The organism is Pseudarthrobacter phenanthrenivorans (assembly GCF_000813845.1).
Classification (GTDB): Bacteria; Actinomycetota; Actinomycetes; order Actinomycetales; family Micrococcaceae; genus Arthrobacter; species Arthrobacter phenanthrenivorans_B.
Genome location: NZ_JWTB01000016.1, coordinates 1 through 90,098 on the forward strand (window position 1 = coordinate 1; position 90,098 = coordinate 90,098).

Annotated in this window: 81 protein-coding genes and 3 pseudogenes; 35 read left to right on the top strand and 49 right to left on the bottom strand. The window is 67.1% G+C overall.

Annotation, left to right across the window (positions count from 1 at the left end):
• Positions 1-130 (top strand): annotated as a pseudogene (locus tag RM50_RS21070) (lipoyl synthase); the annotation flags it as partial.
• 79 nt (positions 131-209) lie between these two features.
• Here RM50_RS21070 and RM50_RS08575 read toward each other — a convergent pair.
• From RM50_RS08575 to RM50_RS08585, 3 genes are all read right to left on the bottom strand, one after another.
• On the bottom strand, positions 210-2,555 hold the full coding sequence (locus RM50_RS08575) for a glycoside hydrolase family 65 protein (protein ID WP_043451812.1): 2,346 nt from the start codon (positions 2,553-2,555) through the stop codon (positions 210-212).
• Positions 2,556-2,692: 137 nt separating this feature from the next.
• Positions 2,693-3,430: an HAD family hydrolase gene (locus RM50_RS08580; RefSeq protein WP_043451814.1), complete on the bottom strand. Its 738-nt coding sequence runs from the start codon at positions 3,428-3,430 to the stop codon at positions 2,693-2,695.
• A 199-nt stretch (positions 3,431-3,629) separates the two neighbouring features.
• A complete protein-coding gene (locus tag RM50_RS08585; protein WP_043451816.1) occupies positions 3,630-4,247 on the bottom strand; it encodes an alpha/beta hydrolase in 618 nt (205 codons plus the stop codon).
• Positions 4,248-4,417: 170 nt separating this feature from the next.
• Here RM50_RS08585 and RM50_RS08590 point away from each other — a divergent pair, with 170 nt between their 5' ends.
• The 5 genes from RM50_RS08590 to RM50_RS08610 all read left to right on the top strand — a co-directional run bounded on the left by RM50_RS08590 (position 4,418) and on the right by RM50_RS08610 (position 9,200).
• On the top strand, positions 4,418-4,675 hold the full coding sequence (locus tag RM50_RS08590; protein ID WP_043451817.1) for a DUF6458 family protein: 258 nt from the start codon (positions 4,418-4,420) through the stop codon (positions 4,673-4,675).
• Between the two features lie 256 nt (positions 4,676-4,931).
• A complete protein-coding gene (locus RM50_RS08595; RefSeq protein WP_043451819.1) occupies positions 4,932-5,738 on the top strand; it encodes a DeoR/GlpR family DNA-binding transcription regulator in 807 nt (268 codons plus the stop codon).
• Positions 5,735-6,742: a 1-phosphofructokinase family hexose kinase gene (locus tag RM50_RS08600; RefSeq protein WP_043451820.1), complete on the top strand. Its 1,008-nt coding sequence runs from the start codon at positions 5,735-5,737 to the stop codon at positions 6,740-6,742. The genes RM50_RS08595 and RM50_RS08600 overlap by 4 nt, the downstream gene beginning before the upstream one ends.
• A gap of 2 nt (positions 6,743-6,744) precedes the next feature.
• On the top strand, positions 6,745-8,856 hold the full coding sequence (locus RM50_RS08605) for a PTS fructose transporter subunit IIABC (RefSeq protein WP_043451822.1): 2,112 nt from the start codon (positions 6,745-6,747) through the stop codon (positions 8,854-8,856).
• A gap of 65 nt (positions 8,857-8,921) precedes the next feature.
• Positions 8,922-9,200, top strand: a complete 279-nt coding sequence (locus tag RM50_RS08610) for an HPr family phosphocarrier protein (RefSeq protein ID WP_043451825.1) — start codon at positions 8,922-8,924, stop codon at positions 9,198-9,200.
• A gap of 105 nt (positions 9,201-9,305) precedes the next feature.
• Here RM50_RS08610 and RM50_RS08615 read toward each other — a convergent pair whose 3' ends face one another.
• The 3 genes from RM50_RS08615 to RM50_RS08625 all read right to left on the bottom strand — a co-directional run bounded on the left by RM50_RS08615 (position 9,306) and on the right by RM50_RS08625 (position 11,922).
• Positions 9,306-9,737 carry an SRPBCC domain-containing protein gene (locus RM50_RS08615; RefSeq protein ID WP_043451828.1) on the bottom strand — a complete coding sequence of 144 codons (432 nt, stop codon included), beginning with the start codon at positions 9,735-9,737 and terminating at the stop codon, positions 9,306-9,308.
• 3 nt (positions 9,738-9,740) lie between these two features.
• On the bottom strand, positions 9,741-10,583 hold the full coding sequence (locus tag RM50_RS08620; RefSeq protein ID WP_043451831.1) for a class I SAM-dependent methyltransferase: 843 nt from the start codon (positions 10,581-10,583) through the stop codon (positions 9,741-9,743).
• A gap of 130 nt (positions 10,584-10,713) precedes the next feature.
• Positions 10,714-11,922, bottom strand: a complete 1,209-nt coding sequence (locus RM50_RS08625; RefSeq protein ID WP_043451834.1) for a Ku protein — start codon at positions 11,920-11,922, stop codon at positions 10,714-10,716.
• A gap of 40 nt (positions 11,923-11,962) precedes the next feature.
• Between RM50_RS08625 and RM50_RS08630 the strand changes: the two genes are divergently transcribed.
• Positions 11,963-14,479 carry an ATP-dependent DNA ligase gene (locus RM50_RS08630; RefSeq protein WP_043451837.1) on the top strand — a complete coding sequence of 839 codons (2,517 nt, stop codon included), beginning with the start codon at positions 11,963-11,965 and terminating at the stop codon, positions 14,477-14,479.
• 156 nt (positions 14,480-14,635) lie between these two features.
• On the opposite strand, the gene RM50_RS08635 is transcribed toward RM50_RS08630, so the two are convergent.
• Entirely contained in the window at positions 14,636-14,893 is a 258-nt protein-coding gene (locus tag RM50_RS08635; RefSeq protein WP_043451839.1) for a hypothetical protein, read from the bottom strand.
• A gap of 436 nt (positions 14,894-15,329) precedes the next feature.
• Here RM50_RS08635 and RM50_RS08640 point away from each other — a divergent pair, with 436 nt between their 5' ends.
• Together RM50_RS08640 and RM50_RS08645 are read left to right on the top strand one after the other, a co-directional pair.
• A complete protein-coding gene (locus tag RM50_RS08640; protein ID WP_043451843.1) occupies positions 15,330-16,916 on the top strand; it encodes an MFS transporter in 1,587 nt (528 codons plus the stop codon).
• A 204-nt stretch (positions 16,917-17,120) separates the two neighbouring features.
• Positions 17,121-18,257 carry an FUSC family protein gene (locus RM50_RS08645; RefSeq protein ID WP_043451846.1) on the top strand — a complete coding sequence of 379 codons (1,137 nt, stop codon included), beginning with the start codon at positions 17,121-17,123 and terminating at the stop codon, positions 18,255-18,257.
• Here the strand turns inward: RM50_RS08645 and RM50_RS08650 are convergent.
• Genes RM50_RS08650 through RM50_RS08670 form a run of 5 tightly spaced genes read right to left on the bottom strand, consistent with a single transcriptional unit; the run spans position 18,225 to position 24,449 of the window.
• Entirely contained in the window at positions 18,225-18,998 is a 774-nt protein-coding gene (locus RM50_RS08650; RefSeq protein WP_043451851.1) for an SDR family NAD(P)-dependent oxidoreductase, read from the bottom strand. The two genes, RM50_RS08645 and RM50_RS08650, sit on opposite strands and share 33 nt — an antisense overlap.
• Positions 18,999-19,007: 9 nt before the next feature.
• Entirely contained in the window at positions 19,008-20,891 is a 1,884-nt protein-coding gene (locus tag RM50_RS08655; RefSeq protein WP_043451855.1) for an IucA/IucC family protein, read from the bottom strand.
• The gene (locus RM50_RS08660; RefSeq protein ID WP_043451859.1) at positions 20,888-21,472 is read right to left on the bottom strand and encodes a GNAT family N-acetyltransferase; all 585 of its coding nucleotides are present in this window, start codon (positions 21,470-21,472) and stop codon (positions 20,888-20,890) included. The genes RM50_RS08655 and RM50_RS08660 overlap by 4 nt, the downstream gene beginning before the upstream one ends.
• Complete coding sequence (locus RM50_RS08665) at positions 21,469-22,830, bottom strand: lysine N(6)-hydroxylase/L-ornithine N(5)-oxygenase family protein (protein ID WP_043451862.1); 1,362 nt, start codon at positions 22,828-22,830, stop codon at positions 21,469-21,471. The genes RM50_RS08660 and RM50_RS08665 overlap by 4 nt, the downstream gene beginning before the upstream one ends.
• On the bottom strand, positions 22,827-24,449 hold the full coding sequence (locus RM50_RS08670; protein ID WP_430929402.1) for a pyridoxal phosphate-dependent decarboxylase family protein: 1,623 nt from the start codon (positions 24,447-24,449) through the stop codon (positions 22,827-22,829). The genes RM50_RS08665 and RM50_RS08670 overlap by 4 nt, the downstream gene beginning before the upstream one ends.
• Positions 24,450-24,605: 156 nt before the next feature.
• On the opposite strand from RM50_RS08670, the gene RM50_RS08675 reads away from it, so the two are divergent.
• Both RM50_RS08675 and RM50_RS08680 read left to right on the top strand, forming a co-directional pair.
• Positions 24,606-24,941, top strand: coding sequence for a hypothetical protein (locus RM50_RS08675; protein WP_043451866.1), 336 nt, complete (start codon positions 24,606-24,608; stop codon positions 24,939-24,941).
• A 171-nt stretch (positions 24,942-25,112) separates the two neighbouring features.
• Positions 25,113-25,436, top strand: a complete 324-nt coding sequence (locus tag RM50_RS08680; RefSeq protein WP_043451868.1) for a hypothetical protein — start codon at positions 25,113-25,115, stop codon at positions 25,434-25,436.
• A gap of 48 nt (positions 25,437-25,484) precedes the next feature.
• Here RM50_RS08680 and RM50_RS08685 read toward each other — a convergent pair whose 3' ends face one another.
• The 7 genes and pseudogenes from RM50_RS08685 to RM50_RS08715 form a co-directional block, all read right to left on the bottom strand.
• Complete coding sequence (locus RM50_RS08685) at positions 25,485-25,814, bottom strand: GNAT family N-acetyltransferase (RefSeq protein ID WP_043451870.1); 330 nt, start codon at positions 25,812-25,814, stop codon at positions 25,485-25,487.
• Between the two features lie 15 nt (positions 25,815-25,829).
• The gene (locus tag RM50_RS08690) at positions 25,830-27,137 is read right to left on the bottom strand and encodes an acyltransferase family protein (RefSeq protein ID WP_043451872.1); all 1,308 of its coding nucleotides are present in this window, start codon (positions 27,135-27,137) and stop codon (positions 25,830-25,832) included.
• A gap of 88 nt (positions 27,138-27,225) precedes the next feature.
• Complete coding sequence (locus RM50_RS08695) at positions 27,226-27,630, bottom strand: DUF1304 domain-containing protein (protein WP_043451874.1); 405 nt, start codon at positions 27,628-27,630, stop codon at positions 27,226-27,228.
• Positions 27,631-27,752: 122 nt separating this feature from the next.
• The gene (locus RM50_RS08700) at positions 27,753-28,616 is read right to left on the bottom strand and encodes a class II fructose-bisphosphate aldolase (RefSeq protein WP_043451876.1); all 864 of its coding nucleotides are present in this window, start codon (positions 28,614-28,616) and stop codon (positions 27,753-27,755) included.
• Positions 28,616-30,082 carry a GntP family transporter gene (locus RM50_RS08705; protein WP_043451878.1) on the bottom strand — a complete coding sequence of 489 codons (1,467 nt, stop codon included), beginning with the start codon at positions 30,080-30,082 and terminating at the stop codon, positions 28,616-28,618. The genes RM50_RS08700 and RM50_RS08705 overlap by 1 nt, the downstream gene beginning before the upstream one ends.
• Before the next feature lie 159 nt (positions 30,083-30,241).
• Positions 30,242-31,135, bottom strand: a pseudogene (locus RM50_RS08710) (NAD(P)-dependent oxidoreductase); the annotation flags it as partial.
• A 34-nt stretch (positions 31,136-31,169) separates the two neighbouring features.
• A complete protein-coding gene (locus RM50_RS08715) occupies positions 31,170-32,678 on the bottom strand; it encodes a four-carbon acid sugar kinase family protein (protein ID WP_043451882.1) in 1,509 nt (502 codons plus the stop codon).
• A 174-nt stretch (positions 32,679-32,852) separates the two neighbouring features.
• Between RM50_RS08715 and RM50_RS08720 the strand changes: the two genes are divergently transcribed.
• Complete coding sequence (locus RM50_RS08720) at positions 32,853-33,557, top strand: FadR/GntR family transcriptional regulator (protein ID WP_043451884.1); 705 nt, start codon at positions 32,853-32,855, stop codon at positions 33,555-33,557.
• A gap of 127 nt (positions 33,558-33,684) precedes the next feature.
• Complete coding sequence (locus RM50_RS08725; protein ID WP_043451886.1) at positions 33,685-33,897, top strand: dodecin; 213 nt, start codon at positions 33,685-33,687, stop codon at positions 33,895-33,897.
• A 74-nt stretch (positions 33,898-33,971) separates the two neighbouring features.
• Here the strand turns inward: RM50_RS08725 and RM50_RS08730 are convergent, their stop codons facing one another.
• Both RM50_RS08730 and RM50_RS08735 read right to left on the bottom strand, forming a co-directional pair.
• The gene (locus RM50_RS08730) at positions 33,972-34,178 is read right to left on the bottom strand and encodes a hypothetical protein (RefSeq protein WP_043451888.1); all 207 of its coding nucleotides are present in this window, start codon (positions 34,176-34,178) and stop codon (positions 33,972-33,974) included.
• 163 nt (positions 34,179-34,341) lie between these two features.
• A complete protein-coding gene (locus tag RM50_RS08735) occupies positions 34,342-35,241 on the bottom strand; it encodes a helix-turn-helix domain-containing protein (protein WP_043451890.1) in 900 nt (299 codons plus the stop codon).
• A gap of 221 nt (positions 35,242-35,462) precedes the next feature.
• Between RM50_RS08735 and RM50_RS08740 the strand changes: the two genes are divergently transcribed.
• From RM50_RS08740 to RM50_RS20200, 11 genes are all read left to right on the top strand, one after another.
• Positions 35,463-36,284, top strand: a complete 822-nt coding sequence (locus tag RM50_RS08740; protein ID WP_043451892.1) for an aldo/keto reductase — start codon at positions 35,463-35,465, stop codon at positions 36,282-36,284.
• Between the two features lie 78 nt (positions 36,285-36,362).
• The gene (locus tag RM50_RS08745) at positions 36,363-37,334 is read left to right on the top strand and encodes an aldo/keto reductase (protein ID WP_043451895.1); all 972 of its coding nucleotides are present in this window, start codon (positions 36,363-36,365) and stop codon (positions 37,332-37,334) included.
• Positions 37,328-38,353: an NAD-dependent epimerase/dehydratase family protein gene (locus RM50_RS08750; protein ID WP_043451898.1), complete on the top strand. Its 1,026-nt coding sequence runs from the start codon at positions 37,328-37,330 to the stop codon at positions 38,351-38,353. Before RM50_RS08745 ends, RM50_RS08750 begins: the two co-directional genes overlap by 7 nt.
• Positions 38,354-38,497: 144 nt before the next feature.
• A complete protein-coding gene (locus RM50_RS08755; protein WP_043451900.1) occupies positions 38,498-39,202 on the top strand; it encodes a TetR family transcriptional regulator in 705 nt (234 codons plus the stop codon).
• 120 nt (positions 39,203-39,322) lie between these two features.
• Entirely contained in the window at positions 39,323-40,579 is a 1,257-nt protein-coding gene (locus RM50_RS08760; protein WP_043451903.1) for an acyl-CoA dehydrogenase family protein, read from the top strand.
• A 49-nt stretch (positions 40,580-40,628) separates the two neighbouring features.
• A complete protein-coding gene (locus RM50_RS08765) occupies positions 40,629-41,825 on the top strand; it encodes an acetyl-CoA C-acetyltransferase (RefSeq protein WP_043451905.1) in 1,197 nt (398 codons plus the stop codon).
• Between the two features lie 24 nt (positions 41,826-41,849).
• A complete protein-coding gene (locus tag RM50_RS08770; protein WP_043451906.1) occupies positions 41,850-43,406 on the top strand; it encodes a long-chain-fatty-acid--CoA ligase in 1,557 nt (518 codons plus the stop codon).
• 55 nt (positions 43,407-43,461) lie between these two features.
• On the top strand, positions 43,462-44,295 hold the full coding sequence (locus RM50_RS08775) for an aldo/keto reductase (protein ID WP_043451974.1): 834 nt from the start codon (positions 43,462-43,464) through the stop codon (positions 44,293-44,295).
• Positions 44,296-44,426: 131 nt separating this feature from the next.
• The gene (locus RM50_RS08780) at positions 44,427-44,693 is read left to right on the top strand and encodes a GlsB/YeaQ/YmgE family stress response membrane protein (RefSeq protein WP_043451908.1); all 267 of its coding nucleotides are present in this window, start codon (positions 44,427-44,429) and stop codon (positions 44,691-44,693) included.
• 134 nt (positions 44,694-44,827) lie between these two features.
• Complete coding sequence (locus RM50_RS08785; protein WP_043451911.1) at positions 44,828-45,310, top strand: hypothetical protein; 483 nt, start codon at positions 44,828-44,830, stop codon at positions 45,308-45,310.
• A gap of 232 nt (positions 45,311-45,542) precedes the next feature.
• Positions 45,543-47,489, top strand: a complete 1,947-nt coding sequence (locus RM50_RS20200) for an HNH endonuclease signature motif containing protein (protein WP_052260077.1) — start codon at positions 45,543-45,545, stop codon at positions 47,487-47,489.
• Positions 47,490-47,527: 38 nt separating this feature from the next.
• Here RM50_RS20200 and RM50_RS08800 read toward each other — a convergent pair whose 3' ends face one another.
• A complete protein-coding gene (locus RM50_RS08800) occupies positions 47,528-48,385 on the bottom strand; it encodes a putative protein N(5)-glutamine methyltransferase (protein ID WP_052260080.1) in 858 nt (285 codons plus the stop codon).
• Positions 48,386-48,577: 192 nt separating this feature from the next.
• Between RM50_RS08800 and RM50_RS08805 the strand changes: the two genes are divergently transcribed.
• Both RM50_RS08805 and RM50_RS08810 read left to right on the top strand, forming a co-directional pair.
• Positions 48,578-49,624, top strand: a complete 1,047-nt coding sequence (locus tag RM50_RS08805; protein WP_043451917.1) for a lactonase family protein — start codon at positions 48,578-48,580, stop codon at positions 49,622-49,624.
• 187 nt (positions 49,625-49,811) lie between these two features.
• Positions 49,812-52,970, top strand: a complete 3,159-nt coding sequence (locus RM50_RS08810) for an alpha-amylase family glycosyl hydrolase (protein ID WP_043451919.1) — start codon at positions 49,812-49,814, stop codon at positions 52,968-52,970.
• On the opposite strand, the gene RM50_RS08815 is transcribed toward RM50_RS08810, so the two are convergent.
• From RM50_RS08815 to RM50_RS08825, 3 genes are all read right to left on the bottom strand, one after another.
• On the bottom strand, positions 52,967-53,929 hold the full coding sequence (locus RM50_RS08815; RefSeq protein WP_082007020.1) for an SDR family oxidoreductase: 963 nt from the start codon (positions 53,927-53,929) through the stop codon (positions 52,967-52,969). The genes RM50_RS08810 and RM50_RS08815 overlap by 4 nt on opposite strands.
• A 16-nt stretch (positions 53,930-53,945) precedes the next feature.
• The gene (malQ, locus tag RM50_RS08820; RefSeq protein WP_043451921.1) at positions 53,946-56,159 is read right to left on the bottom strand and encodes a 4-alpha-glucanotransferase; all 2,214 of its coding nucleotides are present in this window, start codon (positions 56,157-56,159) and stop codon (positions 53,946-53,948) included.
• 135 nt (positions 56,160-56,294) lie between these two features.
• Positions 56,295-57,029, bottom strand: coding sequence for a GAF and ANTAR domain-containing protein (locus RM50_RS08825; protein ID WP_043451924.1), 735 nt, complete (start codon positions 57,027-57,029; stop codon positions 56,295-56,297).
• A gap of 178 nt (positions 57,030-57,207) precedes the next feature.
• Between RM50_RS08825 and RM50_RS08830 the strand changes: the two genes are divergently transcribed.
• Together RM50_RS08830 and RM50_RS08835 are read left to right on the top strand one after the other, a co-directional pair.
• The gene (locus tag RM50_RS08830; RefSeq protein ID WP_043451927.1) at positions 57,208-58,254 is read left to right on the top strand and encodes an aldo/keto reductase; all 1,047 of its coding nucleotides are present in this window, start codon (positions 57,208-57,210) and stop codon (positions 58,252-58,254) included.
• Between the two features lie 115 nt (positions 58,255-58,369).
• Complete coding sequence (locus RM50_RS08835) at positions 58,370-58,666, top strand: DUF3040 domain-containing protein (RefSeq protein WP_052260081.1); 297 nt, start codon at positions 58,370-58,372, stop codon at positions 58,664-58,666.
• Between the two features lie 15 nt (positions 58,667-58,681).
• Here the strand turns inward: RM50_RS08835 and RM50_RS08840 are convergent, their stop codons facing one another.
• Both RM50_RS08840 and RM50_RS08845 read right to left on the bottom strand, forming a co-directional pair.
• Complete coding sequence (locus tag RM50_RS08840; protein WP_052260083.1) at positions 58,682-59,653, bottom strand: DMT family transporter; 972 nt, start codon at positions 59,651-59,653, stop codon at positions 58,682-58,684.
• The gene (locus tag RM50_RS08845) at positions 59,650-60,246 is read right to left on the bottom strand and encodes a TetR/AcrR family transcriptional regulator (RefSeq protein WP_043451931.1); all 597 of its coding nucleotides are present in this window, start codon (positions 60,244-60,246) and stop codon (positions 59,650-59,652) included. The genes RM50_RS08840 and RM50_RS08845 overlap by 4 nt, the downstream gene beginning before the upstream one ends.
• A gap of 137 nt (positions 60,247-60,383) precedes the next feature.
• Between RM50_RS08845 and RM50_RS08850 the strand changes: the two genes are divergently transcribed.
• The 3 genes from RM50_RS08850 (at position 60,384) to RM50_RS08860 (ending at position 62,164) form a co-directional block, all read left to right on the top strand.
• Complete coding sequence (locus tag RM50_RS08850) at positions 60,384-60,683, top strand: DUF4193 domain-containing protein (protein ID WP_018772148.1); 300 nt, start codon at positions 60,384-60,386, stop codon at positions 60,681-60,683.
• 128 nt (positions 60,684-60,811) lie between these two features.
• The gene (locus RM50_RS08855; RefSeq protein ID WP_043451933.1) at positions 60,812-61,882 is read left to right on the top strand and encodes a quercetin 2,3-dioxygenase; all 1,071 of its coding nucleotides are present in this window, start codon (positions 60,812-60,814) and stop codon (positions 61,880-61,882) included.
• A gap of 66 nt (positions 61,883-61,948) precedes the next feature.
• Positions 61,949-62,164 (top strand): transcriptional regulator, encoded by a 216-nt coding sequence (locus RM50_RS08860; RefSeq protein ID WP_043451934.1) that lies wholly within the window; start codon positions 61,949-61,951, stop codon positions 62,162-62,164.
• Between the two features lie 25 nt (positions 62,165-62,189).
• Here RM50_RS08860 and RM50_RS08865 read toward each other — a convergent pair whose 3' ends face one another.
• The 4 genes from RM50_RS08865 to RM50_RS08880 are packed head-to-tail and all read right to left on the bottom strand — an operon-like array spanning position 62,190 to position 67,077.
• A complete protein-coding gene (locus tag RM50_RS08865; protein ID WP_043451936.1) occupies positions 62,190-63,431 on the bottom strand; it encodes a DUF3500 domain-containing protein in 1,242 nt (413 codons plus the stop codon).
• A complete protein-coding gene (locus RM50_RS08870) occupies positions 63,409-65,148 on the bottom strand; it encodes an FAD-dependent monooxygenase (RefSeq protein WP_043451938.1) in 1,740 nt (579 codons plus the stop codon). The genes RM50_RS08865 and RM50_RS08870 overlap by 23 nt, the downstream gene beginning before the upstream one ends.
• Positions 65,148-66,026 carry a fumarylacetoacetate hydrolase family protein gene (locus RM50_RS08875; protein WP_043451940.1) on the bottom strand — a complete coding sequence of 293 codons (879 nt, stop codon included), beginning with the start codon at positions 66,024-66,026 and terminating at the stop codon, positions 65,148-65,150. The genes RM50_RS08870 and RM50_RS08875 overlap by 1 nt, the downstream gene beginning before the upstream one ends.
• A 55-nt stretch (positions 66,027-66,081) precedes the next feature.
• Complete coding sequence (locus RM50_RS08880) at positions 66,082-67,077, bottom strand: alpha/beta hydrolase (RefSeq protein ID WP_043451978.1); 996 nt, start codon at positions 67,075-67,077, stop codon at positions 66,082-66,084.
• Between the two features lie 229 nt (positions 67,078-67,306).
• Between RM50_RS08880 and RM50_RS08885 the strand changes: the two genes are divergently transcribed.
• On the top strand, positions 67,307-68,062 hold the full coding sequence (locus RM50_RS08885) for a MerR family transcriptional regulator (protein WP_043451943.1): 756 nt from the start codon (positions 67,307-67,309) through the stop codon (positions 68,060-68,062).
• Positions 68,063-68,077: 15 nt separating this feature from the next.
• Here RM50_RS08885 and RM50_RS08890 read toward each other — a convergent pair whose 3' ends face one another.
• The 9 genes from RM50_RS08890 to RM50_RS08930 all read right to left on the bottom strand — a co-directional run bounded on the left by RM50_RS08890 (position 68,078) and on the right by RM50_RS08930 (position 78,908).
• The gene (locus RM50_RS08890; RefSeq protein ID WP_043451945.1) at positions 68,078-68,560 is read right to left on the bottom strand and encodes a hypothetical protein; all 483 of its coding nucleotides are present in this window, start codon (positions 68,558-68,560) and stop codon (positions 68,078-68,080) included.
• A complete protein-coding gene (locus tag RM50_RS08895) occupies positions 68,557-71,022 on the bottom strand; it encodes a molybdopterin oxidoreductase family protein (protein ID WP_043451947.1) in 2,466 nt (821 codons plus the stop codon). The genes RM50_RS08890 and RM50_RS08895 overlap by 4 nt, the downstream gene beginning before the upstream one ends.
• A gap of 127 nt (positions 71,023-71,149) precedes the next feature.
• The gene (locus tag RM50_RS08900; protein ID WP_043451949.1) at positions 71,150-72,148 is read right to left on the bottom strand and encodes a bile acid:sodium symporter family protein; all 999 of its coding nucleotides are present in this window, start codon (positions 72,146-72,148) and stop codon (positions 71,150-71,152) included.
• A 110-nt stretch (positions 72,149-72,258) separates the two neighbouring features.
• Positions 72,259-73,833, bottom strand: coding sequence for an o-succinylbenzoate--CoA ligase (gene menE / locus RM50_RS08905; protein ID WP_043451950.1), 1,575 nt, complete (start codon positions 73,831-73,833; stop codon positions 72,259-72,261).
• Between the two features lie 7 nt (positions 73,834-73,840).
• Positions 73,841-75,166, bottom strand: coding sequence for an MFS transporter (locus RM50_RS08910; protein WP_043451952.1), 1,326 nt, complete (start codon positions 75,164-75,166; stop codon positions 73,841-73,843).
• A gap of 171 nt (positions 75,167-75,337) precedes the next feature.
• A complete protein-coding gene (locus tag RM50_RS08915) occupies positions 75,338-75,793 on the bottom strand; it encodes a MaoC family dehydratase (RefSeq protein WP_043451954.1) in 456 nt (151 codons plus the stop codon).
• 52 nt (positions 75,794-75,845) lie between these two features.
• Positions 75,846-77,072, bottom strand: a complete 1,227-nt coding sequence (locus RM50_RS08920; RefSeq protein ID WP_043451979.1) for an acyl-CoA dehydrogenase family protein — start codon at positions 77,070-77,072, stop codon at positions 75,846-75,848.
• Position 77,073: 1 nt separating this feature from the next.
• Complete coding sequence (locus tag RM50_RS08925) at positions 77,074-77,964, bottom strand: amidohydrolase family protein (RefSeq protein ID WP_043451957.1); 891 nt, start codon at positions 77,962-77,964, stop codon at positions 77,074-77,076.
• 2 nt (positions 77,965-77,966) lie between these two features.
• A complete protein-coding gene (locus RM50_RS08930) occupies positions 77,967-78,908 on the bottom strand; it encodes an SDR family NAD(P)-dependent oxidoreductase (protein WP_043451958.1) in 942 nt (313 codons plus the stop codon).
• Positions 78,909-79,043: 135 nt separating this feature from the next.
• Here RM50_RS08930 and RM50_RS08935 point away from each other — a divergent pair, with 135 nt between their 5' ends.
• On the top strand, positions 79,044-79,511 hold the full coding sequence (locus RM50_RS08935; RefSeq protein WP_043451961.1) for a MarR family winged helix-turn-helix transcriptional regulator: 468 nt from the start codon (positions 79,044-79,046) through the stop codon (positions 79,509-79,511).
• Positions 79,512-79,648: 137 nt separating this feature from the next.
• Here the strand turns inward: RM50_RS08935 and RM50_RS08940 are convergent, their stop codons facing one another.
• The 7 genes from RM50_RS08940 to RM50_RS08970 all read right to left on the bottom strand — a co-directional run bounded on the left by RM50_RS08940 (position 79,649) and on the right by RM50_RS08970 (position 87,086).
• Positions 79,649-80,581: a hypothetical protein gene (locus RM50_RS08940; protein WP_043451963.1), complete on the bottom strand. Its 933-nt coding sequence runs from the start codon at positions 80,579-80,581 to the stop codon at positions 79,649-79,651.
• 121 nt (positions 80,582-80,702) lie between these two features.
• Positions 80,703-81,716: a LysM peptidoglycan-binding domain-containing protein gene (locus tag RM50_RS08945; protein ID WP_043451965.1), complete on the bottom strand. Its 1,014-nt coding sequence runs from the start codon at positions 81,714-81,716 to the stop codon at positions 80,703-80,705.
• 237 nt (positions 81,717-81,953) lie between these two features.
• The gene (locus RM50_RS08950; protein WP_052260085.1) at positions 81,954-82,205 is read right to left on the bottom strand and encodes a hypothetical protein; all 252 of its coding nucleotides are present in this window, start codon (positions 82,203-82,205) and stop codon (positions 81,954-81,956) included.
• Between the two features lie 108 nt (positions 82,206-82,313).
• Positions 82,314-83,351 (bottom strand): 2-keto-3-deoxygluconate permease, encoded by a 1,038-nt coding sequence (locus RM50_RS08955; protein WP_043451966.1) that lies wholly within the window; start codon positions 83,349-83,351, stop codon positions 82,314-82,316.
• A 74-nt stretch (positions 83,352-83,425) separates the two neighbouring features.
• Positions 83,426-84,469: a zinc-dependent alcohol dehydrogenase gene (locus RM50_RS08960; protein ID WP_043451967.1), complete on the bottom strand. Its 1,044-nt coding sequence runs from the start codon at positions 84,467-84,469 to the stop codon at positions 83,426-83,428.
• Positions 84,470-84,520: 51 nt separating this feature from the next.
• The gene (locus RM50_RS08965) at positions 84,521-85,819 is read right to left on the bottom strand and encodes a four-carbon acid sugar kinase family protein (RefSeq protein WP_043451969.1); all 1,299 of its coding nucleotides are present in this window, start codon (positions 85,817-85,819) and stop codon (positions 84,521-84,523) included.
• Between the two features lies 1 nt (position 85,820).
• A complete protein-coding gene (locus RM50_RS08970; protein ID WP_043451970.1) occupies positions 85,821-87,086 on the bottom strand; it encodes a RuBisCO large subunit C-terminal-like domain-containing protein in 1,266 nt (421 codons plus the stop codon).
• A gap of 274 nt (positions 87,087-87,360) precedes the next feature.
• Here RM50_RS08970 and RM50_RS08975 point away from each other — a divergent pair, with 274 nt between their 5' ends.
• Entirely contained in the window at positions 87,361-88,227 is an 867-nt protein-coding gene (locus RM50_RS08975) for a GntR family transcriptional regulator (RefSeq protein WP_052260087.1), read from the top strand.
• 86 nt (positions 88,228-88,313) lie between these two features.
• Positions 88,314-89,009 carry a PASTA domain-containing protein gene (locus RM50_RS21265; RefSeq protein ID WP_082007022.1) on the top strand — a complete coding sequence of 232 codons (696 nt, stop codon included), beginning with the start codon at positions 88,314-88,316 and terminating at the stop codon, positions 89,007-89,009.
• A gap of 60 nt (positions 89,010-89,069) precedes the next feature.
• Here the strand turns inward: RM50_RS21265 and RM50_RS08980 are convergent, their stop codons facing one another.
• Entirely contained in the window at positions 89,070-89,894 is an 825-nt protein-coding gene (locus RM50_RS08980) for a class I SAM-dependent methyltransferase (RefSeq protein WP_043451971.1), read from the bottom strand.
• Positions 89,895-89,941: 47 nt separating this feature from the next.
• Positions 89,942-90,098 (bottom strand): annotated as a pseudogene (locus RM50_RS20645) (bifunctional D-altronate/D-mannonate dehydratase); the annotation flags it as partial.

Genomic DNA, 90,098 nt, shown 5'->3' on the forward strand with positions numbered 1-90,098 from the left:
AGGCCGCCTCTGGGCCACCGCGATGCGCAAAAAAGGCCGCGACATCCCCGCCGAACTCGCCCACATCGCCGACGGCATCCAGGACTCCGGCACCACCCGCCAGGAAGCCGCCACCCTCCTGGCAGGCTAGGCGGACGGCGGCCCCCCCGATGGACGAACGACGACGGCGGCCCGGCACGAAGCTGCCGGGCCGCCGCCGGGGCACCGCCTTAGCTGTTGCCGCGCACCACGGGGATGCTCGCCGTCGGAAGTCCGCTGGGGAAGACCGTGGGCTCCGGCTTAGCGACCGGCTCCAGCGGCACCCGGACGGGTTCGCCTGCTACGGCCACCCGTGTTCCGCGGACGTCAATCTCCAGCGGGCCGCCCTCCTGGACCGTGAGCGTGATGGCATCGGCGGTCAGCCGGACCAGCAGCAGCCGACCCCGGATCTTCAGGTGGAAGGAGAGGGCGTCCCACCCAGCCGGCAGGCGCGGATCGAAGAACGGGACCGGCCCCTGGTCGCGCATCCCGGCGAAGCCGCAGACCAGTGAACTCCAGACACCGCCCGTGGAGGCGATGTGCACGCCGTCGATGGTGTTGCCGTGGGTGTCATCCAGGTCGATGAACACGGCGTTGGTGAAGTGGTCCAGCGCTTCCTTTGAATAGCCCACCTCGGCGGCCATGATCCCCTGGACGCAGGCGGACAGGGTGGAGTCTCCGGTGGTGATGGGGTCGTAGAAGTCGAAGGCGCGCTGCTTCTCCTCCGCCGAGAAATCCTGCCACTGCAGGAACATGGCCAGCACTGTATCTGCCTGCTTCAGGACCTGGTGCCGGTAGATCACCAGCGGGTGGAAGTGCAGCAGCAGCGGGTACTTGGACCGGGGCGTGGTCCAGTCCCAGGCCTCCAGCGTCATGAAGTCGTTGTCCTGGGAGTACACCTGCATCCGCTCATCGAACGGCAGCTGCATGCGGTTGGCGGCAGCCCCCCACAGCTGGCGCTCCTCCTGGGTGATCCCTGCATGTTCCAGGGCGGCGGCGGCACGCAGGTTGAAGCGGGCCATGACGTTCGTGTAGAGATTGTCGTTCACAACGGCCGTGTATTCGTCCGGGCCCGTGACGCCGTGGATATGGAAGAGCCCGTCCTTGCCGAAGAAGCCCAGGGAGATCCACATGCGCGCCGTCTCAATCAGAAGTTCGGCGCCCATTCCCTCCCGGAACGCGGCATCGCCGGTAGCCCACAGGTACCTGTTGGTGGCGAAGGCGATCGCAGCCGCGATGTGGAACTGTGCCGTACCCGCTGCGTAGTAGGCGCTGGCTTCGAGTCCGTTGATGGTGCGCCACGGGAACAGGGCGCCGTCAACGCTGAGCTCCTTGGCCCGGATCTTCGCCTCGGGAAGCATGCCGTGCCGGAATTCCAGGACCTGGCGGGCGCCATCGGGGTTGGTGTAGGTCAGGTACGGCAACAGGTACACCTCCTGGTCCCAGAAGTAGTGCCCCTCGTAGCCCGAGCCCGTCACGCCCTTGGCCGGGATGCCGGCAACATCGGCGCGGGCCGTCGCCTGGGCAAGCTGGAACAGGTTCCAGCGGATCGCCTGCTGCAGCCCCGGACTGCCGCCCTCCACCAGGATGTCAGACGTCGCCCAGTAGCCGCGGAAGTGGGCGATACTTTCGGCGAAGATTTCGTCCACCGGCCGGAGTGCCTCTTCCGCCACCGCTGCCGCATCGACGTCCGGGTCCTGGATGGTGCGCCCGGCAGCGTAGCTGACGCTCTTTTCCAACCGGAATGGCTGATCGGCGTCCACGGCCAGGACGTACCGGACGCTGCTGTCGTCCTGGTCCACCAGTGTCTCGAACGGCTGGTGACCTGCGGAGGTCCAGTGGTCCACGGCGAGGCCCACCCGCTGCTTGGACTCGGCCGCTTCCCAGGACAGGCGCAGCGATCCGTCGCCGCCGTCGAGCCGCACCGGGACCAACACCCGCCCGGCGTGCCGGCCGGCACGGCGGGGATCATGCACTGAGTGGTCCTCCACCGGCTGGTCCTGCCGGTTGATCACGGAGGAGGTGACGTCCAGGGAAACCTGCCGGTCGGTTTCCACCTCCAGTGAAATGCCAAGGCAGCCGCGGGACTCGAACCCGACAGCCCGGCGCTCGGTGGTGGTCACCGTTGCGCCGGACCGGCATTGCCAGGTGATGCGGCACTGGTAGATGCCGGTGCTGAAGTCCACGCTGCGGCGGTAGTCCAGGACCTCGGATTCGGCGAGGGACAGGCTCTCGCCGTCCACCACTACGGTGAAGTTGTTGGCGTCCGGGATGTACAGGATCCGCTGCCCCGTCCGGGCAAACCCAAAGGCGTTTTCGGCGTGCTTGATATCCCAGATCTCGTGCAGTCCGTTAATGAAGCTGCCCGGCAGCTCGACGTCCGCCGCCGCCCAATGGGCGCCACGGATGCCAAGGTGCCCGTTGCCCAGGGCAAACAGGGTCTCAAGTGTCCCCGCCGCGCCGGCCTCGTGGCGCGTTTCGATGAGTTGCCAGGGGGTGTCGGGGAACCGGTCGCGGTCCGCGGTGATCAGTGCCATGGTCGGGGTCCTTTTGGCCTTGCTGTGCTGCCGGGCTGGCCGGCAGCAGGAATTCGGGGGGAATGGGTATTTCGGATGGGTGCTGCCGGGGGAAGCAGCAGGTTGCCCGGGGACGGCAACCGGGGAATCAACGGGGTTTAGGGAACGAGCTCGCCAAGGTCGTTGACCACCAGGGTGGCGCCGGCGTCCAGGAGCGTCTGCCGCCCGGCGCCGCGGTCCACACCGATGACCGAGTGGAACGATCCCGCGTGTCCGGCCTGAACGCCGGACACGGCGTCTTCCACCACTACGCACTCGGCGCTGGACAGATCGAGCAGTTTCGCAGCGTATTCGTAGGTGGCCGGGCTCGGCTTGCCGGGCAGGCCCTGTTCGGCGGCCACGACACCGTCCACCACCACGGCGAAGTGGTGGCTGAGCCCCGCTGCCGCCAGGACTGCGGGGGCGTTGCGGGAGGAGGATACGACGGCGACCCTCAGTCCGCGCTCGAGCACGGCTTCGAGGAAGCGCACCGAGCCTTCAAAGGGTTCGACGCCGGCGCTCACGATGTCGTTGAAGATGGCATTCTTGCGGTTGCCCAGGCCCTGGACGGTTTCGTTGCCGGGGTGGTCGTCCAGCGGCCCTTCCGGCAGGGTGATGCCGCGGGACGCCAGGAAGTCGCGCACTCCGTCAAAGCGCGGTTTGCCGTCGATGTGGTCAAAGTAGTCGCTTTCCCTGTAGCCGTCGACTCCTGCGCGGGAGGACAGGTAACCATCGAAGAGTTCCTGCCAGGCACGCTCATGCACGGTCGCTGTGGGGGTCAGCACCCCGTCCAGGTCAAACAGGATTGCTGCGGCGCCGGTCCAGGCGGCCGTATCAGCGGCAGTTTGATGTGTCATCGGCAGTGCGGTGTCCTCTCGGTTAGTGGACAACCGGCCCCGCCGGGAGGGCCGGGGAGAGGACGCGGTGCTTACGCACACGGCATCGTCTCCCAGTTCCGCCCACTGCAGGACCGATCATGGCCGTAGACGAGTGTAAGCGCTTACAAATTTGACTTGCAACTGTTTTTTATTTGTGGCTTTCCAAGCGCCCTGGAAGTCAGCGCAGCACGTAATGGCGCAGGAATGCGCTGACGTCCACCATCTCGGTCCTGGACATGGCATGCCCCATTCCGGGGTACGTCCGGGCCGTCAGCAGCGTGTTCTTTTCCAGCCACTCCGCCGTATACGCGGTGGCGTCCTCGTTGATCACCAGGTCCGCCTTGTCCCGGCCCCAGAAGAAGGGCGGCCTGGCGTCGAAGGAATCCATCACCGAAAGGAGTTCGTTGTTGAGGACAAAGCCGGACAGCCCCACCACCGCCTTGTACTCCTTCGGATGCAGCCGCAGCAGCGTGCTGGCCATCGCCATGCCCTGGGAGTACCCCATGAGGGTGACGCTGCTGTGCCGGTCCTTGACGGAGTTGATCCATGCCTGCACGGCGTTGGCAGCGGAGATGACGTCGGCGAAGTCGTTGGCGAGGAAGTAGTCGAGCAGGAACCAACCCCAGTGGTCGCCGATGGGCATGGGAGCCCGGAGGGCGGCAAAGGTGAACTCCTGCGGCAGGTACTCAAACAGCCGGACCATGCGCGATTCGTCGGTGCCGTAACCGTGCATCATGACCAACAAGGGAGTGCCGGCGCGCTGGTCTTCCGGCCTGGACCACACAACTGTTTCCACCGGTCCAGCCTAGCGAGGGAACGTCGCCGCCCCGGGCGGGTCATTGAATCGGGAATCACCGGGAGGTAGCGTGACGCTTGAACGACAGCAGGCTTAGCTTTGGCAGTACGCACCACCCTCCGGTAACGCCCAACCAGCGCCGCACAGGATGCGGCCGTAAGGAGCAAGTCATGAGAATCGGCTCGTCAATCTTCCTTATCGCCCTTGGCGCCATTCTTGCCTGGGCCGTGACTCCCGGACTGATTCCGTTCGTGGACCAGCAGCTGGTGGGCTACATCCTGATCGCGGTGGGCGTGATCGGGCTGATCGCATCGCTTATCCTGGCCTCGCCCGGCCGCAGCCGCCGTGTCAGCGAGTCCCGTTCCGTCGTTGACCCCGCTACGGGTGAACGAATCACCCGCCGTGAAAGCCGCGACGGCGGCATCTAGCGAAAAGCGACGGGACAGGATCCCGGGGAGGCACAACGAGACCCGCCCAGCCGGGCCGGACCAGCAGCGTCCGGCCCGGCTTTTGCGTTCCCGGCAGGCCCCCGTCACCACGGGATCTTGTTTCGTGTTGGTTTCTATTGACAAACCAACACAAGCAAAGATAAAGTCAAGTAACTCAACATCAATGTGATGCGAGTCACCTCCGAATAAGCGGGGGAAAGTTCACCACCAGCAGGACCTACGCAACGGAGGGTATGTGTTCGCCGAGGAGCGCCAGCAACAGATTGCCGAGCTTGTAGCCGGCAGCGGCCGGGTCAGCGTGACCTTGCTGGCTGAGCGCTTCAACATCACCACCGAAACAGTCCGCAGGGACCTGGCTGCCTTGGAGAATGCCGGTACGGTCCGGCGTGTCCACGGCGGCGCAGTAGCGGCAGACCGTTTCAGCACCACCGAGGAAAGCGTCAACGAACGGGCCATCCAGCGGCCGGACCAAAAAATCCGGATCGCCGAAGCCGCCCTGGCCCTGATTCCCCGGAACTCGTCCGCCAGCGTGCTGATGGACGGCGGAACCACCACGGAGGTGCTGGCAGACATGCTGGCGCGGCGCACCGCCGTCGAACCCTCTGATGGAACGGGACCGCACCACGAGCTGGTGGTCATCACCCACGCAGTGCCCATCGCCAGCAAACTGTCCAACGTTCCCGGCGTGGCCCTGCAGATCCTGGGCGGCCGGGTGCGCGGCATTACCCAGGTGGCCGTCGGCCAGGCAACGGTGGACGCCGCTGCCAGGCTGCGGCCGGACATCGCGTTCATTGGTACCAACGGCATCCACGCAGCCTTTGGCATCAGCACTCCCGATCCTGAAGAAGCAGCCGTCAAGGCAGCCTTCGTCCAGTCGGCGCGCCGCATCGTGGTGCTGGCCGACTCCTCCAAGCTGGACACGGAAACCCTGGTCCAGTTCGCCTCCCTGAAAGATCTGGATACCTTGATCACAGACAGTGAACCCGGACCTGAACTCGCAGCCGCACTGGAAGACGCGGGCGTCGATGTGGTGATCGCATGATCGTCACCTTCACCGCCAACCCCAGCCTGGACCGCACGGTCGCGCTGCCCGGCCCCCTGGAACGCGGCGAGGTCCAGCGTGCCGTCTCCGTCCGCCAGGAGTCCGGCGGCAAGGGCGTCAACGTCTCCCGCGCCCTGGTGGCCTCCGGCCTGGAATCCCTGGCCGTCCTGCCCGGGGCAGACAGCGATCCTGTCCTTGCAGGCCTGCGCGAGAGCGCCGTTCCCTTCGTTTCGCTTCCCATCGATGAGCCGCTGCGCACCAACGTGGCCCTCACCGAGCCGGGAGGCGTCACCACAAAGATCAACGAACCCGGCCCCGCACTGGAAGCCGACCAGCAGGAAGCCCTCATCAAGCTGCTGCTGGAAAGCTCCCGCGGTGCCAGCTGGGTGGTCCTGGCCGGCTCGCTGCCGCCCGGCTTCCCGGTGGACTTCTATGCCACGGTGGCCCAGCGGATCCGGGAGGCGGGCAACGGCACCACGCCGCTGATCGCCGTCGATTCCTCCGGGGCCCCCCTCGCCGCCGCCCTCACGGGCGACGGATCAGGGACCGGCGGAACCTCTACTGGTTCCGGCAAGCCGGACCTCCTTAAACCCAATGCCGAAGAACTGGCAGAACTGGCCGCAGCGGCCGGTTTCGCCCCGGCCACTGGTGACGAACTGGAAGCGGACCCGGCGGCTGCAGCCGCTGCCGCCGCCGCCGTCGTGCGTTCCGGTGTGGGTGCTGTGCTGGCAACTCTCGGTTCCAAGGGAGCTGTCCTTGTAACGGCCGACGGCGCGTGGCTGGCCACGCATCCGCCGGTCGCCGCGGTCAGCACGGTGGGTGCGGGCGACTCCGCGCTTGCCGGTTACCTGCTCGCCCACGGCCGGGGCGCCGCCCCTGCCGATTGCCTTCGTCAGGCGGTGGCCCACGGTGCCGCCGCTGCCTCGCTGCCGGGTTCCACTGTTCCGGCAGTACACCAAACCACCCCGGATGCCGTAACCATCACGGCCCTTCGAAAGGATTGACAGTGACCCAGCTCATCACCACGGAACTGGTCGAGCTCGACCAGAACCTGGGCAACGCGCCCGAGTCGGTGATCCGGCATCTGGCAAGCAAGGTAGCTGCCACCGGACGCGCCTCTGAAGTTGAAGGCCTCTTCGCGGACGCCTTCGCCCGCGAGCAGAAGACGGCCACGGGCATCCCCGGCGGCATTGCCATCCCGCACTGCCGCTCCGCCGCCGTCACCGTGCCCACCCTGGCCATGGCCCGCCTGAACCCGAAGGTGGACTTCGGCGCCAAGGACGGCCCCGCCGACCTGGTGTTCTTCATCGCCGCTCCGGACGGGGCGGACCAGGAGCACCTGAAGCTGCTCTCCAAGCTGGCCCGGTCCCTCATCAAGAAGGACTTCACCGCAGCCCTGCGCAACGCCTCCTCGGAAGCTGAAATCGTGGAACTCGTGGACGGTGCCCTGGCAGACAAGCCCGCCGCACACGCTGCCGCCGCCCCCGCCGACGCCGTTCCGGTGGCTGCGGGAGTTGGCGCCGCAGGTGCTGCCGGTGCCGCGGGCTCCTCCGCGGCAGCCGCTTCCTCCGGCGCTCCCGCAGGGTCCGGTACCCGTGGCCCCAAGCGCCTGGTGGCCGTTACGGCGTGCCCCACCGGCATCGCCCACACCTACATGGCCGCCGATTCACTGGTGGCAGCCGCCAAGGAAGTTGGCGTCGACCTGCAGGTGGAGACCCAGGGTTCCTCCGGCGCCAAGGCGCTGGATCCCGCCGTCATCGCCGCCGCAGACGCCGTCATCTTTGCGGTGGACGTGGACGTGCGCGGCAAGGAGCGCTTCGCCGGCAAGCCCGTGGTCAACGCCCCGGTCAAGCGCGGCATCGACGAGCCGGACAAGATGGTCCAGGAGGCCCTCGCCGCGGCCGACAACCCGCACGCCCGGCGCGTCCCGCACTTCGGTGCGGAGGAACAGGCCGAGCACGAGGCCGAGGAAAAGGGCGAGCACATCGGGCAGAAGCTCAAGAAGGCCCTCCTGACCGGCGTCAGCTACATGATTCCGTTCGTGGCCGGCGGCGGCCTGCTGATCGCCCTCGGCTTCCTCATGGGCGGCTACCTGATCACCAAGTACGCCGACACGATCGTTGTCCAGAACAGCCTGTTCAACCTGCCCACCCAGTTCCCCGACAACGCCTGGGGCCCGCTCGGCGCCTACCTCGGTGCGGTCCTGTTCAAGATCGGTGCCCTGTCGCTGGGCTTCCTGGTCCCGGCGCTGGCGGGCTACATCGCCTACGCCATCGCTGACCGCCCCGGCATCGCCCCCGGCTTCGTCGCCGGTGCAGTGGCCGGATTCATGGGAGCCGGCTTCCTCGGCGGCATTGTCGGCGGCCTGCTGGCCGGCTACATCGCCCACGTCGTGGGCCGCCTGCAGGTGGCCCGCTGGCTGCGCGGCCTGATGCCCGTGGTGATCATCCCGCTGCTGGCCTCGCTGGTGGCGTCCGGCCTGATGTTCCTTATCCTGGGCGGCCCGATCGTCGCCATCACCAACGGCCTGAACAGCTGGCTTTCCGGCCTCACCGGTGCCGGTGCCATCGCCCTCGGCGTCATCCTGGGCCTCATGATGTGCTTCGACCTCGGTGGCCCGGTCAACAAGGTTGCCTACTCCTTCGCCGTCGCCGGCCTTGGTGCAGCAACCATCGACAACCAGGCCCCGTGGCAGATCATGGCAGCCGTCATGGCCTCCGGCATGGTTCCCCCGCTTGCCATGGCCCTGGCCTCCACCGTCCTGAACAAGAAGCTCTTCAGCCTCGCCGAGCAGGAAAACGGCAAGGCAGCCTGGCTGCTGGGCGCGTCCTTCATCTCCGAAGGCGCCATCCCGTTCGCCGCGGCCGACCCGCTGCGCGTCATCCCCGCCAGCATGCTGGGCGGTGCGGTGACCGGGGCCATCTCGATGGCTGCCGGAGTTGGTTCCAAGGCCCCGCACGGCGGCATCTTCGTCTTCTTCGCGATCGACAACTTCGTGATGTTCCTCGTTTCGATCATCGTCGGCACGGTCATCACGGCACTGTCGGTGATCGCCCTGAAGCGCTGGGCAGTCAAGAAGACCGTTGATACGGTTGAACCGGTTCCCGTAACCGTCTGAGCCGGCAGGCCATACACCTCACCGGCCGCTGGACCCCCAGCACGCCGAAAGACAAAGGAGCAAAAATGCCAGAACGCACCGCAACCGTCGCCAGCCGCGTGGGCCTGCACGCCCGCCCGGCCGCCATCTTCGCAGAGGCTGCCGGAGAGTTCGACCTGGACATCACCATCGCCCGTGAAGGCGAGCCGGCCGACGAGGCCATGGATGCCGCCAGCATCCTGTCCCTCATGAGCCTGGGTGCCTCCCACGGAGACGTGGTGGTCCTGCGCGCCGAAGGTGACGGCGCGGATGCTGCCCTGGACCGCCTGGTGCAGATCCTGGAAACGGACCACGACGCCGAGTAGCGGCTTTCGGTCCGCGGCCGCCGCCGGATGCCTCCCCACCGGGGGGCATTCCGACGGCGGCCGCGGCGTTTAAGCGCCGGGTTCAGGCACCGCCACTGGTTGGGCTCAGCGGGCTTCGGCGATGCGCTTGACGTCAGCCACCAGCTTGTCCCACATCGCCTTCGAATGGGCTGCCGCCTCTTCGGTGGGGTTGTTGTCCTGGGCCAGGGTCAGGCGGGTCGAGCCGCCAAGGTCCTCCAGGGTCCATTCGAGGGTGTGGTAGTTCTCCGGCTTGTCCTCCTGGCCGGACAGTGGGCTGAAGTGGGTGTGGACCAGTTTCCGTCCCGGCTCCACGTGCTGGATCTCGCCTTTGTCCTGGAATGCCTTCCCCTCCCATTCCCCCTGCCAGGTAATGGGGCTCCCCTCGTTCCAGTCTGTTTCCAGCTCTGTCCCGAACATGAATTCCTTGACGGCAGCCGGATCGGTGATCACGCCCCAGACCCGGTCCGGTGATGCGTCGATGGTGGCGGTGGACGTGGCCACATGGTTCTCCGGCATGGCTCAGGCCTTCCTCGCAGTGAACAGCAGGTACTCCCATTCCATCTGGAACGGGGAATCGCCGTGGGCATCACCGAAGGAGTCGGCGAGGTCAGTGAGGGCCTGGTCCAGCGCCTTAACCTTGTCCTGGTCATCCGCGAGCGACTTGTAGACGGAGATGATGGGCCCGTAATGGGACTTGAAATACCGGACGAAGTCCGCGGGCTGGTGGAAGCTCCTGACGGCCAGGGTCCGCTTGCGGGTCCGGACGTCAGTGACCCTGCCGCCCAGCAGCCCCCGGACATGGTCTTCATTCCCCCACAGGGGGCCAGGCTGGGCGCCCGGCGGCGGCGGTGGAGCGAACGGCTTCATCGTGGCGAACATCTGCCCAATAAAGCCCTCCGGGGTCCAGTTCAGCAGGCCGATGGAGCCCCCCGGCTTGCAGACCCGCAGCAGTTCGTCGGCAGCAGCCTGGTGGTGGGGTGCGAACATCACCCCGATGCAGGACATGACGGCGTCAAATTCCTCATCGGCAAAGGGCAGGGCCTCGGCATCGCCCTCCTGCCAGTCCAGGCTGACTCCCCGGTTGGCCGCCTCTTTTCGCCCCGCCTCGAAAAGTTCAGGGGTGAGGTCGCTGGCCACCACCTTTGCGCCCATCATTGCCGCAGGAATGGCGGCGTTGCCCGTCCCGGCCGCAACGTCCAGGACCCGTTGCCGGGACGTGATGCCGCAGGCCTCCACCAGGACCGCCCCCAGCTCCAGCAGCATCTCGTCAGCCAGTGCCGGGTAGTCCCCTGACGCCCACATGGCCCGGTGCTTCTGCTTCAGCTCCCGGTCTGCCTCCGCCACGCCTGTCTGTTCGCTCATGTCCGCGCCCCTTTATATGTCCGTCCGAGGATGGATGACAGCACGCTGTTGCCACAGCGGAGGCTGCGATGCGACTCATTGTGGGCGCGTTGAAAGCCCCTGTAAAGAGTGGAAGGCCGCCCGCAGCCGGTCAGGCGGGCTTGCGCGCCCTGGTGGTCTTGGCCGCCGGCTTTTCCGCAGTCCTGGTTCCCGTGGACTTGGTGTCCGCGGTCTTCGACGCGGCGGACTTTGAGGAAGTCGACTTCGATGCGGTGGACTTCGATGCGGTGGTCCTGGAGGTGCCGGACTTGGCGGCCGACGTGGCGGCGGGCTTTGCATCGTCCGTTCCGGTCTTCGCAGCCGTCCTGGAAGCTGAAGTCTTCGCAGCCGTCGTCTTCGCAGCCGTCGTCTTCGCAGCCGTCGTCTTGGAGGCAGTCGTCCTGGAGTCGGACGTCTTTGAAGCCGCCGCCCTGCTCCCGGCAGCCTTGCGGGCAGGTTTTGCCTCCCCGTCCTCCGCGCCCCCGGCGTCCGCTTCGTCGTCGTCGGTTCCACCGGCGGCGGCTGCGTCCCCGCCGCCGCGCTTCCGGTCCAGGCTCCGCTTGAGGGCCTCCATCAGGTCGATGACCTCGCCCTTGCCGCCCTCGCCCGCTTCCACGCCGAAGGTCTCCTCCGTGTCCAGCGATTCGCCCTGTTCAAGCTTGGCGTCGATCAGCTGGCGGAGCTGCACCTGGTACTCGTCCGTGAAGGAAGCGGGGTCGAAGTCCGCCGCCATGGATTCCACCAGCGCCGCGGACATGTCGCGCTCCTGTGAGGAAATCCTGATGTCGGCGTCGAGGGACGGGAAGTTGGCCTCCCGCACCTCATCAGGCCACAGCAGGGACTGAAGCACCAGGACGTCGTCCTTGATCCGCAGGGCCCCCAGCCGGGTCTTCTCCCGGAGTGCGAACTGGACGATGGCCACCCGGTCCGTATCCTCCAGCGCGCGCCGGAGGAGCACGTACGCCTTGGGCGACTTGGAATCGGGCTCCAGGTAGTAGCTCTTCTCGAACATCATGGGTTCAAGCTGCTCGGACGGAACGAACTGCACCACTTCGATTTCATGGCTGTTCTCCGCGGGGATGGACTTGAGCTCATCCTTGGACAGGACCACCGTCCGGCCGTCCTCTTCGAAGGCCTTCTCGATATCGGAGTAGTCCACCACCTCGCCGCACACCTCGCACCGGCGCTGGTAGCGGATCCGGCCGCCGTCGGCATTGTGAACCTGGTGCAGACTGATGTCATGATCCTCAGTGGCGCTGTAGACCTTCACGGGCACGTTGACCAGCCCGAACGCGATGGCACCTTTCCAGATGGCTCTCATTCCTACAGTCAACATCAGTGCGGGCCGGAGGTGAAGACCCGTGGCAGCGAGTAGGGAACGTGTCCGGGTTGCGGGACGGGAACTGACGCTGACAAACCTGGACAAAATCATCTATCCGGAGACCGGCACCACCAAGGCGGACGTGCTGGCCTACTACGCCGCGGTGGCCCATGTGCTGATCCCGGCGGCGGCCAACCGTCCGGCCACGCGGAAGCGGTGGGTCAACGGTGTGGGGACTGCGGACAAGCCCGGCGAGGTGTTCTTCCAGAAGGATCTGGAGGACTCGGCCCCCGGCTGGCTGCCCCGGGCAGCCATCACGCACAAGGACCGCACCATCCACTACCCCCTGGTCAATGACGCCGCCACGCTGACCTGGTTCGGCCAGATCAACTCACTGGAAATCCATGTACCCCAGTGGCGCGTGGACGCCCACGGCAACCCGTTGAACCCCGACCGGCTGGTGCTGGACCTGGACCCGGGTGAGGGCGCCGGGCTGCCCGAGTGCCGCGAAGTGGCCCTGCTGGCACGCGACATCCTGCAGGACGTGGGCCTCGACCCGGTCCCGGTTACCAGCGGGAGCAAGGGAATCCACCTCTACGCAGCCCTGGACGGGACCCAGACCTCCGAACAGATCTCCGCTTTCGCCCGGGAACTGGCCCGCGCACTGGAAGCCGACCACCCGGACCTTGCCGTCAGCGACATGAAGAAGGCGCTCCGCAGGAACAAGGTGCTGGTGGACTGGAGCCAGAACAATGGGGCAAAAACCACGGTGGTGCCGTATTCGCTCCGCGGCCGGCCCACACCCACGGTTGCCGCGCCGCGGACCTGGCGGGAAATTGAATCACCCACAGTGAAGCACCTGGATTTCCAGGAGGTACTGCGGCGGGTGCGGGACGGCAAGGACCCGTTCGCCGTCGTCGTCAATGCTGCCTCCGGTGCCGCCGGCAACACCGCGGCCCGGGACGAAACAACCGACGGCGATCCCCGCCTGGGCAAGTACCGCTCCATGCGCGACCCCAAGGAGACACCCGAACCGTTTGCGGGCATACCCGCCGGCGGCAACAGCTTTGTCATCCAGGAGCACCACGCCAGCCGGCTGCACTGGGACCTCCGGCTGGAACACGAAGGGGTCCTGGTGTCCTGGGCCCTGCCCAAAGGGGTGCCGGAGTCGGGCGGGAAGAACCACCTGGCAGTCCAGACCGAGGACCACCCCATGGACTACCTCACGTTCCACGGCACCATACCCAAGGGCCAGTACGGGGCCGGCGAGATGACCATCTGGGATACCGGCACCTATGAGCTGCACAAATGGATCAATGGCAGGGAAGTCATCGTCACGCTGGCCGGGTCCGAGGGCGGCGGCCTGGGCGGCACCAGGAAGGTCGCGCTGATCCACACCGGGCGAGGCAGCGGCAAGGACGCCGAAAACCAGTGGCTGATCCACCTGATGGACCAGGAGCAGCACGGCGGACGACGGCGGCACGCGGCGCCGTCGTCCGCGTCGTCGAAGGCAGCGTCACAGGTCGACGGCGAAGGGGACACCGGGCCGGTCGCCAAACAAGCCGGGAGTGCCGGGCCCGCGCCCGGCACCTCCGCGGACCCGCTGGAGTACCGGCCCATGATGGCCACCTCCGGCACCCCGGCGGACCTGCAGGGCAGCAGATGGCAGTACGAGCTCAAATGGGACGGCGTCCGTGCCCTCGTGCTGGCGGACCGGGAGGGCGTGCGGATTTTCAGCCGCAACGGCAACGACGTGACCAGGACCTACCCTGAGTTCACCGACCGGGCCTGCTGGCCCCCGCAGCCCTTCGTGGCGGACGGTGAGATTATCGCCGTCGGACCCGGCGGGAAGCCCGACTTCGGCCTCCTGCAGGGCCGGATGAAACTGACCCGCGCCGCCGACGTCGCCAAAGCCCGCACCGCCATCCCGCTGCAGCTGATGCTCTTCGACCTCCTGTTCGACGACGGAGCGGACCTCCGGCGCCTGCCGCTCAGCCAGCGGCGCCACCGGCTCGAACAGTTCTTCAGCCCCTCCGACTGCCCCGTGGACCTGTCCATGGTGCTGGACGAGCCCGCGGACCTCCTCCTGGCAAGCGCACAGGAACTGGGCCTTGAGGGGGTGATGGCGAAAAGGACGGACAGCCGCTACGCCAGCGGCCAGCGGACGCGCACGTGGATCAAGCTCAAGACCGAGAAGACCCAGGAAGTGGTGGTGGGCGGCTGGCGTCCCGGCAAGGGCGGCCGCCAGGAGACCGTGGGTTCGCTGCTGGTGGGGATTCCCGACGGCGGCAAGCTGCAGTACGTGGGCCGGGTGGGTTCCGGCTTCAGCACCCGTGAGCTCGCGGAACTGCGGCAGACGGTGGAGCGGCTCGGCCGGAAGACCTCGCCCTTCCATGAGGTTCCGCGGCCGGACGCCGCCGACGCCCACTGGGTGGCGCCGGAGCTTGTCGGCGAGGTGACCTACAGCGAATGGACCGGGCCGGGACGGCTGCGGCATCCGAGGTGGCGGGGCTGGCGGGTGGATAAGGACCCGTCGGACGTGGTCCGCGAGGGCTGACCGCCCTTTTCGACACCCACACCAGCCGATGACGCGCGGAATACCTCGCGCGGCCCGAATGTTGCGGGCGCCAGGTCATCTGCGCGTCGGCAGCGAAGGTGGGCGTCGAGAGCGAAGGTGCGGGCCGCCGTCGAGCCGCCCGCACCTCCGTGGTGGCTACGAGGAGTGCGGCATCTGGGGCCGGCCGGTGCGGTGGACCGCCGTCACAGCAGCCTCATGCCCCATCCTGCCGTGGCCTGCCGCGCTGTCCCTGGGGTGCCGGCGCTTGCCGGTGCCGTCCGGCCACCCGCTTTGCTGCGCCAGTGGCATGGCTCCGGTGGCTGCCGGGCCCGGCGCTACCGGCGCGTCCATGGCGGCCGCAAGGTGGTCGGCCACCTCGGGCCTGAGGTGGAACTGGTTGGACTGTTCACCCATTGATTCTTCCCTTCTTCCCTTCGGTTCTTCCCTGAAACGAAATGCCAACGAAAGCGCCCGGGCGAGCGCGGACTACTGCCCGGAAAGAAGTGTGTCCATCGCTCTACCATAGGCAGGTCCGTGCCCGCTGGGAACCCCCCCTCCATCGCCCGTGGCCGCGGTCACTTTTACGGCCGGTTTCCCCGGGAAAGGGGGCTTGAAACGGGGCACTTTGGAAAATTTTTGGTAACGGCGCCGTTCATCAGCCTGCTTCCCAGTGATAGCGCGGGAAAAGGCGGGGCAAAAAATTTTCGGACCAGCCCCATATCGGCCCCAAAAGGCGGCATGCTACGCCTGAAACCGCCCGGGCGCCAGCGAAATCCCGTAAAATTGAAGGCCTGCCCAGAGCGGGGCAGCTACAAGTCGCAAGCAAATGACCTCCACAGGAGTTGCCCAAATGCCCACAGACCGAAGCATGACCGACTCTTCAGCAGGCGCCAGGAACGCCCGCGGAACCGACCCTGCAGCCCCGGCTGCCAAGAAGCCACGGCTGCTGCCACGCCGCCGGCTCAAGGAATCCGATGTCAACGTGGTTGACCAGCCCATGCTCAAGAAAGCACTGGGCGGAACCATCGTGGGCAACACCATGGAATGGTACGACGTAGGCGTCTTCGGCTACCTCATCACCACCATGGGCCCGGTGTTCCTCCCCGAATCAGATCCCACCACGCAGACGCTGTTCCTGCTGGGAACGTTCGCCGCCACCTTCATCGCCCGTCCCCTGGGCGGCGTGATCTTCGGCTGGCTGGGCGACAAGATGGGACGCCAGAAGATCCTGGCGGCCACGCTGATGATCATGGCCGCCAGCACCTTCGCCGTCGGCCTCCTGCCCGGCTACGCCCAAATCGGGCTCTGGGCTGCAGCGCTCCTGGTGCTCCTCAAGGTCATCCAGGGCTTCTCCACCGGCGGTGAGTACGCCGGTGCCACCACCTTCGTCAGCGAGTACGCCGCTGACAAGCGCCGCGGCTTCTTCGCCAGCTTCCTGGACCTGGGCAGCTACCTGGGCTTCGCCATCGGTGCCGCCCTGGTGTCCGTCCTGCAGCTGACCCTTGGCCAGGACACCATGGAGGACTGGGGATGGCGTATCCCGTTCCTCGTTGCCGGCCCGCTGGGCCTGATCGCCGTGTACTTCCGGAGCAAGATTGAGGAATCGCCGCAGTTCCAGGCCACCCTTGACGCGCAGGAAGAGAACGCCAAGAACGCCTCCGCGGGAGACGTTGCCACGGCCAAGGGACCCCTTGGAATCGTCAAGGCCTACTGGCGTCCGATCATCGTGGCCATGGTTGTAGTGGCTGCTGCCAACACGGCCGGTTACGCCCTGACGTCGTACATGCCCACCTACCTCACCGAGTCCAAGGGCTATGACGAGGTGCATGGCACGCTGCTGACCATTCCGGTCCTCGTGGTGATGTCGTTGTGCATTCCCCTTACCGGCAAGCTCTCCGACCGCATCGGCCGCCGTCCCGTCCTGTGGATCGGCGCCATCAGCACCATCGTGCTGGCCATCCCGGCCTTCATGCTGATCGGCATCGGACAGGTCTGGTCCACCCTTGCCGGGCTGGCGCTGGTTGCCTTCCCCGTCACCTTCTACGTTGCCAACCTGGCCTCGGCGCTGCCGGCCCAGTTCCCCACGTCCAGCCGCTACGGCGCCATGGGCATTGCCTACAACTTCGCCGTGGCCATCTTCGGCGGCACCACGCCGTTCATCGTGGCGGCGCTGATCAGTGCCACCGGCAACGACATGATGCCTGCCTATTACCTGATGGCAACGTCCCTGGTGGGCGCTGTGGCCATCTACTTCCTGAAGGAATCGGCCAACCGCCCGCTTCCCGGCTCCATGCCCAGCGTAGACAGCCCAGCTGAGGCAAAGGAACTGGTGGCCACCCAGGACGAGAACCCGCTGATCAACCTGGACGAACTGCCGTTCGAGACCCTTGACGGCACGGATCCCCAGGCCCACCGCGGAGTTCCGGCGGGGGCATAGCTCCGGCCGACCGGGCACTCTTGTAGCCCACGCTCGCAGGCCCGTTCCGTGTGCTTCCTTGGGGGAAGCACACGGAACGGGCTTTTTGCGGTGCCGGCGAATGACCCCGTATGACTGCGGCATGTGACTCTGCCGCGGAGCCGGTGATACTTTCCCAGAAGCCGTGGGCCGCGGCAGGAGAACCACAACAGGACAGGCTGGTACATGAAGCGCGTTAGGGAGCAGGTCCGCGCGCTCCACCGGCTGGAACCGGCCAACAACGACCACCTGGCCGCGCTGCGCGTGGCGCTGAGTGTCGCCGTCCCCTCCCTGCTCCTGCTGGCCGCCGGCCGCACCGACCTCATCATCTACGCCGTCTTCGGCGCCCTCACCGGCATGTACGGCCGCTCGGAACCACACCAGCTGCGGCTCCGCCACCAGGCCCAGGCCGCCCTGGTGCTGCTGACGGGGGTCGCCGTGGGGGTGGCGCTGTCCGTTAACCACATCCACTCCTGGTGGCTGGTGGCAGTGGAAGCCACCCTGGCGGGTGTGGGTTCCGTGTACTCGGACCGGGTACGGCTGAAACCCAACGGCCCCTTCTTCGGCATCCTCGCCCTCGGCGCGTGTGCCTCTGTTCCCGCCCAGGTCCCCTGGTACGCGGCCATGCTCATCGCCGCCGGTTCCGCCCTGTTTTCCATGGCCATAGGGTTCAGCGGCTGGATGCGCCGGAGGGCGTGGGAACCGGGAGCAACCCGGACCCTGCCGCCCCGTTCCGCGGCGGGGACCCGGGAACTCACGCTGCACGCCGCCCGGTACGTCCTGGCCGTCGCTGCTGCCGGAAGCGTGGGTGTGGCCAGCGGCAGCGGCCACCCGCACTGGGCCATGGCCGCCGCCGCCGTACCACTCGCCGGAGCAGACCTGCCCAGCAGCGTCCGGCGGGGTGTCCACCGCATCGTGGGGACGTTCCTGGGCCTGGCGGTGACCGCCGTCGTGCTCCTCCCCGGGCCCTGGACCCTGGCTGCGCTCTACCCCGCTTTCCAGGAGCCCCTGCACCACGCGCAGGTACTGGCCCTGCTGGTGGTCCTCTTCCAGTTCGCCACCGAGCTGTTCATGACCAGGCACTATGGTCTGGCGATGGTCTGGTTCACCCCCGTGATCCTGCTCATGACGCAGCTCGCCTCGCCGGCCGAACCGCGCGTCCTGATCCTCGAGCGGGCGGTGGAAACCCTCGTGGGTGCGCTGCTGGGCATCCTGGTGGTAGTGGCTGTCCGCCGTCCCGGTTCACGCCGCCGGACAGCCTTCCCGGGACTGCCGGCCGCGCGCCAGGCCCTATTTCGGTTTCCGCGCCGGCCCGGCCATTAGCCGCGCCGGCGCCACCTTGGCCAGCGCCACCAAGGCCTTGTACCGCTTGGACGGGATGGACACCGCCTTGCCGCGCTCGTTGTCCGCCAGGCCCTCACGGACCACCCGGTCCGCCCGCAGCCAGGTCCAGGACGGGGCCACCGACTTGTCCATCCCCATCCGGTCGTGGAACTCGGTATGCGTGAAGCCCGGGCAAACGGCCGTGACCTTGATGCCACGGTTACGGTAGGCCAGGTTCGCCCAGCGGCTGAAACTCACCAGCCACGCCTTGGCCGCCGAATAGGTGCCGCGGGGCAGGAAGGCGGCCACGCTGGCCACATTGATGATCCTGCCGTCACCGCGCTCCAGCATGCCCTTCAGCGCCGCGTGGGTGAGCACCATCGACGTTTCAGCGTGCAGCCGCAGGTGCTTCTTCTCGTCCGAAGCCTGGTTTTCCTCGAAGTTGTGCAGCAGGCCGATCCCAGCGTTGTTGACCAGGATCCCCACCGGCCGGGCGCTGTCTTCAAGGCGTTCGACGACGGCGGCAACGTCATCCTCGTCCGTCAGGTCGGCGGGAAGCACCTCAGCCGTGATTCCGTAGCGCCGGCGCAGGTCCTCCGCTGTTTCGGCCAGCCTGGCCGCGTTGCGCGCCACCAGGACCACGTCATGCCCCTGGGCGGCGAGCTGCCTGGCGAATTCGTGGCCCAGTCCGGCGCTGGCGCCGGTGACCAATGCGGTGGTTCGGGAGGTTGTTGGCGTCATGGTGCCAGCCTAGTCACGGGAGGGCACACCGTCCGCGAACCGGGCCAGCGGATTGGCCAGCCGCCCGGCCATTTGGAGTCCGCCCGAGGGGTCCGCCAGGTCCAGCATGTGCTGGTTGTTGCGGAGCTGCAGCCGGTTCAGGCAGGACAACGCGAAATCCGGGGCGAAAAGGTCGTACCTGGCGTACTCCGCGGCAAGCTGGGGATGCTGCGCCTGGTAGTCCCGGACGGCGGCGGCCGCCGTCCGCCAGAACTCCTCCTGGGGAAGGACGCCGTCCTCATCCAGCAGGGCGCTGAGGAAACGGAAGATGCAGTCGAAGACGTCCGTGAAGATGGCCAGCACCTGTTCGCCGTCCGGTATGTCGGCCTTGATGCGGGCCACCTCGTCCGGAAGGTCCAGCCGGTCACCCATCACCACGATCTCCTCGGCGATGTCCTTCATGATGGCGCTGGCGGGCACGCCGTCCTCCAGCACCAGGATCACGTTCTCACCGTGCGGCATGAACGCCAGCCCGTACCGGACGAGGCAGTGCACCAGCGGCACCAGGTAGGCCTCGAAGTAGCGGCGGAGCCATGCCCCGGGGGCCAGTCCGGAGCGCTCGATGAGGGCCGACGCCATGGGCTTTCCCGTGGCGTCCACGTGCAGCAGCGAGGCCATGGTGGCCAGCTGCCGGCCGTCCTGCAGCAGCGGCAGCGGGCTTTCCCGCCACAGTGCGGACAGCATCTTCCGGTAGGGCGACCCGCTGGCGGAGCCGGCCTCGTAGTACCCGTTGTGGTACCCGATCGCTGCCACCTCGCCGATCATGGTGAAGCCCCGCTGAGTGAGCGCCTCGTCGGCTTCGATGAGGCCCCGCAGCCAGTCGTTGATGACCGGCGTGGCCTTCATGTATTGCGGTGACAGGCCCCGCATGAAGCCCATGTTCAGCACGGACATGGCGGTCTTGACGTAGCTCCGGGACGGGTGGCTGGTGTTGAAGAACGTGCGGATCGACTGCTTTGCCTGGTAGGTGTCGGTTCCGGTGCCCAGGTGCACGATGCGCTGCCGGGCGATCTCGGCCGCGAAGGTCACGGTCAGTTTGTTCTCCCACTGCCACGGATGCACAGGCATGAAGAAGTACTGGTCCGGGTCCAGGCCCAGCAGCCGCAGTTCATTGGCGAAGTCTCCGGCAAGAGCGCCCAGCTCGGCGTCCAGGTGTGTCCGGTAGTCCAGCCCTGCAGTCGCCGTGAATACGGCATGGGAACGCTGCACAGCGATCCATTCCAGCAGCACCGGAGCGCCTGTTTCCGGCGCGAAGGCGTGGTAGTCGCTGATGCCGAAACCCAGGCGCCCGTTGTTCGCCACGAAACAGGGATGCCCCTCGGTCATGCTCCGCTCGATGGCCTGGAAGTCGGCGGCAGTGTCCCGGCCGCCGGTGACGCCGGCCGCGAGTTCGGCTGCGGACGGCTGGCCGGACCCCTGTTTGTAGGCGTGGCTGGCCAGTGTGCTGCTGATTTCCTCAAGGTAGACCGGGAGCATCTGCGGGGTGATGCCCAGTGTTCCGTGGAAAACGGTGATGAATTCCAGGGCGTCCAGGGGCGCTTCCGCGCCGTTATGGAGGTGCCGGATGGACGCGGCATCGATGGACCAGTGGTCGAGTTCGAGGATCCGGGCCGTGAACCGGTATTCGTGCGAGCCGTCACCGCTGGCGAGGCGGTAGGTGCCGGCACCAGCCGCGCCGGATTCTTGTTCCGGGGCGAGGATCCGCTCGTGGGAGAACTCGGCGAGCGCCTTGCGGAGCAGGTGCCGGTTGGCGGCGTCCCAGCGGGCGGGCGCCAGGTGGGCTACGGCGGCACGCGTGGCAGTGGCTGCGGCAGCTGTTCCAGGGTTGGGACGGGCTTCGAGGTGGACGGTCACAGTGCTCCTTCGGGGATGCTGATGGGGGTTGCTGGGCGTGGGTGCGCGGGCGGGAGGAGTGACCGGGCGGCCAGGTAGCCGGAGCGGGTGCAGAAACTCAGGAGGGCCTCCTTGTCCGGCAGGGCCACCGTCCCGGCAGGCTGGAAGCCAAGCCGTTCGTTCAGCGCATGGATCCTGGTGTTGCGGACATCCGGTTCCACCACCACGCGCTCCACCTCCGGCCGGGAGAACAGCCGGGCCAGGACGGCGTCCATGACGGCGGTGGTATAGCCGTGTTCCGGCCCGGACGACGGCGGAGCCACCAGCAGGTGCATCCCCACGTCACCGGGCTGGACGGCGTAGGTGGCCGCCAGGGGCGAAAGGGCCGGAAGGTACTCCTCCACCAGGAAGGCGGGCACACCGCCGTCGAGACCCAGGAGTGCGTGGTGGTGTCCGCTCGACTGGATTCCGGCGTACTCCTCCGCCACGTCGGCCACGCTGGCGGACAGCATCCCCCAGAACGAAGCGTACGGCCGGGTCACCCAGCCGTGCAGCAGCAGGGCGTCTGCCTGGGCGTCCAGGCAGCGGAACGTGAACCTCATGCGTGCACCTCCCGGGAAACAAGGTCAGCCGCCGGGAGAACACTGGCGGGGGCGCCGAACTCCTGGAAGGCGATGCTCCGCTCCACGGGGTACACCTCGCGGCCGGTGATGTCCCGCAGGATGCAGGAGTTGCGGTAGGCGCCCATCCCCAGGTCGGGGGTGGCGAACCCGTGGGTGTGCAGTTCGGCGTTCTGGACAAAGATCTCGCCGGGAACCACACCGGTGCTGTAGTTCCGGTCCACCGCGAACCTGCCGGCGCCGTCGCGGGCGATCCGGTCCTGCACGCCGGCCAGGAACGCCGGCTCCCGGTAGCCGTAGCCGGTGGCGAACACCACGGCGTCGCTGTCCAACGTGTAGGAGCTGCCCTGTTCGTCGTGGTGGAGCTGCAGCGTGTGGGTGCCCGCGGCCGGGTCCCAGCGCGCGGCGGTCAGGGTGGAGTGGGTGAGCAGCCTGCTGTTGACCACGCCGGAGAGGCTCCTGGCGTAAAGCAGGTCGTAAATCGCATCGATCAGGTCCGAATTGATCCCCTTGTAGAGGTTCTTCTGCGTCGTGTTGAGGCGGTCCCGCCGGTCCTGCGGCAGCGCATGGAAGTAGTCCACGTACTCGGGTGAGGTCATCTCCAGGGTCAGCTTGGTGTACTCCAGCGGGAAGAACCGGCCGGAACGGGTCACCCAGTCCAGCCGGTAGCCGTGGACGTCGGCTTCCTGCAGGAGTTCGTAATAGATCTCGGCGGCACTCTGGCCGCTGCCCACGATGGTGATGCTGCGTTGCTGTTGGAGCTCGGCTTTCCGGGCCAAGTAGTCGGCGTTGTGGAAGGCCACTCCCCCGTGTCCCGCCGCCGCGGCGGCGGTGATGTCCGCGCCCGCAGCCGGGATGTTGGGCGAGGTGCCGGTTCCCAGCACCAGCCGCCGGGCCCGGAGTACCTCCTGCCCGGCCGGACCGTCCACGCTGAGCCGGTACACGCCGTCGTCGTACCGCACATCCAGCACCGTGCTGCCGAACCGTACGGACGGCAGCTGGCCGGCCACCCACTGGCAGTACTGGTTGTACTCGGCGCGCAGGGGGTAGAAGTTCTCCCGGATGTAGAAGCGGTAGAGCCGTCCGGTCTGCTTGAGGAAGTTCAGGAACGAATAGGGCGAGGTGGGGTCCGCCATGGTCACGAGGTCGGCCATGAAGGGCACCTGGAGGTGCGCAGGCTCCAGCATCATCCCCGGGTGCCAGTCAAAGGATCCGCGCTGCTCCAGAAAGATGCCCTCCACACCCTCCACAGGCTCGGTAAGGGCGGCGAGCCCCAGGTTGAAGGGCCCGACGCCGACCGCGGCAAAGTCGTAGATCGTGCGGTTGTCCGGGGTGCTCATGCTGCGGCGCCCGTCAGGAGTCCGGCGCCGGTGGTGCGGACGAGGCCGACGATGCCGGCAATGTCCTCAAGCGTTGCCTCGGCGTTGAGCAGGGTGAACTTCAGGTAGTGCCGGCCGCCCACCGTGGTCCCGGCCACCAGCGCCTTGCCGGAGGCGAAGATGGCCGCCCGGATGGCGGGGTTCAAGGCGTCTGCGCTGTCCTCAGAAAGCCGTTTGCCGTCTTCCAGCCGAGGCCGGTACCGGAACACCAGGGTGCTGAGGTGCGGCTGTGCCGCGAGCTCGAAGTCGTCATCGGCCTCGAGCAGGGCGCCCACCCGCGCCGCGAGGTCGATGGCCTCGTCGAACAGGGCACCAATGGCGTCTGCACCCATGATCCGCAGGGTAAGCCAGAGCTTGAGGGCGTCGAACCGGCGGGTGGTCTGGATGCTCTTGTCCACCTGGTTGGTGATCTCGGCCAGGGCGGCGCTTTCCGGGTTGAGGTAGTCGGCGTAGTAGGTGACATGCCGCAGCATCGCGGATTCGCGGACCAGGAGGGCGCTGGAGCTGACCGGCTGGAAGAAGGTCTTGTGGAAGTCCACCGTGACCGAGTCGGCCAGGCCGGTGCCGTCCAGCAGGTGCCGGTACCGGCCGGAAACCATGAGCCCGCCGCCGTACGCGGCATCGATGTGCAACCAGGCGCCGTAGGCCTGGGCGAGGGCGGCGAGGTCTTCGAGCGGGTCCACGGCGCCGAAGTCCGTCGTTCCGGCGGTGGCCACGACGGCCATGGCGGTCAGGCCTGAGTCCTGGGCTTCCGCCATCGCTTCGGCGAGGGCTCCGGGGTCCATCCGGTGGTCAGCGGTGCAGGGGATGCTGATGACTGCGTCGAGGCCGAGGCCCAGCAGGGAGGCCGATTTCCGGATGCTGAAATGGCTGTCCGCGGAGGTGAAGATCCGCAGGCTGTCCAGCAGTGCCGGGAGGCGGAGTCCGGCGTGGGCGGGATCCTGGCGAAGTCCCGCCACGGCGTGGTTGCGGGCGATGAGAAGTGCCTGCAGGTTGGACTGGCTGCCGCCGGAGGTGAAGATACCGTCGGCATTGCCACCCAAATGGAGCCGCCCTGCCGCCCAGTCGATGAGGCGGCGCTCGATCATGGTGGCGCCCGCGCTCTGGTCCCAGGTGTCCAGCGAGGAGTTCACCGCGGACAGGATGGCCTCGCCCACCAGTGCGGGGATGACCACGGGGCAGTTAAGGTGGGCGGCGTACCTGGGGTGATGGAAATAGACGGCGTCGCGCAGGTACACCTCCTCAAGTTCCTGCAGCGCCGCCGCCGTATCCGGCAGCGGGCTGTCCAGGTCCACGGCGGCAACCCGGGCCTGCATCGCTGCGGGTTCGACGCCGGTGAACGGCCCGGTGGTCCGCTCGAGCCTGGTGGCCACGGCGGTGACCCCCTGCAGCACCTGCGCCACGTACCTGGCCGAGTTGCGGGTGTTGAGCAGGTGGTTTCCGGCGGCCAGCGCCAGTTCGATGCCGTCACTGAAGTCCTTGGCGGCGTGGCCTTCGGGCCGTTGCCTCCCGGGTTGGGCGCCACCCCCGGGTTGCTGCGGCAGGTGGCTGGTGTGGTCGTGGCGGGTCATCAGCGGCACAGTTTTTCCTTCACTTGGATCGTTCAGTAAGGACAGCCTTACTTAGGTGACCCTTTTAATCAAACTTTTGTGCCGTAATTATTCAACTCGGAATGCAAAGGCTAGGCTGGTGGCGTCGCGGGCGGGCCAGCCTGGCGGCGCACAAAAGGGGGAAGTATGGACCAGCAACCATCCGGCATCGTCGGGTTCCGCGAAGTGGACCGGGAGGGGAATCCCGTCCCGCCCGAACTGGAAGGCCAGGAGGAGGCGGCAAGGCCCTGGGTGGCACCAAACCCGTTCATCGTGGCGTTGTGGCTGTTGGCGGCGGGGATGATTGCCATTGCCATGTGGACGCTTCTTCGGGGTCCGGTCGCCATAGGGCCCATCAGCAACGGCCTGTCCTTCGACTTCGTGCTGTTTACCTTCGCGCCGCACCTGATGCTTATCGGCCTCAGCACCGTGGTGATCCTGCTGCTGTGGCACGCCTGGCGCTGGCAACGCCGCCGCAGCTGACCCGGGAGGATGCTCCATGGCAGCCTCCCTGCCCGCACCCCAGGCAGGCTCCGACTTGTGCGGCATATAGTAAGCATGCTTTGCTTATGGGGCAGATGAACCTCCGCAAGCAGTTCGCGGCGGGGTTGCCAGCGTTGGCGGCTCCGTGAAAGAAGCCCAAGGAAGAACATAATGACCACCGCAACGGAAGACCAGCTGACGGCGTTTGGGGAGCGCACCGGGGAAGCTGGGAAGCTCTTGACCGCCACCGTACCCGTGGACGCAGGGTTGCTCTTGACCCTGAACACACGCATGCATTGCCGCACACCGATGCAGCGCGTCGACCATGGCGAACTGCCGGTCCGGCAGCCTGTGTACGTTGACGGGAACTCCGTCGTTGCCCTCCGGCCCGGATCCGTTCCGGAGAGCGTGGTCACCTACCGCTGCGCCTGCGGCTTCACCATTGACGATCCCGGCACGGCCGTGCCCGTAACCGACCAGGCCCTGGCCAGCTGAGCCCCCGGGCCAGCTGACGCCTCGCCCAGTCCCGGCCGGGAGCGGCAGTCAGTTCTGCGGCCAGTCGACGAACTGGCCGTACCCTTCGTGCTTGCGCAGGTAGCTGGAGATGAACGGGCAGTGCGGGATGATCCGCTTGCCCGTGGCCACCACGTCATCCAGGGCAAAGTGCGCAAGGACTTTGCCCAGCCCCTGGCCCTCGAAATCCTGGCCGGTTTCCGTGTGCGTAAAGTCGATATGCCCGGGAAGGTCCTGGAAGAAGGCCTCCACGGCCAGCCTGCCGTCCACCAGTAATTCGTACCGGTGCTCCGCGTCATTGCGCCGCAGCGAAACGTTGGCGGTGAATCTGTCTTCCGCGGAGGTGGTGTTCTCGGTCATGGTTCGACACTGGCACTACTTGACCCCGCTGGCAATGCCCTTTCTCCCCCTCTTCCGGCGTGCCCGCTGCGGCCGGCCGGAAAGCAAAAGGACCGCCACGGAGAAACAGGCGGTGCCGGCCGCCAGCAGTCCCAGCGACAGTCCGTTCAGCGCTGCGTCCGCCACGGGGATGAAGACCACCACGACGGCGGCCCCCGCCACGGCGGGCCGGCAGCGGACGGCGCGCATCGCCGTCGTCCGTTCCTCCAGCCTGCCAAAGGCTGCCGCCACCGGCAGGAGCAGGAGGACCAGCGCGAGGACCACAAGGGGCCGCGACCACCACCATTCAGCGGTGCCGGAGCCCGGCTTGGGAACCGGTGCCAGGAGCAGCAGCCCGGACATGGCGCCCAGCAGGGGCAGGTGCCACAGGTACACTGTCAGGGACCGGGCACCGGCAAGTGCCAGGAGCCGGCCGATCCATGGGATCCCGGCGAGCGGAGCCAGGACCGGCCGCCCCAGTTCCATCACCGCCAGCTGGGCAATGCCCAGGATCACCAGGGTCAGGTTGGGCGGGTTGAGGTTGACCAGCATGTTTCCCCGGTACAGGCCCAGTCCGGTCACCAGCCCCAGCAGCAGGTTGGCGGCCACAGCGATGCCCAGCAGGCCGGAGCGGGAAAGGCCGGAAAAGTAGCCGTCCGCGGCCAGGAACCCCAGTTGCTGCACGGCGCACCACACGAACACCAGGTTCGCGTTGGCGAGGTCCGGGAGGGCGCCGCGCAGGCAGTCCACCGCAACCACCAGGGCCGTGAGCACGCCAAGGACCAGCCAGGGAGCGCGTGCATGGAGCGCCGCCAGGACGGGAATGTTCAATTGCGCCGCGAGGTAGGCGGCGAGGAACCACAACGGCATGCCCGCCCCGGTGGCCATGAGCTGGACTACCTGTGGGTCCACACCCAGCACGGCCGCCACGGAGAGACCCGCCACCATCGCTGCCAGCAGGGCCGTGGCCGGGCGGACCAGGCGGAGGAGGCGCGCCCTGATGAACTGCGCGGCCGTCCCGCCGCCCGCCTTAAGCCGCCGCCAGGACTGCAGGCCGGTGATGCCGCCGGTGACGAAGAACAGCGGCATGACCATGAAGATCCAGATGATGGGTTCGAACCAGTCCTGCAGGGCGAGGGTGTTCTCCGTCGTCACGGTCCCGTCGGGATGCAGGACCGGGCTGACCATCATGGAGTGGCCCACCACCACCAGAACCAGGCAGATGAAGCGGACAAGGTCGATGGCCGGATCGCGGCGTGCCGCGTCCGCCCCGGTTCCTGTCCCCCGCGCGCTGATGTCCGGCATGGGTGGACCTATAACGGCCTGGCGTCGTCCACAGCACCATTGTGCCCCGGGGCTCCCGCGGTTTTAAGGACTTACGTCCCTTCTGCCCTTACAGGAGCACTGCCGGGAGTCCCAGTACGACGGCGAGCAGCGGCATGGTGCCCTGCGTTGCGGCGGCGCGCAGGTACTTTCGCCCGGTCAGGGCCAGGACGGCGGCAGCCAGCAGCATGGAGCCGCAGCAGCTGAAGATGAGCGTCCAGCCTGCCACGTCCTGCCACGTGCCCGCACCGCGGAGGGCCACGAGTCCCACGCCGGTGAAGGCACCGACGGCCAGGAAGAGGTTGTAGAAGCCCTGGTTGAACGCCAGTGGCCTGGTGGTCTCGGCATCCGATTGGGAGGCGACCCCGAAGCGCTTCCACGTAGCCGGCCGCGTCCAGGTAACCGACTCCATGGTGAAGATGAAGACGTGCAGCGCGGCGGCGAGGAAGGCAAAAAGAAGGGAGGCCAGGATCATTGCTTGATCCTAGCCTCCAGTGGAAACCTTCATACCCCTGGCAGGCAGCCCGAAGTGAAAAGGAGGAGGCCAGGACCGGCTGCTTGATCCTGGCCTCCCGTTCGTGGAAATTTCCGTTCCCGCTACCGCGCCAACGTTTCCAGGGTGGCGGCGGCAAAATCCTTCGCCGACGTGTTCCACCGCGCCAGCAGGCCCTGCAGGTTCTCACCGTCGGCACGGTGGGCGGGCAGCTGGTCCTGGAGGGTGGCCAGCACGCCGGTCCGCAGCTCGGTGTTGAAGTTGACCTTGCCGACGTTCATGGCTGCGGCCTTGACCAGCTCTTCCGCGGGGATTCCGGAGGCGCCGTGCAGGACCAGGGGAACGTGGATCCGGGCAGCGATGTCCTGCAGCACGTCCCAGCGCAGCCGCGGTTCGCCCTTGTACTTGCCGTGGACGTTGCCTACCGCGACGGCGAGAAGCTGGGCACCGGTGCGGGACACGAAGTCCTCCACCTGCGCGGAGTCGGTCAATCCTGCCACGTCCGCGCCGGACTGGCCGGCCAGCTGGTCGGCGGAGAACGCGCGGTCCTCGTCCCCTGCCAGGCCACCGAGTTCGGCCTCGAGGACCACGTCGGGTCCCAGGAGAGCGCGGGCGCCCTGGACCAGGGCGATGTTGTCCCCGTACGGGAGGGCGGAACCGTCGGCCAGGACGGAATCCGCGCCTGCCTCGACGGCGGCGGCCATGACGCCGAGGTCGGATGCATGGTCGAGCTGCACCGCCACGGGCACGGCGGCGGCGTCGGCCAGGCCGCGCAGCGCCGAAAGGAGCCGCAGCCCGTTGGCGGTGGCGGCGGTCTTGGGCGCCACCAGCAGGATCACGCCCCTGCCGGATTCTTCGGCGGCACCCACCACGGCCAGCGCAGTGGTGAAGTCGTAGCAGGTGAAGGCCGGGACGGCGGAACCCTGCTGCAGGGCGGAGGTGACCAGGTGGTCCAGGCGGGTTCTCATCAGGCGCCCAGTCCTCCCACCAGGATCCAGGCCACAAAGGTCAGTGCGAAGCCGGCAAGGCCCAGGATGGTGGTCAGGACGGTCCAGGTCTTCAGGCCGTCGGAGACGGTAAGGCCGTAGTAGCGGACCACAACCCAGAAGCCGGCGTCCGTCACGTGGGACAGGCCCAGGGCACCGAAGCCGATGGCGATGACGATCACGGCGATCTGGGCGGGGCTGTAGCCGCCGCCGCTGACCGCTGCGGACAGCAGGCCGGTGGTGGTCACGATGGCCACGGTGGCCGAACCCTGGGCGGCACGGAGCGCCAGCGAAATGATGAAGCCGAGCAGCAGCAGCGGCACGCCGAGCGTGTCCAGGGTCTTGGAAAGTGCGCCGCCGATGCCGGAAACCTGCAGGACGTTGCCGAACACGCCGCCGGCGGCCACCACCATCAGGATGGAGGCGATGGGAGGGAGCGACCCTTCGAAGATCTCACCGGTCTCCTTGAAGGACCAGCCGCGGCGGACGGCCAGCAGGAAGAAGGACAGGGCCACGGCCACCAGCAGGGCAAGGAACGGGTTGCCGACGAAGGCTGCCAGGCCGTACAGCGGGTCAGTCTTGGGGAGGATGAGGGTACCGGCGGTGCCGAGGAGGATCTGCACGATCGGGGCGGCGATCAGGAAGATGATCAGGCCGGGCCGGGGAGGCGCGATGGCGGCGGCACCCGGTCCGTCGTGGCCCACCTTAACCAGCGAGTCGGAGCCGAACTCCTCCACCTGGGTCTTCACGGCGGGCAACAGCTCGTAGTCCTTGCGGTTCATGATGGACGCCACCCAGTAGGACAGGAAGCCCAGCGGGATGCAGATGAGCAGCGAGATCAGGGCGATCAGTCCAATGTCCGCGCCCAGCACGCCGGCGCCGGCAACGATGCCCGGGTGCGGGGGAACTGCCACGTGGATGGCGAGCATGATGCCGGCCATGGGGAGGCCGAACTTCACGGGGTGGACCTTGGCGATCTTGGCGAAGGCGTACACGATGGGCACCAGCACGATGATGCCCACTTCGAAGAAGACGGGGATGGCCACCAGAAAGCCGACGGCGGTCAGCGCCACGGCCACGCGGCGGGCGCCGAGCTTGCGGGTGAAGTGGTCGGCCAGGGACTGGACGCCGCCGGAGACCTCGATCATTCGGCCCAGCACGGCGCCGAGCGCAATGAGGATGGCCACCTTGCCCATGGTGCTGCCCACGCCGCCGGACACCACGGTGAAGATGTCCTGCAGCGGGATGGTTGCCGCCACGGCCACCAGGATGCTCACTGTCAGCAGGGCCACGAAGGCCTGGATCTTGAAGCGGATGATCATGACCAGCAACACGGCGATGCCGACCGCTGCGATGGTGAGGAGCAGGGGGGTGCCAAGCTCCACGGCGGGCTTGATGGCCGGGGCGTCGGCCGCCCGCTGTATCAGCGGACTCATCAGGTGGTTCACGGAATGTCTCCTTTGACGTGCCGGTCTGGGCGCAGACGGGCAGCAGGTCTTACGGCGGGGATGACACGCTGCGGGGCGGTGCCGGCAACGCTGGGAGGTACGACGACGGCGGAGGGGGGACCGCCGTCGTCGTACCGGTGGGGGGAAAGACGCTTACTTGGTGCGCTTGGACGGCGCGACCACTTTGATGACCGCGGAGTCGTCGGCTGCGGCGAGGCCTTGGGCCTGGCCCAGCAGGTAGAGCTGCTCGGCGGCGGCGGCCACGGGGGCTGCCAGGCCGGCGGCACGGGTGGCCTTGCCCACGATGCCCATGTCCTTGACGAAGATGTCCAGCCTGGACAGGACCTCGGCGCCCTCTTCGTTGTAGGCCTCCAGGATGCGGGGGCCGCGGTTGGAGAGCATGAAGGAACCCGCCGCGCCTGCCTCCAGCGCGGCGAGGGTCTTGGCCTGGTCCAGCCCCAGGGCGTCGGCCAGGGCCAGGGCCTCAGCGGCGGCCGCGATGTGGACGCCGCACAGGAGCTGGTTGACCGTTTTCAGGGCCTGGCCGTCGCCGGGGTTGTCGCCCACCACGGTCAGGGTGGAGGCCAGCAGGTCCAGGGCGGGCGCTGCCTTTTCGCGGGCTTCGGGGGAAGCGCCAACGACGATCAGCAGGTCGCCTTCGCCGGCACGCTTGGGTCCGCCGGAGAGGGGCGCGTCCACCAGGTCCACGCCGTATTCGGCCAGCTTGGCGACGGTGGCGGGAATGGCGTCCGTGCCAACGGTGCTGCCGAGGATGACGACAGCACCTGGCTCGAGGACCGGGGCCACGCCGTTTTCGCCGAAGAGGACGTCGTTGAGCTGTTCGCCGTTGCGGACGGCCAGGAGCACGGCGTCGGCTCCCTTGGCGGCTTCGCGGGCCGTGCTGAAGGTGGCGATGCCGGCTTCCCGGGCAAGTTCCAGGCGGGGTTCGGCGATGTCGAAGCCGTGGACGGTGAGCTGCGAGGCCAGGCGGGTGGCCATGGGCAGGCCCATGGCGCCAAGGCCCAAAACGGTGACGGTGTAGTTGCTGGTCATGGTGTTCTCCGTTGAATTCTTGCGGTGGGACGGATCAGAAAGTGTTGCTGAGCTTGCGGGTGACCTGGGCCAGGGAGTCGTCGTCGCCCACGTTGCCGGCGAAGACGATGTAGGGGATGCCCTTGGCGGGGCCGTCCACCGGCTCCCAGAGGCTGACGATGCCCGGGAGCATGGGGCCGCGGACAATGGCGTGGCGGATTTCCAGGCCGTGGGCTGCAACATCCGAGGACGTGATGCCGCCCTTGGCGATGACGAACCGCGGCGGGAAGGTCTTCAGGGTCCGGTTGACCACGTCCACGACGGCGGCGGACACGGTCCGCGCGATCCGCAGGCTTTCGGCGGGATCGTCGGTCTTGATAAGCAGGCGGCTGGTGTGCACGATGACGTCGCCCGAGCGGAGGGCCTCGACGACGGCATCCACGGTCCGGTCCAGGTGCCCAGCCGCCGTGGCGCCGTCGCCGAGGAGCTTTTCGACGTCGATCTCGATGATCCGCGCCGAGCGGTGTTCCGCGGTGAGGACATTGAGCTGCCGGGTGGTGAGGCCGACGTGCGAGCCCACCACGATCAGGCCGCCGGCTTCGGAGGGGGTATTGCCCGCGTAGGCTTCCTCTGCGGTCAGCGCGGTGCGGATTTCCTGGCCGATCCGGCCCCGGACGAACGGCGGGCCCACGCGGTAGAGGAGCTTCTTGCCGCGGCGTTCGGCTTCTTCAAGGCCCAATGCCAGGGCCCGGAAGTCGTTCTCGGTGACGATGTCCGCCACGATCGGCGTGGAGTCGGTGGCCGGTTCGATGGCGTCCGCGATGGCCTTGGCGGAGATCGCGGGGTCCTGGGCGGCCGCGCCGGCGCGGATGATGTTCAGGTCCAGGACGATGACGGCGTCGGCGGGGAACCGGCCCTGTGACTTTTCGGCGACGTAGTCGGCCATGACGGAGGTGCTGAAGCCAAAGGTGGCGTCCTTGGCGAACTCGGTTTCGGCGACGGGGACCAGGGTGCCCTTTGCGTCACCGGTGCCGCGCATGTAGTGGACGCCGCCGATGGTGAGGCGGCCGGCGTCGGGGAATGCCGGCACCAGGACAACGCCGTCGGTCTTTTCACCGCTGACCTCTGCAACCGTGGCGGCGATGACGTCCGGTTCCAAAGGGTAATGGCCGCGGAGCGTGGAGTCGCTGCGGCTCACGAATCCGAGCCGCAGGCTGGAACCGGCACTGTTACCGGCGGCACCGGTTGAGCCTGCGGCGGCCAAGGCATTCCGGACCACTTCCTCATTGCGGGCCGCGGCTTCCGCGGGATCCAGGCTGCGGGTGTTGGTGAGGACGTAAACCGCGGGCTTGCCCTGGGCGAAGGCCCACGCGAAATCCTGCACGTCCCACCGGGTGAGCACGGGCAGGTCGGCCACGGACTGCGTGCCGGTGGGGTCGTCGTCCAGGACCACCAGGACGCGGGGAACGTCGGCGGTGGAAGCGGCCAGCGCGCCGGCAACCAGCCCGGCCGGGATCTCGAGGTCCGCCGGGTAGGCGGCCAGAACGTCTGCTTCATGCGTCACAGTGCACTCCGTTGTGTTTCGATCCGGGCTTGCGGATCCTGGTGTAAAGGTAACTGTAAGATGTCTGACATCTTGCATTTGAAGTTAGTGTGGCACACGGCATACGGACGCGCAAGTACACTTGTCTGACATATCCGCCGCGCTGGTGCCGCGGGAGCAGGAATCGGGGGCACAATGGCAAGGAAGTCACTGGTAGGCGTAGTGGCCGACGAGTTGCTGGACCGCATCATCGAAGGCGAGTTCCCGCCCGGCTCCACCGTCCCCGGGGAGCATGAACTGAGCGCCCGCCATGAGGTGAGCCGCATGACGGTCCGTGAAGCCATGAAGACGCTGCAGGCCCAGCGCATCCTGAGTGTGGAACGCGGCAGGGGAACGTTCGTCAACCCCCTCAGCCGATGGGCCTCACTGGAAGCCGTACTGCGCGCGGCATCCGAGGGGAAGAACGACGCGGACGCCTCCATCCAGCTGATCGAACTGCGGCGCATGCTCGAAACCGGCGCCTGCGAGCTCGCCGCCGGACGGATCGCGGAGGAGGACATCACTGCGCTCTTCAACTACATTTCCGCGATGAAGGCGGCCCACAGCATCAACGACGTCGCAGCCTTCGTGGAGGCGGACCTCGCCTTTCACGATGTCATCCTGCACGCCTCGGGGAATGTTTTCGTGTCAGTCCTTTTTGAACCGCTGCACCGCGTGCTGGAGAAGCGCAGGACCGAAACCTCCGCCGTCCCGGCCATCCAGGAGCACGCCATCGGCCACCACCAGAACATCGCCGAGGCCCTGGAATCCCGCGATGCAGGCCGGGCGCGAGAGGCCATGGACGCCCACATGCAGCAAACCCTGGACGACCTGAAGCAACTGGTGCTCGAGGCCAAATAGCCCGCTCCCCCGCCGGTTTCTACTGCTGCGCCTAATTGCCGCAGCCCCCTGTTCAACCCTCCCGGACTCCTACTAGGCTTCAGGAACGGCCCGCAACCGGGAGCATCGATGATCACGAGGAGCGAAGTTGTCCAACCACACGTACAGCATTTCTGAAATTGTCGGCACCTCCACCCAGGGCGTGGACGACGCCGTCCGCAACGGCATTGCCAAGGCATCGCAGACCCTGCGGAACCTCGACTGGTTCGAGGTGAAAGAGGTCCGCGGCCACCTGGAGGACGGCAAGATCGCGGACTGGCAGGTCACCATCAAGATCGGCTTCCGGCTGGAAGACCACTGACTCAACGGCTTTAAACGCCGGAGAGGCCGTGAAGCTTTTGCTTCACGGCCTCTCCGTGCTTAACGGGATGTGCGTTAGTTCGCCGTACCCGGGCTGCGCCGGCGCCACACGGTGGGCACGCCGTCGAACGCGGGAAACACATGGCCTTCGAAGAAGGACAGGACCGTGTGCGGGTCCAGGTCAGGGCTCCACAGGCCCGAAGCCGGGCAGTGTGAACCGGTGGCGGTGGAGGCAGTGCCGGCTGACGCCTGGCGTTCCTTCAACAGGGCGATGCGTTTCATCGTTGAGACCATCCTGGGGTGATAAAAACTGGGCAAAGAAAGCTGGTACTCCCACCCTAGGAAACGCCTGTCCCCGTACCAATGGGCGCATGGCCAGAATGCACCGCCCACGCTGGACGAATGTACAGAGCGGCACGGGATGCCGGCCCGCCTTAGTCCCAGCTCAATCCTTACCACCCTGCTCGGCCGCAGCAACGCTCCCCTGGTCCGGGCCTGCCCCGGGCGCCGCACCAAGGCTGCCGAGGAGCGCCAGCGCATCCGACGACGGCGATCCTGGCCTGGCGGAGTACACCCGCAGCGTCTGGTCGGGGTCCTCCGGCAGGACGAGGTTTTCAAAGTTCAGTTCCAGGTCCCCCACGGCGGGATGGTGCAGCCTGACGGTGCCGGCAGCCCGCGTCGCCACCCGGTGTCCGGCCCACCACTGCCGGAAGTGCTCGCTGTGGACCGCGAGTTCGCCTACGAGGTGGTTGGCCTGCGGGTCATTCGGGTGCCGCCCCACGTCCAGCCGCAGGGAGCCCGCCGCTTCTGCCGCCACCGTCTTCCAGTCCCTGAACAGTTCCCTGGCAGCAGGGTCCAGGATGGCCCAGCGGGTCAGGTTCCGCTCCGCCGGCGGCAGCGACGGGAAATCCGCGAACAGCAGGAACGCCATCCTGTTGCCGGCCAGCACGTCGCTCCGCCGGCCCAGGACCATCGCGGGCACGTCCCCCACGGCATCGAGGAGCTGGCGCAAAGCCGGGCGGACACCCTGGGCCGTGGTGGCGCCGGGCTCGCGGGGCGCACCTGCACAGTTCTCCAGGAGGTCCAGCATGTGCGCGTGTTCGCTGCTGTCCAGCCGCAGGGCCCGCGCCACCGCGTCCAGCACGGTCCGTGAGGGGTGGATGTTCCGGCCCTGCTCCAGCCGCACGTAGTAGTCGGTGCTGACTCCGGCCAGCCGGGCGACTTCCTCGCGCCGCAGCCCCGGCACCCTCCGCGCGCCCGTGCTGGGACCCGTTCCCGCGACCTCCGGACTCAGCCGGGACCGCATGGCTTTGAGGAATTTTCCGAACTCGGCGCTTTGACCCATGCAGACCATTCTGCCCGCGATACCTGCGGGCCTCTACAACGAAGGTAGGACTGGCAGTCCTAGGAAAAACAGGAACAGCCTTCCCTGCTGACTTGGCGGCGAAAAGTGCATAGGCTCAGGAGTGAGCCAGCGGAAACCGCTTTCTCGTCACGTCGAGCAGCCGGCATCCATCAACGCCAATCTTCCGTTCCACGCCCCATACCGTTCCAAGGAGCACACCCATGTCAGAGCTGACACTCAATAACGGCGTCACCATCCCGCAGCTTGGCTTCGGCGTCTTCCAGGTCCCGCCGGAGGACACCCAGCGGACCGTGGAGGACGCCCTCGAAGCAGGCTACCGCCACATCGACACCGCCGCCGCCTACCGCAACGAGGCAGGAGTCGGTGCAGCACTTGCCGCCACCGGCATCCCCCGTGAGGAAATCTTCGTCACCACCAAGCTCCGCAACGGCGAGCAGGGCCGGGCGCAGGAAGCCTTCCAGAACAGCCGCAAGGCCCTGGGCCTGGACTTCATCGACCTCTACCTCATCCACTGGCCGGTCCCTTCCCAGGGCCTCTTCGTCCAGGCCTGGAAGGAGATGGAGCGGCTGTACGAGAACAAGGAGATCCGCGCCATCGGCGTCTCCAACTTCCTTTCCGACCACCTGGACACGCTGCTGGAATCCGCCCAGACGGTGCCGGCGGTCAACCAGATCGAGCTCCACCCGAGCTACCAGCAGGCAGACCTGGCGGCAAAATGCCGGAGCCTGGGCATCGCCGTCGAGGCTTACAGCCCGTTGGGGCAGGGCGGCGACCTCAACGGCGATGCCGTCACCGCCATTGCCCGGGCCCATGACGCCACCACCGCCCAGGTGGTGCTCGCGTGGCACCTGGCCAGCGGCAACATCGTCATCCCCAAGTCCGCCAACCCGGACCGGATCCGGGAGAACTTCGCGGCGTCCACCCTCACCCTGACCGACGACGAACTCTCCGCCATCACCGCGCTGGAGTCCGGCGCCCGCATCGGGTCCGATCCCGCCGTCGCCTCCTTCACCCAGATGTAGGTTGCCCGCCGGCCAATCTCCGGCCGGGCCGACCACCTGCCAGCCCTACACCGCAGGCACCTTCCGAAAGGACTTTCCGTGCAGTACACCCATTTGGGCCGCTCCGGCCTGAAAGTTTCCCGCCTTTGCCTGGGCACCATGAACTTCGGTCCGCAGACAGAGGAAGCGGACGCGCACAGCATCATGGACTCCGCCCACGCGTCCGGCATCAACTTCTTCGATACCGCCAACGTCTACGGCGGCGCCGAGCACCGCGGCTGGACCGAGGAAATCATCGGACGCTGGTTCGCCAAGGGCGGCCAGCGGCGCGAGCACACCGTCCTGGCCACCAAGCTCTACGGCACCATGACGGACCGGCCCAACGAGTCCAAGCTCTCGGCCCTGAACATCCGCCGTGCGCTGGACGCGAGCCTCAAGCGCCTGCAGACGGACTACATCGATGTGTACCAGTTCCACCACATCGACCGCGATACGCCGTGGGACGAGATCTGGCAGGCCATCGAAGTGGCCGTACAGCAGGGCAAGATCCTGTACTCGGGCAGCAGCAACTTCGCCGGCTGGCACATCGCCCAGGCGCAGGAGGCAGCACGCCGTCGGAACTACACGGGCCTGGTCAGCGAGCAGTCCATCTACAACCTGTTCATGCGGCAGGTGGAACTGGAAGTCATCCCGGCTGCACAGCAGTACGGGCTGGGCCTCATTCCCTGGTCGCCGCTGCAGGGCGGGCTGCTGGGCGGCGTTCTCAAGAAGGAGCGCCAAGGTGTGCGCCGTACCGAGGGCCGCGCCGCGGAGACGCTGAAGCAGCACGAAGACCAGATCCGCCAGTATGAGGACTTCGCCGACGAACTGGGCCACGAGCCCGGCGACGTGGCCCTGGCCTGGCTCCTGCACCAGCCGGCCGTGACCGCCCCGATCGTGGGCCCACGGACGCAGGAACAACTGGACGCCGCCATCCGCGCCCTCGATGTCACCCTTGATGGGGACGCACTCAAGCGGCTGGACGACATCTTCCCCGGCCACCGCACGGCGCCGGAAGACTACGCGTGGTAACCCCCGCCGGGGCCGCGGATACGGTGGCGCCGAGGAACATCCTCTTCATCGGCGGCACCGGGGTCATCAGCGCGGCGGCGGCAGAACGCGCCGTCGCGCTGGGCCACCGGCTGACCATCTTGAACCGGGGCCAATCCACCAGGCCCGTCCCGGAGGGGGCGGAGGTGCTCCATGCGGACGTCCGTGATGCAGCGGCCGTCCGGGAGGTGCTGGGCGGAAGGGAGTTCGACGCCGTAGCAGACTTCATCGCCTACACTCCGGACCAGGCGCAGGCCAGCATGGAGTTGTTCCGGGAACGGACCGGGCAGTACGTCTTCATCAGCTCGGCCTCCGCGTACCAGAAGCCGCCCACCAGGCTGCCCATCCGTGAATCAACACCGCTGAAGAACCCCTTCTGGCAGTACTCCCGGGACAAGATCGCCTGTGAGGATCTGCTGTTCCGGGCCTACCGGGAGGACGACTTCCCGCTGACGGTGATCCGGCCCTCGCACACATACGACCGCACCAAGATCGCCATGGTGGGCGGCTGGACGGACATCCACCGTATGCGCAGCGGCCTTCCGGTCATGGTGCACGGCGATGGCACCTCGCTGTGGACGCTGACGCACAGCAAGGATTTTGCCAAGGCGTTTGTCGGACTGCTCGGCAGGCCGCAGGCGGTGGGCGAAAGCTACACCATCACTTCCGATGAGTACCTGCCCTGGAACCAGATCTACCGGCTCTTCGCGAGGGCGGCAGGCGTCCGGGAACCGGAACTTGTCCACGTCGCCTCCGAAACCATCGCCGCCCACGACCAGGAACTGGGCTCCAACCTCCTTGGCGACCGGTCCCACTCCGTGGTCTTCGACAACACCAAGATCAAATCCCTGGTGCCGGACTTCACGGCCACCATCCCGTTCGCGGACGGCGCCCGGGAGATCGTGGAGTGGTACGACAGCCACCCCGAACTGCAGCAGGTGACGGAGTCCTACATGCAGCTCTCCGACAAGCTGACCAGCTGGGCGCGGCAGGGGGCCTGACCAGGCGGAAGCCTGGCCAGTGTCCTGCCCCGCAGCGGCCTGCCGCACGCACCTGCCACGCGCGGCGGCCGGCAAGGGGCCGCACGCACCTGCCACTCGCGGCGGCTGGCAAGTCCGGCAGGCCGGCTGTGCTACCTTCGGCGCATGACCTTGCCCCCTTCCGAACAACCCGTCGATGTGCCCGTTTCCGCCGCCATCGGACTCCTGGCCATGCAGGGTTTCGACGCAACGTCGGTCGAGGAACTGGCAGAAGCGTCGGGAATGAGCCGCAGTACCTTCTTCCGGCGGTTCGGGTCCAAGGAGGACGTTGTCTTCGCCGACCATGAGCGGATTCTGCAGCAGGTGAGGGAGCGGCTGGCCCAATCAACGCTGGAGCCTTTGGCCGCCGTTGCGGACGCGGCGCTGCTGGTCTTCAACCACCACCTGCGGAACCGCGAAACGTCACGGGCCCGCTACGGCCTCCTGCAGGCGGTACCCGCGCTTCGCGACCGGGAGCTGGTGACGTCGCACCGGTACGAGCGTGAATTCCTCACCTACCTCAATGGCACGCTGCCCAGCGAGGGCCGGGGGGAATTCGCAGCCGTGGCTTTCGCGGCGGCTGTGGTGGCCGTGCACAACGCCTTCCTTCGCGAGTGGCTGCGCGCGCCGGCGCAGGAGGACGCCGACGCCCTGGACAGGAAGAGGACGGCAGCCCTGGCCCGCGAACTGCGGACCCTGGCCGAGACGTTCAGGCCTGCACTCCTCGGCGCCGTCCCTGCCCAGCCGGCACCGACCGTCGTGGTCACCGTCCTTCCCGGCCCCGCGGACAAGGACGCCATCGCCAAGGCGGTCCTGGACGCGCTCCCCTAACACACACCCAGTGAAACGGAGTTTCTTGACGTGGAACTCAGTTTCAATGCATCCTTAGTCGGTGTGGGCCACGCCACAATACAACGATGGCCCCTTCGCCGATTTTGAGGATGCACAAACATGACGACGACGTCGCTTGGCCCGGTGCCGGCCCGTACCGAAAACCCGGGCAACTTCCCCGCGGGCACCGTTGAGCCCGACTACTGCCTGACCGATGCCCTCGGCACCGATCCGGCATCCGTTTTCACCAGGATCAACGACGAAGACCGCGCCTTCCGGGACCGCGCCCGCGACTTTGTCCAGGATGAGGTCCTCCCCGTCATTGACGGCTACTGGGAACGCGGCGAGTACCCGCTGCACCTCCTCCAGCGCCTGGGCGAACTGGACCTGCTCCGCGACGGCATCACCGTGGAGGGCTTCGCACCCATGAGCAGCATGGCCGCCGGCCTGGTGAACATGGAAATCAGCCGGGGCGATGGTTCCGTGGCCACGATGATTGCCGTCCAGGGCGGCCTGGCCCTGCGCTCCGTGGCTGAATGCGGATCCGCGGCGCAGAAGGAACGCTGGCTGCCGGCGATTGCCAGGGGCACGGAATACGCGGCGTTCGCGCTCACCGAGCCTACCCATGGCTCCGACTCGGTGGCCTTGGAGACGACCGCGACCCGGACGGCTGGCGGCTTCCTGCTCAACGGCGAGAAGAAGTGGATCGGCAACGGCTCCGTGGGCGGCGTCAGCATCGTCTGGGCCCGGGGCGACGACGGCCAGGTCCACGGTTACCTGGTTCCGCAGGACTCCCCCGGCTACACCGCCACCAAAATCGAAGGCAAACTTGCCCTCCGCGCCATCTGGCAGGCCCACATCCGCCTGGAGGACGTCTTCGTCCCCGAGGAGAACGTCCTGCCGGGGGCACGCACCTTCAAGGACACGGCCCGGGTGCTGCTGGCGACCCGGTTGGGCGTGGCCTGGTCCGCCGTCGGCCATGCCACCGCCTGCTACGAAACGGCCGTCCAGTACGCCAAGCAGCGCAAGCAGTTCGGCCGGCCGCTGGCCGCCTCCCAGATCGTCCAGGAACGGCTGGCCCGGATGCTCAGTGAGCTGGCCACCATGCAGCTGATGGTGGTGCAGATGACGCGGCTCGATGAAGCCGGAACCCTCACGCCCGAGCAGGCATCGCTCGTGAAGTACACCTGCACCCGGACCGCACGCGGTATCGCCTCCAACGCACGTGACCTGCTGGGTGGCAACGGCATCCTGCTGGAAAACCGCGTCGCCAGGCACCTTGCCGACATCGAAGCCATCCACACCTACGAAGGCACCGAAACCATGCAGGCGCTCATTATCGGCCGCGGCATCACCGGCACCTCGGCCTTCGCCTAAGCCCTGCCGTTCGGCTTTGGCTGCCCGTCATCCCCTGAAAGGACTGTTCTTGAACCAGAACGCCAACATCCCCGTCATCCTGGGCGGCGCCCGCACCCCGTTTGGCAGGTTCCGCGGCGGCCTCACGCCCTTTTCCGCCAGCGAACTGGGCGCCCACGCCATCCGCGCCGCGCTGGAACGCACCGGCGTGGCACCGGAACAGATCGGCGCCGTCATTGTCGGCCAGGTCATCCAGGCCGGAGCCGGCCAGGGCCCCGCACGCCAGGCCAGCCTGGCCGCCGGAATCGGCTGGGACGTTCCCACCATCACCATCAACAAGCTCTGCCTGTCCGGCCTGACGGCCGTGATCGATGCCGCCCGGATGATCCGCACGGGGGAAGCCGACTTCATTGTGGCCGCCGGCCAGGAATCGATGACCAATGCGCCGCACCTGGTCCCCGGGCTGCGCGCTGGCGTCGTCATCGGAGATGCCCCCATGCTGGACTCCCTGAACCATGATGGGCTGCAGGACCCGGTGAGCAAGAAGCTCATGGGTGAGGCCACCGATGCCGGCAACGCCGAACGCGGCATCACGCGCGAAGAGCAGGACGCCGTCGCGGCCCGCTCCCACCAGCGTGCCGAAGCCGCCCGCGCCGCCGGGATCATGGCGGAGGAGATCGCACCGATCGAGATACGGCAGCGCAAGGGACCTGCCGTGACCCTCGAACACGACGAAGGCATCCGTCCGGACACCACCGCCGAATCCCTGGCGCAGCTCCGCCCGGCGTTCTCCAAGGCGGAGACCGCCACCATCACGGCAGGGTCGTCGTCGCCCCTTTCCGACGGTGCAGCGGCGCTGGTCATTGCCAGCAAGGCAGCCGCGGAAGCAGCAGGCCTGGAGTGGATCGCCGAGATCGGCGCCCACGGCCAGACCGCAGGCCCCGACGGATCCCTGCATTCCCAGCCCGCCCGGGCCATCGAGCGCGCGCTCAAAGACCAGGGACTCACTGTGCAGGAGCTGGACCTGGTGGAAATCAACGAGGCCTTCGCCTCGGTCCTCATCCAGTCCGCCAACGATCTCGGCATCAACACCGAAACTGTCAACGCCGAAGGCGGCGCCATCGCACTCGGCCACCCCGTGGGCGCCTCGGGTGCACGCCTGGTGCTGCACCAGGCGCTGGCGTTGAAACGCCGCGGCGGAGGCACCGGCGTCGTGGCCCTCTGCGGGGGCGGCGGCCAGGGCGACGCCCTGATCCTCACAGCGTGACCCATCCCAACAAGGAAGCAGGCCATGACCACCACCAACTCCGCTGACGGCTTCGCCACCATCTCCGTGGCAGCCGTGCTGGCAGAATCAGCCACGAGGAATCCTGACAGCATCGCGCTCGTCGTCGGGGATGACCAGGTCAGCTACGGCGACCTGTGGCGCCAGACCCGCGCCTATGCCGGTGCACTGCGGGCGCGGGGAATCGGCCCGGGAGACGCCGTCGCCGTCCTGATCCCCAACGTGCCGGACTTCGCCCAGGTGTACTACGCCATCCTGTCGCTCGGCGCGATCGTGGTGCCGGTCCACGCCCTGCTCAAGGCCCGCGAGATCGAGTACGTCCTGCAGGACAGCGGCGCCAGGCTCCTGATCTGCGCCGCGCCCCTGCTCACGGAGGGCGCCGCCGGCGCTTCAGCCAGCGGGGTCGATGTGCTGACGGTCATGGCTCCCGACGATGGCGGGTTTCCACGGCTGGAGGAGGAGGCGGCCGCCGCGGAGCCAATCCGGACGTACGAACCCTGCCGCCCATCGGACACGGCCACCATCCTGTACACCTCGGGCACCACCGGCAAGCCCAAAGGCGCACTGGGCACCCACTTCGCCCTGGTGGAGCAGACCAGCGTCCTGCTGACCAGCGTGATGGACTTCAGGCCGGGCGACGTCCTGTTCGGCGGGCTCCCGCTCTTCCACACATTTGGCCAGACGGTGGTCCTCAACACCGGGCTGCGGGCGGGTGCCACCATTGTGCTGATGCCCCGCTTCAACGGTGCAGACGCCCTGAAACTGCTGGTCAGGCACGGCGTCAACATCTTCCTTGGCGTGCCCACCATGTACGTGGCGCTTTTGGAAGCCGCCAAGACCATCCCGGACCGCCCGGCAGCGCTGCGTTACGGCATCTCGGGCGGCGCATCCCTTCCCCTGGCCGTCATGGACCGGTTCCGCGACGCCTTCGGGGTGGAGATCCACGAAGGCTACGGCCTGACCGAAACGTCACCGGTGGCCGCCTTCAACCACGTTGGCACGCCGCCGCGGCCCGGCACCATTGGGATTCCCATCTGGGGAGTCGACATCGAAATCGCACGCCCCGAGCTGGTGGAAAGCATTGAACTGCTGCCCACCGGCGAGCTCGGCGAACTCGTCATCCGCGGGCACCTGCTGATGAAGGGCTACCTGAACCGGCCGGAAGCCACCGCGGAAGCCATGGTGGACGGCTGGTTCCGCACGGGGGACCTCGGAACCAAGGACGACGACGGCTACCTCACCATTGTGGACCGCAAGAAGGACATGATCATCCGCAACGGATACAACGTCTATCCCCGTGAGGTGGAGGAAGTCCTGCTCACCCATCCCGCCGTGGTCAGTGCCGCCGTCTACGGCATCCCGGACGAGGTCCACGGGCAGGAAATCGCTGCCGCCATCGTGCTGGACGCGGGCGCTACCGTGACCGAAGCCGAGCTGATCGATTTCGCGGCCAACCAGCTCGCCGCATTCAAGTACCCGCGGGTGGTCAGGATCCTCTCCGAACTCCCCCTGGGCCCCAGTGGGAAAATCCTCAAACGGAAACTGGCCGGCGACGCCGGGTGAACCTGGGGGTGGACCGGGGGTGGACCGGGCTGCATCGGCCCGGAAGACTGATGGCATGACACGTGCAGCGCTCATCGAGCTCAATGACGGCAACCGGATTCCGCAACTGGGGCTTGGCACCTGGCCGCTGGACGACGAACAGGTGGCAACCGCCGTCGTCCAGGCCGTTGAAGCCGGGTACCGGCACATCGACACCGCCGTGAAGTATGGCAACGAGCGCGGCGTGGGCAACGGCATCCGGGCCAGCGGCGTGGACCGTGGCGAGCTGTTCATCACTACCAAGCTCGACGGCGAGTTCCAGGGCCATGACCGTGCCGTGGCGGGCCTGGAGGGATCCCTGGAGCGGCTGGGGCTGGATTATGTGGACCTGCTCCTGATCCACTGGCCGCTGCCCGGAAGGGACCAGTATGTCTCCACGTGGCAGACCTTCGAGCGGCTGCAGGCGGAAGGAAAGGTACGCTCCATCGGGGTGTCCAACTTCAAGCCGGCACACCTCGAGCGCCTCATGGCGGAAACCGACGTGGTGCCCGCGGTGAACCAGATCCAGCTCAGCCCGGCGATCACGCGGTTAGCGGAACGGGAATTCCATGCCAGGCATGGAATTGTCACGGAGTCGTACAGTCCCCTTGGCGGCTCCGGCGCCGGATTGCTGGGCGCACCGATTCTTGCCCAGTTGGCGGAAAAGCATGGGAAAACCCCTGGCCAACTGGTCCTGCGGTGGCACATACAAAACGGATTGGTAACGATTCCGAAGACGGCTTCACCGGAGCGCATGGCGGAGAATATGGACGTGTTCGATTTCGCCCTGGACCCGCAGGATCTAGCGGAATTGTCGGTGCTGGACGAGGGCCCCGGGGCAGGCAATGATTCGGACAGGACAGGGCACTAAAAACGCCCTGAACTGCACTTTTTTCCTCAAACAGGGTTGGCAAAAAGATAGTAAGCATGATTACTATTGAGCCAGAAGGATGAAGTGCCCCCGGAACATGGGGGCCTCCTCTACTTGGAAGAGAGCAACAAATGGGATTTATTGCATTTCTGATTCTCGGACTTATTGCTGGTGCGATCGCTAAGGCGATCCTCCCGGGCAGGCAGGGTGGCGGCTGGGTCATCACTCTGATCCTGGGCGTCGTCGGCGCACTCCTCGGCGGCTGGCTGGGTGGCATGATCTTCGGCAGTGGACTGCAGGAGTTCTTCTCCATCCAGACCTGGCTGCTGGCGATCGTTGGCTCGCTGATCGTCCTTGCCATCTACGGCATGGTCACCAAGCGCAGCGCCCGCGGATAACTGCACGGGCAAGCCAGGAGGCCGGCCTGGGGACACCATCCCCAGGCCGGCTTTCACTTTCTCCGGCACCGGGCTCCCGGCCCGCCCGGATCTGACAACCTTCTCGCAACCCTCTCGCAGAGCAGGAGTTCATCGTGAAAAACAAGCTTCTTTTGGGTGTAGGTGTAGCCGTTGGATACGTCCTCGGTTCCCGTTCCGGCCGCGCTGCTTACGACAAGCTCAAGGCCCGTGCCGCTGGCATCTGGGACAGCAAGCCCGTCCAGGACAAGGTGTCCGTAGCTACGGAGGCCATCAAGGAAAAAGCCCCCGAGGTCGCTGACCAGCTGGGCGAAGCCGCCCGCAGGGCCGGGACCGTGATTGGATCCGCGATGCACCGGGAGGGCAGCACGGCTGCCAGTGGGAGCCAGACACCCGGCACCTCGACTGCGGACGGCACCTCCAGTCCTGCCGGCACTTCCACCGCGACAGGGACAGCTGCAACTGCAGCACCCGGAGCAGGCAGCCCCGCTACGGGCGGTGCTGCAGGGGAACTGGGCAATGACCACATCCCGGCCCACAGCACGCACCCCGAGACAACAAACCTCGGCACCTCCGACGAGGCCGGCTCCCAGGGCTGACCCGCCGTTCCGCCAGTGTTCATGACGCGGGTAACGCAGCATGACAACGGTACTGGCCCATCTTTGTGCTACAACTGAATCGCTTTGCCGGCCGTCGCGATCCTTGGGGGACGCGGCGGCCGGCAATGCTTAACCGGAGTGTCTACAAGGCCTCGGGACAACTCCGCCCAGGTTTTCCACATAGCAGTTCTGCCGGCTCCTGATTGTCAGTGGTGGCTGGCAGAGTTGGGTTATGGAGGCCATTGGGGAGCATCTTGGGGAGACGGACGACGCCGGCAGCCGGCTCATGCGCCCGGCCCACCTTTACGCGGTCCCCGGGGAGGACACTCCACAGCAACCGGGGCCCGGACCTGAAGGACATGTGGAACCGGATGCGTTGGGCGGGATTGCTGTGCAGCTCGCGGCCGCCGCCCTTGCCGCCCCGGGGCTGCTCGCCAGCGCCACTTACGCCGAGGCCGCCGCATATGCCGGCAGGGTCGAGGATCTGGCCCGGACGATCGAATACCTGCAGCTCCTGGCAGCCGGCACCGTAGACCGGACCCGAAGCCAGGCCATCAGCGCGGCCGCCGCAACAACCACAGGCCGCCGCAGCACCGCTGGCCGCAGCATGCGGGAAGCTCAGCCAGCAAGAAGCTGGTTCACCGGGTGGGATGAAGACGGGGTCGGATCCCTGAAGGAAACCGACAGTAACTGGCCAGGGCCGCCTACGGCACGGCCTGCGGTCATGTCCCCGGCAGATGACGGCTGCCGCACCACTGCGGACTTCCTCCGCTTGCGCCTGCGTATCCCCATCCGTGAAGCCCGCCGTCGGCTCACCCTCGCCAGCCACACTCTTCCGGGCACCAGTCTCACCGGCCAGCAACTCCCACCAGCCCGGCCCCGTATCGCCGATGCCCTCGCCCCCAGCACGTTCTGCAGCAGCCACGCTGGCTCCGGGGAAACCGGCATCTGGGAAACCGGCACCTGGGAAACCGGGACAGTTCACGGGCCAGCGGTGTCGTCACGTGCCGCCACCCTCATCACCGCCACTCTGGACCGGCTCCAACACCGCACCACAGCCGGCACATTGGACCGGATCGAGCACCACCTCACCAAAGCTGCCGCAGCTACTGACCCTGACTTCCTTGCCCGCCTGGCCCAGCGCTGGACCGACATTATCGACGCTGACGGCACCGCACCCACCGAGGAGGCCCTGCGCCACACCCAAGGTGCCTTCATCCGCAAGCCCCGCCACGGCCTGCACCACCTCGAAATCTTCGCCACCACAGACCAATACGAATACCTCCACACTGTCATGAACACGGCAACCAACCCGCGCACCAGCACGCCCAACACCAGCGGGTATGACAGGCCAGTAGCCGGAACAGCGGAAGCACCAGGGACCCCGGGAGGGGCGGCTGGAGAAGCGGAAGCACCGGGGACCCTGGGAGGGGCGGACGCCGCCGGTTCACCGGACCTGGACCGCCGTACGCGCGCCCAAAAACAACTCGACGGCCTCGTCACCGCGGCCAAGACCGCCCTCGCCACCGACACCCTCCCCACCACCGGCGGCAACCGGCCGCAGATCATCGCCACTATCCACTACCAGGACCTCTTCCCCACCCGCGCCACAAAACCTGGGACTCAAACAGGCGCCGGAACAGGAACAGCCACAAGACCGGAAAACAGTGTCAGTAAAGAACCGGGAACAGGCATAGAACCAGGGACCGGAACAGAGGCAGAGATCGGAACAGTGGCGGGGACCGGCAACTTCGTCTTCACCGGCCCTGTCGCCGCGGCCACCCTCCGAAAGATCGCCTGCGACGCCGACATCATCCCCGCTCTCCTGGGCACCCGCGGCGAAATCCTGGACCTCGGCCGCAAGACGCGCCTCTTCACCCCGGCCCAACGGACGGCCCTCACCGCCCGCGACCAAGGTTGTGCCTTCCCCGATTGCACTATTCCCGCCCCGCGGTGCGAGGCCCACCACATCACTTACTGGTCACACGACGGGCCCACCAACACCAACAACGGCGTCCTGCTCTGCAGCCACCACCACCATCTCGTCCACAAAGAAACCTGGACGATCACCAGCACCCAGGGCGACCCCGCTTTCATTCCCCCACCCCACATCGACCCCACCCAAACGCCACGCCGAAACCTATACTTCAAGCCACCACTACCCCTCCCATCCCCATGACCGCCACCACCCAGATCACACGGGAGCCACCACCCAGGTCACACAGGTGCCACTGCCGTCCCGGGCACTGCAGTCGCGGGCACCATCGTCCCGAGCACCACAGTCCCGTCCAGTTCCTCGGAGCGGACTGTCTTCACCTGGAATCCGGCTTCGGCAAGGAGCCCGGAGGTGCCGGCCGCCTGGCGCTCGCTCGTTTCGATCAGCACACTGCCGCCGGGAGCCAGCCACTCGTGGACGTCGGCGGCAACCCGGCGATGGAAGTCGAGGCCATCCGGGCCACCGTCGAGTGAGAGAGGGGGTTCGTGCAGGCGCGCCTCCGGAGGCATCGTGGGGATGGCTTCCGTGGGCACATAAGGAGCGTTGACCACCAGCACCCGGACCCGGCCCTTGAGCGCGCGCGGAAGCGCCTGGAACAGGTCGCCGGCGTGGACATGGCCACCCAGCGGCTCAAGGTTCCGGCGGGCACACTTAACCGCTGCGGGCTCGATGTCCGCGGCGTGCAGTTCCACTCCGGTTGCCCGGTGGAGGATTACCGCCCCTACCGCCCCTGATCCGCAGCAGAGATCAACGACAACCACCGGTTCGGGCTGATCCGGCAAGAGCACCAGGGCTTCATTCACCAGCAACCCGGTGCGCCGGCGCGGAACGAAGACTCCGGGGGCAACCAGCACGCGCAGGTCCGCAAATTCGGCCCACCCCAGGATGTGTTCCAGGGGCACACCTTCCACGCGGCGCCGGACGTTGACGGCAAGCTGCGCGGGACCGGAAGCTTCAGCCAGCAAAAGGCGGGCCTCGTCTTCGGCAAAGACACAACCGGCGGACCGCAGTGCAGTGACAACCCGGTCGAAGACGGGTGAAGTGGACCCGTGAACAGTCCCTGGTCCAGAAGATGGCACGGCCACGCCTTTCGGTGGGCAGCCGGACTCCCCCACGCCGCCTAGACCAGGTCCTCCGGGCGGCGGGCAGGCACACCCGATGCCGTTGCGGTAGCTACCGGACCCACCTCCCATCTGCCGGTGCTGGAAATTCCATGCTAATTGTCCACCGGACGCACGGGAATACGGGCGATCTGTTGGCAGGATGGAAACATGACCAGCCCCACCGCCGGCAACACCCTTTGGATCGGCTCCTACACCCCCGACGGCGGCGGCCGCGCCCATGGCATCGGCGCCGTCCGCGGGCATCAGGACGGCAGCCTTGAATGGCTGGGCACGGCCGTCGCGGCAGAGTCGCCGTCGTTCCTTGCCGTCCATCCGGCACTGCCGGTGGTGTACGCGGCGGCGGAGCAACGCAAGAAAGTCCAGGCGTACCGGCGCCTCGGTGCCTTCAGCCTGGAGCCGCGAGGGGAATCCCAGCCTGCGGGTGAAGCAACCTGCCACGTGGCCGTGGACCCGCGGGGACGGTTCGTTACCGCTGCCTGCTGGGGCGATGGCCAGGTCCTGCTGTACGAGTTGGATGACGACGGCGGCATGGCCGGGCGGTTCCCCGCCGCATCGTCGGCGGACCCCCACGCCACCCTCTCCCCCGGCAGTCCGCGGCAAAGTCGTGCGCACGCCAGCCTGATGCTGCGCGACGGACGTGTCATGACCACGGACCTGGGACACGACACACTCCGGATATGGACATACCAGCCCGGCCTGGGTCTGGTACCTGACCACGAAGTAGTCCTCCCCTACGGCAGCGGGCCGCGGCACCTGGTGGAGCACCCGACGGGCAACGTCTTCGTCGTCTCGGAATACTCCGTGGAGGTCTTCGTGGTCCGCCCCGATGCCGGCACCTACGAACTCGTGTTCCGGGGACCTGCGACGGCCGGCGGCAGCCAGGAAGGCGATTCGGCCGCCGAGATATGCCTTGGACCGCAGGGCAACTTCGCCTACGCCGGTGTGCGCGGGTCAAACCTCATCAGCGTGCTGGAGGTGGCGGCAGGCGGGACGGAACTCATTCCCGTCAAGGACTTTGACAGCGGCGGTGACTGGCCGCGGCACCACCTGGTGCGCGGAAGCTGGCTGCACGTGGCCCACGAGCGGTCGGACAACATCGCAACGTTCCAGCTGGACCCAGTCACCGGGCTCCCCGGCCCCCGGCTCCACAACCTGGCTACCCCGTCACCGACGGCTATCATCCCCGCCACGTAGCCGCCCGTACGACGCGGGCCCGCCTCCTTTTCCGGCTTCTGCCCAAGACGCTGGAGTAATCCGGTGCAAGCGCTTACAGTTGTGACTTGGTTCACAAGGCAGCATGCTGTCCTTCGAACCCTCCTGCCGCATCCCTTGTCAACGGCAAGCCTGTCCAGCAGCGCTGCTTCCCAGGAAGGTCTCACCCTTGTTATTCCGCACCCCTCCCGGCGCGCCCCCACGCGCCCACCTGCCGGCCACGCCGGCAGGAACCCAGCACTCCGCAACCGCCCGACCAACCCCGAGGCGGCTCGCAGCACGGTCGACAGCCGGCCTGCTGGCAGCCGCCGTCGTGGCGTCGGTGGCGATCCTCCCGGCCAACGCCGGGCCTGGTCCCAAAGACCCCGGCGGCAAGGACCCCGGAACCAACCCCGCGTCGGCGACAGCCCTGCACTCGCTCCGCGGCCCGGTAACGGACGAGAACTTCTACTTCGTCATGGCGGACCGGTTCAGCAATGGCAGCACCGCCAACGACCAGGGCGGCCTGGGCCCGGACCCCATGGTTTCCGGCTTCGACCCCACGAAGAAGGGCTTCTACAACGGCGGAGACCTGGCCGGCCTGCGCAGCAAAATCGATTACATCCAGGGCATGGGGACCACGTCCATCTGGCTGACTCCAAGCTTCAAGAACAAGGCGGTCCAGCCCGAGGACAAGTCAGCCGGCTACCACGGTTACTGGGTCACCGACTTCACCCAGATCGATCCCCACCTGGGCACCAACGATGAACTCAAGGCACTGATCACCGAGGCCCACGCCCGCGGCATGAAGGTGTACTTCGACATCATCACCAACCACACCGCGGACGTCATCGGCTACCAGGAGGGCGACCGCAAGGGCTATGTCTCAAAGGACGCTTCCCCCTACAAGACGGCCTCAGGGGAAGCATTCGATGACCGCGACTACGCCGGCACGGGCACCTTCCCGCAGCTGGACGCCAACACGTCGTTCCCGTACAAGCCGGTCCTCACCCCCGGCGAAGAAAACCTCAAGGTCCCCGCCTGGCTGAACGACCCCACGCTGTACCACAACCGCGGCGACACCACCTTCACCGGCGAGGACTCCATGTACGGTGACTTTTTCGGTCTCGATGACCTCTTCACCGAGAATCCCAAAGTGGTGCACGGGATGGAGGACATCTACAAGTCGTGGATCGGCGACTTCGGCGTGGACGGCTTCCGCATCGACACCATGAAGCACGTCAACAATGAGTTCTGGCAGGAATTCGGCCCCGACGTCCTCAGCTACGCCAAGGAACACGGCAAGGACGAGTTCTTCATGTTCGGCGAGGTGTTCGATACCAGCAAGAGCTTCACGTCCCAGTTCACCACCCGGAACAAGATGCAGGCAGTACTGGACTTCCCCTTCCAGGACGCGGCCCGCAACTACGCTTCCAAGAGCCAGGACGCCAAGGCCCTGCAGTCCTTCTTTGCCGGCGATGACTGGTACACGGACGCCGACTCCAACGTCTACGAACTGCCCACCTTCCTGGGCAACCACGACATGGGCCGGATCGGCAGCTTCATCGCCCAGGACAACCCGGCCGCAAGCGATGAGGAGAAAGTCGCCCGCGATGAACTGGCGCACGAACTGATGTACTTCTCCCGCGGCAACCCCGTGGTCTACTACGGCGACGAGCAGGGCTTCACCGGCCCGGGCGGGGACCAGGACGCGCGCCAGACCCTCTTCGCCAGCAAGGTGCCGGAATACCTGGACGACGACCTCCTGGGAACGGACGCCACCCACGCCACGGACAACTTCAACCCGGACCACCCGCTCTACGCCAAGATCCGGGAGCTTGCGGCCCTGACCAAGGAGCACCCTGCACTCCGGAACGGCGCACACCAGCACCGCTACGCCTCCGACGGGCCGGGCATTTACGCGTTCTCCCGCACAGACGCGCAGGACCAACGCGAATACGTGGTGGCCCTCAACAACAGCGCGCAGGCACAGACGGCGGAGATTCCCACCTACATCGCCAAGCGCAGCTACACGCGCATCTACGGTGCGGGCGCCGAGGAGGCAAAGACCTCGGACGACGCCAAGCTGACGGTGACCGTCCCGCCGCTGTCCGCCGTCGTCTACGAATCCTCGGGCCGGATTCCGCACTCAAAGGCCGCCCCCGCCGTCGCCCTCCAGCAGCCGGCCCCGGCGCCGGGCGACAACGGGCGCATCAACGTCACGGCCGACGTCGACGGTTCCTCGTTCTATGAGGTCACCTTCGAAGCCAGGACAGCGGGCGGCGGCTGGCAGCCAATCGGCACGGACGACACCGCGCCCTACCAGGTGTTCCACGACGTGGCCGCACTGGATGCCGGCACCCCGCTTGAGTACCGCGCAACGGTGCTGGACAACGGCGGCCACACCGCCACCAGCCAAAGCCGCTCCGCCAGCGTCCCCGCACCCGTCCTGACCCTGCAGAAGCCCGTGGAGGGCAGCAGCGTGGAAGGCAAGGTGGAGCTCTCCGCCACCGCTGATCCGGAGAAGGCCAGCCATGTCGTCTCCTTCGCACGGAGCGTGGACGGCGGCGACTGGACCGGGGTGGGCACCGACTCGTCGTCGCCCGTGTACTCAGCCACCGACGACGTCTCCGCACTCGCCGACGGCACAAAGGTCCGGTACCGCGCCTCGATGAGCGGCCCGGGCTTCAACGTCACCAGCGACACCAGGACCGTCACCGTCGGCCAGGCCCCGCAACCGGACTCCGTCACGGTGGCCGGATCCCTGAACCAGGCCATGGGCTGCAGCGCTGACTGGGATCCTGCCTGCCCGCAGGCCCGGATGGTGTTGGATCCGGCGGACCGGATCTGGCGCTTGACCGTGGACCTGCCGGCCGGAAAGTACGAATACAAGGCAGCACTCAACGGCGGCTGGGATGAAAACTACGGCGCCGACGGGCAGCTGAACGGACAGAACATCGTGCTGGACCACCCCGGCGGCCCGGTGACCTTCCGCTACGACAACAGCACCCATCTCCTCACCACCGTGTACGCCTCCCAGCAGCCCGCTGCCGTGGCGGCTGCGGGAAGCATGGACAGCGAACTGGGATGCGCCTCCGACTGGGAGCCGGCATGCGCCCAGGCGCAGCTGACCCTGGACCCGGCGGACCTGGTCTGGAAACTGGCCATCCCTGACCTGCCGGCCGGGAGCTACGAGTTCAAGGCGGCGCTCAACAAGTCATGGGACGTCAGCTATGGGGCCGGCGGGGCTTCCCCCGGAGCCAACATCGTGTTTGAGCACGACGGCGGCCCGGTCACCTTCCGCTACGACCACGTCACGCACGTAATCACCGCCGGGCCGGCCACCTAACCCCTGACGGGGTGGCCGAGGATGCCAATCAGCCGCCGGATGGCGTCCTCGGCCGTGGGCGGCGGCCCGAACACCTCGCGTTGCCGTGATGTGTCCGCCACATAGCGGCCGGTCTGGAACCACGAGATCATGGTCGCCATATCCTTGGCCATCGGGTTGACCGGGCCCAGGACAACCCCCGCCGCCTTCAGGACGGCCACGGGCACCGACCGGACCTTGATCTCCCTGCCGGTGAGCCGGCCGGCGATATCGGCAACCTCCTGCATGCCCAGGGGCCGGTCCCAGCCGATGTCGATCCGCTGGCCTTCCACGCCGGGGGCGTCCACCGCCTCTGCAAGGTAGCCCGCAAGGTCGGGTGTCAACACGAACGTCAGCGGGGTGCGGGCGGACCCGAACCAGGAGAGCCTGCCCTTGGCCACCGGGTCGCCGCCGAACCGCGTGACCTGGTCCAGGAACGCGCCCGGGCGCAGGGCCACGAAGGGCACCCCGAGCTCCTCCAGCCTGTCCTCCATCAGCTTCTTGTGCCAGAAGTGCGGTACCTGCGGTGTCTGGTCACACGTCAGGATGCTGGTCAGGACGAAGCGGCGCACGCCGGCCCTTGCCGCGGCCTCGGCCAGATTGGCGTTTCCCACCCGGTCGATCTCCGGGCTGTCACCCTTGCGGTGCCGGGTGTAGCCGGCCGCGGAGGTCACCACTGCGTCCACTCCGGCCATGGCGTGGTTGAGCGAGTCGGGGTCCATCATGTCACCGCGTGCAATGCCGGCCCCGGCTGCCTCCAGCTTGGCGGGGTCGGAACCGGGACGCACCAGGGCGCGCACCTGCTTCCCACGGCGCAGCAACTCCGACACGACCTGGCTGCCGAGCATTCCCGTGCCACCGACCACCAGGATGGGCCCCCGCCCGCCGGATGCCTCGGCCGGCCCTGTGGGTTCAGGGAGCGGGTGCGGATTCTCGCCCATGTCTTCCTCCGATCAATCAGCCGTGCAGGGCCCCCTCCACCGCCGCAAGCAGCGAGGTGAACCGCTTGTTGGCGGGAAGGTCATCGAGGTAGACGGGCTTGCCGTCCGGTCCGCCCAGGGGAACCTGCCAGTTGGGGTACAGCGCTTCGGTGGTTCCTGGCTGGTTCTGGACCCGGCGCTCCCCCACCGCGTCTACAAGGGCTACGCCAAGCAGCACCGACGGCGCCTGGGCCAGGAGGAGGTGCAGCGCCTCGATCGCGTGCTCCTCAGACCCCTCCACACTGGCTGACGTGCCCTCGGAGAGGTAACCGCGTTCGCGCAGCATGGCGAACATCTTCTCCAGCGACGCGTTGTGCTCGGCCCGTTCCTCCTGTTCGGACCGCTCCAGCAGGCCCAGCCGGCTCCGCAGCCCCACGTGGTCCCCGGCAAGGTAGCCGGCGGTGGGCGGAAGGTCGTGGGTGTTGACGCTGGCGAGCGCCTGCGTCCGGTACTTTTCCGGCGCAAGCGGCGCATCGCCGTCGTACTCGAACCACAGGATGGACGTGCCAAGGATGCCGCGCGCTGCCAGGTAGTCCCGCACCCACGGCTCAAAGGTTCCCAGGTCCTCCCCGATCACCACCGCCCCGGCGCGGTGCGCCTCCAAGGCGAGGATGCCGATCAGGGCTTCATGGTCGTACTGCACATAGGCGCCGTCCCCCGGGGCGTTCCCTTGCGGGATCCACCACAGCCGGAACAGGCCCAGGATGTGGTCAACGCGGATGCCGCCGGCGTGCCGGAGGACGGTGGCAAGCATGTCGCGGAACGGCTGGTACCCGGCCTCCGCGAGGCGGCCGGGATGCCATGGCGGCTGCCCCCAGTCCTGGCCCTGCTGGTTGTACATGTCCGGCGGGGCACCCACGCTGGTGTTTGCGGCAAGCACGCCACGCAGGGTCCACGCATCGGCGCTGCTGTGGTCCACCCCCACCGCGAGGTCATGCACAACGCCCAGGCGCATGCCGGACCGCAGCGCAGCCTGCTGGGCGTTCTCGAGTTGCTCGTCGCAGATCCACTGCAGCCAGCGGTGGAAGCCGATGCGGTCCGCCAGCTTCTCCCGGAGGGCTTCCGCTTCGGGCGTTCCGATGGCACGGGCTGGGTCCGTCCACAGAGGGTCGTCCGGCGCCACGTCCTCCCGGATGGCCGACCACAGTGCAAAATCGTCCAGTCCCTTGCCGGAGATGCGGCAGAATGCGTCGAAGCCTGCCTGCCGGGCCGGTGAACGCCGCGTGTGGTACAGCATCTCCAGGGCCTGCAGCTTGGCGGCATAGACGGCATCCCGGTCCAGCCGGCCGCCCTCCTTGTTCAGCCCCGCAACCTCTTCATGCAGTTTTTCCAGTGCCGCCCGTTTCCGCGGCCGCAGGTAGGCCAGCTCGGGGATGGCCTCGATGCGGATGTACAGGGGGTTGAAGAACCGCCGGGTGGAGGGCGAGTAGGGCGAAGGCTGAAGCGGCGGAACGGGCTCGGCCGCGTGCAGCGGGTTCACCAGCACGTAGTCGGCCCCGCGGGCACCACTGATGGCGGCGAGGTCGGCCAGGTCGGCGAAATCCCCCACGCCCCACGACCGCTTGGACCGGACCGAATACAACTGCGTGGCCAGTCCCCAGCCGCGGCGCTCTTCCAGTGGTTTGGCGGTTGCCAGCCGGGCGGGCGTCACCACCAAAGCGGCGGTGGCCGTGAGACCCCCGGACTCCGCCTGCAGCGTGTGCCAGCCCAACGGCAGGTCTTCGGGGAGGGAGAAGGTCGCGCGCCCGGTGGAGACGCCGTCGACGTCCTTGGGCTGGACCCAGACGTCCTGCTGGACCGCGTCCCGGGACCCCGCTCCCCCCTCCAGGGCGATGGTCAGCCGCGCCGTGGCACCGTCACGGACATGCACAGGGACCTGGGCCGGCTCGCCCTGCTTGATGACGACGGCGGGCGGCAGCATCCGCCGCCAGGGCGCCAGGTCAGCGTCCTCAAGGGCAGCCTCGATGTGCTGGTTGGTGTGCGCTTCAACGCCCAAAGCGGCAAGGACCTTGATCAGCGTGGCCTGCCCCACCGAGTGCGGAAGCCCGTCCCAGCCCTGGAAGGACGTGCCCACGCCATGCGCGTCCGCCAGCCGCTGCAGCAGGTGCGGATCAACTGCTCCAGGGGCAGCGGCGGGCGGGTCTGCGGGCAAAGCTGTCCGTGGTGCGTGCTGCTGGTCTGAAGCCGTCATGGGTGTCCGCCTCGTCTGTGATGGTCCCGGAACTTACAGTGCTGCTGTCGTACCCGGACGCTGACACCCCCGTGCACAACCGTTGGTTCAGATTATTGCAGGGCGGCGCGCAGGGGAAACCGGCTGGCTGCCCGCCTACGGATCGAAGTGCGTGGTCACCGGGCCGTCGCTGACCCGGCCCAGGACCCCGGCCGCCAGGTCGCGCAGCTTCTGGTTCCGGTGGCTGGATGCCTTGGCGAGCAGGGCCATCGCTTCCTCCTGGCTGCACCGGTTCTGGGCCATGATCACGCCGCAGGCAAGGTCAATGGTGGTGCGGTTCGCCATGGCGGCGCGCAGGTCGTCGGCCAGGGTTTGCGCGTCGGCGATCCGCAGCGCCAGCCGGAGCGCCCGCCCGGCGAGGTCCGCGAAACCCTCCGCCCGGCTGATGACGTTGGGGGCGAAGACGTGCGGCTCGGCGGCGAAGAAGTTCAGCGCGGCCGACTGGTTTTCATCAAGCGCGAGGGGAACACCCAGCACGCTGCGGCAGCCGTTTTCCGCCAGCACCTTCTGGTAGTCGGGCCAGCGCGTGTCGGTTTCGACATCGGGAAGGACCACGGGCTTCATCGCGTTTAGCGCGGTGATGCAGGGCCCGTCGCCCAGGGCCTGCTCCAGCTTGTCCAGGAGCGCCGCCCGTTCGCTGCTGCCGGCGATGGTGGCGCTGCGCTTGCGGCGGCGGAGGGTCACGCCGCATTCGATCAGCACGCCCGCGGCGTCGCTGAGGGTGGAGGCGGCAACGGTGGACAGTTCGGTCAGGAAGTCAGCCACGTTGCTGCTGCCGCTGATGAGGTCATGCAGCTGGAGGAACTGGTCATCGCTTTTGGGAGTGCCCATCCCTCAATATAGGCGCTATTGGCCGCCGTGCGCCCGCCACAAAACGTCATTCCCGCTGCCCCGGTTACTTTGTGCGACGAAAAGAGAAGGAGTAAGGCGGATTTCTGCGGTGGCCTGCCGAATCTGTGTAGCGTCATGACGATCCAGGCCACGGCAACAAGATGGAGGAGACCGAAAGATGGGCCTCAACGAACTGCGGGTGTTCGGGCGGTCGGGTACCCCCATCAGTCCCCTCACCCTTGGCACGATGAACTTCGGCGAGGGGAACGGCGGCCCGCACGGTGCCCCCACCGGAGCCGATGAGAGCATCCGCATCATCCAGGCGGCGCTGGACGCCGGGATCACCGCGGTCGACACGGCGGACGTCTATTCCCAGGGCGAGTCGGAACAAGTAGTGGGCAGGGCACTGCGCGGACGCCGGGATGACGTCTTCCTGGCCACCAAGTTCCACGGTCAGATGAGCCCCAATCCGGCGCACTCCGGGAACTCCCGGCGCTGGATAACGCAGGCGGTGGAGGGCAGCCTGCGCCGCCTCCAAACGGACCGGATCGACCTGTACCAGGCGCACCGGCCGGACTACAACACTGATCTGCTGGAGACCATCACCACCCTGAACGACCTGATCCGGCAGGGCAAGATCCTGTATTACGGCACCTCCGTGTTCACGCCGGCGCAGCTTGTGGAAGCCCAGTGGCTGGCCACCACCAACCACCTGATCCCGCCGGTGGGCAACCAGGTCCCGTATTCCATGCTGGTTCGCGGCAACGAGCGCGATGTCCTGCCCATCGCCCAGCAGTACGGCCTGGGCGTGCTTGCGTACGGACCGCTGGCGGGGGGCTGGCTGTCCGGAAGCTTCGTCCTGGAATCCGGCAAGCCGCCCACCCGCGTCCACACGCTCCCCGGCCGGTACGACATTTCCGGGCCCTCCAGCGAACGGAAGCTGCTCGCCGCGGACTCACTGGGCCGCCTGGCGGACAAGCTGGAGCTGTCCCTGGTGGACCTCGCGGTCGGTTTCGCCCTGACGCATCCCGCCATCAGCAGCGTGATCATCGGCCCGCGCAGCGAGGACCACCTCCACGCCTACCTTCGCGCCGCCGACGTCCGGCTCGGTGAATCCGTGCTCGACGCCATCGACGACCTTGTGCCCCCGGGCACCAACTTCGTGGAGCGGGACGCGGGCGCCATTGTCCCGTCCATCGAGTTCGCGGAACTACGACGGCGGTAGCAGGCTTCCCCGGGACCGGGACCTGGCTGCCGGGCCCTCCGCATGTATTGACTAACCGGTAGAAGACTCCTACGGTCTATACCGAAACCGCCTCCCACGACATCCAGGGGCCGCCATGCCAATGTCCGATGAGGAGCGACGCCTGCTCAAGGAGCTGGAACTGGGGCTGATTGCGGATGACCCCCACCTGGCCATGGAGCTGCTCTCCGGCTATCCCGCCCGCCGCTTTCCCGCGGGTTTATTCCCGGGAATGGCCGCCGCGCTGGCCGGCCTGGTACTGATCATTGCAGGGGCAGGGCTGCATGCGCCCGGCGCGGTGGTGCTTGGAATCCTGCTGCTTGGCCTGGGCGCCTGCCTGCTGCTGGGGCCCACGGTACTGGCCCGGAGCGCGGGCCGGCAGCCCACCGGGTGAGCGTTCCCAGGACGGTCAGCGGGTGTCCGCGGTTTCCGGCACTGCCTCTGTGCGGGCCTGCCGTTCCGGCCACGGCGTCAGGATGAACAGGCTCGCAAGGACGACGGCGGCGCCAAGCCAGGCAAGTGCCGGCAGCCTTTCGCCCACCACCAGCACGGCCAGCACGGCGGCCACCACGGTTTCCAGCAGGGATATTCCCGTGGCCGTGCCCGCCCCCACCCGGGCCAGGCCCCACCCGAAGAGGACATAGCCGGCAAACATCGGCACGGCCGCCATATAGGCACCTACGCCAAGGTTGCGCCAGGACTCCAGCAGCGGGGCGCCCGTGAGAACCAGGACCGGCATCAGGAGGAGTCCGCCCAGGCCGAAAACCGCACCCATCGCAGCCCTGGACGTCACCCCTTGGCCGGTCAGGCGGTGCGCCGCCCAGGAGTACAGGGCATAGGTGGCCCCGGCCAGCAGCCCAAGGAGGATGCCCGCCGTCGACAGCCACCATTCCGCAGCCGGACCCCCACCTGCGGATCCCGCTGCCGGGGCGTGGCCGGCGAAGGACAACAGCGCCGCTCCGCCCACTCCCAGCAGTGCCCCCAGGATCCATTGCCTGCTCAGCGCCTTGCCGTCAACACAGCGTTCGATAAGGGCCGCGGCCACCGGGGCCGAGCCGATGGACACCACCGTTCCCACCGCAACTCCGGACAGGTGCATCGAGCTGTAGAAAGCCAGGGGATAGATGGCCACTGCCGCAGCGCCAAGCGACACCAGGCGCCACCGTTCGAGCAGGCTGCCCGTCTGGTCTGCGATATGCCGTGCGGCGTAGAGGGCTTGAAGCAACCCGCCGAGACCCATTGCCACAGCGCCGATAGCCAGCGGGCTCACGGCCGGAGCGAGCGTGGCAGCCGTCCCCGTGCTCCCCCAGAGGATCGACGCCGCTGCCACGGACAGGACACCCCACAGTTGGGCCTTCTGATGCTGCCGTGTGCCGGTCACAGGGCGTCCAGCAATTGCGCGGCGATGGACCGTGCCTGCTGCAGCCGGGCATCGCCGCCTTCCAGTCCCGCCCGGGCCATAGCGCCCTCGAGCAGGAAGGCCAGGTGCGCCGCAGACGCGGTGGCCCCGTCTTCGCGGCCCGGCAGCAGCCCGGCCACGTGGGTGGCCAGGAGTTCCTGCACGTCCTCCTTGTGCCGGCGCACCGCCGCCCGGCCGGGGCCGCCCGCGGGCAATTCGGCGGCGGCGTTAAGCAGGCCGCAGCCACGGAACCCGTTGGGGTAGGCAGAGTTGGCGTGGTCCAGGTAGGCGTCGAAGACCGCCAGCACCCTGTCCCGCGGAGTACGGGCCGTTTCCAGGCGCTGGCCGTAAAGGGCCAGCCACTCCTGGTGCCTGGCGTCAAGGTATGCAGCCACCAGGTCCGCCTTTGAGCTGAAGTTGTTGTAGAGGCTCTTCTTGGCGACCCCCGCCTCGGCAGTGATCGCGTCGATGCCGGTGCCGGCAACGCCATACGCGTAAAAGAGACGCGCGGCGGCTTCCAGCAGCAGCTCGCGGGCGGGCCGGCGGCCTGGAACAGGAATGGTGGATGCCGCCAAGGACGCTCCTTCAGCGTAGGTAGGTAGACCAGTCTACCTACTGCATGTAGGGCACGGGAATTTGTTGCCCGCGTCCGGCGTTGTCGATCTGTCCGGAACAATCCGGACACCAGCAGCTGGACAGGAGAACACACCACATGTCAGTTGACTACGACGCTCCACGGGTGACTCCCGAGGAAGAGCCGAATGTCGCCCTGGAGGAGCTGAAGTCCGACAAGTCCGGCCGCCGGGAGGCTGCTCCCGACATGGACGAGACGGACCTCGCGGACAGCTTCGAGCTGCCCGGCGCAGACCTCTCCAACGAGGAACTCCTCATCCAGGTGGTCCCGGTACAGGCAGATGAATTCACCTGCATGTCCTGCTTCCTGGTCCACCACCGCAGCCAGTTGGCCCGGGAGAAGGACGGGAAGAAGTACTGCAAGGAATGTGAGGGGTAGCAGGGACACGCGGACCCGGCCAGGTTCGGATTCCAACCATTGAAATCCGCACTCGTGGCCGGAGCGGCGGCCAGCCATGATGTAGGTCACGCTCCGGCAAGGGCCGGCCGACTGGAAAGAAGGAAACCATGTCCCTCAGCGTTGAGGAAATGAACAAGCAGCTCCCGGCGGCCAACGTGCTGCCCGGAGAGGCGGTGCCGTACTACATGGCGTCGGGCGAGGGCGCACGCTACGAGATCAACGGCCAACTGGTGACCGTCATCGCCCGCGCCGCCGATACCGGGGGCATCTTCAGCGCTGCCTACATCTCCGGCGGCATGGGCGCCGAGTCACCGTTCGCCAGTCACAGCATCGAACACAAGACGCTCTACGTCTTCGACGGCATCCTGCACGTCTGGCTGCCCGGCGAGAGCCGCATCCTCACTCCCGGCGATTCGGTGGTGATCCCGCCGAACACGCCGCACGCCTACCGGATGGCCAGCCACTACACCCGGTTCCTGAACTGGATGACGCCCGGCGGCGGCGAGAAGTACTACGAGCGGGTGGGAACGCCCATCGATTCCCACGTCCCGCCCGTCCGCCCCGGACACAAGGCAAGCCTGCAGGAGCAGGCCGAGGTGGGTGCCGAGTTCGGGATCACATTCCCGGACGTTGAACGCGTGGCACCCTCCTTCAAGCACGACGCCGGCCTGCCGCCGGCGCAGAGCCCCTACTTCCTCAGCGCCGGTGAAGGTGAGCGCCTGGTCAGCTACCAGACCATGTTCACCTATCTGTCCCGGCCCGCGAACACGGGCTCGAACTACTTCGCGGTGCACACCAAGGGCGCCAAGACACCCTACATTCCGCTGCACTTCCACTCCGGGCACACCGAGAACTTCCTGTGCACCGAGGGCCGCATGTGGCTGTACGCCAACGGCCGCGAGATGCTCCTGACCAAGGGCGACTTTGTGCACGCGCCCGCGGGGACCATCCACTCGTTCGCGCTCGATGCACACAACACCCAGATGGTGGGCTTCCTGACACCATCGGTGTTCAACGGCTTCTTCGAGTACTTCAACACGCCCACGGAGGACTACATGTACACCGAGGGCGGGGAGCCCTACATGGACATGGAAGGGTTCGGCCGCGCCCAGGCCGAAATGGACCTGACCGTGGTGGGGCCACCGCCGCAGCGCCGCGCAGCCCTCGACATCCCCTAGCCACGACAGACATGGCCCGTCAACATCTGTTGACGGGCCATGTCTGTGTCAACTAATGTTGACGGCATGGAGGTGGAGCGGATGAAGACGCTGGTTGGATCAATGGACGGGCAAGGACCCGCGGAGGCCCTGTACGCGGTGGCCGAACTGCAAAAAGAGGTGGGCCGGGCCGAGGCATCCCTGGTCCGGCGCGCACGCCAGGCCGGCCTGTCATGGGAAGCGATCGCCCTGTGCCTGGGTGTGAGCAAGCAGGCCGTGCACCGCAAATACGGGAAACAGTAGCCTCCGCGGGCGGGCCGGAGAAGCGTCAGGACCCGGCGAGTGCCTGGCGGACCAGTTCGCGGCCGTAGTCGTTGCCGTTAGGGGTGCGGACCACGGTGTGCATGTGGAACGGGGCCGGCTGGTCATTGCTGAGGAACACGCCCGTATGGTGGTCCAGTTCCAGCACCACCACCGGACTCTGCAGGCGGAAGTAGAACGCTTCCTCCCCCGCCCAGCCGCCGATCCAGCTGAAGTGGGATTCGGAGTAGTGTTCCTGGATTTCCCGGCGCCGGGCTGCGCGCGGCCCCTCGGGGAGGTAGGCGATGAAGTCGTCCACCACGGCGTCGAGCAGTGTCCGCGCGTCAGCAGGCATGTCAGCCACCGGGATGCCCTCGTAAGGGATCACCCGGTTGTCCTGGAAGCAGCCGCCCAGGTGCCGTTCGTCGCCGGGGTGGAGGCGGCCCTCCGGCATCGCCGGGTCAACCATCGATTCGTACACAACGGCCCGCGAGCGCAGCTCTGCGGGCAGCGCACCCATGAGGTCCCGGGCCAGGGCGATGCGCTCCTTGAAGACTTGGACGCCGCGGTGCGGGCCGGCGTCGATCATGTCCGGCTCGGCGCCCATGAACACCGGTGAGATCACCAGCTGCGTCCCGGCCACCAGGCAGTTCAGCGCCGCGTGGTGGCCGAACAGCTGCCATCCCCACGGTTCGGTTTCGGACGGCTCGCCGTACAGGGCGAAGTTGTAGCTGAACTCGTTCATCAGCAGCGGCAGCTCCACCAGGTCGCCCAGGAAGCCGTTGATGCGCATCAGGTTCCGCACCAGCCCATACCCCTGCGGGCTCAGGCTTGCCTCCACCACGCCGAGCACGGCGTCGCGGACCGGAGGATCCAGCTCGTCCAGGCGCAGCCCGGTGTCGTGCTGCATGAACTCCGGGTTGGCCCAGCTTTGCCATTCGGGCGCGTCCACGGCGTAGGTGAGCTTCCGGGCCTGGCCAGCGGTCACGGCACCCAGGAGCTTGCGGGCGGCCGCCGCCATCTCTGCCGTCGGGGCCTCTTCCCCCGGGCGTGACGGGGCGAGCGGGTACAGGCCTTCGCGGCGCACGCCGTCACTGGTGATCCCGGTGAACGGCTGCGGGTACAGTTTCTGCCAGCCTTCGATCATGGGCCCTGCGAACGAATCGGTCTTTGCTGCCTCGGCGTATTGGCGGGCGTTCAGGCCCCGGATGTCCGCCACCCGCGGGTGGCCGGGGGGAAACAGGTAATCACGGAATGACGGCGTCGACACGGGCGCTCCTGGTGGTTTCGAGGGATATGGGCGACCAGCCGGCCGCCACGGACAAGGCTGCGCCCGCGGCCGGGGCGGAATTTCCCCGCCAGGCGACGTGCTGGTCGGGGCGGACCAGCAGGGTGCCCGCGCCCCACATGTGGGAAAGGTGCGTTCCGTCGTCGGCGGGTCCGACGACGGCGACCGTCACCGGAATGCCCGTCCGCGCGGCGGCCGCCAGCACCGGCTCGAAAAGAGTCGCGGCGGGCACCCCGCCCAGCGCGCCGGCGTCGGCGAGCAGGGTGAAGCCGGTTCCAAGGTGGCTGTACAGCGACGTGCCGTCCGCCAGCCAGGCATGCGGGAGCAGGGCGCCCGGGTTCGCCGAAGGAACATAGCGGATGGGGTCCTCGGCCGGAACCGGCAGGGCGTCAGGCACCACCAATGATGAGTCCGCGTACGAATACCCCAGCACCAGGCCCAAGGAGTCGAACTCGCTCTGCTTGACGGCCAGCGCCGCGTGGGCTGCGGCCCGCGCGGCGTCGCCACGCGGGCCGGCGGTGGTGAGCCCGGGGTCGGCGAAGTGGTACGCCAGGGCCTTGCCGTTGTCGGCGGCGTCGCGGATGGTGCGGGCGGCCACCGGCCGGCGTTCCTCCCCGTAGCTGGCCAGGAGTGCCGGGCCCGCCCAGCCGTTGATGGCGGCGGCGAGTTTCCAGGCAAGGTTGGCAGCGTCACCAATGCAGGTGTTGAAGCCGTGGCCGCCCCACGGCGGATTCAGGTGTGCGGCGTCCCCCACCAGGAAGATGCGCCCGCGGCTGTACTCGGGAGCCAGGAGCATGCGGGCGGTCCAGGGGTCAGTGGCCAGGACCTCGATGTCCACCTCGGCGCCCACCAGGGCACGGACCATGGCAGCGGCGTCCGGGTCGGTGACGGTGACAGAAGGGTCCACGCCCTGGACGATCGCCCACCAGGTTCCGGCCAGGTCCATCGGCCCCACCATCCCCGAGGTCTCCGCCCCCACCACCCAGTACTGGACGGCGGGGTCCAGTCCGATCGCCGGCCCGAGGGAGTCCGAGCGGAACAGGATGCTGATGTTGGACAGGGCCGCGGAGCCGCCCTCCAGCCGCAGCCCCAGGCTGCGACGCACGGCGGAGGATCCGCCGTCGGCACCAATGACGTACTCCGCGGTGATGGTGCGTTCGGTGCCCCCGGGACTGGCTGCCACGACGGCGTAGGGTGCGCCTTCCACACCATCCACCCCGTCGACCCGCGTGACGGACCAACCCGTCACGAACGTGACCAGCGGGTTGTCCGCGGCGACGGAGCGCAGCACCTCCTCCAGGACGGGCTGGGGCACCTGCTGGCCGCATTCGGGCTGCGGGCCGTAGCGGCCGGGAACCAGCTGGAAGGCATTGCGGAACCGGCGCAGTTCATGCGCGGCAGGCCCGGTGAGGCCGGTGCAGAAGATGACGTCCTGCGCGTAGTCCACGGGCAGCGGCGATGCGTCCCGGAGCAGTTCCGCGAGGCCCAGGCGGCGCAGGTGCGCCATGGTTCGGGCGTTGGTGGTCTTGGCCCTCGGCCGCGTATGGTCCACGGCGGTGCGGGGTTCGATGACGGTGCTGCGGATGCCCCGCGAGGCCAGGTCCAGGGCCAGGAACAGTCCACTGGGGCCGCCGCCGGCGATCAGGACCTGCGCCTCCTCCGGGAGGCCTGCTGCCGGGAAGTCCGGGACGGTGGCCATCAGGCACGGCTCCGGAGCGAACCATCGCCGACGGGTGTGGTGAGGGTGCCCAGCTTCTCGATCTCCACGTCCACCGTGTCGCCGGGCTGCAGCAGCCACTGCGGGGTGCGGGCGTAGCCCACGCCTTCCGGGGTGCCGGTGGCGATGACGTCCCCGGGGTGCAGGGTGAAGGTTTCGCTGATCAGGGCGACGATGGCCGGGACGGAGAAGATCATGTCCCGGGTGTTGCCGTTCTGCGCCTCGACGCCGTTCACCAGGGTGCGGACCTGCAGGCCGTCCCGGAGGTCGCCCACCTCGTCGCGGCTGACCAGGGGGCCCAGCGGTCCGCTGAAATCACCGTTCTTGCCCAGGGTCCACTGCGACGTGAGCTTCTGGGCCCGCCGGGAAGTGATGTCGTTGAAGGTGGAGTAGCCAAAGACGGCCTCCGCCGCGGCCGCCTCATCCACGGATTCGGCGCGGCGGCCGATGTAGGCGGCTACCTCGCCTTCCCAGTCCAGCCCCGCTTCGCCGGCAGGGACGGGCACCGGCACGTTGCCCACCGACAGGGAGGCGGTCCAGCGGCCAAACAGAGTGGGGTACGGCGGCAGTTCCTGGTCCTTGTAGCTGCCCTCGGCGGCGTGCGCCCTGTAATTCAGTCCCACACAGATGACCCGCGCGGAAGCGGGGACCAGCGGCACCTCAGTGACGCTGCCGCGCTCCAGCCAGGTGCCGGCGTCGGACGTTCCGCTGGTGGTGCCGGCGGCGAGTGAGGCTGCCTTGTCCTGCCAGCCCTCGGCGTCCGTCCAGAAGTCCGTGACGGAAGCGAGCGGGAGAACGCGGGAACCGGCAAGGGCTGCCGCCCAGGGTTCGCCGTGGTGGTTGATGCCAATGAACTGCATGGAGGGCCTTTCAGGTCTGGTCCGGACGCGTGGCGTCCCGGCGGAATGCGTCAGATCAATGCTGGTTCGCCTGGCGGCGGAAGAAATCGATGGTTGCCGCGGTGGCCTGCACGGCGGCGTCGCTGCCGCCGTGCGGCGTGGACCACATATGGTCGGCGTCCTGCAGGAGGAGGAGTTCGACGTCGATGCCCGCGCCTTCCAGCGCCTCGGCAAGGCTGGCGGACTGGGCCACGGGGACGAAGCGGTCCGCTGTGCCGTGGATGAGGAGGAAGGGCGGCGCGTCCGGATGCACGTAGGTGAGGGGGCTCGCTGCCGCGGCTTTCGCGGGGGCCTCCGCCGGCTGCGCCCCGAGCAGGAGGGCCTCGCGGGAGCCGGGGTCATTGGCGGTGGCGACGGCGTCCGGCCGGGCCTGCGCCCCCATCCGGACCAGGTCCGTCGGCGGGTACCAGGCCGCCACCGCGGCAACGGCGTCGCCGGCGGCGCGGTAGGCGGGGCCGTCAGCCATGGCCTCGTCCGCGCCCTGGCTTGTGCCGGCGTCGTGGCTTGTGCCGGCGTCGTGACTTGTCCCGGCGCCGTGCTCCGAAAAGGCCGTGGACCCAGCGGTCAGGCCAAGGAGGCAGGCGAGGTGACCGCCGGCGGAGTCGCCCCAGGCGTAGATGCGGTCCGGATCGATCCCATGGTCTGCCGCGTGCGCCCGCAGCCAGCGGACGGCCTCCTTGGCATCCACCAGTTGGGCCGGGAAGGTGGCGGCGGTGGTCAGCCGGTAGTCCGCGGAGGCAACCGCGAAGCCGGCGGCCACCAACTGCGCGATGGGGTTGAAACCGAAGCCATCCACCACCGGCCCCATCGAGGACCGTTCCCCGGTCCGCCACCCGCCGCCGTGGAGGTGGAGGACGGCGGGCAGGCCGCGGCCTTGGGGACCTTCTCCAGCGGCAGACCCGGGCCGGGTTTCCTCCGGGAGGTAGAGGTCCAGCAGCAGCGGGTCTGCGTTCCGGGGCCGCGCGAACTCGATGCCCCGGAGGATCCGCTGTGCCGTCGTCGTTGACTCCATGTGTACCGCGCCGTTCTGTCCTGCGTTGCCGGATGCGGGCCGGTGCGGCCCGCGCTCATGCACTCAACTTTGGTCCATCCGCGGGACCGGTGGCGCCGCAGGTTTCACTGAATGAAACTACTTCGGAACGGGCGCACACTCCGCCTGAAACCAGGCTGAGCTGCGCGGGCGGCATTGCTGCATTGGCGGGCTTGAACCTGACGCGGCGTCAGGACCTACCGTTGGCGGTATGGAATACCAAAAGGGCGCCTGCTGGAGCGTCGGGGAACTGGCCGCCGCGACGGGCGTGACGGTCCGGGCGCTGCACCACTACGACAGCATCGGCCTGCTGCGGGCAAGCGGACGGACTCCTGCCGGGCACCGGCGGTACACCGAGCAGGACCTGCAGCGCCTCTACAGCATCCGCGCCCTGCGCAGCCTGGGGGTTCCCCTGGGTGACATCGGGACCGTGCTGGATGGGTCCGGCGGCGGCCCGGGGCCCGTGAAAGACCTGTTGCTCCGGCAGCTTGAGGCCTTGCGGGTCCAGGCCGGCCGGCTGGAGGAGCTCCAACAGACAATCGGCCGCCTGCTGGAACGCATCGACCATCACGGGGAGGCCGGCCCCACCGATTTCATCACCGTACTGGAAAGGATGAGCATGTTTGAGGACTACTTCACAGAGGACCAGCGCCGGGAGCTGGACGAGCGGCGGGCGCAGCTGGGCCCGGATGCCGTGGATGAATCACGGACCCAATGGGCGGGCCTGGTTCAGGAGGGCCTGCGCCAGGTCGACGCCGGGGTTCAGGCCACCAGCGCCGAGGCCCGGGAGCTGGTGCGCCGCTGGGATGAGCTGGGCTCACGGTTCCATGGCAGCGAGGGCACCAAGGCGGCCGCGCGTGCCATGTGGGCGGAGAACAGTGCTGAGCTCAGCAGGGCGCTGCCCTGGACTGCGCAGCAGATGCAGGCGCTGGTGGCACACCTGGAGCAGGCCCGGGACGCCGGGTGATCCCGGGCCTGACGTTCAGCTGACCAGGATCTGGGTGGCCGATTCCTTCAGCTTGCCGTTGGCCCACTTCATCTGGCGGATTGTCTGGGGATGGCATTTTTGCGCCAGGCCCAGCAAGTTTTGGTCCTTCATCCCCTGTGCGGCCTGGGCCAGCAGCTCCCAGTCGGCGGAGACGCCGCAGGCCTTCAGGTAGAGCTCGCGGAGGTCCCGCAGCAGCAGCATCCCGGTTTCCGGACGCCGGCCCACCATCTCGCTGCCCTTCTCCCGGAGGGTCTCCATCAGTCCTGCTTCGCTGCGCGGCTCCGGGTCCAGGTCCTGGCCGTAGTTCTTGGCGATGTCCGCGATGTCCCGCACGTGCTGCTGCGACCAGCGCGCCAGGTCCCGGGCCAGGTGGTAGATCTCGTGGTCCACCTTGTGCCGCTCGGAGACCACCAGCAGGTGGTGTGCCAGGTCGTTTTCGGACCGGTGCATTTCCTCGAGTACCAGCCCGAATTTCATCGTGCCCCTCCTGCCGCGTCCATGGATTCATCCGCCAGGGCGCTCAAAATTCCCTTGGTCCTGGCCCCTTCGGCGAATTCCCCGGCCGGAGCCGACGCCGTGGTGGTGGGCGCCGAAGAGGGCCCGTCGCCACCGGAAATGCGGGTAATGCGGGCTGCCGCCGTCTTGAAGATGGGCTGCTTGGACGCCGCATCCCAGTCGGTGATGGTCAGTTCGTTCGCTGCCCGCCCGGCCCCGTCCGGCTGGTGTCCGCCCTTCGTGTCCCAGTAGCCGTAATGGAAGGGCAGGAAGAGGACGCCGTTCCGGATGCCGCTGATCCGCACCTTGGCACGGACCGAACCGCGGGGCGTCTCCACCTCGGCAAGGTCACCTTCGGCGATCCCGTACGCGCCGGCGTCGTCCGCTGACAACTCAACCCAGACGTCAGGCGCGGCCGCCTGGAGCTCCGGGGCCCGTCCCGTCTTGGTGCGGGTGTGGAACTGGTAGAGCGTACGGCCGGTGATGAGCTGGAGCGGGAAGTCCTGGCTGGGCAGTTCGTGCGGCGGCATGTATTCGGCGGCCTTGATCACCGCCTTGCCCTCCGGGTTCAGCGCCTTGTATTCCGTGGGCTCCACGGGGGCGCCGGTGATGAGGTCGCGGCCGTAGGTTTCGCAGTACTCGGGGTGCGCCCAGAACTTCCCGTCCGCGTAGATCCGCTCGGTGCCGTCCGGGTTCTCCTCGTTGCAGGGCCACTGGATGCCGGAACCGCCGCGCAGCTTGCCGTAGGTGATGCCGGTGTAGTCGCAGGGCCGGCCGCGGGTGCATTCCTTCCAGGCCTCGAAGGCGGACTCGGGATCGTGCCACTTGATCAGGGGCTGGCCGTCCTTGTCCTTCAGGCCCATGCGGTGGGCGTAGTCGATGAAGATCTCCAGGTCCGCCTTGGCCTCACCGGGCGGGTCCACGGCCTTCTCGGAGAGGTGGACGGTGCGGTCCGCGTTGGTGAAGGTGCCCGTCTTTTCGCCCCAGGTGGCGGCCGGGAGTACGACGTCGGCCAGTTGGGCGGTCTCGGACAGGAAGATGTCCTGCACCACCAGGAACAGGCGGTCCTGCGCCAGGATGCTGCGGATGCGTGCCAGTTCCGGCAGTGAGACGGCCGGATTGGTGCCGCTGACCCAGAGCATCCGGATGGACCCGTCCTCCACGTACCGCATCATTTGCATGACGTGGGTGGGCGGCGAGTAGTGCGGGATAGACATGGGGTCAACGTTCCACACACGGGCGAGGTCCTGGATGTGGGCATCGTTGGACCAGTTCCGGAAGGCGGCAAGGTCGCCGTCGGCCCCGCATTCCCTGGTGTTCTCCGCCGTGGGCTGGCCATTCATCTGCAGGATGCCGCAGCCGGGCTTGCCTAGCATGCCGCGGATGATGTTGATGTTGTTGACCTGGACGGCGGCGGCGGTGGCCTGGTTGGACTGGTAGAAGCCCTGCAGCACCGTGGACAGCAGCCGCTCGGCGTGGCCGATGATGCCGGCCGCCTCCCGGATCTGTTCGGCCGGGACACCGCAGATTTCCGCCACCAGGGCCGGCGGATAGTTCTTGACCTCTTTTTCGAGTTCTGAATACCCCACCGTGTGCGCCTGGATGTACTCCTGGTCCACCCAGCCGTTGGTGATGATTTCGTGCAGGATGCCGTTCATGAGGGCCACGTTGGTGCCGGGCCGTGGAGCCAAGTGCACGGTGGCGGCCCTGGCCACGGGGGTCATGCGCGGGTCCACGCAGATGACCTTCGGCGGGTTGGGCCCGGCCAGCCGGTCCAGCATCCGGGTCCAGAGGACGGTCTGGGTTTCCGCCACGTTGTGCCCGTACAGGGCGATGACGTCGGCGTGGTCCACGTCGGTGTAGGAGCCGGGCTGCCCGTCGCAGCCAAAGGATTCCTTCAGCGCCTCCCCTGCCGTGGCCGTGCACAGCCGGGTGTTCCCGTCCACATGGTTTGTGCCGATGCCGCCGTGGGCCACGGTGCCCAGGGTGTAGTACTCCTCGGCGAAGAGCTGGCCGGTGGTATAGAAGCCCAGGGCGCTGGGGCCCTGCTCCGCCAGCAGCGCCTTGGACTTGTCCACGATGCGCTGCATGGCGGTGTCCCAGTCCGTTTCCACCAGTTTCCCGCCCTCGCGGATGAGGGGTTTGGTGAGCCGGTCCGGGGAGGCGTTGGCCTGCCAGCCGTACAGGTCTTTCGGTCCCAGCCGGCCGTGGTTCACCCGGTCCACGGCCCGTCCCCGGACACCGACGATCCTGTTGTCCTTGACGGCGATGTCCATGGCGTCGCCGTTCGAATGCAGGAGCGATGCCGTCTGGACCCACCGGTCCACGTCCTCCGGGCTTACCCCCTCGGCCAGGTGGGTGTCCACCCTGACGGGCCAGTCACCGCCGCTGCCGTACGGCGTCCGTGTCCCCCAGGGTTCAGCTATTCGGTCGATCCGGGCCATCTGTCCATCTCCTCGCAGGAACCGGCGGGCAGCGTCGAAACGGCGCTGTCCCTACCGGATCCATACCCAGAACAGAGAGGGGGAAACAGGCCCGGTTCCGCCCAGTTGGAGCGCTGGAGGGTGCCGGTCAGGCCTGCTTGTCCTGCAGTGGCCGGCGTGCCAGCCACGCGGCCACGATGGCACCGGACACGTTGTGCCAGAGCGAGAAGACGGCGGACGGCAGCGCCGCGAGGGGGCTGAAGTGGGCGGTGGCCAGGGTGGCGGCCAGCCCGGAGTTCTGCATCCCGACTTCAAAGGCAAGGGCACGGCGTGCCTTGTCGTCCAGGCGCCCCAGCTTCCCGGCCAGGTAGCCAAGGCCCAGGCCGAAGCCGTTGTGCAGCAGGACGGCGAGGAACACGATGGCCCCGGCACCGATGATCTTGCTGGCGCTGCCGGCCACCACGATGGCCACGATCAGGGAAATCACGACGGCGGAGGCCCACGGCAGCGCGGGCAGCACCTTGGCCACGAGCTTCTTGAGGAACAGCCGGGCAAGCAGGCCGGCGACCACCGGCAGCAGCACGGTCTTGACGATGTCCAGGACCATGCCGGCGGCGTCGATCTGGAGGTAGGAGCCGGCCAGGAACAGGACCAGCAACGGGGTGACGATCGGGGCGATCAGGGTGGAAACGGACGCTACCGCCACCGAGAGCGCAACGTCGCCCTTGGCCAGGAACGCCATCACGTTGGAGGCGGTTCCGGACGGGGCGCATCCCACCAGGATGACGCCGACGGCGAGCTCGGGCTCGAGGTTCAGGGCACCGGCAATCAGCCAGCCGGCGCCGGGCATGATGATGTAGTGGGCAACGATTCCCAGCGCCACCGCCCATGGCCGCTTGGCCACCGCAGCAAAGTCCGGCGGCGTCAGGGTCAGTCCCATGCAAAACATGATGATGCCCAGCAGGTAGGGCACACTCGGCGCGATGGGCTTGAAGACGCCTGGAAGCAGGAAGCCGATAACTCCTGCCACCACCACGAGGATGGGGAACACCGTCACGGCGACGCGGGCGATCCTGCTTTCCGCTTCGAGCGCAGGGTTGACGGGGGTCCCGTCCGGGGAATTGTGGGGTTTAGTTGCCTCAAGCATCCAATTATGGTGGCACTGTCCTATAGGATTCCGCCAATTGATGACCGTGAACGGTAACAACGGCGGGACCCCCACGGCCCCCGGCAAGGTGGACCGTGGGATGTCCTCCGTCAGACCTGCTTGCGGAGCTCCATCTTGCGGATCTTGCCGCTGGCGGTGCGGGGCATCTCGTCGATCACTACCAGCGACTTGGGGATTTTGTACCGGGCCAGCCGGCCGTCCAGGAAACTGCGCAGCTCATCACCGGTGAGGGATTCCCCCTCGCGAAGCGTCACGATCGCCTGGGGGACCTCGCCCCATTTCTCGTCGCTGACACCGATGACCGCTGCGCTGCTGACGGCGGGGTGTTCCGCGATGACGGCTTCCACCTCTGCCGGGTAGATGTTTTCGCCGCCGGAGATGATCATGTCCTTGAGCCGGTCCGAGACGAACAGGAAGCCTTCCGGGTCCCGGTAGCCCATGTCCCCCGAGCGGAACCAGCGTGAGTCGGCATAGCTGGCGGCGGTGGCCTCCGGCCGGTTCCAGTACTCCTTGATCACGTTGGGCCCGGAGACCTGGATCTCCCCCACCTCGCCGGGGGCGGTTGCGCCGCCCAGGGGATCGGCGATCCGGACGTCGGTGAAGAAGTGCGGCAGGCCTGCCGAGCCGGCCTTGTCCCGGGAACGGTCAACGGGCAGCATGGTGGCACCGGGCGCTGATTCGGTCATCCCGTAGCAGCTGGTGAAGCCGATGCCGCGGTCCTCGTACGCATCCAGGACGCGCCGGGGAATGGCGGAGCCGCCGCAGGTCAGCTTGTCCAGCGAGCTGAGGTCGGCCGCGGCCCAGCCGGGATGCTCGCACAGCATCTGGAACGTGGTGGGCACCCCGTTGAGGGTGGTCACCCTGTGTTCCTGGATGAGCTCCAGGACCCGGGCGGGATCAAACTTGGCCTCCAGGACCACGGTGGCGCCCTTCAGCAGCATCGGCAGCAGCCCCATGTCCAGCGACGCCACGTGGAACAGCGGCGAGATCATCAGCGCCACATCGTTGCGGTTCACGTCCATGTCCACGATGGTGTTGATGCAGTTCCACGTGATGTTCCCGTGCGTCAGGAGGGCCCCCTTGGGCTTGCCGGTGGTTCCCGAGGTGTAGAGGATCATCGCGCCGTCGTCATGGCCGACTGGCACGTCGATGGGTTCGGCAGCTGCCGCCTGCAGCGCCTCCCCGTACTGCTCCACCGTGACGGACTGTTCGACGGCGGCCGGTGACGTCACGGCGGAAGGTTCCGTCCCGGCGTCGGCCGCTACGATCAGGCGGTGGCTGACTTCCGTGTCCGCCACCGCGGCGGACGCCAGGGCGCCCAGGGCGTCGGCGTGGACCAGGAGCCGGGCGCCCGAATCCTGCAGCTGGAACTGCAGCTCAGGCGGGGCGAGGCGGGTGTTGAGCGGCACGAAGATCGCGCCCAGGAGCCCGCAGGCGAAGAAAGTTTCCACGAAGGAGGGGTGGTTCTCCCCCAGGTAGGCCACCCGGTCCCCCTTGGCCACTCCCCTGTCCCGGAGTGCGTTGGCCAGGCGGTCGGCCCGCTCGGCCAGTTCCCCGTAGCTGAGGGCGGCGGCGGCTGTGCCGGCTCCGGACAGGAGCGCCGTCTTGGCACCGGATTTTGCGCGCCGGCGGTGCAGCCAGGAGCCAACTCCGTTGTTGTCCATGGTTCTCCTAACGGACCGTGGTGAGGTCGTTGTTCTTAGATTCCCGCGTCAGGGCGATGAACACAATCGAGACGAGGGCCATGCCGGCAAGGAACACCACCACGGGGAGGATGTTCTGGCCGGAGTCCTTGTAGAGGCCGGCGACGATGCCCGGGGTGAAGCCGGCACCGATAAGCGTGGCCAGCTGGTAGCCCACGGCGGCGCCGGTGTAGCGGGAGGTGGTGCCGAACTGTTCGGACACGAACGCTGCAAGCGGCCCGTAGAGGGAGGAGTGCAGGATGAGCGCCACGGTGAAGGCCAGGAAAACCAACCCCACGTTGCCCGAGCCGAGCATGCCGAACATTGGGAAGAGGTAGGCGATGAACAGGGCAAGGCCGGCGATCATCACCGGGCGGCGGCCGAAGCGGTCGGAGAGGCGGCCGCCCAGGAGGACGAAGATGATGGAGATGGCGGAAGCCCCCGCAAAGGCGTAGAGGACGCCCTGCTGCGGGGCGCCCTTGGAGACGGCGTAGGTCACCGAGAAGGTGGGCAGGACCACCTGCAGGCCGAACCCGGCGGCGCCGGCGAACATGATCATGACCAGGGCCTTGGGCCGGCGCAGCACCTCGAGCAGCGGAATCTTCCGCTGGGCGCCATGCGTGCTTTCCTTGGCCACTGCCTCGGCGAAGATGGGGCTTTCGGAGACCCGCAGGCGGACGAACATGCCCACGATCAGGAGCACGAAGGACAGCAGGAACGGAATCCGCCAACCCCAGGCAAGGAACGCGTCCTGCGGCAGCGCCGAGAAGATGCCCATCACCACGGTGCCCAGCACGGCACCGGTGGGGGCGCCGGCGTTGACGAAGGAGGCGGCGAAACCCCTCCGTTTGGGGTCGGCGTGCTCCAGAGCCATGAGCGCCGCGCCGCCCCATTCCCCGCCGACGGCAATGCCCTGGCAGACCCGCAGCAGCACCAGGATCACGGCGCCCCAGGGCCCGATGACGCCGGCACCGGGAATCAGGCCAATGAGGGTGGAGGCGATGCCCATCACCGCCATGGAGATGATCAGCATGCCCTTGCGGCCCACCTTGTCGCCGAAGTGGCCGAAGATCACCCCGCCCAGCGGCCTGGCCACGTACCCGGCGGCGAAGGTGGCATAGGCTGCGACGACGCCCACCCAGTCGTCCATGCCGGCGAAGAAGACCTTGGGGAAGGCCACGGCTGCGGCGGTGGCGTACAGCAGGAAGTCGTAGAACTCGATGGTGCTGCCCAGATAGCTGGACAGGATGACCGTGCGCGCTTCCTTGCGCTTGGCGGCATTGCCCGCGGGTGCGAGCGTGGTGTGTCCTGACATGGCTGTTCCTAAAGACGGAGGAATGGGGTAGGGAGGGGGACGGGTTTTTGGGGTTGCCTGGGGAGGCGGTGCCCGTTGGGTGCCGCCGAGGCTGTGAAGGGTTGCTGCCGGTGGTGCCGCCTACGTGAAGAAGCGGCCCACGTGCAGAAGCGGCTTACTTGTAGAAGCGTCCTATTTGTAGAAGCGGGCGAGGAATTCGGCGACGACGGCCGGGCGTTCCTGGCCTTCGATCTCGATGGTGGCGTTGACCTTGATCTGGGCGCCGCCCTTGACCTCGGTCACGTCGGCGATGGTGGCCTGCATGCGGACCTTGGAGCCCACGGTGACCGGTGAGGTGAAGCGGACCTTGTCCAGGCCGTAGTTGACCTTGGTGGTGACGCCTTCGACGTCGAACAGCTCGCCCCAGAACGGGATGATCAGGGACAGCGTGAGGAAGCCGTGGGCGATCGGGGCGCCGAACGGGCCGTCCTTGGCGCGCTCGGGGTCGGTGTGGATCCACTGTTGGTCGTCCGTGGCGTCCGCGAACTGGTTGATCTGGTCCTGGGTGATCTGGCGGTAGTCGGTGGTGCCGAGGTCCTTGCCGGACAGGGTGAGCAGGGTGTCGAAATCGACCACGAGATTGGGCATCGTTGCCTCCTGGGCTGGTGTGTGGGTTTTGAGATTTGGGGATGAAGGGGCTTTAGCGGGTGAACGCGCTTTCGCCGGTGAGGGCGCGGCCGATGATGAGGGCGTTGATGTCGTGGGTGCCTTCGTAGGAGTAGACGGCTTCGGCGTCGGCGTGGAAGCGGGCGACGTCGGTGGCGAGGGTGATGCCGTTGCCGCCCACCACTTCGCGGGCCAGGGCTACGGTGTCGCGCATGAACAGGGAAGTTTGCATCTTGGCCAGGGCGGAGTCCTGGTCGCGGTAGATGCCGTTGGCCTGCTGTTCGGTGAGCCTGACCACCAGGGACAGGCTGGCCGTGACGTTGCCGAGCATTCGGGCCAGTTTCTCCTGGACCAGCTGGAAGGACCCGAGGGTGCGTCCGAACTGCCGGCGTTCATTGACGTAGGTGAGGGCGGCCTCGAAGGCACCGGCTGCGATGCCGGTGGCGATCCAGGCGACGTCCGAGCGCATGGCCCGGAGCATCGCGGCTACGTCCTTGAAGGAGTTCACGTTGTGCAGCCGCATGGCATCGGGGACGCGGACACCGGTGAGGGTGATGTGGGCGTTCTGCATCATCCGCAGCGAGGTCTTCCCGTGGATTTTCTCCAGGGTGACGCCGTCGGCCGTCCGGTCCACGAGGAAGGCCTTGACCTGCCCGTCCGCGGTGTCCCGGGCGAATACTGCGAGGACGTCCGCGGTGGCTGCGCCGCCGATCCAGCGTTTTGCCCCGTCAAGGATCCAGCTGCCGTCGGGCTGCCGCCGTGCGGTGGTGGAGAGTCCGCCGGCGATGTCCGACCCGGACTCTGGTTCGGTCAGGGAGAAAACGCCTTTGAGCGAGAAGTCGATGACCTTGGGCATCCATTCGGCCTGCTGTCCCGGAGAGGCACCCACGCGGATGGCTGTCCGGAACAGGCCGGCCTGGGCGGTGTACCAGGTGGCCAGGGACGCGTCCGTGCGGGCAAGCTCGAAGATCCGGAAGCCCTGGTAGATTCCGCGGGCCGGACTGCGTTCTGCACCTGCGGCGCCAGTGAGTTCGGCAGGTTCCATCAGGTCGAGGTCGATCAGCGGCCGGGCGAGCTGCTCCGGAAACTCACCGCGTTCCCAGTAGTCGGCGAGGAGCGGTTTGGCTTCCACGTCCAGAAATGACCGCAGGCGGCACAGGACCTGGCGCTCTTCGGGTGTGAGGAGGGACTCGGCGTCGTACCAGTCCGCTGCCTCGTAGAGCCGGGCACCCAGGCCGGCTTCCGCCGTCGTCAGCGCCATCTCAGCCACCCAGCCCGAGGAGGCGGACCGCGTTGTCCTTGAGGATCTTGGGCCGGACCTCGTCCTTCAGCGGGAGGTCCGCGAACGCGCCGAGCCACTTTTGCGGGGTGATCAGCGGGAAGTCGGTGCCGAACAGCACCTTGTCCTGGAGGTAGGAGTTGGCCCCTTTCACCAGCGATTCCGGGAAGTACTTGGGCGACCAGCCGGAAAGGTCGATGAACACGTTGGCCTTATGGGTGGCGATGGAGTTGGCCTCGTCCTGCCACGGCACGGACGGGTGGGCCATGATGATCTGCAGGCCGGGGAAGTCAGCGGCCACGGCGTCCAGCAGCAGGGGGTTGGAGTAGGCCAGCTTGATGCCGAAGCCGCCGGGAAGGCCCGCGCCCATGCCGTTTTGGCCGGTGTGGAAGATGGCGGGCAGGCCCAGTTCCTGGAGGGTTTCCCAGAGCGGGTAGAAGCGCTCGCTGGAGGGGTCGAAGCCCTGCAGGGAGGGGTGGAACTTGAAGCCGCGGGCGCCGAGTTCGATTGCCTGGTGCTTGGCGCCGGCGATGGCGTCCTCGCCGGTGCGCGGGTCCACGCTGCCGAACGGGATCAGGACGTCATTGTTCCGGGCAGCACCGGCGATGAGTTCGGGGATGCTGTTGGGCTCGTGCTTGAGCTGGGTGCGGGCGTCCACGGTGAAGACGACGGCGGCCATGTTCAGTTCGCGGTAGACCTCGGCGATGCGGTCCAGGGAAGGGGCGCGGTCCTCGGCCTTGAAGTATTTGGCCGAGGCTTCGGTCAGTTCCTCCGGCAGGGAGCCGTGGCCGCAGCTGTCCACCTCGAGGTGGACGTGCATGTCGATGGCATCGAGCTTTGCCGGGTCGATGCCCAGTTCGTAGCGGTCGGCCATGGTCAGCGGGCCTCGGCGGGCTGTGCGGGCTTCAGGTCCTCCGGCAGCGGGAGGAATTCCTCGCCGTAGCTCTGGAGCGTTTCGGCGGTGAACAGCCGGCCGGCGTTTTCCTGCAGCGCCTCGTAGCTCCAGCCGCCCTCACGGTACTCGGTGGTGGCCGCTTCCGGGTGGGTCCAGACCTGGAGCCGGTCACCGCCGGCGCCGATGGCCTGGCCGGTGATGTTGGCTGCCTCGTCGGAGGCGAGGTAGGCAACCAGGCCGGAGACGTCGTCGGCCGTTCCAAAGCCCAGGTCGTGGCGGAAGAAGGACGGCATGGCCTCGCCCCGCTCGTCGGCCTCCACTGCCTTCTGGAAATATGGCACGGTCTTGGTCATGGCGGTGGCGGCCACGGGGATGACGCTGTTGACCGTCACGCCGGCCTTCTTCATTTCCAGGGCCCAGGTGCGGACCATGCCTACGATGCCGGCCTTGGCAGCGGCGTAGTTGGTCTGGCCGAAGTTGCCGCGCTGGCCGGTGGGCGAACCGATGGTGATGATTCGGCCTTGGACGTTGTGTTCCTTGAAGTAGGCGTAGGCCTCGCGGACGCAGGTGAAGGTGCCCTTGAGGTGGACGTTGATCACCAGGTCGAAGTCCTCGTCCGTCATCTTCAGCAGGGACTTGTCGCGGAGGATGCCGGCGTTGGTGACCAGGATGTCCAGGCCGCCGAACGCGTCCACGGCGCCGGCCACCAGCGCCTTGGCGGCGTCCGTGGTTCCCACCGGGACCACCACGGCGGTGGCGCGGCCGCCGTCGGCCTCGATCTGGGCCACCGCCTGCGCGGCGGTGTCGGCGTTGACATCATTGATGACGACGGCGGCGCCCTGGCGCGCCAGTTCCCTTGCATAGGCCAGGCCGAGGCCCTGCCCGCTGCCGGTAACGATGGCTACTTTGCCGTTCAAACTCATGGCCTGCTCCTTCGCATGCGCCGGCCGAAGCCGGTGGGGTCGATCCCACGGCGGTGTGAGATCCTTGTTGGGATCAATGAAAATACGGATCATTGAAAAAGTCAACGATTGTTTTTTACCAGTACCGGAGTTGTGATGGCCATCTTGGGCACAGACGTTCAGACCCCGCGCCTCGCGGCAGCCAAGATCGGAAGTGACGTCGGCCTGCTGCTGGCCAAACTGCACGCGGCGGGATCGGTCCTGAACAACAAGGCGCTGTCAGATTTCGGCCTGCGGGAGCGCTCCTTTTCCGTCCTGACCCTGGCGTGCAGCGGGCTGGAGCCAACGCAGCGGGAACTGGCCGACTTCCTGAGCCTGGACCCCAGCCAGGTGGTGACGCTGGTGGACGACCTGGAACGCCGCGGCTTGGTGGAGCGGGCGCAAGGGAAGCAGGACCGGCGGGCAAAGATCATCATCTCCACCGCCGAGGGCCGGAAGATGCACACCAAGGCCCGCGCGGCCCTGGACGAGGCCGAGCTGAAGCAGCTGGCCGGTCTGACGCAGGATGAGTCCCAGGAATTGAAGCGGCTGCTGCGCAAGGCACTGTGGGGTGCGGCGGAGTAGGCGTCCGCCTGCGCTTGTTGCTCCCGGCAGCGTCACTCGGAGCCTGGAGTTGGTGCGCGGGGCCATCAACAATTGCTGCGAGGCGTCTCCAAGGGATCCCTTTACGCGCGTGCCGTAGCGGACCCTTCTGCAACGCGCTAACTGTCGGCAGCTACCGATTCCAGGACAGACTGAAAGGCTGGACTGACGTGGACCGCCAGGCCGCCGTCCTCGCGGAGGTGGGTGAGCTGTTCGTAACTTGTGCCGTTCCACCAGAAGACGTGCGGACTTACCGATCCGGCCGCATCGGCGTATCCCAGGGCCGTGAATCGGGCCATTCCGTTAACCGCATTGATGACGGTGTTGTCTTCGATGATGTGCCAGAGAACTTGGTGCCGGTTCGGGATGCTCATAAGCCACCCGAGCTGCTCTTGAACGCGTTGACCTGTGAGTTCTTCCGCCATGGAAGGAAGAAGCAGGGCCCGGCTCGCAGTGTAAACGGACTCACCCAGGAGGGCATTGAAGGTACCCCCTCCGGGTGCAGCGAGGATTTCCAGCTGTTCGGGTTCCAACCCGCGGAGGTTTTCGAGGCCCTGCCTTCCGAGGGCTTCCCATCCCCCGAACTTGTTCGCATTGTCATGGTTGAAAACGGCAACGGTCTCCGGGAGGTCCAAGGCAAGCATCTGAACGATGCCGGGCGCGATTTCCCTATGTGGGTAGCTTTCGATCCCTGGGATGCTCGCCTCGTCGTAAAGGCGCGCAAAGGTCCGCTTCAATACCTCTGAGGGTGTCATGACGTCGAAGGGATCGGGCGCTTCGAAGCTGGCCAGGACACGTTGAAGGTGGTCGCGGATTACGTCTCGCCACTTGGACTGCGGCTGCTCACTACAGGCGACAGCTACGTTCCAAAAGCCAAACTCCCGTCCCGAGTCATCGACAGCATGACCAGCGTGAACGTGGACCTCCAGTCCCATCCCGGCGAAGACTTCGCGCGCGATGGCCCGGAAATCATTGGCCTCGGAACCTGTGAAGAATGTCAGGTCGGAATCATTTATCTTTGCTTCCGGAGGTTTTCTCTTGAAGATACCCACAAGTTCACTTTCATTGGGACGGTCCATTAATGCCGGTCGGCAATGGCTGTTCCGGGGGTTTCCGGTACTTCCTTGGCCGCACACGTCAGCGTCGAAAAGGTTCGTGGCCCGTTTCTTGGCCTCATTGATGGATGGGTTTGGTCAGGTTCAGGCTGATGGTTTGGCCCGGCGCCAGCTCTCCGGAGGACAGATCGGTGAAGGTGTACCAGACGGTGCTGGTACCGGTGAGTGGTCGGTTCGCCCATCCCAGATCCGCGATCTCGGGGATCCCGAAGCGGAAGGCGATCTGGCGCTCTGTGTCCCCGGTTGCCGTGGTGTAGGTCAGGGGAATTCCGTCGGCGTCGGTGGTGAAGGTACCGTGTGCACCGTCGATCGTGACTTCACCGGGCATGAGCCTGATCTTGGTGCCTACGGGGATGGGCCGATCAGCGGTCAGGGTCTGATTCCACCGGAGCAACTGGTCGGTAGTGCAGCGGAATTTGTATCCGAGGCTGTCGAATGAGTCGCCCTCGACCGTGGTGTAGAAGACCGTCTGGCCGAAGGAATTGTTAACACTCGTTCCTCGGCCGGATCTGCTATCAACAGGGTTTTTCTGGAGCTGGATGTGGTTGCCCGCCCGGATAAAGTAGACGTTCCCCTTCTCGTACGTGAACGCGACCTTGTTGGCTTCCGCCAACTGCTCATCCGTCAGGTTGAACCGATAGGTGATGCCAGCCAGGCTGTCCTCGGGCTCGATTGTGTAACCCGTTGGAATGCCGTTTGCGTCAACCACGGCAGCGCCGCTCGCGCCCGGGATGGGACCGCCCGGAATCAGCCGCAGCCGTGTGCCCGCAGCAAGGGGAGTGCCGGGCTGGAGTCCGTTGAAACCGGCGACCTTAGCCTCGGATAACTTGTACGCCGCCGCCACAGTCAAAAGGGTGTCTCCCGGAACGGTGGTGTAGAAGTCCGCGTTGCCAAACGAGTCCCGCACAGTTTCGCCACCCAGGGGCGGCTTCGCGGCGGAAGACGCAACTGCAGCGTGGGTGGCCTGGACGGCAGCCGGTTCCGCTTGCGTTGGAGCACCCTCGTAAGTGCACCCAGCCAGTCCCAGCGACAGCACAACAACCAGCGCCGGCAGGACCAGGGACAGGCCCATCGCCCTTCTTGATGTACTGCCAGTTCCCACCATGGATCTGCCCCCCAATAAGTCCGGCGTAGCCGGGTCCAAGCCCACAACGGACCAAAAGCGAGCCTAGTGGATGAATTGTGAGCCGCAGTGCGGCGTCGCGTCCGGAAAGGGATCCCATTCGGAACAGCTGATTCCCTCTGCCATAACCCAAGTGCCTGAAATCGCCGGGACCTGGCGGTCTGGTTGATTCTGCAAATGAACAACTCAGGTGAGGATCTTGTGGATGGTGGTGCCGTCGCCGTGGGAGATGAGGATTCTGTTGTGGCCGTCAAGCCAGACCCAGAAGTATGAGGCATCTTCGGCGATGTCGTCGACGGTGCCCCATTCTGGTGGGCAGCCGGGTTGTTTGACGATCATCCTGTCGCCCGGGTAGAGGTGAATCCAGTGTCGATAATCGAGCCGGCGGGTCTGGGGTTCAGGGAATAAAGCGTTCACCAACTGGGTGTCTGCATACATGGTGTTCCTTACTGCCTTGATGCTGCGTCCGGCCCCCGGGTCCGGGTGGATAGGGGCAGGGCGGGGCGGGCACTGTTGTGCACGCCCCGCCCTCTTCTTTTGGTACTGCTATGTGAGTTCCGGAGTACTGCCTGCATGCTTGGGGGCAGGCGCCTCCTGCTCGGACGATTTATCTGCTGCGCCCGCCAGCCCCTCTTTCTTCTGCACCCTGCGGGCCCATGCCGAGGTCACGATCGGGCAAAGTACTGCGGAGACGACGACCGATGCTGCGACCAGGACGGTGGCGTGGTCGGCGGCTGGGGCGTAGACGGGGTTGGCTGTGGCGATGATGGCCGGGACGAGGGCGGCGTTGCCTGCCGTGGTTGCTGCGGCAAGGCCGGCGACGCCGTCGCCGCCCGTAAGTTTGTCGGCGAGCAGCAGCACGGCGCCGCCGACGAAGACTACGAACAGGCCGAGGACGATGCCGAGCAGTCCTGCCTCGACGACTGCGTTGAGGTTGATGGTCAGGCCGAGGGCCAGGCCGAGGAACGGCACCATTGCTGGGACCAGCGGGGCCAGAAGATTACGCATGTTTTTGTCCAGGTTTCCCAGGAGCATGCCCAGTGCCAGCGGGAGGATGGCGCCGACGAGTGCCTGCCAGGGGAAGGCGGACAGCCCGGCGATGCCGAGGGTGACCATGGTCAGGAAGGGGCCTGATTCCAGGGACAGGATCGAGTAGGCGCCGGCGTCGCGTTTGCGGCCGTACTGGCCCATGAGGGAGATGTAGAGGCCGCCGTTGGTGTCGTTGAGTGCGGCGACCAGTGCGAGGGTTGAGAGTCCGGCGAGGATCCCTGAGTCGATGGGTGCTTCGCCGAGGAAGCGTCCGGCGATGACGCCGATCAGGATGGCGAAGAGGATTTTGGAACCGAGCAGCACACCGCCCTTTTTCAGGATGTAAGGCGTGGATTTCACTTCGAGTGTTGCGCCGAGGCAGACGAAGAACACGGCCAGGAGTGGTGCCAGGCCGGTGAAGAATGCGCCGGTGAAGGATCCGAAGAATTTTCCGGCGTCCGGGGCGAGGGTGTGGATGACGGCGCCGATGCCAAGGGGCACCAGCATCATGCCGCCAGGAACTTTTTCCAGGGCTTTCTTGATGGGAATCGACATTGATTTCTCCTGTGGATGGCTGGGGTGTGCTTGGTCCGCGCGTTCGGGGGGGTGTGCGCGCGGTGGGGGTGTGTTTAGGCCAGGCCCGGGATGAGCAGGACTTTGCAGGCGTCTGCGGTGAGCAGTTCGACGGCTTCGTCGATGTCGCTGAGCTTCTTGCGGTGGGTGATGAGCCAGTCCAGTTCCAGCTTCCCGGAATCGAGGAGCAGGAGGCTTTGTTCCCAGGTTTCCCAGAGCCTGCGCCCGAAGATGCCGCGCAGGGTGATGCCCTTTTTGTTGATGTAGGCGGCGATATCGACTTCGGCGGGGCGGCTGGGGTGTCCGACGGTGATGACGGTGGCTTCGCGGCGGACGGCTTCGAAGAGGGTTGCCAGGGTGCCGGGGGCGCCGGAGCATTCGAAGGCCACGTCGAAGCCTCCCCGGCGGCCGGTCAGTTCGCGGCACCGCTCCACGATGCCGTCATTGGGGTGCAGGGCGGTCGCACCGAGTTTCTCGGCTTGGGCCCTCCGGTAGGGGTTGGGATCGACGGCGATGACGTGGCTGGCGCCCATGAGCAGGGCCAGGTTGACGACGACGAGTCCGACCGGGCCGGCGCCGCTGACGAGCACGGCCCGGCCCGCGACGGAGTAGTTGGCGCGCTGGATGGCGTGCACGGCGACGCCTGCGGCTTCGAGCAGCGCGCCGGATTCGAGGGACAGGCCGGTGGGGAGCTTGACGCAGATGTCCTGGGGGACGGAGGCGTACTCGGCGAAGACGCCGTCGATGTGCATCCCGAGGATGCCGGTACGTTCGCAGGTGTGTGCGTCGCCGGTGCGGCAGGGGAAACACTGGCCGCAGGTCAGGTGGCTTTCGAGGGCGACCTGGTCGCCGACCTTGAGTCCGGTGACGCCGGGACCGACTTCGACGATGGTTCCTGCGCCTTCGTGGCCGAGGATGACCGGGAGGTTGAGGTTGAACGCCTGTGCTGAGGGGGTCCATTCGTAGAGTTCACGGTCCGTGCCGCACAGGGAGGCCGCGCCGACTTCGATGACGACGGAACCTTCTGTTGCTTTGGGGTCGCCTGCGTCGGTGACGTAGGTGACGCCCCGCTCGGCTGCATTCTTGACTACTGCCCGCATGGGGGCCGCCTTTCGTTGGTTCTGGTGATGCGTGGAGGGAATTGCCGGGAGTCAGCCGGGGAGTTGGCCGGCGAAGCGGCGCAGGATATCGGTAGGGCCGACCTGTCCGCCTTTGAGCAGCAGCCTGCACCCTGCGACGGCGGAGGCGCCGTCGGTTTTCAGGATTGGGCCTGCGGTGACGAACTGGTCCGACACCCGGAGTTGGCGGACGCCCATGGCGATGAGTGCATGGCTGGAGGTATCGCCGCCGCAGACGGCGACGTCACGGGTCAGCCCGGCGTTCGCCATCCTGGCGGCGATGCCGCCGATGAGCGTGCCGACATAGCCCGCATCCACCGGTTTAGCTGTGCCGTAGCGGGGATCAGCCGAACCCCTCGTGGTGTGCACGACCACGTTCCTGCCTGCCCGGAGGGCAGCGGAAACCTGTTCGTCGAGGGCTGCCACGAGCGTGCTGTCATCGCGCTGCAGCAGTTCGGCCGGTACGGGAACATCCTCCCAGCCATTGGAGATGGCGTCGTTGATTTGTTCCGCCGTGGTGCTGGAGGCTGAAGCGCTGACGGCCAGCACCGGTCCGGACGGGTGCTGCGGCCCGGGGGTACGGGGTGCCTGGTCCGAGATGGAGCGTGCCAGGGCTGCCATGATGCCGCCGGATCCGACGACGATGGATGGGCCGTGGCCGTGTTCTTCCCGGGTAAGGGCTTCTGCTATTGCGTCCATCTGGTGTTCGTCCACGGCATCGACGACGTAGGCCTGCGCTCCGGGTTCCCGGCGCCGGTCAGCCCAGGCGTCCTTAAAGGTGCCGTCCTCATAGGCCGGCAGGTGGATGGCCCCGGGTACCTCGGTGCCGCCGAGCTGTTCGGCCAGGACCTCGCGGAGGTCCGCCTCGGACATGGGGGTGGACGGGTGCCGTGACATGACCGGGTGGCGGTCCAGCCGGTAGGTTTTTCCGGCGTAGGTGGCGTAGTGGTTGCTGAAGGCTGTGTAACGGCCGAAGCCCGGCTGGGCGGGCACCACGGGTATGGGGCCGTGCAGGGGGAACTGCTCATGGAGCAGCTGGATCCCCCGCCCGATGCTTCCCACAGTGGTGGAGCTGTCGAACGTGGAGCAGACCTTGTACAGCAGCACGTCGAGGTTCAGGGCCGCTATGCCGGCAAGGTCACGGGTGACCAGGGTGTCGAACGCTGCCCCGGACAGGGACCGTGCCGGACCTGCGAACCCGACGACGTCGGTGTCCGTGGGCAGCGGCGCGTCCCCGATGACCAGGGCAGCTTCCAGGCCGTAGCGGTGGGACTGGGCCAGGACGTCGGCGGCTCCGGTGAGGTCGTCGGCGACGAAACCGAATGCTGGCATGTCAGGCACCCTTCCCGAAAGTCTGGACTGCGTGCAGCAGGGCGTCATCTCCAGTTTCCGCCTGTTTGCTGGCTGCAGTCAGCAGCGGGACACCGTCAACCGCTGCATCCCACGCCTGGCGCAGGCTGCGCACACCGGCGCCGGGTCCATCGGGGTGGGCTGCGACCCCGCCGCCGGCCAGCATCATCAGGTCGGTGGAACCCACCGCGTCGAATGTGGGCCCGGGGGTGGTGACGTTCTGGCCGGAGGACAACACGGGCAGCGGCGTAACGGTCTGGCCGAGAGGTTCGAGCAGGCTGCGGATGTTGGCCGCAACCTCTTCATCAAGTTCGTAGAACTTACTGCCCAGACCGGAAGCGTGCAGGTGGTCGGCACCGGCAAGGCGGGCCATCTGCTGCCAGACGCGGTAGTCGATGCCCAGGGCCTTGGACCGCATGGAGGCGGCGAGGCCCGCGCGGTGGCCGTGGATCGGGACCTCCGCGAAGCTGCGGAGCAACGCCAGCGCCGGGAGCCCCATCACCGGGATGTTCAACATCACGCAGCGGCCACCAGCCTGAACAACCAGGTCGTGGCGTTTGCGCAGCCCGGCAAGGTCGCCGGTGATGTTGAAGGCATACATCGTCGAGTGGCCCGTGACTTGCTCTGCGGCACGGATTTCCTCGGTGGCGACCGCGACCCGGCGTTCCAGCGGCAGGTACGCCGGATCAGTCATCAGCTCGTCGTCCTTGATCAGGTCAATGGACGCCATCGCCAGATCCCGGACGACCAGCCGGAACTCTTCTTCCGAGAGCCCGACATTGGGTTTGACGATGGTGCCGACCATGACTCCCTGAACGTCGCTGATGAGTTTGCGCGTCCCCCCGATGCCGAAGGCGGGGCCGGGGTGGGCGGCGATGAAGTCCCCGGGCAGCTGCATGTCCTGGAGCCGGCAGGCGTACAAGTCGCCCAGCTCGAAGAGATTTCCTGCGATCGCCGTCTGCAGGGTGGCCAGATCGGTGCCGACATTCTCCATCGGGAAGTCAACGGTCACCAAGGCGGCACGGACTTTTTCCGGGTTGGACCGGGACGGCAGTGAAGGCCGGCAAAAGCCCAGTTCCTGGACATCCGATATCCGGGCGGCGTGCCGTTCCCGGATCCGGGCTGATTCGCCGGGCACCGGGAGGAACGTGCCGCTGGACTGCTCACCGGCCATGATGGCGGCAGCCTTCTCCGGCTCGATCTCAGATTCAAGGTAATAGGTGCAACGCACCGAGCGCGGGTCGCGCATGGGGACTCTCCAATTCAACGGGGGTTTGAAACTCACGTATCCGACTGTCACCTGCAGGTACTCTCACGTCGCTCACGCACCAATGCGGGCTCAAGCAGGTGACTCGCACTTCGTATCCTTGGCATCTTCCGTGATAACCAATCCTGAAGTTGTACGTACCTTTGATACGTACAATAATAGGTGGTGCGGATCACGTCAAGACCGGCAGTTCCCGTCGAAGGGCTGGGACTTCGGGCGGGAGGGCTAAGATTTCCACAGCGGCAGAGGAGTTAGCGTGAGTTTGGAACCAGCAGAACCAGCGTCGGGACCGGCAGGACGCAGCACCGGACTGAACCGTGAAGCGGGGGGTCCTCTCCACGCACAAATCCGGGACATCCTGCACCGGCAGATCGTGGACCTGGCGCTGCCCCCGGGTGCCTCCCTGCCCACCGAAGAGGAACTGCAAAGGCAATTCGGGGTCTCCCGCAGTGTCGTACGCCAGGCCCTGTCAGGCCTCGCCGACCTCGGCCTCATCCGGCGCCAGCGCGGCCGTGGCAGCGTGGTGGCCGCAACGCCCGTCCTTCGACGTCACGTTCAGCGCGCCGGCGGCCTCGACGAGCAGGCGGCCGCGCACGGCCAGCGCCTGCGCACCCATGTCCTCAGCGTGGAACCCTCCGAACCGCCCCAGGCAGGCATCGAGGCGCTCAACACCACCAACACCTGGAAGATTGAGCGGGTCCGCTACCTCGACGACCTACCCGTCGCCTTCATGCGCACCTGGGTCCCGCGCGACTTCTTCCCCCACTTCACCGCGGAACTGCTCGAAAACGCCTCACTCCTCAGCCTGATGCGCGACCACGGCTACCACCCCGCCGGTGGACCCCGCCAGGTGCAGGCCGTATCCGCAGATTCCGACCTGGCACGAAGGCTGAACATCACCACCCGCGAACCCCTGCTCCTGCTCCAAGGCGTCACCCGCGACGCGCTGGGCCACGGTCTCGAATGGTTCAACGTATGGCACAGCCCCAACACCGTCTTCGACGTCGACGCACAGGTCACCAGCCAGCCAGGACGCGTCTCCCAAGAGCACATCAGCCGACTGCGTAACCTGACCCAGCAACTCGAATCAGAACTGGCCGACCTCGAACGGGGGGCACGCTAAAGCCTCCACGGAAAGCGAAACCCCGAGCCGCCTGCCCATGTCCCAGACCCATCGACGCCGCAGGCTCGTCAGGATATCCTGACATCATGGGTGCGCAACGGGATCCATGGGGCGAGGGCCGAACCGCGTGGGAGCGCCTGCGCGCATGGTTCGGCGATGCCCGCGACGCCCCGCCGGGCAGTGCAGAAGCCCTGGGTGCGCTCAGTGACATCCGGCAGTTGCGGTATCTGCTGGATCAAGCGGAGCTGGCGGCCGTTCAGGCGGCACGTCGCCAAGGCTCGTCGTGGGCAGAAGTCGCCGCCCGGTTGGGGATTGCGCGGCAATCGGCGTGGGAACGCTGGCGGGATTTAGACGAGGCGGTTCCAACGGGAGTCGTTGTGCCTGCCGTTGACACGCCGTCGGCCCGCTCCGTGGAAGCTGCGGCCGCCGGGTTAGTGGCGCCTGCAGCGGGAGGAAGGCGCAGGGAGTCAAACGTCACGGTACCGAATGTCGTCGGTTTATCCCTCGATTCAGCTCGGACCGTCCTGGTGGACAGCAAACTCGTCGCGATCGGACCCGATCCGGACGGCCTGCCTGACGATGCGTCCGGTTGGCCCAGCGGCGTGGTCACCGACCAGAGTCCGGAATCGGGAGCGAGCGTGCCCATAGGATCGCCGGTTACCCTGTGGTTGGGCAGGGGCGGCACGGCGGGCGACCGTGAGCCGCGGCGACCGTCCCCGGGGCCGCGGAGCCTGCGGGCAATGCGGGAAGAACCTGCCAGCGACGCGTCAAGCGGGAACTGAAACGGGATGGGGAACCTCCAAATCTGTGCACGACAGGGGCTCCGGGGGTGGCTATGACAATCAGGACGGCTTCGAGCACACGAACATGACGGTCCTGATGCGCCGCTCGGTGAGGTTGGCCACCTGGTTGGCAGTCATCTGCGCGTAACTGCTGCCGAGGAACGTCGCGAAGGTAACCGGTGGCGGCCCCTCCCGTTGAATTTTGGCGAGCATCTTCTGGAACCAGGCGAGGCTTTCAGCCGACGAGTCGGCTTCGGAGACGACATCAAAACCTGCCCGCGGGAGGAGTTCGCGCATCTCGTCCAGGGTCACGGGAAAGCTTGTCGTAGAGTCATTGGCCCACGGCACCGGGTAGTGCACGTCGCCGCCTTCACCCTGGAGGACGTCGTAAACCACGAACCGGCCGCCCGGACGCAGGACACGGAAGGCTTCTGCGTACAGCGCGTGCTTGTCCGCGATATTCATGGCCACATGCATGGTCAGCGCCGCATCCATGGAGGCGTCGGCAAGCCCGGTGGCTGTTGCGTCGCCGACCTGGAAGCTGGTGCGGCCGGACAGGCCTGTCCACTCCGAGAACGCCGTCGCTACCTCGCAGAATTCAGGCGTGAGGTCGATCCCTGTCACGGTACACCCGGTCACCTCGGCGAGCGTCCGTGCGGGGCCTCCCAATCCGCTGCCAAGGTCGAGCACATGGGAATCTGCGGTGAGGGCGAGTGCTTCGATGATTTCCAAGGTGGCCCTTCGGCCACGGATGTGGAACTCGTCAACAGCTGCGAGATCGGCAGGCCGCAGCGTCGTACGGTCCACACCGGCCGCGTCCAGGGCAGAACCGATGGCCGCCAAAAGTTCGCCGGGCCCTGTGTAGAAGGCGGAGACCTGGTTCATTGCGCCATCCTCACACCGGGTGGCCGTGGGGTCAACGGGAAGCGCGATTACCAGTCGTGGACGGTGCCGTCGACCAGGCGGTTGTAGGGCAGGTAGGCCTGCTGGTACGGGTAGGCTGCGGCGGCTTCTTCGTTGAATTCGACGCCGATACCCGGCTTATCACCCGGGTGCAGGTACCCGTCGACGAACGTCATGGACTGCTCG

Coding starts and splice junctions, on each gene's coding strand:
- RM50_RS08925 (WP_043451957.1), bottom strand. CDS start 77,964: ATGGCCGACCGCTACGAACTGGGCATCGACCCGGCAAAGCTCGATGCC.
- RM50_RS08580 (WP_043451814.1), bottom strand. CDS start 3,430: ATGACACATCAAACTGCCGCTGATACGGCCGCCTGGACCGGCGCCGCA.
- malQ (WP_043451921.1), bottom strand. CDS start 56,159: ATGACGGCTTCAGACCAGCAGCACGCACCACGGACAGCTTTGCCCGCA.
- RM50_RS08950 (WP_052260085.1), bottom strand. CDS start 82,205: ATGTATGCAGACACCCAGTTGGTGAACGCTTTATTCCCTGAACCCCAG.
- RM50_RS08910 (WP_043451952.1), bottom strand. CDS start 75,166: ATGTCAGGACACACCACGCTCGCACCCGCGGGCAATGCCGCCAAGCGC.
- RM50_RS08915 (WP_043451954.1), bottom strand. CDS start 75,793: ATGCCCAATCTCGTGGTCGATTTCGACACCCTGCTCACCCTGTCCGGC.
- RM50_RS08770 (WP_043451906.1), top strand. CDS start 41,850: ATGACCACCACCAACTCCGCTGACGGCTTCGCCACCATCTCCGTGGCA.
- RM50_RS08960 (WP_043451967.1), bottom strand. CDS start 84,469: ATGCGGGCAGTAGTCAAGAATGCAGCCGAGCGGGGCGTCACCTACGTC.
- RM50_RS08665 (WP_043451862.1), bottom strand. CDS start 22,830: ATGAGCACCCCGGACAACCGCACGATCTACGACTTTGCCGCGGTCGGC.
- RM50_RS08835 (WP_052260081.1), top strand. CDS start 58,370: ATGCCAATGTCCGATGAGGAGCGACGCCTGCTCAAGGAGCTGGAACTG.
- RM50_RS08805 (WP_043451917.1), top strand. CDS start 48,578: ATGACCAGCCCCACCGCCGGCAACACCCTTTGGATCGGCTCCTACACC.
- RM50_RS08685 (WP_043451870.1), bottom strand. CDS start 25,814: ATGACCGAGAACACCACCTCCGCGGAAGACAGATTCACCGCCAACGTT.
- RM50_RS08625 (WP_043451834.1), bottom strand. CDS start 11,922: ATGAGAGCCATCTGGAAAGGTGCCATCGCGTTCGGGCTGGTCAACGTG.
- RM50_RS08830 (WP_043451927.1), top strand. CDS start 57,208: ATGGGCCTCAACGAACTGCGGGTGTTCGGGCGGTCGGGTACCCCCATC.
- RM50_RS08780 (WP_043451908.1), top strand. CDS start 44,427: ATGGGATTTATTGCATTTCTGATTCTCGGACTTATTGCTGGTGCGATC.
- RM50_RS08755 (WP_043451900.1), top strand. CDS start 38,498: ATGACCTTGCCCCCTTCCGAACAACCCGTCGATGTGCCCGTTTCCGCC.
- RM50_RS08945 (WP_043451965.1), bottom strand. CDS start 81,716: ATGGGCCTGTCCCTGGTCCTGCCGGCGCTGGTTGTTGTGCTGTCGCTG.
- RM50_RS08890 (WP_043451945.1), bottom strand. CDS start 68,560: ATGAAATTCGGGCTGGTACTCGAGGAAATGCACCGGTCCGAAAACGAC.
- RM50_RS08930 (WP_043451958.1), bottom strand. CDS start 78,908: ATGAGTTTGAACGGCAAAGTAGCCATCGTTACCGGCAGCGGGCAGGGC.
- RM50_RS08935 (WP_043451961.1), top strand. CDS start 79,044: ATGGCCATCTTGGGCACAGACGTTCAGACCCCGCGCCTCGCGGCAGCC.
- RM50_RS21265 (WP_082007022.1), top strand. CDS start 88,314: ATGGGTGCGCAACGGGATCCATGGGGCGAGGGCCGAACCGCGTGGGAG.
- RM50_RS08815 (WP_082007020.1), bottom strand. CDS start 53,929: ATGGGCGAGAATCCGCACCCGCTCCCTGAACCCACAGGGCCGGCCGAG.
- RM50_RS08825 (WP_043451924.1), bottom strand. CDS start 57,029: ATGGGCACTCCCAAAAGCGATGACCAGTTCCTCCAGCTGCATGACCTC.
- RM50_RS08735 (WP_043451890.1), bottom strand. CDS start 35,241: ATGGGTCAAAGCGCCGAGTTCGGAAAATTCCTCAAAGCCATGCGGTCC.
- RM50_RS08650 (WP_043451851.1), bottom strand. CDS start 18,998: ATGACGCCAACAACCTCCCGAACCACCGCATTGGTCACCGGCGCCAGC.
- RM50_RS08880 (WP_043451978.1), bottom strand. CDS start 67,077: ATGGAGTCAACGACGACGGCACAGCGGATCCTCCGGGGCATCGAGTTC.
- RM50_RS08895 (WP_043451947.1), bottom strand. CDS start 71,022: ATGGCCCGGATCGACCGAATAGCTGAACCCTGGGGGACACGGACGCCG.
- RM50_RS08730 (WP_043451888.1), bottom strand. CDS start 34,178: ATGAAACGCATCGCCCTGTTGAAGGAACGCCAGGCGTCAGCCGGCACT.
- RM50_RS08645 (WP_043451846.1), top strand. CDS start 17,121: ATGAAGCGCGTTAGGGAGCAGGTCCGCGCGCTCCACCGGCTGGAACCG.
- RM50_RS08590 (WP_043451817.1), top strand. CDS start 4,418: ATGAGAATCGGCTCGTCAATCTTCCTTATCGCCCTTGGCGCCATTCTT.
- RM50_RS08740 (WP_043451892.1), top strand. CDS start 35,463: ATGTCAGAGCTGACACTCAATAACGGCGTCACCATCCCGCAGCTTGGC.
- RM50_RS08965 (WP_043451969.1), bottom strand. CDS start 85,819: ATGCCAGCATTCGGTTTCGTCGCCGACGACCTCACCGGAGCCGCCGAC.
- RM50_RS08675 (WP_043451866.1), top strand. CDS start 24,606: ATGGACCAGCAACCATCCGGCATCGTCGGGTTCCGCGAAGTGGACCGG.
- RM50_RS08720 (WP_043451884.1), top strand. CDS start 32,853: ATGGCAAGGAAGTCACTGGTAGGCGTAGTGGCCGACGAGTTGCTGGAC.
- RM50_RS08615 (WP_043451828.1), bottom strand. CDS start 9,737: ATGCCGGAGAACCATGTGGCCACGTCCACCGCCACCATCGACGCATCA.
- RM50_RS08775 (WP_043451974.1), top strand. CDS start 43,462: ATGACACGTGCAGCGCTCATCGAGCTCAATGACGGCAACCGGATTCCG.
- RM50_RS08970 (WP_043451970.1), bottom strand. CDS start 87,086: ATGCGCGACCCGCGCTCGGTGCGTTGCACCTATTACCTTGAATCTGAG.
- RM50_RS08900 (WP_043451949.1), bottom strand. CDS start 72,148: ATGCTTGAGGCAACTAAACCCCACAATTCCCCGGACGGGACCCCCGTC.
- RM50_RS08870 (WP_043451938.1), bottom strand. CDS start 65,148: ATGGCCACCGTCCCGGACTTCCCGGCAGCAGGCCTCCCGGAGGAGGCG.
- RM50_RS08680 (WP_043451868.1), top strand. CDS start 25,113: ATGACCACCGCAACGGAAGACCAGCTGACGGCGTTTGGGGAGCGCACC.
- RM50_RS08850 (WP_018772148.1), top strand. CDS start 60,384: ATGTCAGTTGACTACGACGCTCCACGGGTGACTCCCGAGGAAGAGCCG.
- RM50_RS08855 (WP_043451933.1), top strand. CDS start 60,812: ATGTCCCTCAGCGTTGAGGAAATGAACAAGCAGCTCCCGGCGGCCAAC.
- RM50_RS08885 (WP_043451943.1), top strand. CDS start 67,307: ATGGAATACCAAAAGGGCGCCTGCTGGAGCGTCGGGGAACTGGCCGCC.
- RM50_RS08600 (WP_043451820.1), top strand. CDS start 5,735: ATGATCGTCACCTTCACCGCCAACCCCAGCCTGGACCGCACGGTCGCG.
- RM50_RS08760 (WP_043451903.1), top strand. CDS start 39,323: ATGACGACGACGTCGCTTGGCCCGGTGCCGGCCCGTACCGAAAACCCG.
- menE (WP_043451950.1), bottom strand. CDS start 73,833: ATGGACAACAACGGAGTTGGCTCCTGGCTGCACCGCCGGCGCGCAAAA.
- RM50_RS08695 (WP_043451874.1), bottom strand. CDS start 27,630: ATGATCCTGGCCTCCCTTCTTTTTGCCTTCCTCGCCGCCGCGCTGCAC.
- RM50_RS08635 (WP_043451839.1), bottom strand. CDS start 14,893: ATGGGTGAACAGTCCAACCAGTTCCACCTCAGGCCCGAGGTGGCCGAC.
- RM50_RS08920 (WP_043451979.1), bottom strand. CDS start 77,072: ATGGCGCTGACGACGGCGGAAGCCGGCCTGGGTGCCCGGCTCTACGAG.
- RM50_RS08620 (WP_043451831.1), bottom strand. CDS start 10,583: ATGAGCGAACAGACAGGCGTGGCGGAGGCAGACCGGGAGCTGAAGCAG.
- RM50_RS08575 (WP_043451812.1), bottom strand. CDS start 2,555: ATGGCACTGATCACCGCGGACCGCGACCGGTTCCCCGACACCCCCTGG.
- RM50_RS08980 (WP_043451971.1), bottom strand. CDS start 89,894: ATGAACCAGGTCTCCGCCTTCTACACAGGGCCCGGCGAACTTTTGGCG.
- RM50_RS20200 (WP_052260077.1), top strand. CDS start 45,543: ATGGAGGCCATTGGGGAGCATCTTGGGGAGACGGACGACGCCGGCAGC.
- RM50_RS08690 (WP_043451872.1), bottom strand. CDS start 27,137: ATGCCGGACATCAGCGCGCGGGGGACAGGAACCGGGGCGGACGCGGCA.
- RM50_RS08860 (WP_043451934.1), top strand. CDS start 61,949: ATGGAGGTGGAGCGGATGAAGACGCTGGTTGGATCAATGGACGGGCAA.
- RM50_RS08640 (WP_043451843.1), top strand. CDS start 15,330: ATGCCCACAGACCGAAGCATGACCGACTCTTCAGCAGGCGCCAGGAAC.
- RM50_RS08660 (WP_043451859.1), bottom strand. CDS start 21,472: ATGAGGTTCACGTTCCGCTGCCTGGACGCCCAGGCAGACGCCCTGCTG.
- RM50_RS08610 (WP_043451825.1), top strand. CDS start 8,922: ATGCCAGAACGCACCGCAACCGTCGCCAGCCGCGTGGGCCTGCACGCC.
- RM50_RS08955 (WP_043451966.1), bottom strand. CDS start 83,351: ATGTCGATTCCCATCAAGAAAGCCCTGGAAAAAGTTCCTGGCGGCATG.
- RM50_RS08700 (WP_043451876.1), bottom strand. CDS start 28,616: ATGAGAACCCGCCTGGACCACCTGGTCACCTCCGCCCTGCAGCAGGGT.
- RM50_RS08875 (WP_043451940.1), bottom strand. CDS start 66,026: ATGCAGTTCATTGGCATCAACCACCACGGCGAACCCTGGGCGGCAGCC.